The 85,803-nt window shown below is 65.8% G+C and carries 77 protein-coding genes, 1 tRNA gene and 2 pseudogenes; 50 read left to right on the top strand and 30 right to left on the bottom strand.

Going from position 1 to position 85,803, the window contains the following annotated elements:
- Nucleotides 1-108 precede the first annotated feature (108 nt).
- Nucleotides 109-1,233 carry a pyridoxal phosphate-dependent aminotransferase gene (locus HMPREF3114_RS03480; RefSeq protein ID WP_065178621.1) on the bottom strand — a complete coding sequence of 375 codons (1,125 nt, stop codon included), beginning with the start codon at nucleotides 1,231-1,233 and terminating at the stop codon, nucleotides 109-111.
- Between the two features lie 263 nt (nucleotides 1,234-1,496).
- Between HMPREF3114_RS03480 and ligA the strand changes: the two genes are divergently transcribed.
- The 10 genes from ligA (at nucleotide 1,497) to HMPREF3114_RS03430 (ending at nucleotide 15,521) form a co-directional block, all read left to right on the top strand.
- Nucleotides 1,497-3,962: an NAD-dependent DNA ligase LigA gene (ligA, locus tag HMPREF3114_RS03475; protein WP_070489076.1), complete on the top strand. Its 2,466-nt coding sequence runs from the start codon at nucleotides 1,497-1,499 to the stop codon at nucleotides 3,960-3,962.
- A 50-nt stretch (nucleotides 3,963-4,012) separates the two neighbouring features.
- Nucleotides 4,013-4,498 (top strand): GNAT family N-acetyltransferase, encoded by a 486-nt coding sequence (locus HMPREF3114_RS03470; protein ID WP_070489073.1) that lies wholly within the window; start codon nucleotides 4,013-4,015, stop codon nucleotides 4,496-4,498.
- Nucleotides 4,495-5,451, top strand: a complete 957-nt coding sequence (gene epmA, locus HMPREF3114_RS03465) for an EF-P lysine aminoacylase EpmA (RefSeq protein WP_070489070.1) — start codon at nucleotides 4,495-4,497, stop codon at nucleotides 5,449-5,451. Before HMPREF3114_RS03470 ends, epmA begins: the two co-directional genes overlap by 4 nt.
- Before the next feature lie 138 nt (nucleotides 5,452-5,589).
- Nucleotides 5,590-6,318: a DUF3011 domain-containing protein gene (locus HMPREF3114_RS03460; protein ID WP_070489068.1), complete on the top strand. Its 729-nt coding sequence runs from the start codon at nucleotides 5,590-5,592 to the stop codon at nucleotides 6,316-6,318.
- A 47-nt stretch (nucleotides 6,319-6,365) separates the two neighbouring features.
- A complete protein-coding gene (gene mtnA, locus HMPREF3114_RS03455) occupies nucleotides 6,366-7,430 on the top strand; it encodes an S-methyl-5-thioribose-1-phosphate isomerase (protein ID WP_053497328.1) in 1,065 nt (354 codons plus the stop codon).
- 256 nt (nucleotides 7,431-7,686) lie between these two features.
- The gene (gyrA, locus tag HMPREF3114_RS03450) at nucleotides 7,687-10,401 is read left to right on the top strand and encodes a DNA gyrase subunit A (protein WP_053497326.1); all 2,715 of its coding nucleotides are present in this window, start codon (nucleotides 7,687-7,689) and stop codon (nucleotides 10,399-10,401) included.
- A 131-nt stretch (nucleotides 10,402-10,532) separates the two neighbouring features.
- Complete coding sequence (locus HMPREF3114_RS03445; RefSeq protein ID WP_070489065.1) at nucleotides 10,533-13,061, top strand: membrane-bound PQQ-dependent dehydrogenase, glucose/quinate/shikimate family; 2,529 nt, start codon at nucleotides 10,533-10,535, stop codon at nucleotides 13,059-13,061.
- Between the two features lie 63 nt (nucleotides 13,062-13,124).
- Entirely contained in the window at nucleotides 13,125-13,535 is a 411-nt protein-coding gene (locus HMPREF3114_RS03440; RefSeq protein ID WP_256337623.1) for a LysR substrate-binding domain-containing protein, read from the top strand.
- Nucleotides 13,536-13,588: 53 nt separating this feature from the next.
- Nucleotides 13,589-14,095, top strand: a complete 507-nt coding sequence (locus HMPREF3114_RS03435; RefSeq protein WP_070489062.1) for a DUF4952 domain-containing protein — start codon at nucleotides 13,589-13,591, stop codon at nucleotides 14,093-14,095.
- Nucleotides 14,096-14,159: 64 nt separating this feature from the next.
- Complete coding sequence (locus HMPREF3114_RS03430; RefSeq protein WP_070489059.1) at nucleotides 14,160-15,521, top strand: serine hydrolase domain-containing protein; 1,362 nt, start codon at nucleotides 14,160-14,162, stop codon at nucleotides 15,519-15,521.
- Between the two features lie 16 nt (nucleotides 15,522-15,537).
- On the opposite strand, the gene HMPREF3114_RS03425 is transcribed toward HMPREF3114_RS03430, so the two are convergent.
- Both HMPREF3114_RS03425 and HMPREF3114_RS03420 read right to left on the bottom strand, forming a co-directional pair.
- On the bottom strand, nucleotides 15,538-15,930 hold the full coding sequence (locus tag HMPREF3114_RS03425) for a DUF3037 domain-containing protein (protein ID WP_053497318.1): 393 nt from the start codon (nucleotides 15,928-15,930) through the stop codon (nucleotides 15,538-15,540).
- Entirely contained in the window at nucleotides 15,908-16,684 is a 777-nt protein-coding gene (locus HMPREF3114_RS03420) for a HipA family kinase (protein ID WP_070489056.1), read from the bottom strand. The genes HMPREF3114_RS03425 and HMPREF3114_RS03420 overlap by 23 nt, the downstream gene beginning before the upstream one ends.
- A gap of 456 nt (nucleotides 16,685-17,140) precedes the next feature.
- Between HMPREF3114_RS03420 and HMPREF3114_RS03415 the strand changes: the two genes are divergently transcribed.
- From HMPREF3114_RS03415 to HMPREF3114_RS03400, 4 genes are all read left to right on the top strand, one after another.
- Nucleotides 17,141-17,470 carry a hypothetical protein gene (locus HMPREF3114_RS03415; RefSeq protein WP_053497315.1) on the top strand — a complete coding sequence of 110 codons (330 nt, stop codon included), beginning with the start codon at nucleotides 17,141-17,143 and terminating at the stop codon, nucleotides 17,468-17,470.
- Nucleotides 17,471-17,638: 168 nt separating this feature from the next.
- Nucleotides 17,639-20,101: a S9 family peptidase gene (locus HMPREF3114_RS03410; protein ID WP_070489053.1), complete on the top strand. Its 2,463-nt coding sequence runs from the start codon at nucleotides 17,639-17,641 to the stop codon at nucleotides 20,099-20,101.
- 192 nt (nucleotides 20,102-20,293) lie between these two features.
- Nucleotides 20,294-21,058: a hypothetical protein gene (locus HMPREF3114_RS03405; protein ID WP_256337622.1), complete on the top strand. Its 765-nt coding sequence runs from the start codon at nucleotides 20,294-20,296 to the stop codon at nucleotides 21,056-21,058.
- 273 nt (nucleotides 21,059-21,331) lie between these two features.
- The gene (locus HMPREF3114_RS03400) at nucleotides 21,332-21,652 is read left to right on the top strand and encodes a hypothetical protein (RefSeq protein WP_070489048.1); all 321 of its coding nucleotides are present in this window, start codon (nucleotides 21,332-21,334) and stop codon (nucleotides 21,650-21,652) included.
- Between the two features lie 13 nt (nucleotides 21,653-21,665).
- On the opposite strand, the gene HMPREF3114_RS03395 is transcribed toward HMPREF3114_RS03400, so the two are convergent.
- Nucleotides 21,666-22,649 (bottom strand): hypothetical protein, encoded by a 984-nt coding sequence (locus HMPREF3114_RS03395; RefSeq protein ID WP_070489092.1) that lies wholly within the window; start codon nucleotides 22,647-22,649, stop codon nucleotides 21,666-21,668.
- 138 nt (nucleotides 22,650-22,787) lie between these two features.
- Between HMPREF3114_RS03395 and HMPREF3114_RS03390 the strand changes: the two genes are divergently transcribed.
- The 3 genes from HMPREF3114_RS03390 (at nucleotide 22,788) to HMPREF3114_RS03380 (ending at nucleotide 25,401) form a co-directional block, all read left to right on the top strand.
- Entirely contained in the window at nucleotides 22,788-23,753 is a 966-nt protein-coding gene (locus HMPREF3114_RS03390; protein ID WP_053497308.1) for a DUF2268 domain-containing putative Zn-dependent protease, read from the top strand.
- Nucleotides 23,754-23,802: 49 nt separating this feature from the next.
- Complete coding sequence (locus HMPREF3114_RS03385) at nucleotides 23,803-24,627, top strand: SGNH/GDSL hydrolase family protein (protein ID WP_070489044.1); 825 nt, start codon at nucleotides 23,803-23,805, stop codon at nucleotides 24,625-24,627.
- A gap of 99 nt (nucleotides 24,628-24,726) precedes the next feature.
- Nucleotides 24,727-25,401 carry a hypothetical protein gene (locus HMPREF3114_RS03380; protein ID WP_053497301.1) on the top strand — a complete coding sequence of 225 codons (675 nt, stop codon included), beginning with the start codon at nucleotides 24,727-24,729 and terminating at the stop codon, nucleotides 25,399-25,401.
- 3 nt (nucleotides 25,402-25,404) lie between these two features.
- On the opposite strand, the gene HMPREF3114_RS03375 is transcribed toward HMPREF3114_RS03380, so the two are convergent.
- On the bottom strand, nucleotides 25,405-25,950 hold the full coding sequence (locus HMPREF3114_RS03375) for a thioesterase family protein (protein ID WP_053497299.1): 546 nt from the start codon (nucleotides 25,948-25,950) through the stop codon (nucleotides 25,405-25,407).
- Nucleotides 25,951-26,019: 69 nt separating this feature from the next.
- On the opposite strand from HMPREF3114_RS03375, the gene HMPREF3114_RS03370 reads away from it, so the two are divergent.
- The 4 genes from HMPREF3114_RS03370 to HMPREF3114_RS03355 all read left to right on the top strand — a co-directional run bounded on the left by HMPREF3114_RS03370 (nucleotide 26,020) and on the right by HMPREF3114_RS03355 (nucleotide 28,679).
- Nucleotides 26,020-26,595, top strand: coding sequence for a TetR/AcrR family transcriptional regulator (locus HMPREF3114_RS03370; RefSeq protein WP_005417331.1), 576 nt, complete (start codon nucleotides 26,020-26,022; stop codon nucleotides 26,593-26,595).
- 53 nt (nucleotides 26,596-26,648) lie between these two features.
- The gene (locus HMPREF3114_RS03365; protein WP_070489041.1) at nucleotides 26,649-27,032 is read left to right on the top strand and encodes a nuclear transport factor 2 family protein; all 384 of its coding nucleotides are present in this window, start codon (nucleotides 26,649-26,651) and stop codon (nucleotides 27,030-27,032) included.
- A 198-nt stretch (nucleotides 27,033-27,230) separates the two neighbouring features.
- Entirely contained in the window at nucleotides 27,231-27,965 is a 735-nt protein-coding gene (locus HMPREF3114_RS03360; protein ID WP_070489038.1) for a hypothetical protein, read from the top strand.
- Nucleotides 27,966-28,160: 195 nt separating this feature from the next.
- Complete coding sequence (locus tag HMPREF3114_RS03355; protein WP_070489035.1) at nucleotides 28,161-28,679, top strand: hypothetical protein; 519 nt, start codon at nucleotides 28,161-28,163, stop codon at nucleotides 28,677-28,679.
- A 46-nt stretch (nucleotides 28,680-28,725) separates the two neighbouring features.
- On the opposite strand, the gene HMPREF3114_RS03350 is transcribed toward HMPREF3114_RS03355, so the two are convergent.
- The 6 genes from HMPREF3114_RS03350 to hutI all read right to left on the bottom strand — a co-directional run bounded on the left by HMPREF3114_RS03350 (nucleotide 28,726) and on the right by hutI (nucleotide 37,909).
- Nucleotides 28,726-30,837 carry a TonB-dependent receptor family protein gene (locus tag HMPREF3114_RS03350; RefSeq protein ID WP_070489032.1) on the bottom strand — a complete coding sequence of 704 codons (2,112 nt, stop codon included), beginning with the start codon at nucleotides 30,835-30,837 and terminating at the stop codon, nucleotides 28,726-28,728.
- 194 nt (nucleotides 30,838-31,031) lie between these two features.
- Nucleotides 31,032-32,468 carry a serine hydrolase domain-containing protein gene (locus HMPREF3114_RS03345; RefSeq protein WP_053497291.1) on the bottom strand — a complete coding sequence of 479 codons (1,437 nt, stop codon included), beginning with the start codon at nucleotides 32,466-32,468 and terminating at the stop codon, nucleotides 31,032-31,034.
- Between the two features lie 164 nt (nucleotides 32,469-32,632).
- Entirely contained in the window at nucleotides 32,633-34,300 is a 1,668-nt protein-coding gene (hutU, locus tag HMPREF3114_RS03340; protein ID WP_070489029.1) for a urocanate hydratase, read from the bottom strand.
- Nucleotides 34,297-35,151: an N-formylglutamate deformylase gene (gene hutG, locus HMPREF3114_RS03335; RefSeq protein ID WP_070489026.1), complete on the bottom strand. Its 855-nt coding sequence runs from the start codon at nucleotides 35,149-35,151 to the stop codon at nucleotides 34,297-34,299. Before hutG ends, hutU begins: the two co-directional genes overlap by 4 nt.
- A complete protein-coding gene (gene hutH, locus HMPREF3114_RS03330; RefSeq protein ID WP_070489023.1) occupies nucleotides 35,148-36,689 on the bottom strand; it encodes a histidine ammonia-lyase in 1,542 nt (513 codons plus the stop codon). Before hutH ends, hutG begins: the two co-directional genes overlap by 4 nt.
- On the bottom strand, nucleotides 36,686-37,909 hold the full coding sequence (gene hutI, locus HMPREF3114_RS03325) for an imidazolonepropionase (RefSeq protein WP_070489089.1): 1,224 nt from the start codon (nucleotides 37,907-37,909) through the stop codon (nucleotides 36,686-36,688). Before hutI ends, hutH begins: the two co-directional genes overlap by 4 nt.
- 67 nt (nucleotides 37,910-37,976) lie before the next feature.
- Here hutI and HMPREF3114_RS03320 point away from each other — a divergent pair, with 67 nt between their 5' ends.
- The 4 genes from HMPREF3114_RS03320 to HMPREF3114_RS03310 are packed head-to-tail and all read left to right on the top strand — an operon-like array spanning nucleotide 37,977 to nucleotide 40,781.
- Entirely contained in the window at nucleotides 37,977-39,347 is a 1,371-nt protein-coding gene (locus HMPREF3114_RS03320; RefSeq protein WP_070489020.1) for a formimidoylglutamate deiminase, read from the top strand.
- Nucleotides 39,348-39,374: 27 nt separating this feature from the next.
- Nucleotides 39,375-40,103: a histidine utilization repressor gene (gene hutC / locus HMPREF3114_RS03315; RefSeq protein WP_049438039.1), complete on the top strand. Its 729-nt coding sequence runs from the start codon at nucleotides 39,375-39,377 to the stop codon at nucleotides 40,101-40,103.
- The gene (locus tag HMPREF3114_RS21575; RefSeq protein WP_315970755.1) at nucleotides 40,060-40,380 is read left to right on the top strand and encodes a type II toxin-antitoxin system HicA family toxin; all 321 of its coding nucleotides are present in this window, start codon (nucleotides 40,060-40,062) and stop codon (nucleotides 40,378-40,380) included. The genes hutC and HMPREF3114_RS21575 overlap by 44 nt, the downstream gene beginning before the upstream one ends.
- A gap of 8 nt (nucleotides 40,381-40,388) precedes the next feature.
- The gene (locus tag HMPREF3114_RS03310; protein WP_005417308.1) at nucleotides 40,389-40,781 is read left to right on the top strand and encodes a type II toxin-antitoxin system HicB family antitoxin; all 393 of its coding nucleotides are present in this window, start codon (nucleotides 40,389-40,391) and stop codon (nucleotides 40,779-40,781) included.
- A 165-nt stretch (nucleotides 40,782-40,946) separates the two neighbouring features.
- Here the strand turns inward: HMPREF3114_RS03310 and HMPREF3114_RS03305 are convergent, their stop codons facing one another.
- The 3 genes from HMPREF3114_RS03305 to HMPREF3114_RS03295 all read right to left on the bottom strand — a co-directional run bounded on the left by HMPREF3114_RS03305 (nucleotide 40,947) and on the right by HMPREF3114_RS03295 (nucleotide 43,036).
- A complete protein-coding gene (locus tag HMPREF3114_RS03305) occupies nucleotides 40,947-41,951 on the bottom strand; it encodes a restriction endonuclease (protein ID WP_070489017.1) in 1,005 nt (334 codons plus the stop codon).
- Nucleotides 41,952-42,187: 236 nt separating this feature from the next.
- Complete coding sequence (locus HMPREF3114_RS03300) at nucleotides 42,188-42,679, bottom strand: phasin family protein (RefSeq protein ID WP_070489015.1); 492 nt, start codon at nucleotides 42,677-42,679, stop codon at nucleotides 42,188-42,190.
- An 81-nt stretch (nucleotides 42,680-42,760) separates the two neighbouring features.
- Nucleotides 42,761-43,036 (bottom strand): polyhydroxyalkanoic acid system family protein, encoded by a 276-nt coding sequence (locus HMPREF3114_RS03295; RefSeq protein WP_070489012.1) that lies wholly within the window; start codon nucleotides 43,034-43,036, stop codon nucleotides 42,761-42,763.
- 125 nt (nucleotides 43,037-43,161) lie between these two features.
- Between HMPREF3114_RS03295 and HMPREF3114_RS03290 the strand changes: the two genes are divergently transcribed.
- The 4 genes from HMPREF3114_RS03290 to aroA all read left to right on the top strand — a co-directional run bounded on the left by HMPREF3114_RS03290 (nucleotide 43,162) and on the right by aroA (nucleotide 47,905).
- Complete coding sequence (locus tag HMPREF3114_RS03290) at nucleotides 43,162-43,968, top strand: FHA domain-containing protein (RefSeq protein WP_032954286.1); 807 nt, start codon at nucleotides 43,162-43,164, stop codon at nucleotides 43,966-43,968.
- A 216-nt stretch (nucleotides 43,969-44,184) separates the two neighbouring features.
- Nucleotides 44,185-45,270, top strand: a complete 1,086-nt coding sequence (gene serC, locus HMPREF3114_RS03285; RefSeq protein WP_053497276.1) for a 3-phosphoserine/phosphohydroxythreonine transaminase — start codon at nucleotides 44,185-44,187, stop codon at nucleotides 45,268-45,270.
- A gap of 51 nt (nucleotides 45,271-45,321) precedes the next feature.
- Entirely contained in the window at nucleotides 45,322-46,521 is a 1,200-nt protein-coding gene (pheA, locus tag HMPREF3114_RS03280; RefSeq protein WP_053497275.1) for a prephenate dehydratase, read from the top strand.
- A gap of 76 nt (nucleotides 46,522-46,597) precedes the next feature.
- Complete coding sequence (aroA, locus tag HMPREF3114_RS03275) at nucleotides 46,598-47,905, top strand: 3-phosphoshikimate 1-carboxyvinyltransferase (RefSeq protein WP_070489009.1); 1,308 nt, start codon at nucleotides 46,598-46,600, stop codon at nucleotides 47,903-47,905.
- A gap of 186 nt (nucleotides 47,906-48,091) precedes the next feature.
- Here aroA and HMPREF3114_RS03270 read toward each other — a convergent pair whose 3' ends face one another.
- Entirely contained in the window at nucleotides 48,092-48,664 is a 573-nt protein-coding gene (locus HMPREF3114_RS03270; protein WP_070489006.1) for an energy transducer TonB, read from the bottom strand.
- A 119-nt stretch (nucleotides 48,665-48,783) separates the two neighbouring features.
- Nucleotides 48,784-49,422 carry an energy transducer TonB gene (locus tag HMPREF3114_RS03265; RefSeq protein WP_053497271.1) on the bottom strand — a complete coding sequence of 213 codons (639 nt, stop codon included), beginning with the start codon at nucleotides 49,420-49,422 and terminating at the stop codon, nucleotides 48,784-48,786.
- 113 nt (nucleotides 49,423-49,535) lie between these two features.
- Here HMPREF3114_RS03265 and serS point away from each other — a divergent pair, with 113 nt between their 5' ends.
- Entirely contained in the window at nucleotides 49,536-50,816 is a 1,281-nt protein-coding gene (serS, locus tag HMPREF3114_RS03260) for a serine--tRNA ligase (protein WP_053497269.1), read from the top strand.
- Nucleotides 50,817-50,963: 147 nt separating this feature from the next.
- Here serS and HMPREF3114_RS03255 read toward each other — a convergent pair whose 3' ends face one another.
- Both HMPREF3114_RS03255 and HMPREF3114_RS03250 read right to left on the bottom strand, forming a co-directional pair.
- A complete protein-coding gene (locus HMPREF3114_RS03255) occupies nucleotides 50,964-51,320 on the bottom strand; it encodes an SH3 domain-containing protein (protein ID WP_053497267.1) in 357 nt (118 codons plus the stop codon).
- Nucleotides 51,321-51,457: 137 nt separating this feature from the next.
- Nucleotides 51,458-52,045 carry an FMN-dependent NADH-azoreductase gene (locus HMPREF3114_RS03250; protein ID WP_053497266.1) on the bottom strand — a complete coding sequence of 196 codons (588 nt, stop codon included), beginning with the start codon at nucleotides 52,043-52,045 and terminating at the stop codon, nucleotides 51,458-51,460.
- Nucleotides 52,046-52,172: 127 nt separating this feature from the next.
- Here HMPREF3114_RS03250 and HMPREF3114_RS03245 point away from each other — a divergent pair, with 127 nt between their 5' ends.
- Nucleotides 52,173-53,165, top strand: a complete 993-nt coding sequence (locus tag HMPREF3114_RS03245; RefSeq protein ID WP_005410175.1) for a LysR family transcriptional regulator — start codon at nucleotides 52,173-52,175, stop codon at nucleotides 53,163-53,165.
- Between the two features lie 55 nt (nucleotides 53,166-53,220).
- Here HMPREF3114_RS03245 and HMPREF3114_RS03240 read toward each other — a convergent pair whose 3' ends face one another.
- The gene (locus HMPREF3114_RS03240; protein WP_070489003.1) at nucleotides 53,221-54,294 is read right to left on the bottom strand and encodes a DUF4241 domain-containing protein; all 1,074 of its coding nucleotides are present in this window, start codon (nucleotides 54,292-54,294) and stop codon (nucleotides 53,221-53,223) included.
- A gap of 124 nt (nucleotides 54,295-54,418) precedes the next feature.
- Here HMPREF3114_RS03240 and HMPREF3114_RS03235 point away from each other — a divergent pair.
- Nucleotides 54,419-54,508: transfer RNA gene (locus tag HMPREF3114_RS03235), tRNA-Ser, on the top strand.
- A gap of 1,562 nt (nucleotides 54,509-56,070) precedes the next feature.
- Here HMPREF3114_RS03235 and HMPREF3114_RS03230 read toward each other — a convergent pair.
- Nucleotides 56,071-58,824, bottom strand: a complete 2,754-nt coding sequence (locus tag HMPREF3114_RS03230; protein ID WP_053497263.1) for a UvrD-helicase domain-containing protein — start codon at nucleotides 58,822-58,824, stop codon at nucleotides 56,071-56,073.
- Nucleotides 58,825-58,975: 151 nt separating this feature from the next.
- Nucleotides 58,976-59,965: an acrylyl-CoA reductase (NADPH) gene (locus HMPREF3114_RS03225; RefSeq protein WP_053497261.1), complete on the bottom strand. Its 990-nt coding sequence runs from the start codon at nucleotides 59,963-59,965 to the stop codon at nucleotides 58,976-58,978.
- 101 nt (nucleotides 59,966-60,066) lie between these two features.
- Here HMPREF3114_RS03225 and HMPREF3114_RS03220 point away from each other — a divergent pair, with 101 nt between their 5' ends.
- The 4 genes from HMPREF3114_RS03220 (at nucleotide 60,067) to HMPREF3114_RS03205 (ending at nucleotide 63,595) form a co-directional block, all read left to right on the top strand.
- A complete protein-coding gene (locus HMPREF3114_RS03220; protein WP_053497260.1) occupies nucleotides 60,067-60,414 on the top strand; it encodes a winged helix-turn-helix transcriptional regulator in 348 nt (115 codons plus the stop codon).
- 563 nt (nucleotides 60,415-60,977) lie between these two features.
- On the top strand, nucleotides 60,978-61,310 hold the full coding sequence (locus HMPREF3114_RS03215) for a hypothetical protein (protein WP_229765990.1): 333 nt from the start codon (nucleotides 60,978-60,980) through the stop codon (nucleotides 61,308-61,310).
- Nucleotides 61,311-61,386: 76 nt separating this feature from the next.
- Nucleotides 61,387-62,253, top strand: a complete 867-nt coding sequence (locus HMPREF3114_RS03210; protein ID WP_053497255.1) for a Smlt3025 familytype IV secretion system inhibitor — start codon at nucleotides 61,387-61,389, stop codon at nucleotides 62,251-62,253.
- Between the two features lie 19 nt (nucleotides 62,254-62,272).
- Entirely contained in the window at nucleotides 62,273-63,595 is a 1,323-nt protein-coding gene (locus tag HMPREF3114_RS03205; protein WP_053497253.1) for a Smlt3024 family type IV secretion system effector, read from the top strand.
- 49 nt (nucleotides 63,596-63,644) lie between these two features.
- Here the strand turns inward: HMPREF3114_RS03205 and HMPREF3114_RS03200 are convergent, their stop codons facing one another.
- Nucleotides 63,645-65,786, bottom strand: a complete 2,142-nt coding sequence (locus HMPREF3114_RS03200) for a TonB-dependent siderophore receptor (RefSeq protein ID WP_070489000.1) — start codon at nucleotides 65,784-65,786, stop codon at nucleotides 63,645-63,647.
- Nucleotides 65,787-65,858: 72 nt separating this feature from the next.
- Nucleotides 65,859-66,503: a TetR/AcrR family transcriptional regulator gene (locus HMPREF3114_RS03195; RefSeq protein WP_070488998.1), complete on the bottom strand. Its 645-nt coding sequence runs from the start codon at nucleotides 66,501-66,503 to the stop codon at nucleotides 65,859-65,861.
- Nucleotides 66,504-66,584: 81 nt separating this feature from the next.
- On the opposite strand from HMPREF3114_RS03195, the gene HMPREF3114_RS03190 reads away from it, so the two are divergent.
- A complete protein-coding gene (locus HMPREF3114_RS03190) occupies nucleotides 66,585-68,108 on the top strand; it encodes an FAD-dependent monooxygenase (protein WP_070488995.1) in 1,524 nt (507 codons plus the stop codon).
- Between the two features lie 8 nt (nucleotides 68,109-68,116).
- Here HMPREF3114_RS03190 and HMPREF3114_RS03185 read toward each other — a convergent pair whose 3' ends face one another.
- From HMPREF3114_RS03185 to HMPREF3114_RS03165, 7 genes are all read right to left on the bottom strand, one after another.
- A complete protein-coding gene (locus HMPREF3114_RS03185) occupies nucleotides 68,117-69,820 on the bottom strand; it encodes a hybrid sensor histidine kinase/response regulator (RefSeq protein WP_053500198.1) in 1,704 nt (567 codons plus the stop codon).
- A 185-nt stretch (nucleotides 69,821-70,005) separates the two neighbouring features.
- Complete coding sequence (locus HMPREF3114_RS21160; RefSeq protein ID WP_176746368.1) at nucleotides 70,006-70,182, bottom strand: hypothetical protein; 177 nt, start codon at nucleotides 70,180-70,182, stop codon at nucleotides 70,006-70,008.
- A gap of 16 nt (nucleotides 70,183-70,198) precedes the next feature.
- Nucleotides 70,199-70,447: a hypothetical protein gene (locus tag HMPREF3114_RS20480; protein ID WP_005417258.1), complete on the bottom strand. Its 249-nt coding sequence runs from the start codon at nucleotides 70,445-70,447 to the stop codon at nucleotides 70,199-70,201.
- Between the two features lie 113 nt (nucleotides 70,448-70,560).
- Entirely contained in the window at nucleotides 70,561-70,806 is a 246-nt protein-coding gene (locus HMPREF3114_RS03180) for a hypothetical protein (protein WP_005417256.1), read from the bottom strand.
- 124 nt (nucleotides 70,807-70,930) lie between these two features.
- On the bottom strand, nucleotides 70,931-71,200 hold the full coding sequence (locus HMPREF3114_RS03175) for a hypothetical protein (RefSeq protein ID WP_005417254.1): 270 nt from the start codon (nucleotides 71,198-71,200) through the stop codon (nucleotides 70,931-70,933).
- A gap of 150 nt (nucleotides 71,201-71,350) precedes the next feature.
- Complete coding sequence (locus tag HMPREF3114_RS03170; RefSeq protein ID WP_070488993.1) at nucleotides 71,351-72,562, bottom strand: MFS transporter; 1,212 nt, start codon at nucleotides 72,560-72,562, stop codon at nucleotides 71,351-71,353.
- Between the two features lie 127 nt (nucleotides 72,563-72,689).
- Nucleotides 72,690-73,109: an HD domain-containing protein gene (locus tag HMPREF3114_RS03165; RefSeq protein ID WP_070488990.1), complete on the bottom strand. Its 420-nt coding sequence runs from the start codon at nucleotides 73,107-73,109 to the stop codon at nucleotides 72,690-72,692.
- 130 nt (nucleotides 73,110-73,239) lie between these two features.
- On the opposite strand from HMPREF3114_RS03165, the gene HMPREF3114_RS03160 reads away from it, so the two are divergent.
- The 13 genes and pseudogenes from HMPREF3114_RS03160 to HMPREF3114_RS03100 form a co-directional block, all read left to right on the top strand.
- Entirely contained in the window at nucleotides 73,240-73,497 is a 258-nt protein-coding gene (locus HMPREF3114_RS03160; protein WP_005417248.1) for a hypothetical protein, read from the top strand.
- Between the two features lie 35 nt (nucleotides 73,498-73,532).
- Complete coding sequence (locus HMPREF3114_RS03155; RefSeq protein ID WP_061480696.1) at nucleotides 73,533-75,212, top strand: type IV secretory system conjugative DNA transfer family protein; 1,680 nt, start codon at nucleotides 73,533-73,535, stop codon at nucleotides 75,210-75,212.
- A 424-nt stretch (nucleotides 75,213-75,636) separates the two neighbouring features.
- Complete coding sequence (locus HMPREF3114_RS03150) at nucleotides 75,637-76,083, top strand: hypothetical protein (RefSeq protein WP_032954281.1); 447 nt, start codon at nucleotides 75,637-75,639, stop codon at nucleotides 76,081-76,083.
- Between the two features lie 89 nt (nucleotides 76,084-76,172).
- Nucleotides 76,173-77,228 carry a VirB8 family type IV secretion system protein gene (locus tag HMPREF3114_RS03145; RefSeq protein WP_019660295.1) on the top strand — a complete coding sequence of 352 codons (1,056 nt, stop codon included), beginning with the start codon at nucleotides 76,173-76,175 and terminating at the stop codon, nucleotides 77,226-77,228.
- Nucleotides 77,225-78,004, top strand: coding sequence for a TrbG/VirB9 family P-type conjugative transfer protein (locus HMPREF3114_RS03140; protein WP_014037652.1), 780 nt, complete (start codon nucleotides 77,225-77,227; stop codon nucleotides 78,002-78,004). The genes HMPREF3114_RS03145 and HMPREF3114_RS03140 overlap by 4 nt, the downstream gene beginning before the upstream one ends.
- Complete coding sequence (locus HMPREF3114_RS03135) at nucleotides 78,001-79,272, top strand: TrbI/VirB10 family protein (RefSeq protein WP_070488988.1); 1,272 nt, start codon at nucleotides 78,001-78,003, stop codon at nucleotides 79,270-79,272. The genes HMPREF3114_RS03140 and HMPREF3114_RS03135 overlap by 4 nt, the downstream gene beginning before the upstream one ends.
- A 14-nt stretch (nucleotides 79,273-79,286) precedes the next feature.
- On the top strand, nucleotides 79,287-80,330 hold the full coding sequence (gene virB11, locus HMPREF3114_RS03130) for a P-type DNA transfer ATPase VirB11 (RefSeq protein ID WP_049471359.1): 1,044 nt from the start codon (nucleotides 79,287-79,289) through the stop codon (nucleotides 80,328-80,330).
- A 15-nt stretch (nucleotides 80,331-80,345) separates the two neighbouring features.
- Nucleotides 80,346-80,810, top strand: a pseudogene (locus tag HMPREF3114_RS21570) (lytic transglycosylase domain-containing protein); the annotation flags it as partial.
- A gap of 580 nt (nucleotides 80,811-81,390) precedes the next feature.
- Complete coding sequence (locus HMPREF3114_RS03120) at nucleotides 81,391-81,801, top strand: TrbC/VirB2 family protein (RefSeq protein WP_069139858.1); 411 nt, start codon at nucleotides 81,391-81,393, stop codon at nucleotides 81,799-81,801.
- Entirely contained in the window at nucleotides 81,794-82,102 is a 309-nt protein-coding gene (locus tag HMPREF3114_RS03115; RefSeq protein WP_019660289.1) for a VirB3 family type IV secretion system protein, read from the top strand. Before HMPREF3114_RS03120 ends, HMPREF3114_RS03115 begins: the two co-directional genes overlap by 8 nt.
- Nucleotides 82,103-82,183: 81 nt before the next feature.
- Nucleotides 82,184-84,625 carry a VirB4 family type IV secretion/conjugal transfer ATPase gene (locus HMPREF3114_RS03110; protein WP_070488983.1) on the top strand — a complete coding sequence of 814 codons (2,442 nt, stop codon included), beginning with the start codon at nucleotides 82,184-82,186 and terminating at the stop codon, nucleotides 84,623-84,625.
- A gap of 45 nt (nucleotides 84,626-84,670) precedes the next feature.
- Nucleotides 84,671-85,468: a hypothetical protein gene (locus HMPREF3114_RS03105; RefSeq protein ID WP_229766053.1), complete on the top strand. Its 798-nt coding sequence runs from the start codon at nucleotides 84,671-84,673 to the stop codon at nucleotides 85,466-85,468.
- Nucleotides 85,469-85,546: 78 nt separating this feature from the next.
- Nucleotides 85,547-85,803: pseudogene (locus tag HMPREF3114_RS03100) on the top strand (type VI secretion protein); the annotation flags it as partial.

Below are 85,803 nucleotides of genomic sequence, written 5' to 3'. Positions count from 1 at the left end.
CGTGCCGACCAACGGTCGGCACCCACCCCGACCAATGGTCGGCATCCACAACAGCAGATCCACGCCATGCGTGGATGGGGCGAACCAAGTTCGCCCCCACCAACGGGGTCAGGCCGGTACGCCGGCCACCTTGGCGAACGCACGGCGGAATGCGGCCATTTCGTCTTCGGTGCCGACGGTCACGCGCACGCGCTGTGGCCAGATCGGCCAGCTGCGGCCAATGATCACGCCGTTGTCTGCCATCGCCTTGGCAAAGGCGGCACCGTCGCGCTGCACATCCACCACGAAGCAGTTCGCTTCCGACGGGACGCAGCTGAAACCACGCTTGCCCAGCCACGCGATGGTGGCCTGCCGCACCTGGGCATTCTGCAGGCGCCGCTGCGCGATCAACTGGGGATCCTGCAGGCTGGCCAGTGCTGCGGCCAGTGCTGGCACGGGCAGTGGGTTGTCGCCCAGGCTGGCCAGTTCGCGCAGGCGGTCGGGATGTGCGGCCGCCACGCCCAGGCGCAGGCCGGCCATGCCGTACAGCTTGGAGAACGTGCGCAGCACGATCAGGTCATCGCGCTGCGCTACCTGCGCGATCAGGCTCGGCTGCTCGCTGTACTGCAGGTAGGCCTCGTCGACCAGCACGCGGGTCGATGCGGGCTTGTGGGCCAGCAGCCAGGCGAGCTCATCCGGTGGGCTGATCGAACCGGTCGGGTTGTTCGGATTGCACACATACACCAGCCCGGTCGGGCGCGCTTGCGCGGCGGCGACCATCGCACGCAGGTCATGCGCGCCGTCGTCGCGCAGCGGCACCTTCTGCACATGGGCGCCGCGAGCAGCGGCGACCTCGCCCAGCGTCTCGAAGGTCGGGTCGGCCACCACCAATCCCGCCTGCGGCCCGGTCCACACCGTGGCGGCCCGGTTCAACGGCTCGCTTGAGCCGGGATAGAGGCGCACGTGGTCGGCCGGAATACGTGCCTGCTCGATGAAGGCATCGCGCACCTGTGCGGCCAGGGCGAAGCGGTAGCGGCCGCAACTGGCGATACTGTCGCGCGCGGCCTGCTGGGCCGCCGGCGAGGGGCCGTAGGGGCACTCGTTGAAGTTCAGCAGTACCACGCCTTCGGCAGGGGCCGGGGCGACGGCGGCCGCAGGTTGGGCCTGGCCAAGCCGCGGCAGTCCGCTGCCAGCGACGGCGAGGCCGGCACCGGCCAGTTGCAGGAAGCGTCTACGGGAAGCAGGCAGGGTCACGGGTGGGATTCCGAGGAGTAGCCTTCGCACGCTAGCGCTGGTTGCGGTGGGCGGCAAGCCCGCTTTTTGTAGTGCCGAGCCATGGTCGGCTGCAGGTGTGCCAACCAAGGTTGGGCACCTGCCGGGGCGGGGAGATGGTTGGCATCCACCAGAGCAGCGGGGCGCCCGTCGAGCATGGCTCGGCGCTGCGAAGGGGGGGCATTACAGGGCCTGACGGCCGGGCGCGGTAGAATCCCCGGCCATCCCAGAACCACCGGATTCCGATGAGCTCCAGCCCCGCCGAACGCGCCGAAGATCTCCGCCGGCAGATCGCCCAGGCCAACCGCGCCTATCATGAGCTGGACGCCCCGGAGATCCCCGACATCGACTACGACCGGATGGTGCGCGAGCTGGAAGCGCTGGAGCGCGAACATCCGGAACTGGCCCGGGCCGACAGTCCGACCCAGCAGGTCGGCGCGCGTCCCTCCGGCCGTTTCCCCGAAGTCCGCCATGCGGTGCCGATGTTGTCGCTGTCCAACGCCTTCAGCGATGAGGAAGTGGCGGATTTCGTGCGCCGCATCGATGAACGCCTGGGCCGCCGCAGCCTGCAGTTTTCGGCCGAGCCGAAGATGGACGGCCTGGCGATCAGCCTGCGCTATGAGGATGGTCATTTCGTGCTCGGCGCGACCCGCGGCGATGGCAGCACCGGCGAGGACGTGACCGCCAACCTGCGCGAGATCGGCGATGTTCCCAAGCGGCTGCACGGCAAGGACTGGCCGGACGTGCTGGAGGTGCGCGGCGAAGTCTACATGGCGCGTGCCGATTTCGAGGCGTACAACGAACGTGCGCGCCTGCACGGCGGCAAGGTGCTGGCCAACCCGCGCAATGCGGCGGCCGGGTCGCTGCGCCAGCTCGACCCGAAGATCAGTGCGCAGCGCAGGTTGAGCTTCTTTGCCTACGGTACCGGTGAAGTGCAGGGCGGCGAGCTGCCCGATACCCATTCGGGCACGCTGGCGCAGCTCGGCGCCTGGGGTTTCCCGGTCAGCGCGCTGTGCAAGGTGGTGGAAGGCACCGACGGCCTGCTCGGCTACTACCGCGATATCGGCGAGCGCCGCGACGGCCTGCCGTTCGATATCGATGGCGTCGTCTACAAGCTCGATGACCGTGCCGGCCAGCAGGCGATGGGCTTTGTCTCGCGTGCGCCGCGCTGGGCCATCGCGCACAAGTTCCCGGCACAGGAACAGAGCACCACGGTGGAGGCGATCGAGATCCAGATCGGCCGCACCGGTGCGGCCACACCGGTCGCGCGGCTGGCACCGGTGGCCGTGGCCGGCGTGATCGTGTCCAACGCCACGCTGCACAACGCCGACCAGATCGCACGCCTCGACGTGCGCGTCGGCGACAGCGTGATCGTGCGCCGTGCCGGCGACGTGATCCCGGAAGTGGTCAGCGTCATCCTCGATCGCCGCCCGCAGGGCACCACGCCCTGGCAGATGCCGAAGCGCTGCCCGGTGTGCGGCTCGGAGATCGTGCGCGAGGAAGGGGCGGCCGCATGGCGCTGCTCGGGCGAACTGTCCTGCCCGGCGCAGCGCAAGGAAGCCATTGCCCATTTCGCTTCGCGCCGCGCGATGGACATCGACGGCCTGGGCGACAAGTACATTGAAACCCTGGTCGACGCTGGCATCGTCAAGAGCGTGGCCGACCTGTACAGGCTCAGTCGTGACCAGCTGCTGCACCTGAAGCTGGTGCTGGACGCTGAAGATCCCTCGGCGCTGGCCGCCGCACTGAAGCTGCACCTGCCGGCTGAAGGCAGTGGCGCGGTGCTCAATGCGGTGCTCAGGCTGGACGGCAACGATCCGGGCTGGCGCGCGCAGGCGCTGGCGCAGCCGGCCCGCTTCGAATGGAACACGAAGAAGATCGCGACCAAGTGGGCCGACAACCTGATCGCGGCCATCGACGCCAGTCGTGCCGCCACGCTGGAACGGCTGCTGTTCGCGCTGGGCATCGAGCACGTGGGCGAAAGCACGGCCAAGGCGCTGGCGCAGTGGTTCGGTGACCTGGAACTGATCCGCCACCTGCCGTGGCCATTGTTCAAGCGCGTGCCGGACATCGGTGGCGAAGTGGCGCGGTCGCTCGGCCACTTCTTCGAACAGCAGGGCAACCAGCAGGCCATCGATGACCTGCTGCAGGTCGGCCAGGTCCGCATCAGCGATGTGCACGCGCCCAGCGCCAGGCTGCGCGAGGGGCTGGACCTGGCGCAGCTGTTGGTCGAATCAGAGATTCCCGGCATCACCCGCCTGCGCGCGGAGAGACTGGTGGCTGCGTTGCCCGGTGCCCAGGCGGTGCTCGACGCCGAGCATGGGCAGTTCGTCAACGCCGGATTGCCGGACGACACCGCGCGTGGCCTGGCCCAGTGGCTGGACAGCGAGGGCCATGGCGCGATGCTGCTGGCAGCCGAGAAGGCGATGCAGCAGATCCTGGCCAAGGCACCGGCGCTGGCCGAGATCGTGGCCGGCCCGCTGGATGGGCAGACCGTGGTGCTGACCGGCACCCTGGCCCAGCTCACCCGCGATGCCGCCAAGGAGCGCCTGGAGGGCCTCGGTGCAAAGGTCTCCGGCAGTGTCTCGAAGAAGACCAGCTTCGTGGTCGCCGGTACCGAAGCGGGTTCCAAGCTGGACAAGGCGCAGTCGCTGGGCGTGCCGGTGTGGGACGAAGACCGCCTGCTGGCCTATCTGGCCGAACACGAGTGACGATCCCGCCGGGTGTCCCCGCGCCCGGCATGAAACACAAAGGAACACCGATGCAGACCGCCCCGCTGGATTTCCGCCTGGCCACCCGTGCCGACGAGGAGCTGTTGATCGCGCTGATGCGCGAGTTCTACGCCGAAGACAGGATCGACTTCGATGAGGCGCGCGTGCGTCGCGGCGTGGACGCGCTGCTGGCCGATCCGCGCAATGGCGAAGTGCTGTTGTGGATGGACGAGGCGGGCGAGGTAGTCGGCTATGCGGTGATCGCGATGGGCTTCAGCCTGGAGCAGGGCGGCCACTTCATGCTGCTGGACGAGCTGTACCTGAGCCATCGTGCGCGCGGTCGTGGCCGCGGCAAGCAGGCGCTGGCCATCTGCGAACAGCGCGCTCGCGGTCGTGGCGTCAGTCGCCTTCGCCTGGAAGTGAACCACCACAACGAACTGGCACGCCGCCTGTACCTGGCCAGCGGCTACATCGACGATACGCGCGATCTGCTGACCCTGCCGCTCGACCATCCGCGCCCGGAGGGCATCCTGTGAGCGAGGCCCTGCTGCGCGCGCTGCAGCAGCGTGCCGAGCTCAATGCGCTGGTGCGCCGCTTCTTCGCCGAGCGCGATGTGCTGGAGGTGGAAACGCCGATCCTGTCGGTGGCAGGCAACACCGAGCCGAACATCGACAGCTTCCACACCGATTTCACCGGCCATGTCGATGCCGGTGGCCGTCGTCGCTGGCTGCGCACTTCGCCGGAGTATCCGCTCAAGCGCCTGCTGGCGGCCGGTGTGGGCGACTGCTACGAGCTGGGTCGGGTATTCCGCAACGGTGAGGCCGGCGGCCGCCACAACCCCGAATTCACCATGCTGGAGTGGTATCGGGTCGGCTGGGACCACCATCGGTTGGTACAGGAGACCGCCGAGCTGATCGGACAGGCGCTGGCCCTGGTCGGACGCCGTGCAACGCTGCACGTGCTGAGTTACCGTGAGCTGTTCCAGCAGCACCTTGGCGTGGATCCGTTCGAGGCGGATGAGTCCACGCTGCGTGCCGCGTTGGGCGAGGTGCACATTGACCCGGTCGGATTGACCCGTGATGACTGGCTCGACCTGCTGATGACCCATCGTATCCAGCCGCATTTCGACGACGCGGTGATGACCGTAGTGCATGACTGGCCAGCCAGCCAGGCCGCGCTGGCACGCATCCGCGCCGGCACGCCGCCGCTGGCCGAGCGTTTCGAGCTCTACCTGGGTGCAGTGGAGCTGGCCAACGGCTATCACGAACTGAACGACGCCGACGAGCAGCGCGCCCGCTTCCGGCGCGACCAGCAGCGCCGCCACGAACGCGGGCAGGTGCAGCCGCCACTGGATGAGGCGCTGCTGGCGGCGTTGCCAGCGTTGCCGGCCTGTGCCGGCGTGGCGGTGGGTGTCGATCGCCTGCTGATGGCGATGAACCGCACGCCACGCATTGCCGATGTGCTGGCCTACGACTTTGCCCACGCGTGACGCCCGCGTGTTGCTGAACATCGCAGGCTGAACGAAACGCGGGCTCTGTGCGCTTGCGTCGGTAAGCAGGATGATGCTCTTATCACGGCCAATGCCGGACACTGGCATGCAGTTCATCCATTCCTGCTGGGGAAGGCTTTGGTCAAGTGGTTTGCGGTTGTCGCTGCACCGATGTACTCCATTGCGCTCTGGGGTGCCTGGCTGCCGTCGCCGGCGTCGGCCCAGCAGGTGGGCTACGACGATGAAGTGGTGACCTGCGAGTCCCGCGACATGGGCTGGGTGCACTGCGACATCGATGTGGCCAACGGCGTCGATCTGGTGCGCCAGCTGTCGAGCAACAGCTGCATCCGCGGCAGCGAGTGGGGCACCGACCGCAGCGGCGTGTGGGTCACCCTTGGCTGCCGCGCCGAATTCCGGGCGCGCCGTGCGCAGGGTGCGGCACCTGCGGCAACGGAAGGCAAGCGCCTGGTGCGCCGCGTGGTGCGCTGCGAATCCAATGGCCGTCCGCAGAGTTGCCCGGTACGCCTGGATGGCGCGCCGGTGCGCCTGCTTCGCCAGTTGTCGGTGCTGCCGTGCCGGGAAGGCCAGGGATGGGGCTACAAGCGCAATGAAGTCTGGACCAGCCGTGGCTGCCAGGGCGATTTCGAGGTGGCCGACGAGGATGGCCGCTTCGTCGATGTGCCGCGCCGCCTGACCTGCGAATCGAAGTCGAAGAAGCGCCGCTTCTGCGGCGCGAGCATCTCGGCGGGTGCTGTGGTCTCCGAGCAGCTGTCCAGCACGCCCTGCGAGGAAGGCAGCACCTGGGGCTGGAACCGCAACGGGATCTGGGTGGATGGCGGCTGCCGCGCCGAATTCTCGGTGAATTGAGCCGGGGCAGGCTCCAACCGCGCGGGGCGTGGCCCTACAATGGGCCCATGAACACTGCCTCCGACATCGACTACGCCCGTTACGACCACATCCGCCCGATCCTGTGGACCGGCGATGCCTTGCAACTGCTGGACCAGCGCAAGCTGCCGTTCGTGGTCGAGCACGTGGTCTGCCATGACAGTGACGAGGTTGCCAGCGCCATCCACGCACTGACCGTGCGTGGCGCGCCGGCGATCGGCATTGCCGCCGCCTGGGGCGTGGTGCTGGCTGCGCGCGAGGTGCAGGCCGCAGACGGTGCGCACGCGTTGCAGCAGCTGGAGCCGGCACTGCAGCGCCTGAACGCATCGCGCCCTACTGCGGTCAATCTGGCCTGGGCGCTGGCACGGATGCGCCGTTGCCTGAACGCTGCCGGCGCCGACTGGAAGGCGTTGCTGGAGTCCGAAGCGCAGGCGATCGCAGAGGAAGACCTGGCGGCCAACCGCCACATGGGCGCACTGGGCGCTGGCCTGATCGAGGCTGGCAGCGGTGTGCTGACCCACTGCAATACCGGCTCGCTGGCCACCGCCGGCTTCGGTACCGCGCTGGGCGTCATTCGCGCCGGCATGGCCCAGCACCGCATCGCGCGCGTGTTCGCCGGCGAGACCCGGCCGTGGCTGCAGGGTGCACGCCTGACCGTGTGGGAGCTGCAGCAGGACGGTATCGATGCCACCCTGATCGCCGACTCGGCGGCCTCGCACCTGATGAAGACCGGTGCCGTGCAGTGGGTGATCGTGGGCGCAGACCGCATCTGCGCCAATGGTGATACCGCCAACAAGATCGGCACCTACCAACTGGCCATTGCCGCACGCCACCACGGCGTGAAGTTCATGGTGGTGGCGCCGTCCTCGACCGTGGACATGGAGACCGTTGACGGCAGCCAGATCGAGATCGAGCAGCGCGACCCGGGTGAGCTGTATGGCGTGGGCGGTGCCCGCACCGTGGCCGAAGGCATTGCCGCCTGGAACCCGGTGTTCGATGTCACCCCGGGCGAGCTGATCGACGCCATCGTGACCGAGCGCGGGGTGATCCTGAACCCGACCGCCGAGAACATGCGCGCCGCCTTCGGCGGTTGAGGCGGGCAGGGTTGCGGATGTCTGTAGAGCCGAGCCCACGCTCGGCTGCGGCGGATTGCCGGTCGAGCCGAGCATGGGCTCGGCTCTACAGGATCGGTTGGACCCCTAAGTTCCTGATTTGTGCCGGTAAAATCCCCGTAAAGGGAGGCGGAAAACGGCCTGTTGTGGTAGTATCCACAGGTTGAATCGAGGTTCCGGCGCGACCGCCCACGGGCGAATGCGCCGGACTGGACCGCTACCAGACAACGGAACCCGAATGGCAGAAACCGCCAAGGAAATCATCCAGGTCAACCTGGAAGACGAGATGCGCAAGAGCTACCTCGATTACGCCATGAGCGTGATCGTGGGCCGCGCGCTGCCGGATGCGCGCGACGGCCTCAAGCCGGTGCATCGCCGCGTGCTGTATGCGATGAACGAGCTCAACGCACACAGCAACAAGCCCTACTTCAAGTCGGCGCGTATCGTCGGTGACGTCATCGGTAAGTACCACCCGCATGGCGACCAGTCGGTGTACGACACGCTGGTGCGCCTGGCGCAGCCGTTCTCGCTGCGCTACATGCTGGTCGATGGCCAGGGTAACTTCGGCTCCATCGATGGCGACTCCGCCGCGGCCATGCGATACACCGAAGCGCGCATGTCGCGCCTCGCGCACGAGCTGATGGCCGACATCGACAAGGAAACCGTCGACTTCCAGCCCAACTACGACGAAAAGGAACTGGAGCCGACGGTCATGCCGACCCGGTTCCCGAACCTGCTGGTCAACGGCTCGGCCGGTATCGCGGTGGGCATGGCGACCAACATCCCGCCGCACAACCTGAGTGAATCGATCAACGCCTGCATTGCGCTGATCGACAACCCGGAGATCGACGTCGACGGCCTGATGGAGTACATCCCGGGCCCTGATTTCCCGACTGCCGGCATCATCAACGGCACCGCCGGCATCGTCGCTGGCTACCGCACCGGCCGTGGCCGCGTGCGTATCCGTGCCAAGGCCGATATCGAAGTGGCCGACAATGGCCGCGAATCGATCATCGTCACTGAAATTCCTTACCAGGTGAACAAGGCGCGTCTGATCGAAAAGATCGCCGAGCTGGTCAAGGAAAAGAAGATCGAAGGCATCAGCGAGCTGCGCGATGAGTCCGACAAGGACGGCATGCGCATCTACATCGAGATCAAGCGCGGCGAATCTGCCGAGGTTGTGCTGAACAACCTGTACCAGCAGACGCAGATGGAATCGGTGTTCGGCATCAACATGGTGGCGCTGGTCGACGGCCGCCCGCAGTTGATGAATCTGAAGCAGATGCTGGAGGCGTTCGTCCGCCACCGTCGCGAAGTGGTCACCCGCCGCACCGTGTTCGAGCTGCGCAAGGCGCGCGCCCGCGCCCATGTGCTGGAAGGCCTGACCGTCGCGCTGGCCAACATCGACGAGATGATCGAACTGATCAAGACCTCGCCGAACCCGAACGAAGCACGCGAGCGCATGCTGGCGCGCGTGTGGGAGCCGGGCCTGGTCGGTGCGATGCTGGGTGCCGCCGGTGCCGAAGCCTCGCGCCCGGAAGACCTGCCCAAGGGCGTGGGCCTGATCGAGGGCGGCTACCAGCTGACCGAGATCCAGGCCACCCAGATCCTGGAAATGCGCCTGCACCGCCTGACCGGGCTGGAGCAGGACCGCCTGACCGACGAGTACAAGCAGCTGCTGGAAGTGATCGCCGGGCTGATCCACATCCTGGAAGATCCCGACCGCCTGCTGCAGGTGATCCGCGAGGAGCTGGTCAACGTCAAGGCCGAGTTCGGCGACGAACGTCGCACCGAAATCCGCCACAGCGAAGAAGACCTGGACATCCTCGACCTGATCGCACCGGAAGACGTGGTGGTCACCGTGTCGCATGCCGGTTACGTGAAGCGGCAGCCGGTGAGCGTGTACCGCGCACAGCGCCGCGGTGGGCGTGGCCGCAGTGCGGCGGCGACCAAGGAAGAGGATTTCATCGAACAGCTGTGGCTGGTCAACACGCACGACACGCTGCTGACCTTCACCAGCTCGGGCAAGGTGTTCTGGCTGCCGGTCTACCAGCTGCCGGAAGCGGGTTCCAACGCCCGCGGCCGTCCGATCATCAACTGGATTCCGCTGGAACCGGGCGAACGCGTGCAGGCCGTGCTGCCGGTGCGCGAGTACGCCGATGGCCAGTTCGTGTTCTTCGCCACGAAGAACGGTACGGTCAAGAAGACCCCGCTGGGCGAGTTCGCCTTCCGTCTGGCCCGCGGCAAGATCGCGATCAACCTCGATGAGGGCGATGCGCTGGTCGGCGTCGGCCTGACCGACGGCCAGCGCGACATCCTGCTGTTCGCCTCCAACGGCAAGACCGTGCGCTTCGGCGAGGACAAAGTCCGCTCGATGGGCCGTACCGCAACCGGCGTGCGTGGCATCAGGATGCCGGCCGGCGAGGAAGTGGTCAGCCTGATCGTGGCCGAAAGTGCCGGTGGCATCGAGGACGAGAACGAGGACGATAACGGTGTCGAGGAAGCCGCCACCACGGGTGATGCGGTGATCGATAGTGCCGACGACGCCAGCGTGCAGTACATCCTCACCGCCACCGAGAACGGCTACGGCAAGCGCACCCCGCTGCCGGATTACCCGCGCAAGGGCCGTGGCACGCAGGGCGTGATCGGCATCCAGACCACCGAGCGCAATGGCAAGCTGGTCGCCGCAGTGCTGATGGGCTCCCGCGACGAAGTCCTGCTGATCTCCGACGGCGGTACGCTGGTGCGTACGCGTGGCTCGGAAATCAGCCGCGTCGGCCGCAACACCCAGGGCGTGACCCTGATTCGCCTGTCCAAGGACGAGAAGCTGCAGGCGGTGGAGCGCATGGATGCCTCGATCGACGAGGACGAGGACGAGGTGGCAGTCGCCGCCCCGGCCACGACCGACAGCGCCCCGGCTGCGGCCAGCAGCGAGGACGCCGCACAGGACTGATTCTGCCGCGAGCCTGAGGCACCCGACGACGCCGGCCCCGTGCCGGCGTCGTCGTATCCGGATGCCACGCATACGCGCGCGCTTCACGCAGGCGGTGGGATAACGACGCATGCTGCCCCCGGAGATCGACGATGTCCGCCACGCCGCAGTCCGCTCCTGCTCCCGTCCGCGCTTCCCGGCACCCTCTCGTTACCGTGCTGTCGCTGCTGCTGGTCGTGCTCGGCCTGGTCATCGGCGGGCTCGGCGCGTGGCTGCTCAGCCTGGGCGGGTCTGCGTACTACGCCATCGCCGGGGCCGGCCTTCTGGCCAGTGGCCTGTTGTTGTTCGGCAATCGCCGCAGCGGCGCGCTGCTGTATGCGCTGGTGTTCGTCGGCACGCTGCTTTGGACCTGGTGGGAATCGGGCAGCGACTACTGGCGCTGGGTGCCGCGGCTGGGCCTGGTGACCGCGCTCGGCATCGTGCTGGCGCTGCTCGCGCCGACCCTTCGCGAACCGGTTTCAAAGCGCCTGTCGCGCAGCGTGGCGGGCGTCCTGATGCTGGTGTTCGTCGCTGCCTTCGGGTTGGCGTTCGCACCGCATGGTGAAGTGGACGGGCACCAGTCGTTCCCGGAAGGCGCGGCCAGCGCCGGACTGGAACCCACGCGGGATACCACCGGCCTGCAACCGGCCGACCAGCCGGCCGAGGGAGACTGGCCGGCGTGGGGCCGCAGCAATGCCGCCACCCGCTATTCGCCGCTGCAGCAGATCACCCCGGCCAACGTGGCCACGTCGGAGCTGGCCTGGCAGTTCCGCACCGGTGACCTGCCGAAGAAGCGCTGGGGTGCGGAAACCACGCCGCTGAAGATCGGCGACCGCCTGTACCTGTGCACTGCCCGTAACCGCCTGATCGCGCTCGACGCTGCCAGCGGCAAGGAACTGTGGCGGTTCGATCCGAAGGTGAAGGACGCCTCGATCCCGTACACCGCCGCCTGCCGTGGTGTGAGCTACTACGAGCAACCGGCAGCGCCGATCCTGGCCGATGCCACCCTGGCCGATGCCGCGGCTGATCTGGCGTTGCCCGAGCCGCCGACCAGCGTGAGCCGCAGCGCTGCACCGGGCAGCCGTCCGGCGTGCTGGGCGCGCATCATCGAAGGCACGCTGGACGGGCGCATCATTGCAGTGGATGCAGATAGCGGCCGTCCCTGCGCGAACTTCGGCAACAACGGCCAGGTCGACATCACCCTCGGCATGGGTGAGGTGCCACCCGGCTATGTGTCGATCACCTCGCCCCCGGCCATCGTGCGCGGCGTGATCGTCACCGGCCACCAGGTGCTGGATGGTCAGCGCCGCGACGCGCCATCGGGCGTGATCCAGGCCTACGACGCGATCACCGGCAAGCTGCGCTGGGCGTGGGACATGGACCAGCCCGAGCGCAGCGGCCTGCCGCCGCATGGGCAGACCTACACGCGCGGCACGCCGAACATGTGGACCACCGCGACCGGTGATGAGGCGCTGGGGCTGGTCTATCTGCCGCTGGGCAATTCTGCGGGCGATTACTGGAGTGGCTCGCGTACGGAAAACCAGAACCGCTATGCGACGTCGCTGGTGGCGATCGATGTGGCCACCGGTAAGCCGGCCTGGCATTTCCAGGCCGTGCGCAAGGACGTGTGGGACTACGACCTGGGTTCGCAGGCCAGCCTGATCGATTACCCGACGGCGGCAGGCAAGGTGCCGGCACTCCTGCTGCCGACCAAGCAGGGTGATCTCTACATCCTCGACCGCCGCAACGGCCAGCTGCTGACCGCTGCCGAAGAGCGCAAGGTGCCGGTCGGCGGTGTCGAACCGGAACAGCGCTCACCCACGCAGCTGTTCTCGCTGTACCACACGCTGCGCCGCGAGCATGACCTGACCGAGCGCGACATGTGGGGCATCACCCCGATCGACCAGCTGATCTGCCGCATCCAGTTCCGCAAGGCCTATTACGAAGGCTTCTACACGCCGCCGAGCAGTGATCGCCATTCCATCGAATACCCCGGCTACAACGGCGGTTCGGATTGGGGCAGTGTTTCCATCGATACGCGCCGCGGCGTGATCGTGGCCAACTACAACGATATGCCCAACTACAATCGGCTGGTGCCACGTGCCGAAGCCGACCGCCTGGGCTGGCTGCCGCGCGAGAAGATCCGTGCCGACAGGGGCGGTGGCGAGGGGGCCGGCGATCCGCAGGTGGGAACGCCGTATGGCATCCAGGTCAACGCTGGCTGGCGGCTGCCGTTCACGGGTCTGCTGTGCAAGCAGCCTCCCTACGGCGGCATCCGTGCCATCGACCTGCGCACCGGCAAGCTGTTGTGGGATCGTCCGTTTGGCAGTGCGCGCGGCAATGGGCCGTTCGGCATCCGTTCCGGCCTGCCGATCGAGATCGGCACGCCGAACAACGGCGGTTCGGTGGTGACCGCCAGCGGGCTGATCTTCATCGCCGCCGCCACCGATGACCTGCTGCGCGCCATCGACCTGAAGACCGGCAAGGAGCTGTGGCACGCGGCGCTGCCCGCGGGCGGGCAGGCTACGCCGATGGTGTATGAACAAGACGGACGCCAGTTCGTGGTGATCATGGCCGGCGGCCACCATTTCATGGAAACCCCGAACGGCGATTACGTGATGGCGTTTGCCCTGCCGAACTAGCGGTTGCCGGCCTGAACACGGTATGCGGGGCTGTGACCGCTGTCGCTGAAGTTGCGCTGGCGAGTGGGCAGCATCCATCGTCGGACCAGGACGGGGCCGGCCATTGTCCATCCGGCCGATCTGAGCCGGCACGAGTGCCTGGGCTTCGCGCATTCGATCATGCGTACGCGCTGGAGTTTCCGCGACACCGATGGCAGCGTGCTGACCGTGCCGGTGTCCAGCCGCTTCATGGTCAATCAGGCCGAGCCGTTGCTGACCGCGGCCGTCGGTGGGCTGGGGTTGATCCTGCAGCCCCATGAAATGCTCGCCGCCGCGCTGGCGCGTGGCGAACTGGTGGAAGTGCTGCCGGACTACGTGCCGGTGTTGACGTGGATCAACCTGGTGTATCCGCGCGACCGCCAGCTGACGCCCAAGCTGCGCAGTTTCCTGGACTTCTGCGTGGCACGCTTCAGCGAGCAGACGATGGCACGGTGATAGCGCGGTATCGGGTAGCATTCCTGTGACTGCCTGCGAAGGATCGCCCTGAGATGATTGCCCGGTTGCCGCTGCGTAGCGCGTGCCTGCTGCTGGGGCTGCCGGCATTGCTGTTCGCCGCCAACGTGATTGCGCAGCAGACGCCTGCGCAGGCGCTGGCCGCGTGGGAAGCGCAGGGGCGTGCGGACGGCCTGGCGCGACCGGATATCGAATGCCAGGATTTCCTGCAGGCGATGGAGCGGAAGCCTGCGGGACTGGAATACCTGGGCTGCAGCCAGGACGACGCGTCCTACATCAAACCCATGCAGGCCCACTACCGCGTTCCAGGCGCCCAGGCAGTGAAGGTGGAAGCCTATCTGCGCGAGACCTTTGGCACGCCTGCATTGCGCTACGTCTGTTGCGGCTGGAGCAATGGCGTGCCGTACTACTGGCGCGACGGCCCGGATGCGGTGCGGTACCAGATCGGCATGGGTGTGGAATCGCTGCCGTATGAGCGGATCGAATGGCATCGCATCGAGGCGTTCACTGTCACGGTCGAGGTGTTGCGGCAGAGTCCCTAGCGTGGATGCAGTGGGCGGTTCCATCATCTAGGATGCGTCCAGGGATAACCGCGAAGGAGCTGCCATGAAGGCTGTTGGACGCCTGCTTCTCTGCAATGTACTGGCCTGTTCGGTGTTGATGAGCCTTTCGGCTTTTCCGGCAGTGGGCGCACCTTCCAGCGAGCGTGCACATCCGCGTGCGCAGGATGCCATCGATGACTGGCTTGCGGCCTTCAATGCAGGCAGTCTCGATGCGTTGCAGACGTTCGCTGACAGGTATGCGAAGAAGGAAGGCAGCGGTCCCGGGGACTATCTCGAGTTCCGCGAGAGCACCGGCCCGCTGCGCGTACTGGAAACGATCGAGCGCACGCCCGGCCAAGCGAAGCTGCTGGTGATGGGGCAGCTGAGCGAACGTGCGATGTGGGTGACGGCGGTCATGGACCCGATCAATCCGTCGCACCTGAAGCAGTTCCAGATCGAGGGCACTGAAACGCCGGACAAGTACAAGCCGGCACGGGTTGCATTGCCTGCCCTGATGGCCGATGCCGCAGCGAAACTGGAGGCGCTGCGGGCGCAGGATGCGCTGTCCGGTGCGTTGCAGGTGGCACGGGATACGCAGTTCCGCCTCGCGTCCTCCAACAAGATGTTCACTGCCGTGGCCATCCTGCAGCTGATGCAGACCGGCAGGCTCAGTCTCGATGACACGATCGGCAAGCACTTGCAGGACTATCCGAACAAGGCCGTCGCCAACAGCGTGACCGTGCGCGAGTTGCTGTCACATACCAGTGGCCTGGGCGACTTCTTTGGCGATGATTTCGAACAGTATTCCGCGTCCCTGAAGACGCTGGATGACTACGTGCAGCGCTTCGCCAAGGATGCGCCGCAGTTCACGCCAGGCAGCCAGGACAGCTACTCCAACTATGGCTTCATCGTATTGGGACGCATCATCGAGGCGGTATCGGGGCAGTCGTACTACGCATATTTGGAGGAGCACATCCTGCACCCGGTGGGCATGACCGGCACCGGCTTCGAGCCGGAAACAGTGAGCGTTCCAAAGCGTGCCGTCGCTTACACGAAGCACGATGGGCAATGGGTCCGTGAAACGAAGTCGCTGCCCTGGCGCGGCATGTCGGCCGGTGGTGGCTACAGCACAGTGGCCGACATGGTGAAATTCGCCGAGGCACTGCAAAGCGGAAAGCTGGTTTCACCTGCGTTGCTGCAGCAGGCCACTACGGCGCAGAACCACAAGGGCTGGTATGGCTTTGGTTTCGTGGTGCAGGGCGAGGGCAGGGAGCATCAGTACGGCCACGAAGGCGGTGCGCCCGGATCGAACAGTGCCATCGTGGTGCTGCCGGCGCAGGGCTATGTGATCGTTGGCCTGGCCAATGTCGATCCGGATGCGATCGGTAATGTGGTCAACTACATCGCGCGAAGGTTGCCACTGTGAACGCGGTAGGTGCCGTTCATTCCGGTACCCGCACCATCTTCGTCATCAAGTGTTCCACCACACCCGCTGGGTCCGCAGTGCGGCCGACATGCGTGCTCGACATCTGCACAATCGAGCTGCGCTTGGCGGTGAGGAAGTGAAAGCGGGCGCGCGCGGGCAGCTGTGCGATTGGTCCGGCGCTGGCGTCGCCGCGGCAGATGGCCACGATCGCATCCAGCCATGGCTGCAACGCGTCCTGGTCCAGCGCCGGAGCGAACGCGCGCAGGCGTGCCGGATCGATCTCGATGGCCGCTTCCAGATGGCGTGCGCCGGGGCAGGACACGATCACCCCGACGTTGATGAATTCCTCGCGTTCCACCCGCGGTACCACGCGGATGACCGCGTAGTCATACGTGTGCAGCGTGGGCACGGATGGCCTCCTGCACGAACACCGCATGCACTTTCAGGCGATGCTTGAGATAGTCGATGTAGCCCTGGCGATAGGCCTGCGGGCTGTCGAATGCCGGCTCGTTGACCAGCCAGCTGTCCGGCACCAGGCCGACGATGCGCTCGATCTCGGCATCGGTCAGGCGCGCGGCCAGCTCGGCATCCACCTCGGCGATGCGGCTGGCGAACGACAGCAGCACATGGTCGCGGATCAGCACGAAGGGCTTCTCGCAGGCATCGCCGGCATTGGCCCAGTCGTGATGGAAGTACATCGCCGCGCCGTGATCGATCAGGTACAGCTTTCGATGCCACACCATCAGGTTGGGATTGCGCGTGGTGCGATCGACATTGCTGGTGAACGCATCGAACCAGACGATGCGCGAGGCCAGGTCGGCATCCACCGGCATCGCTGCCGGGTCGTAGTTGATCGCGCCGGGCAGGTAGTCCAGGCCCAGGTTGAGGCCCTCGCTGGCGCGGATCAGCTCCTGGATCTCCGGGTCGGGCTCGGTGCGGGCGAACTCGCGGTCCAGCTCGACGAACAGGATCTCCGGAATCGGCAGGCCCAGCGTACGGGCCATCTCGCCGGCGATCAGCTCGGCGATCAGCGCCTTCGGGCCTTGGCCGGCGCCACGGAACTTCAGCACGGCCATGCCGTCGTCGTCGGTCTCGACCACGGCCGGCAGGGAGCCACCTTCCCGCAAGGGGGTGATGTAGCGGAGGGCATGTACGGTGCGCATGGCCGCATTCTAGCGTGGCGTCCGGTGCAGGCGTGCCGCGGCAGGGTGGGCGGCAGCTTAATGAACGGGTACCGCGCGAACCACCTTGTACAGGTCGCCTGCAATCTTCACTTGTTCCTTCCGCGCAGAGTGGCAACATTCGTTCCAACGGAGCAACACACCCGCGTGTGACCTTCAACAGGAGGCCCTCATGCCGCTACAGTGCAGCTGTCACGCTTCACCGTGTATGCAACGCAACGCGTGGTGTTGACCTTGACCTGACACGGTCACGCCATCGGCGCAGATGGCCGTCCCCCACAGTTCCAGACACCTTCCGCCCATCGCGCCCCGGCGTTGCCCGGTTGCTCCTGCGATCCAGCTACTTGCGCCCCAAGAGAGATCCCTGCGTTGCCGTCGACGCTGGCAACGTGGGGCCGCCGAATCCACGCTATCCCCACAGGCTTTGGAGGTGCTCCGATGAACGACGAATTCAATCCCATTCTGCCCCCACTGGACGATGCGAAGGCCGAGGAAATGATCGGCAAGGTCGTGCTGGTGGGTGTCACCCGCTATGGTGGCGACGGCCAGGTGCAGGGTCTGGAGCAGTACGCGGGCACCGTGCTGCGCATCAGTGCCGACGAAGGCGTGGTGCTGGCCGACGAGGACGATGGCCATGAGCGCTACCTGCCGCCCATGCTCGACCAGTACCAGCGGGCCGAGCCAGGCGAATACCGCATGCGGAACAGTGGCATGATCGTGGTCGACCCCGATTACCTGACGGCCTGGGATCTGCACGCCCAGCAGTGATGACAGACCACGCCTGGCAGATGCCGGCCCATCGCCGGCCTCTCCGGGCGTGTCCCACTTTGCCCCGTCCGGCCACTAGCCCTTCCGGCCCATTCACCCCAACCCCTGCGGTGCTAGATTCGGGTCCATGCCCGAATCCGGGTACCCATTCACACCCAGGGGATAAGGATGCTGATCCGTCGAACCTCTCTGGCGGCGGCTGTTGCCGTTGCCACCTTTGGCCTGCTGGCCGCTGGCCCGGCCTTCGCTGATTACGCGAAGCCGCCGGAACACCTGCTCAAGGTGCTGAAGGCGCCGCCGCCGCCGGCACCGAACGTGGCCCCGGGCGGCCAACGCCTGCTGCTGACCACCGCGCAGACCTATCCGTCGATCAGCCGCGTGGCCCAGCCCTACCTGAAGCTGGCTGGTGTGCGCCTGGAGCCGAAGAACCGCAGCCGCCATGACACCCCCGGTGGCTATGGCATCCCGGCCTGCGTGGCCGACTTCACCCTGGTCGACATCGGCAGTGGCAAGGAGACCAAGGTCAACCTGCCGCAAGGCTGTGCCACCGGCGCGCTGTGGTCGGCCGATGGCAGCCACTTCGCCTTCCAGAATGCGGTCGATACCAGCGTGCAGCTGTGGGTGGGCGATGCCGCCACCGGCCAGGTGAAGCAGGTGCCGAACGTGCAGTTGAACCCGATCTTCGGTAACACCGTGCAGTGGCTGGGCGGCAGCCAGAACCTGCTGGTGAAGCTGGTGCCGGCCAACCAGGGCCCGGCGCCGTCCAACGGTGGCGTGCCGACCGGCCCGGATGCGCAGGAGTCGCTGGGCAGCAGCGGCGAGAGCAGCACCTACGAAGCCCGCGATACGCTGACCAGCGTGCATGACGAAAAGCTGTTCGCCTACTACGGTGCCTCGCAGCTGGCCGTGGTCGATACCGTCGCCAACAGCGTGCGTCCGGTCGGCCAGCCGGCACTGTTCAACGACGTCAGTGCCGCACCCGATGGCGTGCACGTGCTGACCGAATCGATCAAGGGACCGTATTCGCACGCGGTGACCTACCAGCGCTTCGCCAACGACGTGGCCGTGCTGGATATCGCCAGCGGCAAGTCCACGCCGATCGCCAGCCTGCCGCTGGCCGACCGCGTGCCGGTGCACGGTGTGCCGGAAGGCCCGCGCGGTTTCGACTGGCGTGCTACCGATCCGGCCACCCTGGTCTATGCCGAAGCGCTGGACAAGGGCGACTGGAAGGTCAGCGTGCCGCATCGCGATCGGGTACTGATGCTGAAGGCACCGTTCAACGGCAAGCCGGTCGAGATCGCCCGCACCGCACAACGCTTCGAAGGCTTCGCATGGACCGCCGATCCGGCCGTGGCGTTCCAGTTCGAGAACGACGAGAACCGCCACTGGATGCAGACCCGCATCGTCGATGTGGATCAGCCGAAGAAGGAAGGCCGCCTGCTGTGGGACATGTCCAGCGATGAGCTGTACGGCAACCCCGGCAACCTGGTATTCACCCGCCTGCCGAATGGCGCGCAGGTCGTGCGCCGGGAGGGCGATCACGTGTTCCTGAGCGGCCGTGGCGCCTCGCCGCAGGGCGACCGTCCGTTCCTCGACCGCCTCGACCTGGGCACGCTGAAGAGCGAGCGCCTGTTCCGCAGCAGCACCGATGCCTATGAACAGTTCCTCGGTTTCAGCAACACGGCGGGCCGCTACCTGACCTGGCACCAGTCGGTGATCGATCCGCCGAATGCCTTCATCCGCCAGCAGGGTGAGGCGGTGGCCGATGCGAAGACCGGCGAGGCGCAGTTCGCGTCCACCGCGACCGCGCTGACCAAGCTGGTCGACCCGACTCCGGAAGTGCGCCAGATCAAGAAGCAGCTGGTGACCTACAAGCGTGCTGATGGCGTGGACCTGTCGTTCACCCTGTACACGCCGCCGGGCTACAAGGAAGGCCAGCGTGTGCCGGCGATCCTGTACGCCTACCCGGCCGACTTCGCCAACGCCGCGCAGGCGGGGCAGGTGTCCGGTTCGCAGCAGACCTTCACCCGCCTGCAGCCGTACCGCCTGATGCTGCTGGCCGGCTACGCGATCATCGACAACGCCTCGTTCCCGATCGTAGGTGACCCGAAGAACGCCTACGACACCTACCTGGAGCAGCTGGAAGCTGACGCCAAGGCGGCGGTGGACAAGGCGGTGGACATGGGCGTGGTCGATCGCAACCGCATCGGCGTGACCGGCCACAGCCATGGCGGCCTGATGACCGCCAACCTGATCGCCCATACCAATCTGTTCAAGGCCGGTGTGGCGACCAGCGGTTCGTACAACAAGACCTTTACGCCGTTCGGCTTCCAGAACGAGCGTCGCTCGGTGTGGCAGGCGCAGGACGTGTACCTGAAAGCCTCGCCGTTCTTCTATGCCGACAAGATCAAGCTGCCGCTGCTGCTGGTCCACGGCGAGGACGACGCCAACCCCGGCACCGAGCCATTCCAGTCGCGCAAGCTGTACCAGGCGATCCGCGGCAACGGTGGTACCACGCGTCTGGTGATGCTGCCGAACGAGCCGCACTGGTACACCGCGCTGGAATCGAACGAGCAGCTGGTATCGGAAATGCTGAACTGGTTCGACACCTACGTGAAGAACGCCAAGTGAAGAACGCCAAGGCCGCCTCCGGGCGGCCTTGGCGTATCGGAGGAGGGAGGCAGACCCTGCACGTTGAATTCATTGCACATTGACAGAGAGTCAGCTCCTTTCGGATGATCGCAGCGTCAGGCAGCATCCAGGAGCGGCATGCGGGATCGGGAGCGATGGATTGTCATGGACGGCCCGGCACGGAGGGCATTGATGGTCGTCCTGCTTGTGTCACTGGCCGGTTGCGGACGCAGTGAAGCCGAGCGGGCCAAGGAAAGGTTGACGGGGGTCATCGGTGGTACTGCACTGAATGCCAGAGCCCAGGCGGTCTGGATCTGGGAGCTCGATCGGGAAGCTGATAGCCAAGGCATCACGCCATGCGGGCCGACCCTGCGCAGTGCAACCTTCCAGTTGCGCTGGCCCGAGATGGCTCCTCGTACGAAAGCCAACCGCGACGATTACAACACCCATCACTCCGGTGGAACGGGTGATTCACAGTGGATCGAGATTGGGATGTCTCAAGGGGGACCGGGGGAGATCGTTTCGTTGCAGGGAACGCGGGAGCGTGCGCTCGGTCGTGATCCGGCATGGGGGATGCCATACCAGGTTTCGTTCGAGTTCGGATGGGATGAGACCTTGGGACTTGAGATGGCACGGCCCAGCGTTTCCGAGCCCAAGAGCTACAATTGGAATCGGATCAATTACTCCGATACCTTCGCGATCGGGGCAACGCCCAACGTGCTGATTCGTTGCATGACCGGGCCGCAGTACCGACCTCCGCACTGGACGCCGCTCTGCGAGGCGACGCTGGAAGATGCCAATCTGAAGCAGGTCCACCTGAGCATCAGGTATCGTCAGAACCTGCTGCCACACTGGCGCGATATCGAGCGTGATGTCCGCCAGTTCCTGCGGAGCGTCCAGAGGGAATGCCCGATGCCGGGCCACGGGCCTGGCATCGCAGCTGGTACAACGGCTTGATCGCCTGTTTCGGCCTGCCTGCATTGCGCGGCGGTCCGTGATGCGGCAGGAGCCGGGCAGGAAGGTGCAGAGGCTGCGCAGCTGGCTGCCTGGGTACCGGTGCGGCGGGTGGCACGCGAGGCCCCGTGGCAGTTCTCAACAGCACTTGATTGATCCGAGGCGTGACCTCGTGTCATTGGCCGTTGCGATTGCGTAACCGTATGTGATGCGGGTGCCATGTCGCGCGGAAGCTGCGATACGCTGCAGGTCTGCTGTCCGCCATGGGTTTCACCAATGAAGTCCAAACTTGTTGCCGCAGTGTTGGTGCTGGTGATGTCGCCGAGCCTGCACGCCCAGTCACTTCCGTCGGAACTGGCACAGTTGGGCATCGTCGCCGGCATGCCCTATGCCAAGGCCAAGCGCCTGCTGGATGCGGCAGGATGGTTGGCGAGTCCCGCACAGGGCGCGCCCGAGTCACTCGAGGGCTTTCCGGAAGTGGGATGCCAGAAGGGCGCCAAGCAATGCGCAACAACCTTCGAAAAGGGCGGTCAGCAGATCGCGGTGCGGCTGGGCACTACCCTGGCAGGGCAGCCGTTCGTGCAGGGCGTGGACTGAGCGCTCATTGCGTTCAGGCCAGCGGTAACCGGTCCTGCGCGTGCGACAGCCGATCGTGCAGCTCGCGCACATGCTCGGCCTTGGCATGCACCCGGGAGGTATCGCCGAAGCTGCGCAGGTAGGTGCACGCGGCAAAGCCGGCACTCTTCTTTTCGTACTCGGCAATCCAGGCCAGTCGATCCGGATTGTTGGCCTGTTCGGCTGACCACGCGGCCACCGGCGGCCGGATGCGGTACTTCAGGCCGACGCGCCACGGCTTCGGTGTCAGTCGCGCACGGAAACAATGCTGCAGCCGGCACATGCGCGCGTACAGGGTGTCGGTGCCCAGTGCCTTGAAGAATGCCTGGAGCTGCTCGTCCTCCGGTGAGAACGTGGCATGCATCGCCAGCATGCGCAGCCCGGCGGGTGTGCGGTAGGCACGCAGGTGCCAATCGGGATGCTGTTCGCTGAAGGCGTCCACGCGTTTCAGCGCAAGCCCTTCAGCACCGCCGGCGGCGGCCAGGCGCTGCTTCCGCCGCATCAGCAGTGTCGCGTTGACCAGCAGCACTGCCGCCACGCCCAGTACCAGGCCCACCAGCCAGTGCCAGAGCAGGGTGCCGATGACGGCGCCGGCAAGCAGCACGATCGCAGCCACGATGGCCGGTATCACGCATCCGGCCGGTGGCTGCGCATGGTCGATGTCGGCAAACAGCACGTCGGGGCTGTTGAGGCACAACGCGCCATAGCTGTTGCGGGTGATGATGACATCGCCGTCGCGCTGCACGATCTGCTCGCGGATTGGCACACCCTCCACGCCATAGTTGCTGCGCACTTCACGACGCGGCAGCGCCTGCCCGGCGAGGATGGCATTGAGGGCTTCGTTGGCGCGGCGGTCGGCGTGGGCCTGGGCCTGGGCAGGACCCTCATCGGACCAGCCGAAGCGGCGTACGACCACCGGCCGGCCACGGAAACGGGCCTGCAGGCGGGCTTCGGCCCAGTACGCGGGAACGATCATCATCGTGCGGTGCTCCATCATCCATGGCAGGTGCCTGAGTGAGTCTGGCACAGCCCCGAAGGGCCTGCATGTGCCCGCTGCGGTGGCCGGGGCGGAGTGATAGATTGCGCGCTTCGCATGCACTCCACCAAGGACGGAGCGATGTCCAGCTTCCTGCGTTGCCTGCTTGCCCTGGCCTGTGCCGGGGCGGTCGGCGTGGCGTCGGCGGGTACCCCGCCGGGGCCGCAGATCCTCACCACCGATGCCAGCCGCTTCTACGCGCTCTACGACAGCACCGGCGGCAAGCCCAGCGTCGCTCAGCTGGCCGGTTACCTGGCCGAAGGCAGTCCGGGCCTGAGTGAACTGGCGAAGGCGCGCCGGGTCACGCCCGAACGCATGGCCGAAGCCATTGCCAGCCAGCCCGGAGTGTATGCGCAGGGCCGCAGCTGCCTGGCGGAGCTGCCGGCGGTGAAGCAGCGCCTGGTGCAGGTGTTCGGCAACCTGCAGGCGATCTATCCGCAGGCCGCGTTTCCTCCGGTGACCCTCGCGGTCGGCCGTGGTCGGCCGGTCGGGTTGACCTCGAAGAGTGGGGTGATCATCGGCCTGGAAGCGCTGTGTGCAGCCGATTTCATGAATCCCAACGTGCAGGACCGTTTCGTGCACGTGATCGCGCACGAGTACGTGCACATCCAGCAGACCGGCCTGACCGATTTCGAGCCTGGCGACCCGCATGCGACGGTGCTGCGTGTTTCGCTGGGCGAAGGCATCGCCGAATTCATCGCCGAATTGATTTCCGGCAACGTCGGCAACAGTCGCCATGCGGCATGGACGCGCGGCCGCGAGGTCCACATTGAAAGCGCCTTTGCGCTGGATGTGGACAGTACCGATCTGTCGCCGTGGCTGTACAACTACAAGCCCGGTTCGCAGGAGCCCTATGACCTCGGGTACTGGGTGGGCTACCGCATCGCCAAGGCCTATTACCTGCAGGCCAAGGACAAGCGCGATGCAGTGCGTGCGCTGATCCAGCAGGACAACCCGAAGGCAATCCTGGCTGCCAGTGGCTGGACGCCCGGCATGTGGATGCCGGCCAAGGTGACCGGCGTGGCCGCGCGGTCGGCGGCGCGGTAAGCGCGGGGCCGCGCGCTAGACTGGCCCGGACATTCAAGGGAGAGACCCCATGCGTTCCTTGTCCGGCGGCCTGGCCGCAGTTGCCATCGGTATCGCGCTGAGCGCCCACGGGGTGGCGGCCGAGATGCCCGCGATCAACCCTTTGCTGCTGGAGCCTGTCGAAAGCCTGCGCGCGGACGAAGTGCGCTTCATGCAGCAGCGCCTGGCCGATTGGCCGCAACTGCAGCGTTATCGCGACGCCAACGCGCGACTGCCTGCCGCTGTACCGGGGCAACCACGCGTGGTGTTCTACGGTGATTCCATCACCGAAGGCTGGGGCAGGGAAGGCAGCGCATCGTTCTTTCCCGGCAAGGGCTGGCTCAACCGCGGCATCAGTGGCCAGACCACGGCGCAGATGCTGGTGCGGTTCCCGCAGGACGTGCTGGCCCTGAAGCCACAGGTGGTGGTGATCCTGGCCGGCACCAACGACATTGCCGGCAACACCGGCCCGTCCACGCAGGCGATGATTGAAGACAACCTGCACGCGATGGTGGACCTGGCACGCGCACATGGCATCACCGTGGTACTGGCATCGGTGCTGCCGGTCAGCGATTACCCGTGGTTGCCGGGCACGGCACCTGCTCCCAAGGTGCGCGCATTGAACGCGGCATTGAAGCGCTATGCCTATGCGAAGCAGCTGATCTATCTGGACTACTACACGCCGATGACCAATGCCGCCGGAGGGCTGGATCCGCAGCTGGCCGAGGATGGCGTGCATCCCACGGCGAAGGGCTATGCGGTGATGGCGCCGCTGGCGGAGGCTGCAATCAGGCGCGCAATGGCGCCGGACTATGCACAGCACCCGCAATGCACAGCGTCCAGCCCGTCGAGGTAAAATGGCCCCGGAGCTGGCCACGCAGCGTGGCCGCCAGGGACGATGGGGTGGGTGATGCGGAAGGGAATCCAGGGATGGCTGCGTCGCAGCGGCGCAACGATGGCACTGCTGCTGGCGGCCGTGCCGGCGTTCAGTGCAGACACGGCGGCGCCTTCGCCGCTGACGCGTGAGCCGGTGGCCGGAGTTTCACTGGCCGAATGGACCGCCCGCTGGTGGCGCTGGGCCGACGCCCAGGGCGGCGCGCCCTATCTCGACCCGGATGGCCGTGTATGCGATGTGGGCCAGGAAGGCCCGGTCTGGAACCTGGCCGGCACCAATGGCCGTTTCCGGCCACATCGCGAATGCGTGGTGCCGGCGGGCAAGTACCTGTTGCTGCCGATCATCAACATGGCGCACTACCAGGTGGATGAGACTGTGCCCTGCAAGGAGCTGCAGGCGGGGGCGGCGGTCAACAACGATTATCTGATCAGTGCAGTGGTGCTGCTGGATGGCCAACCCCTGGGCGACATGCGCATGCATCGGGTGCGCAGTGAAGGCTGCTTCCGCATGGATGACGATGACGCAGACTCACGGCTGGCCGCCGCCGACGGCTACTGGGTGATGCTCAAGCCGTTGCCGCCAGGCCGGCATACCCTCAGCGTGGGCGCCAACTACGGCGTGCCGGAGGGTGGCGCGTACAGCCGCATGCGGCAGTCCTTCGAGTACGTGCTGCACGTGGGAGGGCGCACCCAGGTCGTATCGCGCAAACACGCGGTGCCGCTGGCCGCCCCCTGACGCTCAGGCATCGTCCTGCTTCAACGCTGCATCGGCCGCCAGCAACGCTTCGGCGGCCGCACCGAGCGGCGGCGAGGGCGGGGCAACCACACCGATCGCTTCCATCATCTTCGGCATGCCCAGGAACTGGCGCGCGCGGCGGTCGTAGATGCCGGTGACCAGCAACGCGCGCGTGGCGATCTTCTGCTCGGCACCGATCAGCACGCGCTGCTCCATGATGCCGCGCGAGCCGACCCAGCCCACCAGTCGTGTTTCCAGGGTGAAGCGCTGGAACGGCTTCAATTCGCGGCGGAACTGGATGGTGCCGGCGCCGACGATCGGCGCCCATTTCTCGCGCAGCGCCACCCGGCCCAGACCCATGCGCAGGATCAGGTCCAGCCGGCCCAGGTCGAAGATGTTCCAGTAGCGGCCGTTGGTCATGTGCAGGTTGCTGTCCAGGTCGTTGGGCAGCACCCGGAACTGCAGCCGCGAGACCCCGAACGGGGCCTCCAGTTTCGGCCGGAACAGGCTGCACAGCAGCAGGTGGAGCAGACGGAACCAGAGATTCATGGCTATGACGACTGTTATAGAATCGCCGGTACGCTAATCTATGACGACTGTCTTAGCAAGGAGACCGCCGTGAGCCCGCGACCGTCCGATGCCCCACAGCGCGTGATCGATGCCGCGGCGCAGATGCTGGCGCGGGTGGGCCTCAATGCCACCAGCATCCGCGAAGTGACCAAGCTGGCCGAGGCGCCATTGGGCTCCACCTACCATCACTTTCCCGGCGGCAAGCAGGAGCTGCTGGCGCGCGCCACCCACATGGCCGGCGACAAGGTGGAGGCGCTGCTGGTGGAGCTGTTGAAGGATGGGGCGGTACAGGGCCTGCAGCAGTTCCTTGCGATGTGGCGCGAGCGTCTGCTGCGCTCCGGGTTCCGCGCTGGCTGCCCGGTGCTGGCCGCTGCCGTGGAGGAGCCGGTGGAGGCGACACCCAGCCAACCCCGCGCGGCGGCCGCCGAGGTGTTCGCACGCTGGCACGGCCACCTCGCCTCGGCATTCGTCGCCGAAGGACACGCCCCGCCAGCAGCGGCTGAGCTGGCCAGCCTGGTGATCGCCAGCGTGGAGGGGGCGGTGGCGATGTGCCGTGCGCTGCAGGACATCGCCCCGTTCGATCAGGTGGCCGCGCAGCTGCTGAAGGCGGCCACGCGGCCTTGATCGGCCGGTGCCGACAGGCCAGACTCGCCAGCAGCCCACGACTGGATGCCGCCATGGACGAATCGCACCATCGTCAGTTGATCGAGCACTACCTGCAGGCCTACAACCGCTTCGATATCGACGCCATGCTGGCGGTGCTGGCGCACAACGTACGCTTCGAGAACCACAGCGGCGGCCAGCTGACGATGGTCACCGAAGGCGTCGATGCCTTTGGCGAACTGGCACGCCAGTCTGCGCGCCTGTTCCGGGAGCGCGAACAGCGCTTGCTGGCGCTGGTGTTCGATGGTGATCGGGCGACGGCGACGATTGGCTGGCGCGGCGTGTTCGCACAGGATGTTCCCGATGGACCGCGTGCGGGCACTGAGCTGGAACTGCAGGGCCAGAGCGAGTTCGTGTTCGCGGGTGACCGCATCGAACGGATCGTTGATCGCAGCTGAGGAACGGCCGCTTGGAACCGCCGTCTGGACAGCGGAGCTGCCCGCGGTAGAATCCGCCCAACACCGCCTACGCGTGCCCGGCAAGGATGTCCGCATGCAGCATCAGGTTCCCGAGGTCCCTGGCCGCGATGCCTCCTGCCCCCTGGCGGCGGCGTGAAGCGCTCGCGCCATTTTTCACGCAGTTCACTGACATTGCCGATGAACCGCGGCAGCGAAGTCGTGCGTGCGCGCCGGCACCTGCAGCAGCGTGGTTGGCCACGCCTGCAGATGGCGCTGATCGTCGCCCTGACCGGCGCTGCAGGCTTTCTTGCCTCGCACCTGCTGCGCCTGGCCGGTATCGACGCGATGTGGTTTCGCTACCCGATGGCCGTCGTGCTGGCCTACGGCGTGTTCCTGCTGCTGATGTGGATCTGGATCCGCTGGCGTTGGGACAACGTACTGGATGGCCTGTCGCCGGATGTGGGCGGTGGCAGCCCATCCCCTCGCGGCAGTGCCGTGGAATCACCGTGGAGCGGCGCCGGCGGCCGTTCCGGCGGTGGCGGTGCGTCGGCCTCGTGGAACGAGCCGGCATCGGCGAGCAGTGGCGACGCCGGAGAGCTGCCGTTGGCCGGGCTCGCTGAAGACGAAGCGGGCTTGCCGTTGCTGGCCATCCTCGGCATCGTCGCGCTGGTGGCGACCGTCCTGCTGGCCAGCGTGTGGGTGGTGTGGTCGGCGCCGGTGCTGATGGCCGAACTGCTCGTGGACGCGGCGATCGCCGGCGGCCTGTACCGGCGCATGCAGGGCATGCACGAGCAGGGATGGTGGCGGGTATGCGTGTCGCACACGGTCTGGCCGCTGATCGGCCTGTTGCTGTTCTTCGCGGTGCTGGGCTGGCTTGCTCAGGAACTCGTGCCGGGTGCGAGCCACCTGCTGCAGGTCATCCAGGGGCTGTAATGCGGTTGCTTCCTTCATATGGCCCGGTCCCGACCTGTTTTCAGCCGCCCTGAACAGTGGGCTATGATCGCGGTCGCCGAGGATTCGTGTCCTGGCGGTTTCACCTATCCGGAGCTTGTCGTACTGCATCGGGAACCGGGGCGCTGGATGGCCGAACGCCCATTGAGACACACAACCACTGACGAGGAAGAGCGCATGGATGTCGCTGCACGCAGGAACAGGACGTTGTTTCGTTGGATCATGGTGACGCTGCTGGCGGTGTTGTTGCCGTTTGCAGCACTGGCGCAGCCGGCAGCCGGGCAGGGCGATGGCGCTGAAGCCGGCACTGCCGCGGAAGAGGCGCAATGCCGCGCCTGCGCCTATGAGCGCATTGGACCGAAGGTTGATATCGGCCTGGTGGCACTGGTGTCGCTGCTGGTGGTGGGTCTGCTGGTAGCGGTGTCCCGCGAGTGGGGAACCACCTCGCAGCGCTGGACCTGCCGCACGCTGGCCCTGCTGTTGGTGGGCATCGGCCTGGCGTTGTTGTGGTGGGCTGGCAGCGTCGTCTACCTGGGCTACAACCCGTGGCAGGAGCCGCTCGCACCCGGCGGCGGCTCGCTCGGTTCGACGCTGCTGAGTACGTCGCCGAAGTGGCTGGCGGCACTGGTGCTGGTCGGCTTCGCGCCTTCCATCTGGAAGCGCAGCGAGCGCCTGCCGCCCTGGCGTATCGGCTGACCCTGGAACGACGGCGCCGGATCGCACCCGGCGCCGCCTGCAGCAATCACTCAAAGCGCCAGCGCACGCCCGCGTAGACGCCGCGGCCTTCGCCCGGCGTCGAACGCGCGACATCCTTGCCGGCGTCGTCATAGCCCGGCGTGACCGTAGCGGCGTAGCGGCGATTGCCTAGGTTGCGCATCTCCGCCCAGGCCTGCCAGCGGCCACCGGGTGCGTCGTAGCCGATGCGGCTGCCGAAGATCACATGGCTGTCGGCCCAGTAGCTGTTGGCGTAGTCCACCGCGATGCGCGAGGCGTATTCGGTGTTCAGTGCCGCGTACAGGCCGGATGCATGATCGAAGCGCAGCTCGGCCTGGTAGGCGTGGCGCGGCAGGCCGGGCAGGCGGTTGCTGCCGAAACGTGCATCGTGGCGGTAGCGGAAGTCGCTGAAGGTATACGCCTGGCGCAGCGACAGGCGGCCCGGTGCAGCCTGCCACAGCGTGCTGTCCAATCCGGCCTCGATACCGCGGTGCACGGTGGGGCTGGCATTGTTCTCGGCGATGAACAGGTTCGGCAGCGGTTGCAGTTCGACGCTCAGCAGTTCGTGGTTCACGTGGGCATAGTAGCCGGTCAGTTCCCAGCGACCCAGCGCCGCATCACCGCGCGCGCCCAGTTCCAGCGTGGTGGCGGTCTGGTTCTGCATCGGCACCGGCGCGCGCTGGCGGCCGGTAGACGGGCCATTGCCCGGCCCGAAGTACTGGTTCGAGCCCCAGATCATCGACCACGGGTGCGGTGCCTCCACCGAACGGCTGAGGTTGCCGAACCACTGGGTCTGCGCGCTGTGCTGCCAGGTAAAGCCCAGTCGCGGTGCGTAGTCCCAGTCGTGGTCACGCAGGCGGCCGCCGCTGCTTGGCCAGGTCACCTGCACATCGCGACGGGTGTTGATCAGCGCCAGCCCAGCCTGCATGCGCAGGCGGTCATTGAAGGCGAGGGTATTGCCGATGTGCAGTGTGCTGTCGGTGCCGTGGTGGCGGAAGTCACGCGTGCGCGTGCCGGCAGCGTAGCCGTTGCTGGCAAAGCGCAGCGACTCGCGCACATCGGCATCCAGGTCATGGGTGACGCGCAGGCCGACCGTGGTCTCGCTGTCCAGCCCGAACAGCCGGTGGCGGTGGCGGTAGTCCAGTGTGGCGTTGAGGTTGGCGTAGTCCAGCTGCTGGCGGTACAGGCTCTCGTTCAAGTCCATCGGGTAGGTGTGGTAGACCAGCCCGGCCTGCAGCGACGAATCCTCATCAATCTGCAGCGTGGTGACATTACCCACCCAGGTGCTGCCCGGTTGCGGTCGGCGCGCATCGATGGCCAGGTTGGCCGCATTCGCGGCGTGCGGATCGTTGCGGATCTGATCGCGGGTCAGGCGGCCGGGCGTTTCGTGATTGGTTTCGCGGTAGCGCACGAAGAAGCGCGTCTGCAGGTCGGGCGTGATCTGCCAGCCGATGTTGGCCATCGCGCCCTTGCCGTCGCCGTGCGCATGGCGCTGGTAACCGTCGAACTCGGTATCGGTGTAGGCCAGGAAGTAGTCGACATCGCCGTTGACGCCGCCCCAGCTGAGGCCGCGCTTCTGGTAGCCACGGCTGCCGGCTTCGTAGTGCAGCTGCACGCCCGCCGAATCACGGCCGCTGCGGCTGACGTAGTCGATGGCACCGCCCAGCGCGAGCGCGCCGCGCTCGAAGCCGTTGGCGCCGCGCAGGACTTCCACGCGCGACAGCCACAGGGGTTCCAGCAGTTCGTAAGGCGTGCCACCTGGGCCGGTCAGCGGCAGGCCGTCGATCGACACCGCAATGCCCGAGGCATGCGCGCCCGGCCCGCGGTTGATGCCCGAGCCCCGGATCGAGATCTTCGTGCCCTCGTTGCCCGGCGACTGCGCGCTGATGCCCGGCTGGTAGGCCAGCACATCGGCATTGCTGGACAGTCGGCTGTCGGCTTTGGCCACGTCGATGACGTTGCTGGCGCCGGGTACGCGCTTCAGCGCCTCGCGCGCCTGCGCGCTGGCATCGCCAGCAGCGGTGACCTGCACCGCATCCAGCGTGGTGGTCTGCGGGACTGCAGCGGCAGTGGAGGCGAGGCCAAGGGAAACGGTCAGAGACAGCAGCGAGGGGATGGGGCGGTACGACGAGAGCGACATACGGAAATGCTGTAAACCACGAATGTGGCGCGCAAGTTAACAGGTCGACGGCGCCACGTCACCCATCGGCGGCGTATGGCCGCCCGCCGCGTTCCTGTAGAGCCGAGCCCACGCTCGGCTAATCGCGCGCAGCGCGGGTTGTCTGCCATCGCGACGAAGAGCAGCCGAGCATGGGCTCGGCTCTACAGCAGGGTTTATGGCGAGGGTTTCGTCAGCGTCTTCGACTTTGCGTAGAACTGATCAGCGGCTTCCTTCTCGCCCAATGCCGCATGACACTCGGCCAGGCTGTCCCACACATTGGCCGAATCCGGATACAGCTCGGTGTTGAGGGCGAATACCTTCAACGCCCTGCGTGCACCAAGGCTCTCGCGGATGGCATAGCCACTGGCGTTGATCGCACGTTCCAGCTCGCTGCCGGTCACCCGGTTGTTATCGCGCAACCAGCTGCGCATCGCCTGGGCAGCGCCTGCATCATCGTCCAGCGCATACGCGATCAGCCGCTCGGACAGCACCGCATGCGGAAACTCCTGCGGCGCGGCGACCGCCATCGTGCTCTCCACCAGCGTGCTGGACCAGACATTGCGGGCGCTGCCGTTGGTCAGGTACACGAACACCCAGTAGCCGTCGGCCAGCGTGTCCTTGTACGCCAGCCGCGCACGTACATGGGTGCCGCCATCATGGCCGACCTGGGTGTAGCCGTCGCTGCGGGTGGTGTCCCATCCGGTGGAGAAGAAATTGCTGCCGCCACCGCTCAGTTTCTGCGGCTGCCAGAGCTTTTCCAGGGTCTCCGTACGCACCAGCGTGCCGGTCGCCAGCGCCTGCAGGAAGCGGTTCATGTCGCCCACGGTGGTCTGCAGATCGGCATGGCCCCAGCCGTAGTCCGGCCAGGGATCTTCATTGGCAGGCTGCAGTTGGCCATCCTTGCCGATGTACGGCACCGCCGCGCGCCGGGCCGGCACGCTGGCAACGCCCCACGAGGTGCTGGCCATCTTCAATGGCTGCAGGATACGTTCGCGCGCGATGGCCGGGTAGGGCTTGCGGTAGTGCGCTTCCAGCAACGCCGTCAGCACCAGGTAGTTGGCCTGGGTGTACTGCACGCGGCTGCCGGTGGCGAACTGCATCGGTGCAGCGCCGGCCACCTTCAGCGCAGTGCCAAGGTCAGGCGCTACACCGGGGTAGCCCTTGCTCACCCAGCGGTTATCCACCCGGTTGTAGTACTCGCCGATACCCGAGCTGTGGTTGAGGAAGTCGCGCACGTGGATTGCCTGCCATGCAGTCGGCAGATCCGGCACATAGCGGCTCGCCGGCGCATCCAGATCCACCTTGCCCTGATCGACCAGTTGCATCACCAGCGTGCTGGTCAGCAGCTTGGCCATCGACTGCGCGGCGAAGATGGAATCGACGGTGGCAGGTGTGTGCGTAGCGCGATCACGTTCGCCGCTGGCGCCCTGGTACAGCACCTGGCCGTTGTGGGCGACCAGTACCGCCTGACCGGCGATGCCGTAGCGTTCGAGGTTGGCCTGCAGTTGGGCGTCGAGCTGGGTAGAGAGGCCGGCGGAGAGGTCACTCGCTGATGCGGGCGGAGCAGCGAACAGGACGCAGAGCAATGCAGCAGCAAAGGTGCGGTACATCGCGGTGATCCATCAGCGGTGATGGCGCATCTTGGCATGTAGAGCCGAGCCCATGCTCGGCTGCCTTCGGGCCAGGCATCATGCACCCGGAAAAATGAGCCGCGCATGGCTCGGCTCTACAGGTGTTTTCGGGTCGTGCCGGCCGCGGGCCGGCACCCCTGCGATCAGCCCAGGATCGCCGGCAGATCCAGTCCCTTTTCCTTCGCACAGTCGATCGCGATGTCATACCCCGCATCGGCGTGGCGCATGACGCCGGTGGCCGGGTCGTTCCACAGCACGCGGCCAATCCGCTTCGCCGCTGCCTCGGTACCGTCGCAGACGATCACCATGCCGGCATGCTGGGAGAAGCCCATGCCCACGCCGCCGCCATGGTGCAGCGAGACCCAGGTCGCGCCGCTGGCGGTGTTGAGCAGGGCGTTCAGCAGCGGCCAGTCGGACACCGCGTCGGAGCCATCGGCCATCGCTTCGGTTTCGCGGTTTGGCGACGCCACGCTGCCGCTGTCCAGGTGGTCACGGCCGATCACCACCGGCGCCTTCAGTTCGCCGTTGGCGACCATCTCGTTGAACGCCAGGCCGAGTCGATCGCGATCACCCAGGCCGACCCAGCAGATGCGCGCCGGCAGGCCCTGGAACTTGATCTTCTCGGCGGCCATGTCCAGCCAGCGGTGCAGGTGGGGATTGTCCGGAATCAGTTCCTTCACCTTGGCATCGGTCTTGGCGATGTCGTCCGGGTCGCCACTCAGTGCCGCCCAGCGGAACGGGCCGATGCCGCGGCAGAACAGCGGGCGGATGTAGGCCGGCACGAAGCCGGGGAAGTCGAACGCGTTCTCCACGCCTTCTTCCAGCGCCATCTGCCGCAGGTTGTTGCCGTAGTCCACGGTCGGCACGCCGAGTGCGTGGAAGCCGAGCATGGCGCGGATATGGTTGGCCATCGACGCGCGCGCTGCTTTCTCCACTTCCTTCGGCGCGGACACGCGCTTTTCGTCCCATTGCTCGACGGTCCAGCCCTGCGGCAGGTAGCCGTTCACCGGGTCGTGCGCGGAGGTCTGGTCGGTCAGCAGGTCCGGCTTCACGCCGCGCTTGAGCAGTTCGGCCAGCACGTCGGCCACATTGCCGAGCAGGCCCACCGACTTCGGCGTGCCGGCCTTGCAGGCTTCATCGATCAGGCGCAGCGCTTCGTCCAGGTTGTCGGTCCAGGTATCCAGGTAGCCGGTGCGCAGGCGCATGTCGATGCTGCTCTTGCGGCACTCGACGGCCAGGCAGGAGGCGCCGGCCATCACGGCGGCCAGCGGCTGTGCGCCGCCCATGCCGCCGAGGCCACCGGTGAACAGCCACTTCCCGGTCAGGTCGCCACCGAAATGCTGGCGCCCCATCTCCACGAAGGTCTCGTAGGTGCCCTGCACGATGCCCTGCGCGCCGATGTAGATCCAGCTGCCTGCGGTCATCTGGCCGTACATGGCCAGGCCCTTTCTATCCAGCTCGTTGAAGTGGTCCCAGTTGGCCCAGCGCGGTACCAGGTTGGAATTGGCGATCAGCACGCGCGGCGCATCGGCGTGGGTGCGGAACACGCCCACCGGCTTGCCCGACTGCACGAGCAGGGTCTGGTCGTCGTCCAGGCGCTTGAGCGTTTCGACGATGGCATCGAAGCTCTCCCAGTCGCGTGCGGCGCGGCCGATGCCGCCGTACACCACCAGTTCCTGCGGGCGCTCGGCCACATCGGGGTGCAGGTTGTTCATCAGCATGCGCAGCGGCGCTTCGGTCAGCCAGCTCTTGGCGTTCAGCGTAGTGCCGGTCGGCGCGGCGATGGTGCGGGACGGGTCGTTGCGGGTCATGCGGCGCTCCGGTTCGTAGCGAATTCAAGGCAGGCATTGAGCACCTGCGCCAGGGTGTGGCGCAGCGGTGCGGCGTGGTCGGGGTCGAGCGGGGTGGGCCAGCTGCGCTCGTCCACCTGGTCCGGCAGGGGTTCGTGCATGTAGCCGCGGCAGGCCAGCTCCATCTGCAGGCTGTGCACGCCGCCGGCGATGTTGCTGTAGTGGCGGGTGATCCAGCCGCCCTTGAAGCGGCCGTTGCGCACTTGGCTCATGCCACTGATCTTCAAAAGGTTCTCCACCACGTCGCTCAAGGCGTTGTCGCAGGACGTGTCCGGCGCGCCAGACGGGCCAGCGGTACCCAGGTTGAACTGCGGCAGTTCGCCGTCGAACAGGTGCGGAATATGTGAGCGGATCGAATGTGCGTCGTACACCACCACCGTGCCGAACTTCGCGCGCAGGCGGGTGATCTGCGCGGTCAGCGCATCGTGGTAAGGCAGGAAATACGTGTCGCGACGCCGCGCGATCTCGGCGTCATCCGGTTCGCGTCCGGCGTGGTACAGCGGCTGGTTGTCGAAGGTGGTCAGCGGGCACAGGCCGGTCGTGTTCTGGCCGGGGTACAGCGAGACCCCGCTGGGGTCACGGTTGAGATCGATCACCGAACGCGAGATTGCCGAGCGCACCGTGGTCGCGCCCATGCCACGCACAAAGTCGTACAGATCGTGTACCCACCAATCGGCGTCACGACGGGCCAGCCACGGCGAGTGGTAGTCGCCCATCAGCTCATGCGGCAGCTCGCTGCCGGTATGCGGGAAGCTGACGATCAACGGGGCATCGCCCTCATGGACCGTCAGCCATTCGGGAAGGGTCGTCATGCCTGCGGTTCCACGGTCGGCAACAGATCGCCCAGGCCCTGCGCCAGCGCGCCGCTGCGCACCAGGTTCGTGGCGGTCACCATGTCCGGATGGAAGTAGCGGTCTTCTTCCAGTGTCGGCACCTGCGCACGCAGGGTGGCGCGCACGCTTTCCAGCGCGGCACTGGAGCGCAGCGGGGCGTGGAAGTCGCAGCCCTGTGCTGCGGCCAGCAGTTCGATACCGATCACGTTGGCGGCGTTCTCGGCCATCTGCATCAGGCGGCGTGCGCCGTGCGCGGCCATCGACACATGGTCTTCCTGGTTGGCCGAGGTCGGGATTGAATCAACGCTGGCCGGGTAGGCGCGCTGCTTGTTTTCCGAGACCAGTGCAGCCGCGGTCACCTGCGGAATCATGAAGCCGGAATTCAGGCCCGGGCGCGGGGTCAGGAACGCCGGCAGGCCGGACAGCGCCGGGTCCACCAGCATCGCCAGGCGGCGCTCGCTGATCGAGCCGATCTCGCACACCGCCATCGCCAGCATGTCGGCGGCGAAGGCCACCGGCTCGGCGTGGAAGTTGCCGCCGGACAGTGCTTCGCCGGTGTCGGTGAACACCAGCGGATTGTCGGAGACGCCGTTGGCTTCGATTTCCAGCGTGGTTGCGGCCTGGCGCAGGATGTCCAGCGCCGCGCCCATCACCTGCGGCTGGCAGCGCAGGCAGTACGGGTCCTGCACGCGCACATCGTTGTCGCGGTGCGATTCGCGGATGTCCGAGCCCTGCATCAGCGCGCGCAGCGTCGCGGCAGCGGCAATCTGCCCGCGCTGGCCGCGGATGGCGTGGATGCGCGGGTCGAACGGGGTATCCGAGCCCTTGGCCGCTTCCACCGACAGCGCGCCGGTGACCAGCGCGGCCTGGAACACGGTCTCGATCTCGAACAGGCCGGCCAGCGCGTAGGCGGTGGAGAACTGGGTGCCGTTGAGCAGCGCCAGGCCTTCCTTTGCGCCCAGCTCGATCGGCTGCAGGCCGGCACGCGCCAGTGCGTCGGTTGCCGGCAGACGTTGGTCACCAATGAACGCTTCGCCGACGCCCAGCATCACGCTGGCCAGATGCGAGAGCGGCGCGAGGTCGCCCGAGGCGCCGACCGAACCCTGCGCCGGCACCACCGGCAGCACGCCCTTGATGAGCATCGCTTCGAGCAGCAGCAGGGTTTCCTCGCGCACGCCGGAAGCGCCCTGCGCCAGGCTGACCAGCTTCAGCGCCATCATCAGCCGCACCACGCTGGCCGGCATTGGCTCGCCCACGCCGGCAGCGTGCGAGAGCACGATATTGCGCTGCAGGGTGGCCAGGTCCTCGCGCTCGATGCGCACGCTGGCCAGCTTGCCGAAGCCGGTGTTGATGCCATACACCGGTGCGCCTTTGGCGACGATGGCGGCCACCGCCGCAGCGCTGGCGCGCACCACCGGCAGCGCGGCCGGGTCCAGTGCAAGCGGCGCACCGCGATAGACCTGCCGCCACTGGGCGAGAGTGACATGGCCGGGGCGAAGAACCAGGGTGTTGCTCATGCGTTGCTCCAGGAGGCAGGCAGGTCGGGCTGCCCGCGCACCACGCGCGCGTGCAGCGGGTTGAATCCAATGCGATAGACCAGGTCGGCGGGCGCATCGATATCCCAGATCGCCAGGTCGCAGTCCATGCCCACGGCCAGGCGGCCGATGCGCTCGCCGTGGCCCAGTGCGCGCGCCGCTTCACGGGTGAAGCCGGCGATGCACTCATCTACGGTCAGGCGGAACAGGGTGGCGCCCATGTTCATCGCCAGCAGCGGGCTGGTCAGCGGCGAAGTGCCCGGGTTGCTGTCGGTGGCCAGCGCGAGCGGCACGCCGGCCGCACGCAGCGCGGCGATCGGCGGCAGGGTGGTATCGCGGGTGAAATAGAAAGCACCGGGCAGCAGCACGGCGACGGTACCGGCAGCGGCCATCGCGGCGATCCCGGCATCGTCCAGATGTTCGATATGGTCGGCGGAGAGCGCACCGAAACCGGCCGCCAGTTCGGCGCCATGCTGGTTGCTCAGCTGCTCGGCATGGATCTTCACCGCCAGCCCGTTGGCGCGCGCCGCTTCGAAGACCTGCCGCGCCTGCGCGGGCGAGAAGGCGATGTTCTCGCAGAACACGTCCACCGCTTCGGCCAGGCCTTCGGCGGCGATGGCCGGAATCATCACCTCGCACACCTCGTCGGTGTACTCCTGTGCCTCGCGGCCCGGCGGAATCGCGTGTGCACCGAGGAAGGTGGTCACCACGTTGACCCGGCATTCCTCGCCCAGCGTGCGTGCAACCTGCAGCTGCTTGCGTTCGTCGGGCAGGGTCAGGCCGTAGCCGGACTTGATCTCGATCGTGGTCACGCCTTCGGCGCGCATCGCCAGCAGGCGCGGGCGGCTCTCGCTGGCCAGTTGCTCGGGCGTGGCAGCGCGGGTGGCGCGCACGGTGGAGACGATGCCGCCGCCGGCGCGGGCGATCTCGGCATAGCTGACGCCCTGCAGGCGTTGCTCGAATTCGTTGGCGCGGTTGCCGGCGTAGACCAGGTGGGTGTGGCAGTCGATCAGGCCCGGCGAGATCCAGCGACCTTCGCCGTCGATGCGGGTGGTCGGCTGCAGGTGCGCATCGCTGCCGGCAGCGCCGACGTGGACGATGCGGCCCTCGGCGCAGGCCAGTACGCCATCGCGTATGACACCCAGGCCCTCGCCATCGAGGGTGATCAGGTGAACGTTGGACCAGAGGGTATCGACGTGCATGGCATCCACAACGCGGCTGTGCTTATATGTCTATACAATATAGGCGTCCATTTCGGGTTGTCCAGCCATGTCCGATTCGCGTTCCCTGCTCAGTTTCCATGCCACCCACGCCCTGCTGGCCGAGGGCTGGGCCCGCGATGTCCGCCTGCAGGTGCGGGACGGCCGCATCACGGCAATCAGCAAGGGGCAGGCCGCGCAGGGCGGTGACACCCGCGTCGGCGTCCTGGTGCCGGGCCTGCCCAACCTGCACAGCCACGCGTTCCAGCGCGGCATGGCCGGCCTGACCGAGATCGGCGGCGGTGACGGCGACAGCTTCTGGAGCTGGCGCGAGCTGATGTACCGCTTCCTGGCCCATCTGCGCCCGGATGCGGTGCAGGCCATCGCCGCCCAGGCCTACATGGAAATGCTGGAAAGCGGCTTCACCCGGGTCGGCGAGTTCCATTACCTGCATCACGATGCCGATGGCCACGCCTATGCCAACCGTGCCGAGATGAGTGCACGGATTGCCGCCGCCGCCGACCAGACCGGTATCGGTCTGACCCTGCTGCCGGTGTTCTATGCGCATGCCGATTTCGGCGGGGCGCCGCCGAACCCCGCGCAGCGTCGCCTGATCGACGATGTAGACGGCTTCGCGCAGTTGCTGGATTCCGCCAAGCCGGCGTTGGCCGCGCTGCCTGATGCGGTGCTTGGCATCGCCCCGCACAGCCTGCGCGCGGTTACCGGCGAGGAACTGGGCGCGCTGCTGCCGCTCACCGACGGCCCGGTGCATATCCATATCGCCGAGCAGGTGCGCGAAGTCGAGGCCTGCCTGGCCTGGAGCGGCCAGCGGCCGGTGCAGTGGCTGTACAACCATGCGCCGGTGGATGCGCGCTGGTGCCTGGTGCATGCCACCCACATCACCGACGACGAGCGCGCGGCCATCGTGGCCAGCCGTGCCGTGGCCGGGTTGTGCCCGATCACCGAAGCCAACCTGGGCGACGGCCTGTTCCCGATGCAGGCCTTTGCGCGCGAGGGCGGGCGCTTCGGCATCGGCTCCGATTCCAATGTGCTGATCAACGCGGCCGAAGAGCTGCGCCTGCTCGAATACGGCCAGCGCCTGACCCTGCGCGGTCGCAACGTGCTGGCGCCGGATGCCACCCGCAGCACCGGTCGCTTCCTGTTCGAAGGTGCACTGCACGGTGGCGCACAGGCGCTGGGCGTGGCGGCTGGCCTGCAGGTGGGCGCCAGTGCCGATCTGGTCGAACTGGATGCCGCACACCCCGCGCTGCAGGCGCGACAGGATGACGCATGGCTTGACAGCTGGGTGTTCGCCGCACGTAATGGCGCGCTGCGATCGGTCTGGCGGCATGGCCGCCATTGCGTGGCCGAGGGCCGCCACCTGCAGCGCGAGGCGATCACCACCGCCTTCGCCGCCGCCCTGAAGGGCGTGCTGGGCTGATCGCCTCCGCCACCGGGATCCCATTACGTGAAGGCCAGCAAGTCCGCCACGCTCAACCAGCGTATCCGCAGCGATCTGGAAAGCCGCATCCTCAGTGGAGAGTGGGCGCCGGGCTTCCGTATTCCCTACGAGCACGAGCTGATGGAGCAGTACGGCTGCTCGCGGATGACGGTGAACAAGGTGCTGACCGCGCTGGCCGAGAGCGGCATGATCGAGCGCCGCCGTCGTGCGGGTTCGTTCGTAGCGCGGCAGCCGCCGCACCTGGAGCAGGTGGCGCTGGAAATTCCGGATATCGCGATGGAAGTCGGCTCGCGCGGCCACCAGTACGCGTACCGCCTGCTGCAGCGCGAGCTGCGCCTGGCCGACGCCGGCAATGCCGGTGAAGTGGAGCTGGCCGGCAGCGAGAAGCTGCTGGCGATGCGCTGCCTGCACCTGGCCGATGGCCGTCCGCTGGCGCTGGAGCACCGCCTGATCAGTCCGGTCGGCGTGCCCGAGGTACTGGAGGTCGACTTCAGCACCACCGCGCCGGGCAGCTGGCTGCTGCAGAATGTGTCGTGGACCCGTGCCCAGCACCGCATCAGCGCCTGGGGTGCGGACACCGCCACGGCCAGGCTGCTGGACGTGAAACCGGGCACCGCCTGCCTGGTGATCGAGCGCCTGACCTGGCGTGGCGATCAGCCGATCACCCGCGTGCGGCAGGTGTTCCTGGGGGATGCCTGGGACCTGGTTGCGCGCTTCGCGCCGGGCGCTCGCTAGGGATTCCATCCACGCATGGCGTGGATCTACTGGTCCGGTACGGCTGTCGTCTCGAACTCTGTTGGTGCGTGTGTACGATGTGTATCGTCCCTGCATGAAGAGCAGGGACCTCATCCGGGATCTTCAGGCGCCAGGTTGGACCTGTTGCAGGATTCGCGGATCCCATCATGTATTCGTGCACCCGCAGTGGCCTTACATCATCACCGTGCCTCACCCCAGAAAGGATCTGGGCAAGGGGCTGGTTCAGGCGTGGCGGAAGCTCGCAGGACTGACGTAGGAGGTCCCATGCGCTATCCAGTCTTGATTGAGGCCGGCGATGAACGCACCGCGTGGGGGGTCATCGTTCCCGATCTGCCGGGGTGCTTCTCGGCAGCCGACACGCTTGACGATGCGCTCAGCGCGGCCGAGGAGTCTGCGCTTGCCTGGATCGATGCGGCCCTGGATGAGGGGCGCTCGATTCCCAGTCCTTCTGCGCCACAGAAGATCGTCGCCGAGGCTCCCAGTGGTACGGCCTGGATTCTTGCCTACATCTGCATTGATCCATCTCTGCTGGACGACACCATCGAGCGGGTCAACATCAGCCTGCCGCGTCGCATCCTGGCCAGGCTGGATGCGCAGGCCAGGGCGGCCGGCGAATCCCGCTCCAGTTACATCGCCCATCTCGCAGCATTGGGCTGAGCAGGCGCCTTGTAGAGCCCAGCCCATGCTCGGCTGCTGTTCGCGCGTTGCGCGATGAGTCGAGCGTGGCTCGACTCTGCAAAGGCATCCACGCATGGCGTGGATCTACCAGAGATTCGTGTATCGGGATTCAGTAGATCCACGCCATGCGTGGATGTTGCCCCATCAATACGTGGCGCACTGCCGCCAGCGCACCGGCTCATCCACGCCGGGGCGGGCATTGAGCTGGATGCGCACGTTGCGCAGGGCGGGGTAGTGCAGCACTTCCTCGCAGACCTGCGGCCACACCGCGTCCAGTTCGCCGGTGCGGTTGATCGCCAGCGTCTGCCGGGTCAGCCAGACACCGCTGGCGATGCCGGGCTTGCCGGCCAGAGCGCGGGCCAGATCGGCCTGGAAGCGCTCCAGCGTGGCTGCATCCGGATTGGGATTGCTGCGCGCGTCGACCGCCGGGGCGACGGCAGCCGCGGGTGCAGGGGCGGCCGGGAGCACTGCCGCGGTGCCAGCAGGTTTCGCCGCAGGCGCCGTTGAAGGCGTCGCCACCACCGGCGCTGCAGCAACCGGCGCGGCCTCTTCCACACGCAGGCCCTGCAGGCCCAGGCCAACCAGCAGCCCCAGCGTTGCCGAACCCAGTGCGGCGATGGCGATGCGGCGCAGCGCTTCGTGCCGGGCGCTGGCGCGCACGCGCGCTTCGATGTCGCCGGGCAGGTAAGGCTGCAGCAATGGCCACAGGCGCGGGCCGTCCAGCACTTCAACCGCCTGCTTCTCGGCGGCGCTGCGGCCGTCGCGCTCGATGCGGCCTTCGGTCAGCAGCACGCCGCCCTTGGCCCCGGCCAGGCGCGCGGCCGCACCCAGCTCGTTCACTGCGGCGGTGCCGATGCGGTAGGCCAGGCCATGCTTGCACGACACCAGCCAGTGGTTGGGGCCATCGCTGAGCATGAAATCGCTGCTTGGTTCGCGGGCTTCTTCCGCCGGATCGATCAGTTCACGCAGGCCGCGCTGTTCGCGCAGCATGCGCTTGACCAGAACGGAGAATTCGCGCCAATGCATGCCCGCCAGGGCCTGCAGGCCGAGTTGCATCTCCTTCTGCCGCCGCTTGACCCACCACAGATAGATAACGGCCAGGAAACAGCTAAGCAGGGCCGACAGCAGGGCCAGGATCCAGGGGAGCATGCAGGAGTAGGGCGGAAGGGGCGAAAGCGGAGAACGACAGTGTAAAGGTCGCGGTGCCTGGCCGGGTCAGGATGTTCCTGACAGAAAGCGTGATGGAGCGCGCAGATCGGCGTACAGCGGGCACGAAAAACCCGCCAATCCTGAAGCCGTGAGGGGAGGGAACAAACGGCAGCCGAAGCGATTGGCGGGTTGCTCGCGATTGTCAATCAATTTTTATTGCATTGCAACAATCGTGGTCAGGGCACGCTGTCCGGTGACTGATGGCTGCCCGGAGCAGGGGCATCGGTGCCGGACGCGGCGCGGTTTTCCAGCTTGGCCAGGCGCGCGTGCAGGGCATCAATGCGCGCCTCCAGCGCGGTCACTTCGTCGGCGGTGGGTACATGCAGGCGCTTGAGTACGCCCTGCACCTGGTCATCGAAGGCCTTCTCGACCTTGTTCCAGGTGCCGGAGGCCTTCTCGCGGGCCTCGTCCAGCGAGGTCTCGACATTGTCACGCCAGCCCGGGCCCTGGTCGCCGTTGCGTTCACGGCGGCGGGCTTCCCAGGCTTCGCCTTCCTTCACCAGGCCGTCGAAGAAGCGGCTGCCCTCGGCCTGGGCGCGACCCAGCGCACCCAACCCGGCCAGCCAGACCTGCTGGGCCGAATCGCTCAGCTTGCGCGAGAAGCGCTCGGCCTGGTCACCGAAAGAGGTATCGTCGTTGCGGCGGTCGTCGTTCTCGTAGTGGTTCATCGCACTTCCCGTGGGAGTTGGGCCTGCCCCCGAGAGTAGCGCGCACCGGCGTTGCACGGCCGTGACGGCCGCCGCCGGGGTTCAGCCCAGCTTTTCCTTCAGCACACGCTGGATCTCGCCTTCGACCATGCCCTTCATCGCCGACAGCAGGAAGCCCAGCTTGGCGGTTACGCGCACCGCGCCCGGCTGCAGTTGGATCGCACCGTCCACGCCGCTGCCGGAGAAGTTCAGTACGTCGGCGGTCCAGGACGACTTCAGGCCAAAGCGCTCGGACAGCTTGGCAGCGACCTGTTCGATCGCGGCGCGCGCCTGTGCATCGGGCAGGGCGTGGGCGTGGCGGACATCGATGGTGGACATGCAGGCTCCTGGCGCAGGGCGGGGATGGTCGAAGAGGGCAAGCATTGTGCGCATCAAGGGCCGCCGCGCCAAGCACTCATCGTGGGTTCTTCTTCGTTGGCGACCAACCTGCTAGGCTGCGCCGCGTGCAGAACCTGCTTGTTCACTTCAGTCAACAACAACAGCCCGACCAGCCCTTGCGGCCCGGGGTGCAGCGCATCGTGCGCCAGGCCAACGGCAGCGTGCGGCTCGGAGATCCTGGCCACGGCGCACTGCTGCTGGCCCAGTTCTGCATGGATGATCGCGGCCTCTGGCTGCAGGTCGGCAACGGCATCCGCGGCGTCCACGTCAACGGTCGCCCGGTACGCCGGATGGCCCTGCTGCGTGCAGGCGATGCGGTGTATGTGGATGGCGTGGAGATGGTCCTGCAGGGCGAGGTCGAAAGCCTGCTGCAGGCGCCTGCGCCGAAAGCCGAAGATGGCAGCGACGAGCAGCAGCGGCTGCTGCGCGGTGTCGGCGGTCTCCATCATGGCCGCAGCTTCACCCTGTCGCGGGCCCGCCTGATCGGGCGTGGCAACGAGGCCGACATCGCCATCGATGACCCGGCTTTTGCAGAGCAGCATGCCCGCGTGGAAGTGCACGGCGAACGCGTGCTGCTGCGCGATCTGGGCAGTGCCGACGGCACCCGCGTCAATGGCGTGGCCGTGCGCCATTGCTGGCTGCAGGCCGGCGACCAGGTGGTGTTCGATGGCCAGCACCGTTTCGTGCTGGAAGTGCCGCATGATCCGCGCCGACGGTCGTTGCCGGTCGAGGACGAGTCGGGCGAGGACGTGGAACAGGCGCCGGTGCTGCCGGCCGCGCCGCGCAGGGTGCGGCGCTGGCCGTGGCTGCTGGTCAGTGCGCTGCTGCTGGCCGCGCTGCTCAGCCTGCTGCTCTGGTTCGGCGCGCGCTGATCTGTATCCGCTGGGCCCGCCCTGGCAGGTGCCGACCTTGGTCGGCACGCTCCGTCGGCGGGCATGACGCCTGACGGCGTATGCCGACCAAGGTCGGCGACTACCGGTCCATGCGGACGGCCAATGGATTCCGATGAAACCAAATTTCCCTTGCCGCACAAGGCCGCAAGGCTGGTGCACTGCGGCATACTAGGGGTCTTGCCCCACAGGTGTGACATGACGCGCGCGTTCAACTTCAGTGCCGGCCCTGCGACCTTGCCGGAATCGGTCCTGCGCCAGGCGCAGGCGGAAATGCTGGACTGGCACGGGTCCGGCGCTTCGATCGTGGAAATGAGCCATCGCGGCGCGGAATTCATGTCCGTGGCCGCCGAGGCCGAGGCCGATCTGCGTCGCCTGCTCGATATCCCCGAAGACTATGCGGTGCTGTTCCTGTCCGGTGGTGCCACCACCCAGCAGGCGTTGATCCCGCTGAACTTCGCCGCCCCCGGCCAGCGTGCCGACTACGTGGTCAGTGGCCACTGGGGCAAGACCGCGGTCAGGCAGGCCGGTGTCTACGTGGACGTCAACATCGCCGCCAGCAGCGAGGCCAATGGCTATCGCACGCTGCCGCCGCGCGCCGACTGGCAGCTCTCGCCGGATGCCGCCTATGTGCACATCACCGCCAACGAGACCATCCACGGCGTCGAGTTCCGTGATGTGCCCGACACCGGCAACGTTCCGCTGATCGCCGACTTCAGCTCGTCCATCGCCAGCGAGCCGCTGGACGTGCGCCGCTACGGTGTGATCTATGCCGGCGCGCAGAAGAACCTGGGCCCGGTCGGCATCGCGGTGATGATCATCCGCCGCGACCTGCTCGAGCGCAGTGGCCAGCCACGCGCGGACATCTTCGATTACCGCTCGCATGTCGCCCGCGATTCGATGCTCAACACCCCGCCAACCTGGAACTGGTACCTGGCCGGCCTGGTGTTCAAGTGGATGCTGGCCGAGGGCGGCGTGGCCGAGTTCGCCAGGCGCAATGCCGCCAAGGCCGCGCTGGTGTACGGCGCCATCGACGGCTCCGGCGGCTTCTACCGCAATGAGGTTGTACACGCGGCCCGTTCGCGGATGAACATCCCGTTCTTCCTGCCAGATGCCGATCTCGATGCCCGCTTCGTGGCCGAGGCCAAGGCCGCTGGCCTGCTGGCGCTGAAGGGGCACAAGGTCGTCGGTGGCATCCGTGCCTCGCTGTACAACGCCATGCCGCTGGCCGGGGCCGAAGCGCTGGTCGCCTTCATGGCCGATTTCCAGCAGCGTCACGGCTGAGCAATGAACGGCGCGCACCGTCGGGTGCGTGCCCCGCAACAAGGAATTCCGATGGCAAGCAGCAAATCCAGCAAGAAGGCGCCGAAGAAGGCCGAACCGGCCAAGGACAGCGTGCCCACCAAGGCGAAGGGCAAGGCCAAGGCCATCTCGAACCCGGCACCCACCCTGGCGCCGCTGGCGCTGGCCGATGTGCGCTCGAAGATCGACCAGATCGACCGCGACATCCAGAGCCTGATCGCCGAGCGCGCGCGCTTCGCCCACCAGGTCGGCAAGGCCAAGGGCAAGCTCGCCGCCGCCGTCGACTACTACCGCCCCGAGCGAGAAGCGCAGGTGCTGCGCATGGTGGTGGACCGCAACGAAGGCCCGCTCAGCGATGAACTGCTGGTGCACGTCTACCGCGAGATCATGTCGGCCTGCCTGGCCCAGCAGGAGCCGCTGAAGATCGGTTACCTCGGCCCGGAAGGTACTTTCAGCCAGCAGGCCGTGCTCAAGCACTTCGGCCGCTCCGCGCTGGGCCTGCCGATGGCCAGCATCGAAGAGGTGTTCCAGGAAGTGGAAGCGGGCAACGCCGATTTCGGCGTGGTGCCGGTGGAGAATTCGGGGCAGGGCACCATCCAGATCACCCTGGACATGTTCCTGACCTCCAACCTGAAGATCTGCGGCGAAGTGGAACTGCGCGTGCAGCAGTACCTGATGTCGCGCAGCGGCCGCATCGAGGACATCGAGCGCATCTACGCGCATCCGCAGTCGTTCATGCAGACCTCGGCGTGGCTGCGCGCCAACCTGCCGAAGGCCGAGAAGATTCCGGTGTCGAGCAACGCCGAAGGCGCGCGCCGTGCGCGCAACGCCGACGACGCGGCGGCCATCGGCGGCGAAAGTGCCGGCCACGTCTACGGCCTGAAGAAGGTGGTCACCAAGCCGATCCAGAACGATGCCGACAACACCACCCGCTTCCTGGTGGTGGGCCGCAACATTTTCCCGACCTCCGGGCACGACCGCACCTCGGTGCTGGTGTTCATCCATGACAAGCCCGGTGCGCTGTTCGACGTGCTCAGCCCGTTCGCCCGCCACGGCATCAGCATGAACCGCATCGAGTCGCGGCCGTCACACCACGGCAAGTGGGAGTACGGTTTCTTCATCGACCTGGCCGGCCATATCGACGACGCGCCGATGCAGGCCGCGCTGGCCGAACTGGAAGCGCACTCGGCGCAGATCAAGGTGCTGGGCTCCTATCCGGTGGCCGTGCCCTGAGTGCTGCTGTGGCGGCAACAGCCGCCGCTCCCTGATGCATCGCCGGCGCTGCCGGTGTTTACGGAATGATCGAACGATGAGCAACGCGCAACACTGGATTGCCCGCAAGGGCCAGCCGCTGCAGGGCAGCCTGACCATCCCCGGCGACAAGTCGGTCTCGCACCGCTCGGTGATGTTTGCCGCGCTGGCCGATGGCACCTCGCACATCGAAGGCTTCCTGGAAGGCGAAGACACCCGCGCCACCGCGCGCATCTTCAGCCAGCTGGGGGTGCGCATCGAAACCCCCAGCCCGTCGCAGCGCATCGTGCATGGTGTGGGTATCGACGGCCTGAAAGCGCCGCAGGCACCGCTGGACTGCGGCAATGCCGGTACCGGCATGCGCCTGCTGGCGGGCCTGCTGGCAGGCCAGGCCTTCGACTGCACGCTGATCGGCGATGAATCGCTGTCCGGCCGCCCGATGCGCCGCGTGACCGGCCCGCTGTCGCAGATGGGCGCAAGGATCGATACCCAGGACGACGGCACACCGCCGCTGCACGTGCATGGTGGCCAAGCGCTGCACGGCATCGATTTCGCCTCGCCGGTGGCCAGTGCGCAGGTCAAGTCGGCGGTGCTGCTGGCCGGGCTGTATGCGCAGGGCGAAACCAGCGTGACCGAACCGCACCCGACCCGCGACTACACCGAGCGCATGTTGTCCGCATTCGGCGTGGACATCGCGTTTTCGCCGGGCAAGGCCCGCCTGCGCGGTGGCCAGCGCCTGCGCGCCACGGATATCGTGGTGCCCGCCGATTTCTCTTCGGCCGCGTTCTACCTGGTCGCCGCCAGCATCATTCCCGGTTCCGAGCTGCGCCTGAAGCAGGTCGGCCTGAATCCGCGTCGCACTGGCCTGCTGCATGCGCTGCGCCTGATGGGTGCGGACATCAGCGAAGAGAACCCGGCAGAACAGGGCGGTGAACCGGTGGCCGACCTGGTGGTGCGCTACGCCCCGCTGAAGGGCGCACGCATTCCGGAAGCGCTGGTGCCGGACATGATCGACGAGTTCCCGGCGCTGTTCGTGGCCGCCGCGGCCGCCGAGGGCCAGACCGTGGTGAGCGGTGCGGCCGAACTGCGAGTGAAGGAATCCGACCGCCTTGCGGCGATGGCCACCGGCCTGCGTGCGCTGGGCATGCAGGTGGACGAGACCGAAGACGGCGCCACCCTGCACGGGGGCGTGCGCCTGTGTAGCGGCACCATCGAAAGCCACGGTGACCACCGTATTGCCATGGCGTTTGCCATTGCCGGCCAGATCAGCGACGGCGAAGTGCGCATCAACGACATCGCCAACGTCGCCACCTCCTTCCCGGACTTCGACGGCCTGGCACGCAGCGCCGGCTTCAACCTGGCCTGATCGGCCGATCAGGTTTTCCGGTAGGTGCCAACCTCGGTCGGCACGCTCACATCGCCCGGTAGGCGCCGACCTCGGTCGGCGCGCTCACATCGCCCGGTAGGTGCCGACCTTGGTCGGCACGCTTCTCCGCATAAAAGGACGGAGGCCGAAGCCTCCGTCTAAACATCACGAACCCCTCGTCCGCGATCAACGCTGTCCGGTACGGAAATCCACCGGGACCCGCACCACACTGGCCACTGCACGGCCTTCATGCATCGCCGGCTGGAACTTCCAGTTCTGCACGGCGCTCAGCACCGCACGATCCAGGTCACGGCTGCGCTCGCCGCTGCGCGAAACAATCGCAGCATTGGTGACCTGGCCGCGGGTATCGACATTCAGGCTGGCGATCACGCTGCCCTGCACGCCATTGCGCAGCGCGGCAGCGGGGTAGGTCGGCTTGCTGTTGCCTGCCAGCGGGCGTGCCTCGCGATTGCGTACGGCAGGGGGGGCCTTGCGCTGGTTGCCGGCCGCTGCGGCCTGGCGGGCCGCAGGCTGTTGTACATCGGCGACCGGCGCCTGCTCGGGCGCGGGCAGCATGCGCTCGCCGACCGGTGCCGGCGCCACGTCTTCCTGGTTCGAGTGACGCAGCCAGAGCAGCGCGGCGGCAAACATCGCCACGATCAGCGCGATCCACATCCAGGGCGACGTGGGCTTGTGCTGTTCGCTGGCGTCCTGCTGCAGCTGCGGCGAATGAAGGTCTTCGTGGGTGGTGGCGGTCATCGCAAACTCCTTCCGTCAATGGACGACGGGGAGAGTGTTGCGCGGGCCAGTGGCGGGAAGTGTCAGCGTTGCGTCAACGCGACCGGCAGGGTTCAGTTTGCCTGCCGGGAAACGTTCAGTTACTGGGTCTTGAAGTCGAACGGCACTTCAATGCTGCCCGGTACGGCCTGGCCGTTGCTCTGCGCCGGGGTGAAGCGCCAGCGGCGCACCGCATCGGTCGCGGCACGGTCGAGCTCGCGTGAGCCGCTGCGCTGGATCACCGTGGCATTGTTCGGATAGCCGGTGGCATCCACATCCACGCGCACCACCACGCTGCCGGTCTCGCCGGCGCGTAGCGCGGCGGCCGGGTAGGCCGGTGGAGGCGACTGGCCGGCAATCGGCATCGGCTGGCTGTTGCCTGTGGCAGCCGGCGCCGGGGCCGGTGCGACCGGGGCCGCTTCAGCGACGGGCGCCGGCGGTGGCGGCGGGGTTTCGACCAGCTTCGGGGCTTCCTCCTCGACCGGGGCCGGCTTGGCATCGGGCATGTCGCTGGAACCGGCGGCCGCAGCCAGCGGTTCGGGCAGCGGTTCCACCTGCGCCGTCTCCTGCGGGGTCTGTGCGGCCGGGTCGGCGCGGAAGAATTCCTTGTCGCGACCGGTGAACCAGACCAGCACGAACAGCAGCACGCCCACGCCGAAGGCGATGCCCGCGATCTTCAGGGCGTTGCGCGGGATATGCACGGTAAACGACTTGGCGGACGACGAGCGGGGTGCAGACATGGACCGGACCAGTACGGAATGCCCCGATTCTGCCACGGCGGGAATGAACCGGGCGGCAGAAATCCGTATAACAAGCGATAATCCCATCCCTGATACCCACCACGACACCTGCCATGCTTGATCCAGCCCTGCTCCGCCACCAGCCCGCCGACCTCGCCGAACGCCTGCGCACCAGCCGCGGCTTCGAGCTCGACGTGTCTGCCCTGGAGTCCCTGGAGGCCGATCGCAAGCGCATCCAGGTGCGTACCCAGGAGCTGCAGAGCCTGCGCAACAGCCGTTCCAAGGCCATCGGCCAGGCCAAGGCCAAGGGCGAGGACGTGTCGGCCATCATGGCCGAGGTCGCTGCATTCGCCGACGAGCTGAAGGCCTCGGAAGTGGCGCTGGACGAGCTGCGCGAGAAGATCGAAGCGATCTCTATGGGGATCCCGAACCTGCCGGCCGATGACGTGCCGGCCGGTGCCGACGAGAACGACAACGTCGAGCAGGCGCGCTGGGGTACCCCGCGCCAGTTCGACTTCAAGGTGCTCGACCACGTTGAGCTGGGTGCGCGCAACAAGTGGCTCGATGGCGAGACCGCGGCCAAGCTGTCCGGCTCGCGCTTCACCGTGCTGCGCGGCCCGCTGGCTCGCCTGCACCGCGCCCTGGCCCAGTTCATGCTCGACCTGCACAGCGGCGAGCATGAGTACCAGGAAACCAACGTACCGGTGATCGTCAACGCCGACAGCCTGTACGGTACCGGCCAGCTGCCCAAGTTCGAAGAGGACATGTTCATCACCCAATTGGGTGAGCAGAAGCGTTACCTGATCTCGACCTCGGAAATCTCGCTGACCAACATCGCCCGCGACGAGATCCTCGACGCCGAGCGCCTGCCGCTGCGCATGACCGCGCATTCGCTGTGCTTCCGTTCCGAAGCCGGCAGCGGCGGCCGCGACGTGCGCGGCATGATCCGCCAGCACCAGTTCGAGAAGGTCGAGCTGGTCTCGATCAGCCGCCCGGAAGACAGCGACGCCGAGCACCAGCGCATGACCCGCTGTGCCGAAGTGGTGCTGGAAAAGCTGGGCCTGCCGTACCGCAAGGTGCTGCTGTGCACCGGCGACATGGGCTTCTCAGCGGTGAAGACCTACGATCTGGAAGTCTGGCTGCCGTCGCAGGAGACTTACCGCGAGATCTCCTCGTGCTCGAACTGTGGCGACTTCCAGGCCCGCCGCATGCAGGCGCGCTGGCGCAACCCGGCCACCGGCAAGCCTGAGCTGGTGCATACCCTGAACGGCTCGGGCGTGGCGGTTGGCCGCGCGATGATCGCAGTGATGGAGAACTACCAGAACGCCGACGGCAGCATCACCGTGCCGGAGGCCCTGCGCCCGTACATGGGCGGCCTGGAAACCATCGCCTGACAGCCGGCGCTTTGCACCGCCGCCCGAGCGTAGGCCCGGGCGCTACAGATCCATGTAGAGCCGAGCCTATGCTCGGCTGCTTTTGCCCATCGCGGGCCGCATTGACTATCGGCGCTCGGCGCCGCCGCCCGAGCATGGGCTCGGGCCCTACTGGGTTTCTGTTGCCCGCAGCTTCTCCAGCGGTACCCATCCCGGTTCGCCGGTTTCCGGTACGCACCACGCCCAACCATTGAGCGTGCGCATTCCTCGCAGCAGATGCCCGGGATCCACATCCAGCTCCCGCGCGCAGTAATCCTCGGTGGCAAACGCGCCACCCTGCGCATCGCGGCCGATCACCGGCGCCGGCACGAAGCCGGGCTGCTGCCCCTCGGCCTCGCACAGGAACCAGTCGTCCCAGCCCTCCGGGCCTTCATAGCGTTCGCCCACTACCAGCGCCTGGCCGCGGCGCAGGGTGATCGGGTGCGGAAATTCGCTGCGGTGCGCAGCGGTCACGATGTAGTTCATGCCCCCAGCCTAGCGCGTCGCAAAAGAAGACGGCCCCGCACAGCGGGGCCGCCAGGGTGGGCCGGGATGGGGGAGGGGATCCCGGCCCGCGTTCAGCGCCCAGACGAGGAGAGAGGGGCGCCGAACGTTGGAACGCGTTACGCGGCGACGGCTTCGGCCGCTTCGTGCGACGGAAGTGCCGCCAGCGCACCGGCAATGGCGTCTTCACGGTGCTGCGGCGAATAGGCGATGCCCTCGGCGCGCACGAATTCGACCTCGTTGATGCCCATGAAGGCGAACACCTGGCGCAGGAACGGCTCCTGGAAGTCGGCCGGCGAGTCGGTATAGATGCCGCCACGGCTGCTGGCGATGATCACCCGCTTGCCACCGGCCAGGCCCACCGGGCCGTTCTCGGTGTACTTGAAGGTGCGGCCGGCCACGGCCACGCGGTCGATCCAGGCCTTCAGCGTGGACGGAATGCTGAAGTTGTACATCGGCGCGCCGATCACCACGATGTCGGCGTCCAGGAACTGCTGCATCACCTGTTCAGCATCGGTCGCCTCGGCCGCGTCGGTCTTGGCCAGCGAGCTGCTGCGCAGATGCGGTACCGGATTGGCGTCAAGATCGCGATAATCGACCTGCAGGTCATCGATCTGGCTGGCGAAGCGGGCGACCACAGCGGCCGACAGCTGGCGCGAGACGGAGTTGTCGCCAAGCACGCTGGCGTCGAGATGCAGAAGCTTCATGGCAGTCACCTGTGTTCTGGGAGGAAGGGGCGGGGTGGCCCCGCCGACGGAGAGAACGATAGGTTGTTGCAAAGGCGGAATAAAGGTGGTTGAATGCCACGTATTGTTCTAGATATGGAACTCGGGTATGCATGACCTGAATGACCTGTACTACTTCGCGATGGTGGTCGACCACGGCGGATTCGCCGCCGCCGAGCGCGCACTGGGTATTCCCAAGTCGCGCCTGAGCCGCCGCATCAGCCAGCTGGAAACCGACCTGGGCGTACGCCTGCTGCAGCGCTCCACGCGCCGTTTCGCGGTCACCGATGTCGGCACCAGCGTGCACCGCCATGCGCAGACGATGCTGGCCGAGGCCCAGGCCGCACGCGAAGTGGTGGACCGCCTCAGCGCGGAGCCGCGCGGCGTGGTGCGCGCCAGCGTGCCGGTGTCACTGGCGCAGATGCAGCTTCCCAAGCTGCTGCCCAAGTTCCTTGAGCAGTACCCGAAGGTGCGGCTGCAGCTGAACATCAGCAATCGCCGCGTGGATATCATCAATGAAGGCTACGACGTCGCCCTGCGCGTGCGTTCACGCCTGGACGACGACGGCAGCCTGGTGATGCGCAGCTTCGGCCAGGTGCAGGAATTGCTGGTGGCCAGCCCGAAGTACCTGGACCGCGCCGGACGCCCCAAGGACCCGGAAGAGCTCACCCAGCACGTCACCCTCAGCATCAGCGAAGACGAAGCACGCCAGCGCTGGGAACTGCATGGCCCGGAAGGCGAAGTGCGCCGGGTCGACTTGCAGCCGCGCGTGGCCGGTTTCGACTTCCCGCTGCTGCAGAGCATGGTGAAGGACGGTTTCGGCATCACCATGCTGCCGGAGACGGTGTGCGCCGACGCCGTGCGCAACGGCGAGTTGGAAGTGGTGCTGCCGGACTGGTCGCTGCCGCAGGGCGTGTGCCACGCCGTGTTCGCTTCGCGCCGCGGCCTGCTGCCGGCGGTGCGCGTGTTCATCGACTTCCTGGCCGAGCACCTGCCGCCGCAGCTGGAGGCCTCGCGCCTGGATTGCGGTGGCGCCTGTGAAAAGGCCAAGGAGCGGATCAAGGCCAGTGCGCTGGGTGCGCTGGCGGTGGATGCCGGCTGAGAGCGCTGAACGGTAGCGCCGGGCCATGCCCGGCGTTGCTGTTTTCCGATGCCGATCAGTTCCGGCCGAACAGCCGGTCCCAGAAGCTGCGGCGTCGCGCTGCGGCCGGTGGCGGTTCGGCTGCAACGACGGGCGCTTCCAGCACCGCCATCAGTTCCGCGCTGCGCGGCTTCTTCAGGAAGCGCGCATAGTCCAGATAGCCGGTCACCTTGCTCATGTGCAGGCGTTCGGGCATTGCCGGCAATGCGCCGCCCTGCAACAGCACCCGCAATGCCTGCGGGCGGTCCAGGCGGATCGCCTCGTACAGGGCGGTGCCGCCGCAGCCCGGTTCGATCTGGTTGGCGCGTTGCGGCGCATCCTTCAGCAGGTCCTGCAATGCCTCCGCGTCGTCTCCTTCTACCGCAGCCACCAGCCGCGCCAGCGCCTCGGCTTCCGCAGGGGGCAGGTTGTCGCGATAGGCCTGGTCGGCAATCTCGCGCTCGTCGCGCCCATCGCCGCCCTGGATGCACAGGAAATCGGTGACCAGGGCGACCGGAATGCCGGACGTATCCAGCCCCCAGTAGCTGGGATAGGCACCGTCGCCCCAGCCGCTGGTGAAGACCACCAGGCCGTGCGGCGAGTTCTCCCCCCAGGGGCGGTATTCGACGCCTTCGTCCAGGCCATCGTGGTCGATCAGTGCATCCGACCATTCACTCTCTTCCTCGCCATCGGCCTGTTCGATCAGGGCCAGCAGCGCCTGCTGGGTGTCGGTGTCCATGAAACAACCGATGCCAGCGTCGACCGGATAGCCGATGAAGCTGTCCTCATCCAGGCCGGTCAGGTCCTGGGTGGTCCAGCGCGCCATCTGCCAGTGCAGGGCGGTCGCGGTAAGAGCTTCGCGGGGCTTGAACCAGACCACGGCCAGGGCCGGGCGGCCGCTGTGCACGATGATTTCGACCGGGTGCCGGCCCAGCGGGGCGGTGTAGTCGGCCAGCGCAGGCGCCTCGGCCTGGACCAGCGGATCGCACACCACCAGCTGCCCGCTGCTGACCGGCAGGTGCCCCGCGAAGGTGCGGTGCAGGGCCACAACGGCCAGCTGTGTATCGTCCAGCAGGCAGGTGCGCAGGTTGGCCAGATCGAGATGGGCCATGGCGGCTCCGAGTGCGGTGAAGGCTCCCACCGTGCCGGATGCGAAGGGCAGGGGCAAGGTGGTCTTGGGCAAATGCCCTTCACGTGCGAGAATACGTCGCTGCCCGGGCGACCGGGACCCGATTGGAGAGATGGCCGAGCGGTTTAAGGCACCGGTCTTGAAAACCGGCGAAGGGTTAAACCTTCCGTGGGTTCGAATCCCACTCTCTCCGCCAGTCTTTGCAAAAAGCTCCTGGAAATAGGGGCTTTTTCGCTTCTACAGCCTTAGCTGCCCGCCCGCTTACCCTTCCACCTGCAAAGGTCGATTCTGCGCGATCTGCTGCCGAACCCAGCCTTGCACCCCCGGATTGTATCCAGAGGAAGTTGTCGCCTCGGCCAACAACAGGCGCAGCGCAATCTTCTCCCTGCAGCGACGGAGGCCGCGCCGAACCTTCTGCTCTACGAATTGACCGTCTGACGAAACAGGGCACCGCCCGAGCGTCGGCAAGCATCCGGGCAGTGCCCCAACACAGGTGATCTCAGCACCTGACATGGCCGTCGCCCCTCGCCAGAGCGTCGGGATTGTCGTCAGGGCCTACGGTAATGGGGAACAGCAAGTGTCTACTCTACGTTGGGTTGCTCAGCTGCTGCGCCTGTACGTACCAACGAATACTCATCTGAATGTGGATTCAGGGAGACTGCACAGCGCTGAGGGAACCTCTACCAGTAGCACACCGCTGTGGTATGCATCCTTCCATCGACGTGTTCACAGTTCGGGCATCACTTATCAGACACGCCACTTGCGCTGTGTGTGTACCTTCGAATGGTGAGCTATATGGCTCGGTCACCGACGTTGTACATCTTCCATCATCGATGGAGAGAGTTGCCTTCATGTCTCCCGCGACTACACTCTTAAAAGCAACAGCGCCAGTGGATGTGAAATTTTTCGCTACAGGATAGTACCCGTCGGGGGCGACAGCGTACAGATAGTCCGAGCTCCTGGCGGAGATTGGAGCATTGCTCGAAGAGGGGGCATCAGCTTTGCTGTTTGTGCAGGACCAACTCCACACTGCCTCTCCGGAGATTGTGGTTGCCCCTCTTGAGGGGACAGAGTCTTTTGCTTCACACAGGGCCTGGTGATAGATCTTGGTTGCTTGACTTTGGTCGTCAAACCGATAGACAAGCCCACCCTTTCCATCTCTGAACAGACGTTGCTCAACCATCACCGTACCGCCTTGGAAATCGGACGTCGGGATGGTTCGAACGATCCACTTCTTTCCATCGGAAGATTCAAGCTGGCGTTCATGAATCGCCGATCTTTCACTGGCAATCGGATTGGCGGCCGCTAGTCCTGGCGCGACCGCAACGAGAATGGCGAGGGCGATCAAGGCCTTTCCAATCGGCTTCGATGATTTCTTTACAGTGTCCATACTTTTCCCTTGTTCGATTTGGCGCATCAGTCGAGCTGTTTTCGCATCTGGCCAGTGACCTCCTGGACTCAAATGCCGAGAGACTTGGAGACACTGCCTACACCATATGCGATGCAGGGCTCGCTTGTGCGAGGTTGCTCGCATTCTGTGAGATTGGTTGGCATTTTAACTTTCCCGCGCTGATCGTAATCTTCGCTGGGTGGTGCCTATATTCTTGGGCCTGGTTTCATGGCGATACTGGGAGACAGCCGGCTGGGTGCGGTCACTCTCATCGCCATGCGCGAATGCCCAGGGAGAGGCATTTGTGTTTCTGACAGACTACGACCCCTGGATACTTGAACTGCTGGCTCGCTGGTGAGGTCACGTGTTCACCCACGACGCCCACCCTTTGGCTTGTTATGGCACAACGGGTAACTCGAGCACGACCGGAACGCCCCGTGCGGCCCATTGCGGTCCACGAACACGCCCACCTTGCACACCGGGCAGCGCTCTTCGTGGATGGCCGCGCCTGAAATCGCGGTCACTTCCACTGCCCCGTCCTCCACCAGCTCATCCAGGAACGGCGAGTGCCTGCCCTGCACGGTGAACATCGCAACCGATCGTCGCGCACGCGTCAGCGCGACATAGAACAGGCGTCGTTCTTCGCTCAGCGGATAGGTATCACCATCCGGCATCGCCAGCGAAAGCACCGGGTCATCGGCGCGCAGGCTCGGGAAGCTGCGGTTGATCATGCCCGGCAGGATCACGTAGTCCGCCTCGCGCCCCTTCGATCGATGTGCGGTCAGGAACTCGACGTCCATCGTGCTGCCAAAGGCCGTCTTCCAATCCGAAGGCACCGCGCCGCGGTCCGCGCGGTAGCGCCCCAGAACAAAGACCGTCACGCGCCCGTTGCGGCCCTGCGCCACCGCGCCTGACAATAGTTGCTGGTGCAGTTTCGACAGGTATTGGCGAACGCCATCCTGCACCTCCTCACGCCGGTTCATCTGGAACGCCTGCAGCACCGGGCCCATTGCCGGCGCAGCAGAGCGGACCTTCTTGGCGATCTGCGCGGGGTTGCGGCTGATGAAGCGGCTGGAAACATCACACAGTGCCTGCGGGCATCGGAATGTCTGCTCCAGTTTCAGCACCTGGCCATGCCCCATCCAATCACGGAATCCGGTCATCACCGAAACGTCGGCGCCAGCGAAGCGGTTGATCGACTGCCAGTCATCGCCCACCGCAAACAGATAGCGGCCCGGTTGGCTGACCAGCGCACGGCAGAGGCGCGCACGGGCGCGCGAGGCATCCTGGAATTCGTCGGCCATCACCAGATCGTAGGGTGATTCATAGTGGCCCTGTTCCAGCAGCCCGGCGGCCATGTTGAGCATGTCCTCGAAGTCGATGCTGCGCTCGTCAGCCAGCGCGTTGTCCCAGGCCTGGAAAACCGGCCCGGCGATCTCCAGGAAGCGCCGGTAGCGTTCCTTGAACTGATCCTCGGGCATCTGCCGCAGGCGCGCCGCCATGTCATCCAGCGTCAGGCAGTTGCTCTTGGCATGCGCAATGAAGGTGCGCATCAGGCCGATCAGGTCTGCATCCGGCATCGGCTTGGCGCCCGGGTCAGGCAGCTCGCGGTCCGGGTGCGGGTCGAGTTCGACACCAGACGCACCCAGCCGCTCGGCAAGATGCTGCAGGGCCTGTCCACTGCGCAGGCCGAACGACGTCGTTTCGACCAGGGCGGTGCCGCGTGCCGCATGCTGCTGCCGCTTCCAGTGCATCCCTTCGCTGTAGTTGGCAAAGTGCTTCGGCGGCTGGCCATCGGCATCCAGCGCAAAGTGCTCGTGATACAGCCGGGCGTCCGGATAGTAGAAGTCCGGACGATACTGGCGGTGGGTATCCGTCGCGGTATCGAACTCGTAGCGCCGCTCGTAGTCGTACGCCACGCCGTTGTAGAACAGCCAGTCGGCGATGACGCACTCTTCCAGGCTCTTCACCCGCTCACCCTGCAGGGTACGTATGTAGGGTGTGCCATCGCGGTCGTAACCATCGGCCATCATGTCGGCACCCAACGGCGGCAGATCGCGTCCGAACACCAGGCGGAACATGTCCCACTGGGTGCGGAAGTGGGTCGAACGGTCCTTCAGGTCGTCCACCAGTTCGGCCAGCTTGTTGAAGCCCAGCGTTGCGTCGACCGCCCATTCCGGGATATCGGGCTTGCGCCCTGTGGCCTTGGCGATGAGGGACAGGCCCAGGGCGTGGAAGGTCCGGGCTTCCACCACGGTGTCGCCCATGCCGAGCCGGCCGAAGCATCGCTGCGCGCGCTCTTCCAGCTCCTGAGCGGCGTCCTTGTTGAAGGCGAGCATCACAATCCGTTCGGGCTGGACAAAGCCGCGATCGATGGCATAAGCGGCCTTGGCAACCATCGTGGAGGTCTTGCCAGAGCCGGCCGCGGCCACGACCTGCACCCGGTTGTCGAAGCAGATGACCGCGCGGGCCTGCTCCTCGGTCAGCGGCCTGCTCTCGACCCGGTCCAGGAAGGGCTTGGCCAGACCCAGTTCACGGGTCGCCATTGCCTCATTGGCGTCCGCCCACATGGCGGGCCAATCCAGCTGCCAGTCGTGCAGTGCATCCAGTGCCATGCGGTGGCGGTCCGAGTGCAGGTCGTCATGCACCTCCTCGTCGAGGAACAGCTGCTCCAGCTCGGCTGACGGGAGGGGCAGGGACGGGCGCTCGGCCAGCAACGCCTGCTGCTGTTCGTACGTGATCCAGCGGCGGCCGGTGGTGCCTCGGTCGGTAAGCGCATCTGCCTCGGCCAGCCACGCCTGGATCTGCGCCAGAACGTGCTCAAACAGTGCCTTGCGCCCTCGTCTGGAGCGCGCGAAAAGCACGTGCTGAACGGCAGCGGCAAGCCGGGAGCCCTGGCTGTTCGGCAGCCCATCCACGGACAGTGCTTCGCCGCGCTCGGTCGTCAGTTCGACCCTGGACCAGAGCACGCCGCGAACGACCCGCACGCTGTGTTCGTTCGCTACATGCTGGCGATACTGCCCGCCGTCGATCAACAGTGCGACCTGTTCGCCATCCAGCCGCAACTGCCAGTCCGGCGAGCGGGTCACACGCTGGCCCCAGACCGAGGGGCGCCATTCCATAGACATCCAGATACTGCCTTGCGTACGTCACCGGGCGTAAAGCGCCCTTGCCGCCCCATGATAAGGCGGCTTGGCGTGGCACGCTGCGTTTTCCGGTCAGTCGCGCGCGTGAGCCAGCGATGGCATTGCACCCTCGCCAGCGCGACAGGCGTCAGGCGTTCACATCCACGACGATGCGGCCGCGCACCTTGCCGGGGATGATCTGCTCATAGACGTCCAGCACCTCGGCGAGGCCGATCTGCTGCACGGTGCTTTCCAGCTTTTGCGGGTCCAGGTCGGTCGCAAGCCGATCCCAGGCGCGCTGGCGAACCTCTTGTGGAGCATTCACCGAATCCACGCCGGCCAGGGTCACGTTGCGCAGAATGAAGGGCAATACCGAGCCGTGCAGAGCGTCGCTCTGCGCCAGGCCGCACGCGGCCACGGCACCGCGATACTTCGTCTCGGCGATGGCGTTGACCAGGGTAGGGCCGCCGGCCACATCCACCACACCGGCCCAGCGTTCGGCGCTCACGGGCCGGTTGCGCGGTTCCGAAAGCTGCGCGCGGTCGATGATTTCGCTCGCACCCAGGTTGTGCAGATACTCAGCATGCTCCGGGCGCCCGGTAGCGGCCACCACGCGGTAACCCAGCTTCGAGAGGATTGCCACCGCGATCGAGCCGACGCCACCGTTGGCGCCGGTGACCAGCACATCGCCCTGTGCAGGCGTCACCCCGGCATGTTCCAGGGCCAGCACGCACAGCATGGCGGTATAGCCTGCGGTACCGATTGCCATGGCGTCGCGGGTGCTCAGGTTGCCGGGAATCCGGTTGAGCCATTCGCCTCGCACCCGGGCGCGCTGGGCCAGGCCGCCGTGGTGGCCCATGCTCAGGTCCCAGCCATTGAGCACGACGCGGTCGCCTGGCTTGAAGTCGGTCCTGCTGGATTCCAGTACCACGCCTGCCAGATCGATGCCGGGAATGAGCGGGAATGTCCGGATGATCGGACTCTTGCCGGTGAGCGCAAGCGCATCCTTGTAGTTGAGCGTGGAGTACTCGACCTGCACCAGGACGTCGCCGTCCATCAGGTCGGCCTCGTCGAAATCGACCAGCTCGGTCGAGAGCTGGTTGTTCGTCTTGCGGGTCAGCAGTGCTTTGAACGTCATGGATGGCCTCACATTCATGGGATGGGGCCATGCTAGGCTCGCGCCTCTATCGCAACAAGAACGACGATTTTCCGTAGGTACTATGGTTTTCCGGAGTATGCATGCGTAGCAAACGGTGGGACGGCAAGAGCGGTTGCGCGGTGGAAGTCACGCTGTCGGTGATCGGCGGCGTGTGGAAGCCGATCATTCTTTTTCACCTGATGACCGGCAAGCGACGTTTCATGGAACTGACCCGGCGAGTGCCCAATGCCACCCAGGCCATGCTGACCAGCCAGTTGCGTGAACTGGAAGCCGATGGCGTGGTGATCCGCCACGTGTATCCGGAAGTGCCGCCGAAAGTGGAATACGAGCTGTCCGAGTTCGGCCGCACGCTGGTGCCGGTGCTGCTTGCCATGCGCGAGTGGGGTGAAACCTATCGTGGCTATCAGAGCACCCAAGGCGATAGCTGAAAGCTGAGCGGCGTTGCGCTTGCCGCATGTGGGTTTCGCGAATGCCTACAGCCATCGGCGGGTCTTTGGCACCGCGAGCGCGCATGTCGTATACGGCTGGCCAGGGCGTCCGGAAAGTACGCGTCGATGGTAGTCGCCTGCTGGCGAAGAACGCCAGTCAATGGACAACTCGACATCCACTGACGCAACCAACGTAGCGACGTGATCGATCAGGATTTCCCTGCTTTCCACCGCCGGTTCAGGGCGGTAACCATGGCCGCGCCAGGGCATTCGCCGTGGCCGGGATTGGCGTCCCGAACGTACATGATGCGCGGCGTCACGGTTGCAGCCAGAGTTGCCACCGTGACAATGCATCGCCTGCCAGTTCATGGCGGACGGTGCGTGGGGATCTCTCGATCCGCCGGCTTCTTGCATCATGTATCCGGCACGCCAACCCGCACCGTCCGCCACCTTGCATCTGCAGGTGGCCACATCGTGAGGTTGCCGTCATGCCCGAACGTCTTCCCGATCATCCCCGCCTGCATGCGCTGCTGGGAGCCGCTGTACTTGATCTTCCCGCTGCCTTGGCCGATACGCTGGAGAACGCGCTCCGCGAATCCTCCGATCTCGTCACGCCATCGGCATTCTTTGCACACCTGAAAGGCTACGGCAGGAACCTGCGCGCCGATGGCGAGGTCTGGAGTGAAATGCGCCTGAGCCCCGGCCGCGCCTTCGACATGGCCCTGGCGACCCGCAGCGCGTCGGGCATCACGGCGTTGACCGCGGTGCTGCACGCCGCGCATGTGGCACGGGAGAGCGACGATCCCGCCTGCTATCCGTCCGCGGCGCTGGTCGAGGGCCTGTTCAACGCCTGCCAGGTGCTGTCACTGCAGGTGGAGCGCTGCCTGGTTCCATGAAGGGCTGCGATGCGGTTCCTGTTCCGTTGACGCCCGGTTCCTTATAGTGGCGCTGGAACCCTGCAATGGAATGCCCATGCACGTGATGTCCCCCGGCCGTTGCCTGACGCTTGCACTTTCCGTCGCGGTGAGTGCCGGCGCGTGTGCGCGGCCGCCGTCCACCGAACACGAAAGGAATCCCGCCATGTCCGGCGCAACGCAGACCGGCCGCACGATCAACGGTCACACCTATACCGATGCCCCCGTGGACGTGAAGCTAGGGCCGAACACCTTCCGCATCCCGGCCAACTACCTGGACAGCCAGATCGCACCGTGGCCCGGCGAGGGCGTGACGCTGGTCATCGAATGGCCGGACATGACACCGACGGCGCCGGGTGCCCGGGCGAGTCCGCGTACGAATGATTTCCGGAAGGAAATTGCTGTGGCGATCGACTACATCGATCGTGCGCCAATCGAGACATCATTGGAGCGATTGTCCTCCAACCAGGCATCCACCGAGGAAGGATCGGTGGAGCGAGGGGATCCTCGGGATCGGCTCGATCTGCGTATTGCGCGGCCCGCCGTCATGGGACTGACGCCTTACGCCATCGATGAAACGAGGATGGGGATTTTCTCGAAGGAATACGAGGCACGCTATGGAAAACCGCCCACGCGTAATCCTGCCTATGAAGATGATTGGTACATCGCGCGCGCTCCAAACGGCAGTCTGACCACATTCATCAAATGCGAAAGCACGGCGTTTCGGGGGGATGGCGTTCGCCTGCAGGGCGATCAGGTCATCAGTGAGCAAGGGCAAGCCGCTGCGGGGTGCTTCCACTATTTCTCGGATGTGGAGAACAAGCTCTCCATCTCGCTGAACTACAAGCGGGCCTTCCTGGCGGACTGGAAGCGGATGGAAGATGCGGTGCGGGATATTCTCGCGCGCTCCCGAGTCCGGAAGTGAGTGCATTCAGGAGCAGGCGATGGGCGGATTGACGCAAGAAAATCTCAAGATTCTGGCCAGCTATGCCAAGGCTGGAAACCGCGAGTTGTACTGGAACTATCTGTCGCAGCTGCCAGATGCGGATGGCTATGGCACGCTTGCGCTGGGCGTCGTTCGCAACGACAGCTTGCCAGGCCGCGTTGCGAACAGCTACGCACAGGAATATGCCCGGAATCAGGAAGGCAAGGGCTCCGGCTTTCCCGACGCGCAGCTGAGCGAGCGCCAATGGGAGATGTTTGGGCAGACGCTTCTGCGCCAGGACCTGGAGCGACGCCTGTTCTGGATGGAGCAGGGGCGTCCCGAATTTGCACTGAATCTTCCCGGCAAGGATGTAATGCTGGCTCACGACCGCGCATTTGAACGGCATGAACTCGATCCCAACTGCTGGACGCCGCGCGTGTTGCTGCAGGCGGCTGAGCAGAAGAGCGGCCCCGAGAAGCTGGAACAGATCTGGACCAACATGCTCAACAACGACTATGCCGGAGGCCCGCGCGTAGGCAACACCAGCGTCGATGCCATCAGCCAGATGGGATGGGCGAAGGGCGGGCAGTACCTGACCCGGTTGAGCGTGCTGGAAGCCACCCAGGCACTGGAAGGGCGCTCAGCAGTCGATCCGAACGTCATCGGTGGCAACAGCTACTACGCGATGTACTTCGAAGCGGACAGGAAATGGGCCAGTGTCAGCGCGGGTGGTGGCCACATGTCGATGCGTGAGATCACCGATCCGGCCCGCATCGCCGAGCTCAACGACGCGCGCGAGGTTCGTCTGGAGCGCCAGGAAAAACGCACCCAGTTCCACCCGGACGACCCGTACCGGACCATCACCCGCAGCCCGCTGACCGCAGCCGTGGACGACGTGCCGGATTTCTCGCAGGCACCGACCCGCCTGGCCGACATTGGTCCGGGCCACCGCGACTACGCACTGATGCAACAGGTGCGCGAAGGCGTGGCCGCGATCGACGCCCGCGCCGGGCGTACCCACGACGAGAACAGCGAGCGCCTTGTGGCGAGCGTGATGGCATTGGCCCGTCGCAACCAGCTTGAACGGGCCGACCATGTGCTGCTGAGCGCGCAGACCGCCGAGCATCCGGTCAGCCGCAACGTGTTCGTGGTGCAGGGCGAGATGAGCGATCCCGCGCATCTGCGAGCGGTCATGCCTACGGACACGGCAGTGCAGACGCCGGTCGAACACTCGCTGCGGCAGATCGAGGCCGCCAGCCTGGAACGACAGCAGGCGGCCATGCAGCGCCAGCAGGACAACGACGTCCACGCGCGTGACAACCCTGCGATGCGGATGGGCTGAGGTCACGTAGCAGAGCCGAGCGGGCGCCCGGCTCTGCTGGAAGGCCTTCTCAGAAGCTGTAAGCCGCCTGCACATACACCCGCCGCGGCTCGCCCGGGAAATGCCCGTTGCGCTCGATGAAGCCGCTGGCCGCGTACACCTTGTCGAACAGGTTCTTGACGTTGGCCTGGAACTGCCACTGCTTCCACGTGGTCTTCCAGCTCATGTCGAATACCGTGTATGCCTTGACCGCCTGCCCATCCAGGCTGACACGCTCGCCCACATGGTCGGCGCCGAAGCCGATGGCCGAGTTGATCGACGGCAGGTCGTAGCGCGTCCACACGCCGAGCTTGTTGCGTGGCGCATTGGCGAAGCGGTCGCCGGAGGCATTGGTGATGCCGTTCGGTCCGGCATCCTTCACCCGTGCATCGTTGTAGGCGTAGGTCAGGTTCACCACCCAGCGCTCGGTCACGTCGGCCAGCAGGTCCAGTTCCATGCCCGTGCTGCGTACCAGGCCCAGTGCAGCGAGTTGGTTTACCCCGCCGATCACCTCGCCGGTGGCCTGCACGATGTTGCTGCGGTCGATGCGGTAGGCCGCCATGTTCACGGTCACACGGTCGGCCAGCAGGGATTTCAGGCCGATTTCCCATTGCCTGCTGCGCTCAGCGTCGAAGGGCCCACCGGCCGCCGGATTCTGGTTGGCGGCACTCTGCGGCACGAAGCCACTGGTGACGTTGGCGTACAGGTTCACGCCGTCCCGGGCGGCAAAGGTGCTGCCCAGACGCCAGCTGAGCGCATTGCCATCCACGCTGCTGCCACCCATGCGGTCCTGATCCTTGAAGCCATCCCAGCGCAGTCCGGCCAGCACATGCCAGCGCGTGCCCAGTGCCAGCTCATCCTGCAGATAGCCGCCGTAGCGCTTGCTGCGGGTGGCGGTGCTGCGCCAGGGTAGTGCGGCCAGGTTGTAGTCGTGCCAGGTGCTCGCGCCATAGACCGGGTTGAACAGGTCGATGCCGCGCACAGGGCCAGCGCCGCGTGCCAGGTCGGCACTGTTGGCGGTCTGCGCGGTGAAGTCGGCGTCGAGCTGATACACGTCGGCACCGAACAGCACCTTGTGTTCGATACGGCCGGTGTTGATCCGCCAGACGGCATTGCTGCTGGCGGTGAAGGCCTCGTTGTCGCGGATCTGGTTGCGCAGCTGGCGCGTCATCCACTCGGCCACGCCGTCGCGATCACGATCAATCAGCCCCATCGGCTCGTGGTACATCTGGTGCTCGTTGTTGCTGAACCAGCGCGCGGCAATGTCCACGTCCAGGTTGTCGCGCGGTGCGAAACGATACTGCGCCAGGGCGACCTTGGCGCGCATGTCGAGGAAGTCACTGGCCTCGTTGTGGTTCCATCGCCGGTCGGTCAGGAAGCTGCCGGCATCGTTCACCGGCACGCCGCGCAGGCGGTTGCCGCCCAGGTTCTGGGTGATGTCGGTGAACTGCAGCACCAGTTCGCCGGTCTGGCCGACATCGAAGGCCAGCGAGGCATCGCCGATCACGCTTTCGCTGTCGGCATTCCAGCGCACGCCCTGCTCGCTGTCGGCATACAGGCCGGCGCGATAGCGAATGCTGCCGCTGGCATTCAAGGGGCCGGTGCCTTCGATCGATCCAGCGCGGAAGTCCCTGTCGCCTGCCTGCAGCTCGATGCGGCGTTCGGCGCGCGCCTTGGGCTTGCGCGTCACATAGTTGATGACACCGCCCGCATCACCACCGCCGTACAGCGCACCGGCCGGACCTTTCAGCACTTCCACGCGTTCGATATTGAACAGTTGCGGCACCGAGAAGCCTGCATAGGGATCACCGCGAAGGCCGTCGTAGAGCACGTTCTCCTGGCGGAACCCGCGCAGGGTGACGCCGGCATAGCTGAAGAAGCTGATGCCGCTGATGCTGCGGTACAGATCGGTGACCTGGCGCGCCGCCTGGTCGTCGATCAGATCGCGCGGCACGACCTGGATCGACTGCGGTACCAGTTCCAGCGGGGTATCGGTGCGGGTGCCGACGGCCGCATCGTTGGTGCGATACAGGGTCTGCGCGCGGCCGCGGACTTCCACTTTGTCCAGGTCCTTCGGGGTGTCAGCGGAGGCCTCGGAAGCCAGTGCAGGTGTAGCCAGGGAAAGGGGCAGCGCCAGGCAGAGGGCGTGCTTGAGCGGGGTTGGAAAGGGCATGAGGGACGAGGCTGGGCTGCAAATGAGAAAGATTAGCATTTGCAGTGCTTCGGGACCTATCCCCCGGATGCACTATGGACGCGGGCCCGGGCCGGTATACGGGGTGCCGGCCAGGGCCACCAGCACGCCGGTCCCGCCGCGCACGATCAGCTGCAGCATCGCCTGGCGCGGATCCTCACCCTCCTGCTGGCTGGCCAGGCCTCCCTGATAGGCCGCCACCATCGACGCCAGCAGCATCGCCGCACCCAGGCGTGCCTCGGCATCATCCGCTGGCCGCCCGACCGCGCTTGCCATCAACAGCGTGAGGTCGTCGGCCAGCAGTGCCTGCAGCCGTCGCGCGTGCGCCACCAGCACCGGACTGTCGGCCACGGTGGCCCAGAAGGCCGCTGCACCGGAGTTGATCCGCAACAGGGGATGGCCGCTGTCGAGCAGCTCCCTCACCAGCGACTGGAAAGCGGCCAGCGGCGTCATGCCGCGGCGCGCCGCCATGCCCTCGCGCAGCAACGCCCGCGCCTCCTCGTCGCGGTCGAATACCAGGTCCTCCTTGCTGGCGAAATAGTTGAAGACCGTCTTGCGCGAGACTCCGGCGGCCTCGGCGATCTCGGACATCGACACCGCCTCGAAGCCACGCCGGATGATCAGCGCGGTGGCGACATCGGAAATTGCCTGTCGGGTCTGTGCCTTGCGTTGCTCGCGACGGCCTTGGGGCGGGGTCATGGCGGTTGGCTTGTGTAAACGTACACCGAGTGTAACATTGTGCGCACCAGAGCGCCGGGCCGGCGCAGGCCGGGGAACCTGATGCTGCACGACGTTGTCATTGCCGGGGCCGGCCCGGTCGGCTTGTTCCTGTCCTGCGAGCTGGCCCAGGCCGGCTGTTCGGTCCTGCTGCTGGAGCAGGCTGAGTCGCCCGATTCAGCCCTGAAGCGCCTGCCCTTTGGCCTGCGCGGCTTGAACGCGCCCACGTTGGAAGCGCTGGATCGGCGCGGCCTGCTGGACGCGGTCGCAGCCCGCCAGGTGCTGAAGCCGGACAAGGGCGCACCGCCGCCCGGCACCGCCCATTGGCTGGCACAACCGCGGCCGCTGGGAGGCCACTTCGCCGGCATTCCGTTCGCGCTGGATGACGTGGACAGCGGGCGCTGGCGTGATCGCCTGCCGACCCCGGTACCCACCCAGATGGCGGTGGAGCTGCAGTCGCTGGAGACGGTGCTGGCCGAGCGCGCAGTGTCGCTGGGTGTGCAGATCGAGCGTGGCTGTTCGGTGCAGGCAGTGCAGGCACACGACGCACAGATGCAGGTGCAGACCGGTCGCGGGCTGATGCGGGGCCGATGGCTGGTCGGTTGCGATGGCGCCCGCAGCACGGTACGCAAGCACTCCGGCTTCGAGTTCGCAGGGACGGCGCCCGAGTTCACCGGGTACACGCTGCAGGTTGAACTGGCCGATCCGTCGGTGCTCACCCCGGGGCGTCAGTTCACCGAATACGGCATGTGCAATTTCAACCCGCCGGGCGTGCTGGCGCTGGCCGATTTCGACGGTGGCGCAGGCCACCGCGGGCCACTGGACCTGCACGCCGCCCAGGCGTTGCTGCGGCGGGTGTCCGGGCGCCAGGCAACGATCACCGCGTTGCATCTGGCCACCACATGGACCGATGCCGCGCGCCAGGCCACGGCCTATCGCAGCGGCCGCGTGCTGTTGGCTGGTGATGCGGCGCACATGCATTCGCCGCTGGGAGGCCAGGGCCTGAATCTCGGCATCGGCGATGCGATGAACCTGGGGTGGAAGCTGGCCGCCGTGGCGCGAGGCGACGCCGCCGAGACGCTGCTGGACAGCTATCAGGCTGAGCGCCATCCGATCGGCGCGCGGGTACTCGACTGGTCGCGTGCGCAGGTGGCGCTGATGCGACCAGGCCCAGGGCAGCGCGCGCTGGCGGCGGTCTTCGCCGACCTGGCCGCGACCCGCGACGGCGCCACCTATCTCGCTGAGCGTTTGTGGGGCGTGGCACAACCACCGGTGTTCAACGGCGAGCATCCGTGGGTTGGCCAAAGCGTGCCTGACGTCCAGCTGGCCAATGGCGATCGCATGGGGGAGCTGCTGCGCGCAGGGAAGGGCGTGCTGCTGGGGCTCGATACCGGCGTTTCACTCGGCCCGATCTTTGCGCGCTGGCAACGCTCGGTTCCCTGCGTGATATCCACGGCGCGCGATGCGATGGGACTGGGTGCGTTGCTGGTCCGCCCTGACGGTATTGCGGCCTGGGCCTGCGATGCTGGCGGCGACACGTCGGGGCTGGCGTCTTCGCTGGAACGCTGGTTCGGTTTGCCGTGGTGAACGGCGCGCTAGGGGGATGCCACCATGGCTTGGGCGCGGTGCCCGGTCTCGGTCATCACCGAGGCCAGCTGCTTCAATGAGTACGGCTTGCGCAGCAGGGTGAAGCCATGGCCAGGATCCCGCGCCAGCAATTCGCTGTAGCCGCTGGTGAGGATCACCGGAAGCTCCGGGAAGCGGGCGCGGATGGCACGGGCCAGATCCAGGCCGTTCATGCCCGGCATCACGACGTCGCTGAACACCACATGGAAGCGCGCGGCATCCCGTTCCAGCTCGGCCAGGGCCTCGTCCGCATTGCGTGCAAGGACCACGCTGTAGTCGAGTTCGCGCAGGGCGCCCACCGCAAATTCGGCCACGTCGACGTTGTCTTCCACCACCAGCACGCAGACGCCATGACCATGCTGCAGCCCCGATTGCGCCGCCGGCCGTTCCGCCGTTTCTCCTGCCTGCGCCAGTGGCAGATACAGCGTAAAGCGGGTACCGGCGCCGGCCTGGCTCTGCACGTCCACCTCGCCTTCTGACTGCTTGACGAAGCCGAATACCTGGCTGAGACCGAGCCCGGTCCCAGCGCCCACGCTCTTGGTGGTGAAGAAGGGCTCGAAAATGCGGTCAACCACCGCAGGGTCGATGCCCGCTCCGGTGTCGGTCACACTGATCGCGGCAAAGTCGCCCTTCATCGGCGCGGCGAAGCGCACCGAAGGCACGGCGGTTACCCGTTCCACTTCGATGGTCACCCGGCCGTGTCCCTCGATCGCGTCGCGGGCATTGACCGCGATGTTGATCAATGCAGTGTCCAGCTGGGTCCGGTCCAGCAGTACCGGCATCGGTGTATCGGGCAATGTCAACGACACCTGGATGCGCGCGCCAAGTACCGTGGTGATGATATCCGAGAGCGCGTTCACGCTTTCGCAGAGGTCGAAGACCTCCGGCGACAGGCTCTGGCGACGCGAGAATGCAAGCAGTTGCGCGGTCAGCTTGGTGGCGCGGTCCGACGCTGTTGCAATGGCCTGGATGTAGCGGCGCCGGGTGTCGTCTGCCGGCCACGTGTGCAGGAGCATGTCTACCGAACCGGTGATGACCTGCAGCAGGTTGTTGAAGTCGTGGGCCACCCCGCCGGTGAGCTGGCCGATCGCCTCCAGCTTCTGCGACTGGCGCAGCTGCTCGCGGGCGCGCACCAGTTCCAGATGGGCCTCCCGCGCCTGCTCGGTGATCGCCGCGACCTGGCGGCTGTGCAGGTCGCGCTCGATCACCCGTTCGGTCTGTTCGCTGACCACGCACAGGATGCCGGCCACACTGCCGCAGCCGACGCGCAGCGGCGAATAGGAGAACGTCCAGAATGTTTCACGCAGCGTGCCGTCGCGATCCATCATCAGTGGGAGGTTCTTGAAACTGCGGCTGGTGCCGGCGAAGGCATCGTTGACGGCCTGCACCACGTTCGGCCATACGTCCGCCCAGACATCCTCCAGGCGATTGCCCATCGCGCCGTGCAGTTTTTCCCCCAGCATGGGCAGGTACGCATCATTGAAGAAGAACGCCTTGTCTTCCTTGCCCCAGGCAAGCCACAGGGGTTCTGGCGAATCCAGGATCATCGCCAGCAACGTGCGAAGTTCGGCGGGTGCGCTTGCGGCAGTGGCCGAGCGGGCCCAGTCACTGTCCTGCAGCAGTCGGTAAGCGAGCTGATCAGGTGCAGAGACTGGCAGGGGAAAAGGATGCATGGCCGCCATTGGCGCAGGAAGGTGGCGCAGCATAGCCGAGCGCATGTCATGACGCTCTGCACACCGCCGACATAAAAGGCCTCGCCACTTCGCCATCGACGTGGCAGGGATGCACCCTTTGTTCCGCAGGTTGCCGCTATCGCGGCGCAGCGCGAAGGGAGGCGAAGCTGGCCTGAGCGGCGGGTCTAGCCCTCATGACCTGCCTGCGCGGTGAGCGCATCCCGGCCAGCCTCGGTGAGATCGATATCCCCGTCCTCTGTCTGTACCGCCCATCCGGCGGTCACCGCCCACGTTGCGGCATCACCGCGCACCGGTTCTGCAGCGGCGATGGCCTGGAGTATTTTCCGCTGTTCCACAGTCATTACCACGTCGCGGTCCTCAGATACCCAGCAACGACGCCGGTTGCCAGTCCGACAGCCGGGCATGGCTGACCGGTTGATGGCAGCCGCACCCGTCGCAGCGGAACAATGCTCCACCTGGCAAGTGCACCAGATTGTCCTCACTGGCCGAACTGGTCGATGTGCAATGCCGGCAGGTGACCGTGAGCGCGGTGATGCGCTGCACGCCCCCTGACAGATCGAACACGGCCTCGAACGCGCGAATGACAGGGTGGGCAGTGTCCGGCATCTGAATCTCGACAGGGTGGGGAGACCTCATCGTCGCGCGCCGGTTGTGATGGGCCAGTCAGCCAGGTGCATGGACATGATCAAGACAGCCGCGGCAACCGGCAGCGCTCCATTTCAGAGATCCTTTTTCTTTCCGCTCAGGTCCAGCGGCTTGTCACTGCCGCCTCGCTCGCTCGACCACACTTCCACACCCTTGTTGCAACGGCTCTCGCGGGCAGCGACCTCGCGTGGCAGATCCTTCAGATGGGGTGACTCCTGGCAGGTCGGATGCATGGCGCTGTCGTCGTAGGTGGCGCAGGCGCTGAGCGACGCCAGAGCGATGGCAGTGAGGGTGGCGCGGAATGAAGGCTGCAGGTTCATGGGGTGGCCTCGGGTAATGCCAGGATGGCCATGGAATTCAAATCCGTGACGCCGGGCATGCACAATCGGACCCATTGCACTTGTTATTCTGTAACAAATGCGCGATAGTCCGGCCCCTGCTGGGTCAGGCGATGCAGATCATCAGCACCATGCACAGCGCCACCATCAGCACGAACACACGACGGCTCAGCGCCAGGCAGGCCAGATAGGCTGCGAGCGCCCAGGCAGCCAGCAGTGCGCAGGCCACCACCCACAGCCCGATCCCCATCATCGAATCGGCTGCCAACGCGGACAAGGCGATGGCCTTGGACAACGCCACCCCCAGCACGCTGCCCAGCATGCCGGCCTGCAAGGCGATGGCATCGTGGCGGGCAGGGGCGCGAGGGTGGTGCATTGCGGGTCCGGTGCAGGCCGAGAAAACGGCGTCGGCTGCACTGTGCCCAAATGCACATCCACGAAATGTGTTCATCGCGCGTCAGGAGCGCGACGAAGCCGGCTCAGTCGAACGGTTGACCTGTGGATGCGGTGGTTGGACGCCCGTTCTTCAGTGGGTGACGGCGACGGGCGGGTTGCGCTTCTTGTCCAGCATCACCGCCACGCACCACAGCAGCAGGCCGCCGATCGCGGTGGCTGCGCCGACATAGCCGGTACTGGCCGGGCTGAAGCCGGCGCTGATCGCCATGCCGCCCAGCCACGGGCCGAGTGCGTTGGCGGTATTGAAGGCGGCGTGATTGGAGGCCGCCGCCAGCGTCTGCGCTTCGCCGGCCACGTCCATCAGGCGCGTCTGCAGCACCGCCGCCAGCGCACCCATGGTGCCGACCGTGATGATCATCGGGCCGATGGTCCACACCGACTGTGCGGCCAGCGGATACAGCAGCAGCATCACGATCGACCACAGCAGCACCACGGCGGCGGCCTTGAAATGGAACTTGTCCACCAGCCAGCCACCGGCGATGTTGCCGATGATCGCGCCGATGCCGAACACGCCTACTGCCAGCGGCATCCACGATTCGGCCACGCCGGTGACCTGCACGAGGGTGGGTGCGAGGTAGGTGAACACGCAGAACATGCCGGCGAAGCCGACCGCACCGATCGCCAGCGCCAGCCAGACCTGGGAGGTGTTGAAGGCGCGCAGTTCACGCATCGGCGAGGTACGCACTTCGTCCGGGTCCGGCAGCAGGAAGCGCGCGATCATCGCCACCGTGGCAATGGCCAGCACGCTGACCAGGGCGAAGGCGGTGCGCCAGCTCAGCTGCTGGCCCAGCCAGGTGGTCAACGGGTTGCCGACCAGGATCGCGATCGACAGGCCCAGCAGCACCCGCGACATCGCCTGGCCGCGCTGGCCGGCAGGACTGATCGCAGCGGCCACCAGCATCGCCACGCCGAAGTAGGCGCCATGCGGCAGGCCGGCGACGAAGCGTGCCACCAGCATCGTGCCGTAATTCGGTGCCAGCGCGCTGGCCAGGTTGCCGATCGCGTAGAAGCCCATCAGCGCCAACAGCAGCTTGCGGCGCGGGAAGCTGGCACCCACGAAGGCGAGGATCGGGGCACCGACCACCACGCCGATGGCGTAGGCGCTGATCAGGTGCCCGACCTGGGTTTCGGAAATCGACAGGCCGCGGCTGATCTCCAGCATCAGCCCCATGCTGGCGAATTCGCTGGTGCCGATGGCAAATCCACCCAGCGACAGGGCGAGGATGATCAGGGTGCGCTGGCGGGGCGTCAGCCGCGCAGCCAGGGAAGAGTTGGGGCTCATGCGGGGGCGCGATGGGGCGGGGGAGCCGTCCATTGTACTGCTGCACTGCAACAGGAGCAGCAGCACTCAGGGTAAATCAGCGTTTGATCGGTGACACGCCGGCCCTCCGCGCCGCCTCGCGGCCGGCTCAGATGCCCAGCGCCGCCCGGGCATGAGCGTACTTGTCGCGAAGGCGCCCTGCCGTGGTCCCGTCCAGCATCGCCAGCCGCTGTGGATCGGCGTTGTCATCCAGATCGGCGCGCTTCACTTTCAATGCAAGCGGGTGGGCGGCAATGCGCGCGTAGTAGCTGTCCGCGTCAGGAGCTGCATCGCGGTTGAGCAGTTGCACCGCCTCGCGCAGCGGCGCCGGAAATACCTCGATCCGCGCGGCAAACGCCGGGCAGTCCTCGGCCACGTCATGCAGCCAGGCCATCACTTCGGCGTCATCGTCGCCGCGCACGGCGGCCGCCACCCGCGCCACATGGCCGATATAAGGCTGGCCGGCCTTGTCGATCTGCCCCGCGTGGGCCTCGGTGGCCAGCGTACGGGCAAGTGCTACCCAGTCCATTGCAGTCTCCTTGGATATCCGCGCACAGTTTCGCGCAAAAGCCGCAGCGGTTGTGGATGCGCCCATGACGCTGCCACGGGCATGATGGCGAGGCAGGGGACGCAGTGTTGCCCCGACAAGGAGGAGTGAGATGCAGGAATTCAGGCATGTGCTGGAAACCCGTGGCCGCTATCAGCTGGTAGCGGTGTCCTACGAGCCGGTGTACGCTCCCGGCGATGTGGTCGGCCATGCGGTCGTCGCCGACGATGGGGATCGTCTGACCGACCTGATATCACTGGCCGAAGCGCGCCAACGCTTGCTGCAACTGGTGCGTGAAGAGGGCGAGGAGCCCGGGCTGGAAAACGAGAACCACCTGCGGAAGAAGGCGTCGCGCTGGCGCCACCGCTAGGCCGTCGCGCCGCGTGCGCATCATGGAGGATTCGGGTGTTGCCCAGTAAGAAGTATCTGCTCATCGCCATCATCACGCTGGCGACCCTGCTGCTCGGTTTCGTGTTTTCCGGCTATCTGACCCTGCTGTTCCTGGGGCTGGACACCCAGCTGTTCACCTGGAACACCTACTACCAGTACGTCCACGCCATCGGCCAACCGCAGGTCGCGCCCTTCGTGGGCAAGATCAAATGGGCTGGCTACGTGGGCTTCGGCCTGCCCCTGCTGGTGCTGCTGGTGGCCGGCCTGGTGCTGCTGCTGAAGAAGGACAAGCGCTCGCTGCACGGCGACGCGCGCTTCGCCACCGGCGCCGACCTGGCCAAGCACGGCATGTTCAAGAAGACCGGCCAGAGCATCGTGGTCGGCAGCCATGGCGGCAAGCTGGTGCGCCTGGATGGCCAGCAGTTCGTGATCCTGGCCGCGCCGACCCGCTCGGGCAAGGGCGTGGGCGTGGTCATCCCGAACCTGCTGGAGTACGGCGAATCGCTGGTGGTGCTGGACATCAAGCAGGAGAACTTCGACCTGACCAGTGGCTGGCGCGCCAGCCAGGGCCAGGAAATCTACCTGTTCAATCCCTTCGCCGAGGACCGGCGCACGCACCGCTGGAACCCGCTCAGCTACGTCTCCGATGATCCGGCCTTCCGCGTCTCGGACCTGATGAGCATCGCCGCGATGCTGTATCCGGACGGGGCCGAGGACCAGAAATTCTGGGTCAGCCAGGCGCGCAACGCGTTCATGGCCTTCACCCTGTACCTGTTCGAGAACTGGGACGACGAGCGCAGCAGCGGTTTCCCGGGCGGCGCCGGCACCCCCACGCTCGGTGCGGTGTACCGTCTGTCCTCCGGCGACGGCACCGACCTGAAGAAGTACCTCAAGACCCTGTCGGAGCGGCCGTTCCTCAGCGCCAATGCGCGTTCGGCATTCGCCAACATGTTGTCCCAGGCTGACGAGACCTTCGCCTCGATCCTGGGCACCTTCAAGGAACCGCTCAATCCCTGGATCAATCCGGTGCTGGACAAGGCCACCAGCTGCAACGACTTCCTGCTGACCGATGTCCGCAAGAAGAAGATGACCATCTATATCGGCATCCAGCCGAACAAGCTGGCCGAGAGCCGGTTGATCATCAACCTGTTCTTCAGCCAGCTGATCAACCTCAACACCAAGGAACTGCCCAAGTCCAACCCGGACCTGAAGTACCAGTGCCTGCTGCTGATGGACGAATTCACCTCGATCGGCAAAGTGGAGATCATCGCCTCGGCGGTGTCGTACATGGCTGGCTACAACATCCGCCTGCTGCCGATCATCCAGAGCATGTCCCAGCTCGACGCCACCTATGGCCGGGAAGTGTCACGCACCATCATCACCAACCATGCCCTGCAGATCCTGTACGCGCCGCGTGAGCAACAGGATGCCAATGACTATTCGGACATGCTGGGCTACACCACGGTGCGCAAGAAGAACGTCACCCATGCCCGCGAAAAGACCCACAACTTCACCGAGGAACGGCGCGCGCTGATGCTGCCGCAGGAGCTGAAGGCGATGGGGCCGGACATGGAGGTGTTCCTGTATGAGGGCATACCGCATCCGGTGAAGTGCGACAAGATCCGCTACTACAAGGACCGCTACTTCACTTCGAGGCTGCTGCCGAAGGTGGACGTTCCGATGCTGAACGTCTAATTCACGACGCTTAATTTGTGAATTTGATTCGAAGTTAAGAATGTGAATTCGTGATTTCGGTCAAGAATTTGGCATTTGTTCATGGATTTTCAGACTTGTCTGACATGGAATTGACGCGTGGTTGTGCGACCCTGTGCATGTCGTCCAGAAGTGTGTGCTGGATGTCGAAGATGTAGCAGCAGGGTGGCCAGGAGTTTGTGCCATGGAAACAAGGATGGTTTCGACGTTGGTGAGGTATGCGGATGTGTTGTCGGCTGCGCCGATGGCCCCGCAACCTGGTTGGCAGCCTTTGGGCTGCAGGGGGGCCGGAGTGGGTGCGCTGCACACAGCGTGTCCCTCCGATTCCGGCGTGCGCGATGCAGCGCCGGACGACCAGGGGACCAATGCTCGGGACTGCTTTTTCGTACGTCAAAGTGAAGCCCGTATGAATCAGGCGTTTATCGCGAAAATGTCCATCGCCGCAGTGGCGGCGCTGATGGTGGCCGGTTGCGCCACCAAGTCCGCTCCGGATTTCGGAGGCCGCTGGAAGCCGGTCAACCGCTTTGCTGCGACGACGACCGAAATTCCGCTGTACTCCAGCTACGTCTACCAGGCCTCGCCGATGGATGGCACGCTCAAAGCCATGCTCGAGCGTTGGGCCAAGGATTCCGGGCGCACGCTGGACTACCGCCTCAGCTCGGATTTCACTCTGTATGGCGCGGTCTCGAACATCGACACCACCAACGCACAGCAGGCCGTGATCGATCTGACCGCAGCCTATGCGGCGCAGGGCATCTCCGTCTCCATCGTTGGCAACCAGATCGTTGTGCAGAGCGCTGGCTCGACGCCGACCGCGTCGGCGCAGGGCGCTGATTCCAACAGCGGCACCTGAGTCCACCTCGAAATCATCGAACGTGCCGCTCCCCGCGCCTGTCGCAGGGGTGCCACGCCCATTGATGTTTCAGCAGTACGGAAGAATCCATGTTCCGCAAGAAGGATCCCGGCAATAGTCCCAAGGTCGAGCAGTCGGTCGCCAAGGCGGTCAGCTACGAGATCACCGTGGCCGACATGGCGCGCCGCAGCGAGCGGCGCGCGTGGTGGGTCGCCACGGGCTCGTTGTTGATGTCGCTCGCACTGGCGGGTGGCTACTACTACATGCTGCCGCTGAAGGAGAAGGTGCCGTTCCTGGTGATGGCCGATGCCTACACCGGTACGGCGACCGTCGCGCGGTTGAGTGGCACCTTCCAGGGCGAAACGATCACCACCAACGAAGCGATCAATCGCAGCAACGTCGCCCAGTACGTGCTCGCGCGCGAATCGTACGACTCGGCGGTGATGGGGCTGCGTGACTGGGAACTGGTGTTCGTGATGTCCACCGATCCGGTGGCGCAGTCCATGCGCGTCCGCTATGCCGGCAACAATCCGCAGAACCCGTTCGTGATGTACGGTCGCGAGCGCGCCATCCGGGTCAAGATCCTCAGCATCACGCCACTGGGGGCCGAGCCGAACGGCAGCTTCCGCGGCGCTTCGGTGCGCATCCAGCGCAGCCTGCTGGACAAGCGCACCGGTGTCTCTACCTACCTGGACAACCAGCTGGTGACGATGCGCTTCGAGTACAACCAGAACCTGGCGTTGTCCGAGCAGGATCGCATCCTCAATCCGCTGGCGTTCCAGGTCACCGAGTACCGCGTCGACAACGACTACTCGCGTGGCGTGCCGGTGCCGGATGACGGCGCCATGCAGGCACAGGCGCAGCAGGCCGCGCAGGCCGCGCAGCAGGCGCAGGGTGTCTACGATCCCAACAATCCGGCCGCGGCCACCATGATCGACCCGGCCACCGGCCAGCCGGTCGCGGTGCCAGCCAACGGCCAGGTACCGGGTCAGGCAATGCCGGGACAGCCTGTACAGGGCCAACCGATGCCGGGTCAGCCGGTGCAGGGGCAAGCAATGCCGGGGCAGGCCATGCCCGGACAGCCGGCCATGAGGCCGGCGCAGAACAATTCCACCGGAACTGCTGATGGAGCAAGCAACCGATGAGTAGTCGAAATATCAGGGGAAGCGCGCTGGCGCTGCTGTCGATGTTGTCGTTGCTGTTCTCAGCAGCGGCGATGGCGCAGGCGGTTGACCACTACGAGTACGAGAAGGACCGCATCTATCCGGTTCGCACTGGCCTGGGGCTCACCACCCAGATCGAGTTGAGCCCGAACGAGAAGATCCTCGACTACAGCACCGGCTTCAGCAGCGGCTGGGAACTGACCCGCCGCGAGAACGTGTTCTACCTCAAGCCGAAGAACGTCGACGTCGACACCAACATGATGGTGCGCACCGAGACCCATTCCTACATCTTCGAACTGAAGGTGGTGGCCACCGACTGGCGCCAGCTGGAGCAGGCCCGCCGCGCGGGCGTGCAGTACAAGATCGCCTTCGTCTATCCCAATGACACGGTGTTCGGCGTCGCCCAGGAAGCGGTCGAGGAAGAGGCCAAGCCGTTGTTGAGCTCGGAGCTGGCCAAGGACCGGCAGTACAACTTCAACTACTCATATTCGACCAGCAAGGCGAAGAAGATGGGGTGGCTGATCCCGGTCAACGCCTATGACGATGGCCGTTTCACCTACCTGAAACTGCCGAACTCGCCGGAATACAAGACCGGCATCTTCCCGGCCGTGTTTGGTCGTGAAACGGAATACGGTGAAGACTTTGTGGTCAACACCACGGTTGAAGGCAATACGCTGATCGTGCACGGGACGCACCCGTACCTGGTCATCCGCCACGGCGACTTCGTCGTCGGCCTGCGAAGGAACGTGAAGAAATGAGCCAGCAGAACACTCCCGGAAACGACCCGAACAACGGACGCGACGAGAGCCAGAGCCCGTACGGCGCACAGGGTGCCGCGGACGCGCCGTCGAATCCCTATTTCGGCACGGCCCAGGCCGAGCCGGCGCCGGATCTGGACGCGGCCGCGCCGCAGCTGCGCTCGGCCGAAGAGCAGCGGCTGAACCGAAAGGCGCTGCTGTTCCTGGGCGGCATCGTGCTGCTGCTGGTGGCCATGGGCTTCCTGCTGTTCCGCAAGGGCCAGGATGACAAGGACGCTGTGCAGAAGGTGCCGGACGTTGCGCGCGTGTCTACGCCGACGCTGCCGGACGCCGTGCAGACGAGTCCGGTGCCCTCCCAGGCCATGCAACCGGTTGATCCGATTCCGATGTTGCCGCCGCCGCCGCCACAGGAGAGCAACGCTATTTCGCCAGCGATGATGGGCGCGCGTCAGGAGCGCGAGATCGAGCGTGGCCCCTCGCTGCTTGATCGCCGCATTGCCGGGTCTGGCAGCGGCGTGGGTGGCATGGGTGAAGGGCAGGGTCAGGCTGGGGGTGCTCCTTCATCCTACGAACAGGCCATGCTCGCCACGCTGCAGGCGCAGAACGGCAACACCGCCCCCGCAAAGGTTCGCCGCGGCCCGGACGTCGAGGATGTCTCCAGCGCCACCTACATCCAGAGCCCCGACGCGCTGCTGGTGCGTGGCACCTACCTGCGTTGCGTGCTGGAAACCCGCATCATCACCGACCTCGCCGGCTATACCTCGTGCCTGCTGACCGAGCCGGTGTACTCGATCAACGGTCGCAACCTGCTTCTGCCGAAGGGCTCCAAGATCTATGGCGCCTATGGCGGCGGTCCGATGGGCAAGCGCGTGGAAGTGATCTGGGATCGCATCACCACCCCCAATGGCATCGACGTTGCGATGTCCAGCCCGGGCGTGGATCAGCTGGGCGGCGCCGGTCATCCGGGCCAGTACAGCGCGCACTGGGGTAGCCGTATCGCTTCGGCGCTGATGATCAGCCTGATTTCCGATGCCTTCAAGTATGCGGCCGCCGAGCACGGTCCGGAGACCACGACCATCGCCAACAATGGCATGACGGTGCAGTCGCCCTATGAGAGTGCTACCGCACGCACGATGGAGCGCCTGGCCAATGAGGCTCTCAGCAGCAACCGTCGTCCGCCGACCGTCACCATCAACCAGGGCACAATCGTGAACGTCTACGTTGCAAAGGACGTCGACTTCACCAACGTGCTGCACCCCCGCCGGTAACCCAACGAACGATCATGGACGCCGAAGTGTCACCCCTCGCCCTCGTCTCCAGCGATTTCCTGCGCTATCAGTACGAAGTGCTGGGCATCGCCGAGTACATGACCTCTCCGGAAGTGACGGAAATCTGCATCAACCGTCCCGGCGAGCTGTACCTGGAAACCCGGGCGGGGTGGCAGCGGGTGGACGTGCCGAGCCTGACGTTCGAGCGGGCCCGGCAGTTCTGCACGGCAGTGGTGAACGAGAGCAACACCGGCCAGCGCATCACCGATGCCGATCCGGTGGTGTCGCTCACGTTCCCCACCGGCCAGCGTGCGCAGTTTGTGATTCCGCCGGCCTGTGACGCGGGGAAGGTGTCGATCACCATCCGTCTGCCGTCCAAGCACACCAAGTCGCTCAGTCAGTATCACGAAGACGGCTTCTTCAATCAGATCCTGGAAAGCGATGGCAGCATCAGTGAGCAGGATCGCGAGCTGCTGGAGCTGCGTCATTCGCGTGAATACGCCGAATTCTTCCGGCGTGCGGTGATGTACCGCAAGAACATCGTGGTATCCGGCGCGACCGGCAGCGGCAAGACCACCTTCATGAAGGCGCTGGTCAACCATATCCCGGACAACGAGCGCCTGGTCACGATCGAGGACGCGCGCGAACTGTTCCTGACCCAGCCCAACGTCGTGCACCTGTTGTATTCCAAGGGTGGACAAAGCACCAGCAATGTCAGCGCCAAGAGCTGCATGGAAGCCTGTCTGCGCATGAAGCCCGAACGCATCATCCTGGCCGAGCTGCGCGGTGACGAGGCGTTCTACTTCATCCGCAACTGCGCGTCCGGCCACCCGGGCTCGATCACCAGCTGCCATGCCGGCAGCCCGGAGCAGACCTGGGACCAGCTGGCACTGATGGTGAAGGCGTCAGCCGAAGGTTCGGGTCTGGAGTTCAACGTGATCAAGCGGCTGTTGATGATGACCATCGACATCGTCGTGCATATCAAGGCGCATGCCGGCTCGCGCTACATCACCGGCATCGACTTCAATCCTGGGCGTGCCCAGGGGCAGGAGGGCTGAGGGATGCTGCCAGGACTGGAAATGATGGCGTGCCCGGAGATGGCCGTGTCGATGGATGTGATGCAGCACGTCATCAACGTCGAATCGTCGCGCAATCCCTACGCCATCGGCGTGGTCGGCGGTGCATTGGTGCGCCAGCCCAAGGCGTTGGATGAAGCGCTGGCGACGGTGCGCATGCTGGAAGAGAAGGGCTACAACTTCTCGATCGGGCTGGCCCAGGTCAATCGCTACAACCTGGGCAAATACGGGCTGGATTCCTACGAGAAGGCCTTCCAGCAGTGCCCGAACCTGCAGGCCGGTTCGCGCATTCTCGCCGAGTGCTACAAACGCTCCGGTGGTGACTGGGGCAAGTCGTTCAGCTGTTACTACTCGGGCAACTTCGAGACCGGCTTCCGTCACGGCTACGTGCAGAAGATCTACGACTCGATCCGCCGCGGCCAGCAGGTTGCCAGCAATGGTGTTGCGCCGATCGACGTGGTGAGCCGCGGCGAGCGCCGCAGCGTGAAGGTCGAGCATCACCCGCAGCTGGCCTCTCCGGCGCAGGCGCGCATCGTTGCTCAATCCAATGGCCCGGTGTACGTGCCGTCGGAAGATCCCGCACGCGCCTATGTCGTGTACCCGTCCACCGGGGCGATGGCGCGGGGTAGTTTGCTGAATCTCGCCGACCAGGCGCTTTCCAAGGTGGTGCTGGGTTCGGTGGATCGGATGATGCAGCCGCAGGCGCAGCCGGCCCAGGTGGGCGCCTATCCGCAGCAACAGTCCAGTGGTATGCCGCAGCAGTTGCCTCAGCAGCGTGCTGCGCAGGCCATGGCCATGCCGCAGCAGTTGCCGGGCGCCGCCGGTGCCAGCAATGAGGGGCCCGTGATGCTGCGGCCCTGGAGCGAGCGCAACCAGCCTGTCGCCGGTGGCGACAATTCATTCAACGCGCCGGTGCAGGCCGCACCGGTGCAACAGATTCCCGCAGGGGATGCGGCCTTCGTGTTCTGACGAAGTCGTGGTGCGGCCAGTCCCCCGGCTGGCCGATTCAGTTGTGTTAGTCCATCAACAAGGAAATCAATCCATGAAGCGATCCAATCTCGACCTCGTCCAGGCCCAGCGCACGCTGAAGACCCTGCTGATGGCCACGATCTTCGTTGGCGCACTGTTCGCCCCGCAGGTGTTCGCCACCAGTCCCGACTTCGGCGGTACCGACAAGAAGGTCTGCGGCTTCTTCTCCAACATCAACGGCCTGCTGAACATGGCTTCGATCGCCGTGGTGACCATTGCGGTGATCTTCGCCGGCTACCAGATCGCCTTCGCACACAAGCGCATCGCTGACGTCGCGCCGATCCTGATCGGTGGCGTGCTGATCGGTGCCGCCGGCCAGATCGCGCGCATGCTGCTGGGCGAAGGCAGTGATGGCAAGTGCGGCGGCGGCACCGGCACCACCTACTACCTGATCAACAACGCGATCCAGTACTACAGTGCATAAGAACGTCGTGTTCCGCGGCTGCACGCGCCCGGCCATGTTCCTGGGCGTGCCCTACCTGCCATTCTTCATGGTGGCAGGTGGGTTGCTGCTGCTCAGCATGTACACGAACTTCTGGTTCCTGCTCACCATCCCGGTGGCGGTCTTCATCATGCGGCAGATGGCCAAGCGTGACGAAATGATCTTCCGCCTGTTGGGCCTGCGCCTGATGTTCAAGCTGAAAGTCCGCAACGTGCAGGAACACGATGGCATGTGGGTGTTCAACCCCAACCATTACCGCGACAAGCCGGCCCGAATGGATTGAGGTCCGGATCCGGCCCGGCGGGCGCAAGCGCCCGTCGGGTCTGTTGAAACTTCTTGGCAGTACCTCTTTGGAAGCAGTCGTATGTTCAGCCCAGACACCTCCATCAGCGAGTTCATTCCATTGTCGTCGCACGTCGCCCCGAACGTGGTCAAGACCACGGGCGGCGACTACCTGCTGACCTGGCATCTGGAAGGGCTGCCGTTCGTCGGCCGTGAGGAGTGGGAGCTGGAGCATCGCCATAACACGTTCAACCGCCTGCTGCAGACGCTGCGTGCTCCCGACTTCGTGAACGTGGCGTTCTGGGTGCATGACATCCGTCGTCGCCGCACGCTGAAGGGCAAGAGCAACTACAAGCAGCGCTTCAACCAGGACGTGTCCGACCAGTACATGGGCATGCTGTCCTCGCAGCGCATCATGCAGAACGAACTGTACCTGACCATGATCTATCGCCCCGTGGTGGCGGGTAAGCGCTTCGTCGAGAAGTCGGCGAACGTGGACAAGCTGCGCGCGGAGCAGGAGCAGGCAGTCGAAAAGCTGATGGAACTGGCCGGCAACGTCGAGGCCGTGATCCGCGACTACGCGCCATACCGCCTGGGCATGTACGAGGCCAAGAATGGCGTGGTGTTCTCGGAAACGCTGGAGCTGTTCGGTTACCTGATCAATCGCATCGACGAGCCGGTCCCGGTGCTGTCGGCACCAGTCAAGGACTACCTGCCGGTCAGCCGGCACATGTTCTCGTCCAAGACCGGTGACTTCGTCATCAATACCCCCAATGGTGCCAACCACTTCGGCGCCATCCTGAACATCAAGGAGTATGCCGAGGGAACTTACCCGGGCATTCTCAACGGCCTGAAGTACCTGGACTACGAGTACGTCATCACCCATTCGTTCAGCCCGATGGGGCGTCAGGACGCGCTCAAGGTGCTCGACCGCACCAAGGGCATGATGATCTCCTCCGGCGACAAGGCAGTCAGCCAGATCGTCGAGCTGGACCAGGCGATGGATCAGCTCTCGTCGGGTAATTTCGTGCTCGGCGAGTATCACTTCATCATGGCAGTCTACGGCGACAGCCAGGCCAAGCTGTCGCAGAACGTGGCCACGACGCGCGCCGAGCTGTCCAATGCCGGTTTTGTGTCGACCAAGGAAGATCTGGCGGTTACCTCATCTTTCTACTCCCAGCTGCCGGCCAACTGGCGCTACCGCACCCGCCTGGCCAATGTCAGCTCGCTGAACTTCCTGGGCCTGTCGCCGCTGCATAACTTCGCGACCGGCAAGCAGCACAACAACCCGTGGGGCGATTGCGTCACCACGCTGCAGACCACCAACGGCCAGCCGTACTACTTCAATTTCCACGCGACCCATCCGTCAGAGAACTCGCTGGGCGAGAAGGCGATCGCCAATACCATGGTGATTGGTAAGTCCGGTACCGGTAAGACCGCGCTGATCAACTTCCTGCTCAGCCAGGTTCAGAAGTACGAGCCGTCACCGACCATCTTCTTCTTCGACAAGGACCGTGGTGCGGAGATTTTCGTGCGCGCCTGCGGTGGTAACTATCTGGCCCTGGAGAACGGTGCGCCAACCGGCTTCAACCCGTTCCAGTGCGAGAACAATGAAGCCAACGTCCAGTTCCTGGCCGACCTGATCAAGGTGCTGGCCGGCAAGCGTGAGTACAGTGCGCGCGAGGAAGAGGACATCTACCGCGCAGTGGAAAGCATGCTCGATACGCCGATGCACCTGCGCAGCATGACCAACTTCCAGAAGAGCCTGCCCAACATGGGCGACGATGGGCTGTACGCGCGCATGCGCCGCTGGACCTCGGGCAATTCGCTGGGCTGGGTCTTCGACAATCCGGTCGACACCGTTGATCTGAGCAAGGCCAACATCATCGGCTTCGACTACACCGACATCATCGACAACCCCGAAGTGCGCGTGCCGGTCATCAATTACCTGCTGCACCGCCTGGAGTCGCTGATCGATGGTCGTCCGCTGATCTACGTGATGGACGAGTTCTGGAAGATCCTGGACGGCGAGGGTGGCCTGAAGGAGTTCGCGAAGAACAAGCAGAAGACCATCCGTAAGCAGAACGGTCTGGGCATCTTCGCGACGCAGAGCCCGGAGGACGCGCTGAAGAGCGATATCTCCGCCGCGCTGATCGAACAGACCGCCACGCTGATCCTGCTGCCGAACCCGAATGCCAGCAAGAGCGATTACATGGACGGCCTGAAGCTGACCGAGGCCGAGTTCAGGGTGGTTACCGCCCTGGACGAGCGCTCGCGCTGCTTCCTGGTCAAGCAGGGTCACGCGTCCAGCGTGTGCCAGCTCAACCTGCGCGGCATGGATGACATTCTGTCGGTGATCTCGGCGTCCACTGACAACATCGACATCATGCATCGGGTATTGCAGACAGCTGCGGTACGCAACCGGATTACCGTGGATGAGCTGACGCCGGAGCAGTGGCTGGAAGATTTCTACAAGAATCGAAAGGGCTCGGGCAAGACGGCGAGTACGGAAGCTGTGGCGTGAGTCGGGTGTCCCGACGCTCTTGAACGACCGACTATGGAGACGATGATGAACAGTCCGCACAAGAACAGTAAGAAGGCCCGTATGCCGCGCAGCACGAGACTGAGCGCGCTGGGATTGGGCGCCGTGATGTCATTGGCAACCACGACGGCGAACGCAGGCTGGCCGGTGTTTGATTACTCGAACCTGATGCAGGCCATCTATGAGTACAAGAACTCGATCACCAGTTACGCGGCCGACGCTGCCGAGTATGCCGAGCAGGCAGAGCGTTGGAAAAGGACGCTGGACCAGTACGCTCAGGCGCTGGTGAAGGTGCAGGCTCAGATGCGCAAGATCGGCCTGCCGGAGGGGCAGCCGTTGGTACCCGTGCCTGCGGACTATCTGGTGGCGGAAACCTGTGGCAGCAAGAGCAGTTTCTCGCCCGGCGATCTTTTCAAGAGTCTTGTGTTCAATCCGACCGGTGACATGAAGGAGCAGCAGACCCAGATCTGCGTGAACATCCGCATGATGCAGAATCGCAAGTACAACGATTCGGTCATGTTCCTCGCGCAGTCCATTCCCCAGATGGAGTCGGGCCTGAAGGAAATATTCGATCTGCGCATCTTCAGCAATGATCAGGGCAACGTCCAGGGTTCGGACAGCGAAGCGACCCGCATGGCCAACAACCTGGAAGTGGCAGCGCAGAGCTGGGAAGGACGCATGCGTTCTTACGATGCCTACATTGAAGTCATGGAAGCCAACCAGAAGATTGTGGCACAGGCGGCGCTCAAGGGAGATCCCACCAAGACCCTTGCGAGCGATCTGGTGAAGACAGTCGCGCTGAAGGCTGCACTGTCCATCGATTGAGGCAGGCGGTGGGGTGGCCAGAGCAAGTGCAAGGGGCGGCCACCGGTGCAAAAGCGGTATTACCAAGGGATTGCAGGAATGACGATCAGGTCGATTGCCAACTTTGATTTTTCGGGCGGGTTCCAGGATCTGATGGAGCACGCTGTGCGTATCCAGTCGATCGGCGACTTCGTGTTCTTCAAGCTGATTCTTGACTACCTGCGCGACAGGATTGGCAAGTTCGGCTTCCATTTGATGGAGAACATGATGACGTGGGTCGGCGGCATCGCGCTGACCCTGATGACCCTGTGGGTGCTGGTACAGGGCTATCGGATCGTCACCGGCCGCAGCCGGGA

Source organism: Stenotrophomonas sp. HMSC10F07 (genome assembly GCF_001807895.1).
GTDB lineage: Bacteria > Pseudomonadota > Gammaproteobacteria > Xanthomonadales > Xanthomonadaceae > Stenotrophomonas > Stenotrophomonas sepilia.
This window is presented reverse-complemented; position numbering and strand designations above follow the sequence as displayed.

Excerpts from the sequence above, each read along its gene's own strand:
- HMPREF3114_RS03435 (WP_070489062.1), top strand. The coding sequence starts at position 13,589 with ATGATTGCCCGGTTGCCGCTGCGTAGCGCGTGCCTGCTGCTGGGGCTG.
- pheA (WP_053497275.1), top strand. The coding sequence starts at position 45,322 with ATGGCAAGCAGCAAATCCAGCAAGAAGGCGCCGAAGAAGGCCGAACCG.
- HMPREF3114_RS03140 (WP_014037652.1), top strand. The coding sequence starts at position 77,225 with ATGAGTAGTCGAAATATCAGGGGAAGCGCGCTGGCGCTGCTGTCGATG.
- HMPREF3114_RS03205 (WP_053497253.1), top strand. The coding sequence starts at position 62,273 with ATGGGCGGATTGACGCAAGAAAATCTCAAGATTCTGGCCAGCTATGCC.
- HMPREF3114_RS03225 (WP_053497261.1), bottom strand. The coding sequence starts at position 59,965 with ATGACGTTCAAAGCACTGCTGACCCGCAAGACGAACAACCAGCTCTCG.
- hutI (WP_070489089.1), bottom strand. The coding sequence starts at position 37,909 with ATGCACGTCGATACCCTCTGGTCCAACGTTCACCTGATCACCCTCGAT.
- HMPREF3114_RS03210 (WP_053497255.1), top strand. The coding sequence starts at position 61,387 with ATGCACGTGATGTCCCCCGGCCGTTGCCTGACGCTTGCACTTTCCGTC.
- HMPREF3114_RS03110 (WP_070488983.1), top strand. The coding sequence starts at position 82,184 with ATGTTCAGCCCAGACACCTCCATCAGCGAGTTCATTCCATTGTCGTCG.
- hutU (WP_070489029.1), bottom strand. The coding sequence starts at position 34,300 with ATGACCCGCAACGACCCGTCCCGCACCATCGCCGCGCCGACCGGCACT.
- HMPREF3114_RS03185 (WP_053500198.1), bottom strand. The coding sequence starts at position 69,820 with ATGCATCCTTTTCCCCTGCCAGTCTCTGCACCTGATCAGCTCGCTTAC.
- HMPREF3114_RS03200 (WP_070489000.1), bottom strand. The coding sequence starts at position 65,786 with ATGCCCTTTCCAACCCCGCTCAAGCACGCCCTCTGCCTGGCGCTGCCC.
- hutG (WP_070489026.1), bottom strand. The coding sequence starts at position 35,151 with ATGACGACCCTTCCCGAATGGCTGACGGTCCATGAGGGCGATGCCCCG.
- HMPREF3114_RS03400 (WP_070489048.1), top strand. The coding sequence starts at position 21,332 with ATGAAGTCCAAACTTGTTGCCGCAGTGTTGGTGCTGGTGATGTCGCCG.
- aroA (WP_070489009.1), top strand. The coding sequence starts at position 46,598 with ATGAGCAACGCGCAACACTGGATTGCCCGCAAGGGCCAGCCGCTGCAG.
- HMPREF3114_RS03220 (WP_053497260.1), top strand. The coding sequence starts at position 60,067 with ATGCGTAGCAAACGGTGGGACGGCAAGAGCGGTTGCGCGGTGGAAGTC.
- HMPREF3114_RS03240 (WP_070489003.1), bottom strand. The coding sequence starts at position 54,294 with ATGGCCCATCTCGATCTGGCCAACCTGCGCACCTGCCTGCTGGACGAT.
- virB11 (WP_049471359.1), top strand. The coding sequence starts at position 79,287 with ATGGACGCCGAAGTGTCACCCCTCGCCCTCGTCTCCAGCGATTTCCTG.
- HMPREF3114_RS03190 (WP_070488995.1), top strand. The coding sequence starts at position 66,585 with ATGCTGCACGACGTTGTCATTGCCGGGGCCGGCCCGGTCGGCTTGTTC.
- HMPREF3114_RS03135 (WP_070488988.1), top strand. The coding sequence starts at position 78,001 with ATGAGCCAGCAGAACACTCCCGGAAACGACCCGAACAACGGACGCGAC.
- HMPREF3114_RS03195 (WP_070488998.1), bottom strand. The coding sequence starts at position 66,503 with ATGACCCCGCCCCAAGGCCGTCGCGAGCAACGCAAGGCACAGACCCGA.
- HMPREF3114_RS03245 (WP_005410175.1), top strand. The coding sequence starts at position 52,173 with ATGCATGACCTGAATGACCTGTACTACTTCGCGATGGTGGTCGACCAC.
- HMPREF3114_RS03355 (WP_070489035.1), top strand. The coding sequence starts at position 28,161 with ATGGATGTCGCTGCACGCAGGAACAGGACGTTGTTTCGTTGGATCATG.
- HMPREF3114_RS03360 (WP_070489038.1), top strand. The coding sequence starts at position 27,231 with ATGAACCGCGGCAGCGAAGTCGTGCGTGCGCGCCGGCACCTGCAGCAG.
- HMPREF3114_RS03145 (WP_019660295.1), top strand. The coding sequence starts at position 76,173 with ATGTTCCGCAAGAAGGATCCCGGCAATAGTCCCAAGGTCGAGCAGTCG.
- HMPREF3114_RS03430 (WP_070489059.1), top strand. The coding sequence starts at position 14,160 with ATGAAGGCTGTTGGACGCCTGCTTCTCTGCAATGTACTGGCCTGTTCG.
- HMPREF3114_RS03415 (WP_053497315.1), top strand. The coding sequence starts at position 17,141 with ATGAACGACGAATTCAATCCCATTCTGCCCCCACTGGACGATGCGAAG.
- HMPREF3114_RS03150 (WP_032954281.1), top strand. The coding sequence starts at position 75,637 with ATGAATCAGGCGTTTATCGCGAAAATGTCCATCGCCGCAGTGGCGGCG.
- HMPREF3114_RS03300 (WP_070489015.1), bottom strand. The coding sequence starts at position 42,679 with ATGAACCACTACGAGAACGACGACCGCCGCAACGACGATACCTCTTTC.
- HMPREF3114_RS03250 (WP_053497266.1), bottom strand. The coding sequence starts at position 52,045 with ATGAAGCTTCTGCATCTCGACGCCAGCGTGCTTGGCGACAACTCCGTC.
- HMPREF3114_RS03165 (WP_070488990.1), bottom strand. The coding sequence starts at position 73,109 with ATGGACTGGGTAGCACTTGCCCGTACGCTGGCCACCGAGGCCCACGCG.
- ligA (WP_070489076.1), top strand. The coding sequence starts at position 1,497 with ATGAGCTCCAGCCCCGCCGAACGCGCCGAAGATCTCCGCCGGCAGATC.
- HMPREF3114_RS03405 (WP_256337622.1), top strand. The coding sequence starts at position 20,294 with ATGGTCGTCCTGCTTGTGTCACTGGCCGGTTGCGGACGCAGTGAAGCC.
- HMPREF3114_RS03390 (WP_053497308.1), top strand. The coding sequence starts at position 22,788 with ATGTCCAGCTTCCTGCGTTGCCTGCTTGCCCTGGCCTGTGCCGGGGCG.
- HMPREF3114_RS03345 (WP_053497291.1), bottom strand. The coding sequence starts at position 32,468 with ATGTACCGCACCTTTGCTGCTGCATTGCTCTGCGTCCTGTTCGCTGCT.
- HMPREF3114_RS03230 (WP_053497263.1), bottom strand. The coding sequence starts at position 58,824 with ATGGAATGGCGCCCCTCGGTCTGGGGCCAGCGTGTGACCCGCTCGCCG.
- HMPREF3114_RS03320 (WP_070489020.1), top strand. The coding sequence starts at position 37,977 with ATGTCCGATTCGCGTTCCCTGCTCAGTTTCCATGCCACCCACGCCCTG.
- HMPREF3114_RS03160 (WP_005417248.1), top strand. The coding sequence starts at position 73,240 with ATGCAGGAATTCAGGCATGTGCTGGAAACCCGTGGCCGCTATCAGCTG.
- HMPREF3114_RS03270 (WP_070489006.1), bottom strand. The coding sequence starts at position 48,664 with ATGACCGCCACCACCCACGAAGACCTTCATTCGCCGCAGCTGCAGCAG.
- HMPREF3114_RS03295 (WP_070489012.1), bottom strand. The coding sequence starts at position 43,036 with ATGTCCACCATCGATGTCCGCCACGCCCACGCCCTGCCCGATGCACAG.
- HMPREF3114_RS03420 (WP_070489056.1), bottom strand. The coding sequence starts at position 16,684 with ATGCGCACCGTACATGCCCTCCGCTACATCACCCCCTTGCGGGAAGGT.
- HMPREF3114_RS03120 (WP_069139858.1), top strand. The coding sequence starts at position 81,391 with ATGAAGCGATCCAATCTCGACCTCGTCCAGGCCCAGCGCACGCTGAAG.
- HMPREF3114_RS03395 (WP_070489092.1), bottom strand. The coding sequence starts at position 22,649 with ATGATGATCGTTCCCGCGTACTGGGCCGAAGCCCGCCTGCAGGCCCGT.
- HMPREF3114_RS03175 (WP_005417254.1), bottom strand. The coding sequence starts at position 71,200 with ATGCACCACCCTCGCGCCCCTGCCCGCCACGATGCCATCGCCTTGCAG.
- HMPREF3114_RS03180 (WP_005417256.1), bottom strand. The coding sequence starts at position 70,806 with ATGAACCTGCAGCCTTCATTCCGCGCCACCCTCACTGCCATCGCTCTG.
- gyrA (WP_053497326.1), top strand. The coding sequence starts at position 7,687 with ATGGCAGAAACCGCCAAGGAAATCATCCAGGTCAACCTGGAAGACGAG.
- HMPREF3114_RS03305 (WP_070489017.1), bottom strand. The coding sequence starts at position 41,951 with ATGCTCCCCTGGATCCTGGCCCTGCTGTCGGCCCTGCTTAGCTGTTTC.
- HMPREF3114_RS21575 (WP_315970755.1), top strand. The coding sequence starts at position 40,060 with ATGCCTGGGACCTGGTTGCGCGCTTCGCGCCGGGCGCTCGCTAGGGAT.
- HMPREF3114_RS03380 (WP_053497301.1), top strand. The coding sequence starts at position 24,727 with ATGGCACTGCTGCTGGCGGCCGTGCCGGCGTTCAGTGCAGACACGGCG.
- HMPREF3114_RS03170 (WP_070488993.1), bottom strand. The coding sequence starts at position 72,562 with ATGAGCCCCAACTCTTCCCTGGCTGCGCGGCTGACGCCCCGCCAGCGC.
- HMPREF3114_RS03375 (WP_053497299.1), bottom strand. The coding sequence starts at position 25,950 with ATGAATCTCTGGTTCCGTCTGCTCCACCTGCTGCTGTGCAGCCTGTTC.
- HMPREF3114_RS03445 (WP_070489065.1), top strand. The coding sequence starts at position 10,533 with ATGTCCGCCACGCCGCAGTCCGCTCCTGCTCCCGTCCGCGCTTCCCGG.
- HMPREF3114_RS03310 (WP_005417308.1), top strand. The coding sequence starts at position 40,389 with ATGCGCTATCCAGTCTTGATTGAGGCCGGCGATGAACGCACCGCGTGG.
- HMPREF3114_RS03255 (WP_053497267.1), bottom strand. The coding sequence starts at position 51,320 with ATGAACTACATCGTGACCGCTGCGCACCGCAGCGAATTTCCGCACCCG.
- serC (WP_053497276.1), top strand. The coding sequence starts at position 44,185 with ATGACGCGCGCGTTCAACTTCAGTGCCGGCCCTGCGACCTTGCCGGAA.
- mtnA (WP_053497328.1), top strand. The coding sequence starts at position 6,366 with ATGAACACTGCCTCCGACATCGACTACGCCCGTTACGACCACATCCGC.
- HMPREF3114_RS03470 (WP_070489073.1), top strand. The coding sequence starts at position 4,013 with ATGCAGACCGCCCCGCTGGATTTCCGCCTGGCCACCCGTGCCGACGAG.
- HMPREF3114_RS03365 (WP_070489041.1), top strand. The coding sequence starts at position 26,649 with ATGGACGAATCGCACCATCGTCAGTTGATCGAGCACTACCTGCAGGCC.
- HMPREF3114_RS03105 (WP_229766053.1), top strand. The coding sequence starts at position 84,671 with ATGAACAGTCCGCACAAGAACAGTAAGAAGGCCCGTATGCCGCGCAGC.
- HMPREF3114_RS03410 (WP_070489053.1), top strand. The coding sequence starts at position 17,639 with ATGCTGATCCGTCGAACCTCTCTGGCGGCGGCTGTTGCCGTTGCCACC.
- HMPREF3114_RS21160 (WP_176746368.1), bottom strand. The coding sequence starts at position 70,182 with ATGACTGTGGAACAGCGGAAAATACTCCAGGCCATCGCCGCTGCAGAA.
- HMPREF3114_RS03385 (WP_070489044.1), top strand. The coding sequence starts at position 23,803 with ATGCGTTCCTTGTCCGGCGGCCTGGCCGCAGTTGCCATCGGTATCGCG.
- HMPREF3114_RS03265 (WP_053497271.1), bottom strand. The coding sequence starts at position 49,422 with ATGTCTGCACCCCGCTCGTCGTCCGCCAAGTCGTTTACCGTGCATATC.
- HMPREF3114_RS03350 (WP_070489032.1), bottom strand. The coding sequence starts at position 30,837 with ATGTCGCTCTCGTCGTACCGCCCCATCCCCTCGCTGCTGTCTCTGACC.
- HMPREF3114_RS20480 (WP_005417258.1), bottom strand. The coding sequence starts at position 70,447 with ATGCCGGACACTGCCCACCCTGTCATTCGCGCGTTCGAGGCCGTGTTC.
- serS (WP_053497269.1), top strand. The coding sequence starts at position 49,536 with ATGCTTGATCCAGCCCTGCTCCGCCACCAGCCCGCCGACCTCGCCGAA.
- hutH (WP_070489023.1), bottom strand. The coding sequence starts at position 36,689 with ATGAGCAACACCCTGGTTCTTCGCCCCGGCCATGTCACTCTCGCCCAG.